This is a genomic window from Pseudonocardia oceani, assembly GCF_019263585.2.
Lineage (GTDB): Bacteria > Actinomycetota > Actinomycetes > Mycobacteriales > Pseudonocardiaceae > Pseudonocardia > Pseudonocardia oceani.
Map to the genome: position 1 here is coordinate 3,552,688 of NZ_JADQDF010000001.1, position 115,343 is coordinate 3,668,030.

Annotated in this window: 99 protein-coding genes, 2 tRNA genes and 4 pseudogenes (2 of these 105 only partly in view); 60 read left to right on the forward strand and 45 right to left on the reverse strand. The window is 73.2% G+C overall.

The genetic code is table 11. The features are described from left to right. A protein-coding gene (locus I4I82_RS17930) for an NUDIX hydrolase (RefSeq protein WP_308112798.1) crosses the window boundary here: on the forward strand, positions 1–319 show its 3' portion. It extends 206 nt beyond the left edge of the window; 319 of the gene's 525 nt are visible here — the last part of the coding sequence; its start codon lies beyond the left edge, outside the window; the stop codon is at positions 317–319. Here the strand turns inward: I4I82_RS17930 and I4I82_RS17935 are convergent. The 3 genes from I4I82_RS17935 to I4I82_RS17945 form a co-directional block, all read right to left on the reverse strand. Continuing rightward, a complete protein-coding gene (locus I4I82_RS17935; RefSeq protein WP_225920622.1) occupies positions 305–1,420 on the reverse strand; it encodes an NsdA family TPR-like regulatory protein in 1,116 nt (371 codons plus the stop codon). The genes I4I82_RS17930 and I4I82_RS17935 overlap by 15 nt on opposite strands. A 135-nt stretch (positions 1,421–1,555) precedes the next feature. Then, positions 1,556–2,881, reverse strand: coding sequence for an ISL3-like element ISPfr2 family transposase (locus I4I82_RS17940; protein WP_032401348.1), 1,326 nt, complete (start codon positions 2,879–2,881; stop codon positions 1,556–1,558). 94 nt (positions 2,882–2,975) lie between these two features. Continuing rightward, entirely contained in the window at positions 2,976–3,932 is a 957-nt protein-coding gene (locus I4I82_RS17945; protein WP_218595884.1) for an NsdA family TPR-like regulatory protein, read from the reverse strand. 223 nt (positions 3,933–4,155) lie between these two features. Here I4I82_RS17945 and I4I82_RS17950 point away from each other — a divergent pair, with 223 nt between their 5' ends. The 8 genes from I4I82_RS17950 (at position 4,156) to mobF (ending at position 13,066) form a co-directional block, all read left to right on the forward strand. After that, complete coding sequence (locus I4I82_RS17950) at positions 4,156–4,419, forward strand: helix-turn-helix domain-containing protein (RefSeq protein ID WP_218590235.1); 264 nt, start codon at positions 4,156–4,158, stop codon at positions 4,417–4,419. Between the two features lie 3 nt (positions 4,420–4,422). Beyond that, complete coding sequence (locus tag I4I82_RS17955; RefSeq protein WP_218590234.1) at positions 4,423–4,644, forward strand: hypothetical protein; 222 nt, start codon at positions 4,423–4,425, stop codon at positions 4,642–4,644. Continuing rightward, a complete protein-coding gene (locus I4I82_RS35010; RefSeq protein ID WP_218590233.1) occupies positions 4,641–5,138 on the forward strand; it encodes a WhiB family transcriptional regulator in 498 nt (165 codons plus the stop codon). Before I4I82_RS17955 ends, I4I82_RS35010 begins: the two co-directional genes overlap by 4 nt. Beyond that, on the forward strand, positions 5,135–5,521 hold the full coding sequence (locus I4I82_RS17965) for a hypothetical protein (protein WP_218590232.1): 387 nt from the start codon (positions 5,135–5,137) through the stop codon (positions 5,519–5,521). Before I4I82_RS35010 ends, I4I82_RS17965 begins: the two co-directional genes overlap by 4 nt. Then, positions 5,518–6,120: a DUF2637 domain-containing protein gene (locus I4I82_RS17970; RefSeq protein ID WP_218590231.1), complete on the forward strand. Its 603-nt coding sequence runs from the start codon at positions 5,518–5,520 to the stop codon at positions 6,118–6,120. Before I4I82_RS17965 ends, I4I82_RS17970 begins: the two co-directional genes overlap by 4 nt. Continuing rightward, positions 6,117–7,970, forward strand: a complete 1,854-nt coding sequence (locus tag I4I82_RS17975) for a type IV secretory system conjugative DNA transfer family protein (protein WP_218590230.1) — start codon at positions 6,117–6,119, stop codon at positions 7,968–7,970. The genes I4I82_RS17970 and I4I82_RS17975 overlap by 4 nt, the downstream gene beginning before the upstream one ends. Beyond that, complete coding sequence (locus I4I82_RS17980) at positions 7,967–8,590, forward strand: hypothetical protein (RefSeq protein ID WP_218590229.1); 624 nt, start codon at positions 7,967–7,969, stop codon at positions 8,588–8,590. Before I4I82_RS17975 ends, I4I82_RS17980 begins: the two co-directional genes overlap by 4 nt. 129 nt (positions 8,591–8,719) lie before the next feature. Beyond that, positions 8,720–13,066 carry a MobF family relaxase gene (mobF, locus tag I4I82_RS17985; protein WP_218590228.1) on the forward strand — a complete coding sequence of 1,449 codons (4,347 nt, stop codon included), beginning with the start codon at positions 8,720–8,722 and terminating at the stop codon, positions 13,064–13,066. A 21-nt stretch (positions 13,067–13,087) separates the two neighbouring features. On the opposite strand, the gene I4I82_RS17990 is transcribed toward mobF, so the two are convergent. From I4I82_RS17990 to I4I82_RS18015, 6 genes are all read right to left on the reverse strand, one after another. Next, positions 13,088–13,687, reverse strand: coding sequence for a hypothetical protein (locus tag I4I82_RS17990; protein WP_218590227.1), 600 nt, complete (start codon positions 13,685–13,687; stop codon positions 13,088–13,090). A 322-nt stretch (positions 13,688–14,009) separates the two neighbouring features. Further along, entirely contained in the window at positions 14,010–17,390 is a 3,381-nt protein-coding gene (locus tag I4I82_RS17995; protein ID WP_218590226.1) for a Swt1 family HEPN domain-containing protein, read from the reverse strand. A 4-nt stretch (positions 17,391–17,394) separates the two neighbouring features. Continuing rightward, positions 17,395–19,419, reverse strand: coding sequence for a DUF262 domain-containing protein (locus tag I4I82_RS18000; protein WP_226370121.1), 2,025 nt, complete (start codon positions 19,417–19,419; stop codon positions 17,395–17,397). Further along, the gene (locus I4I82_RS18005; RefSeq protein ID WP_218590224.1) at positions 19,301–22,120 is read right to left on the reverse strand and encodes a DUF1156 domain-containing protein; all 2,820 of its coding nucleotides are present in this window, start codon (positions 22,118–22,120) and stop codon (positions 19,301–19,303) included. Before I4I82_RS18005 ends, I4I82_RS18000 begins: the two co-directional genes overlap by 119 nt. Next, on the reverse strand, positions 22,117–25,578 hold the full coding sequence (locus I4I82_RS18010) for a helicase-related protein (protein ID WP_218590223.1): 3,462 nt from the start codon (positions 25,576–25,578) through the stop codon (positions 22,117–22,119). The genes I4I82_RS18005 and I4I82_RS18010 overlap by 4 nt, the downstream gene beginning before the upstream one ends. 378 nt (positions 25,579–25,956) lie before the next feature. After that, positions 25,957–26,193, reverse strand: coding sequence for a hypothetical protein (locus I4I82_RS18015; protein ID WP_218595885.1), 237 nt, complete (start codon positions 26,191–26,193; stop codon positions 25,957–25,959). Here I4I82_RS18015 and I4I82_RS18020 point away from each other — a divergent pair. Both I4I82_RS18020 and I4I82_RS18025 read left to right on the forward strand, forming a co-directional pair. Then, positions 26,164–27,028 (forward strand): annotated as a pseudogene (locus I4I82_RS18020) (IS5 family transposase); the annotation flags it as partial. The gene I4I82_RS18015 and the pseudogene I4I82_RS18020 overlap by 30 nt on opposite strands. Before the next feature lie 46 nt (positions 27,029–27,074). Continuing rightward, positions 27,075–27,656 (forward strand): hypothetical protein, encoded by a 582-nt coding sequence (locus I4I82_RS18025; protein ID WP_218595886.1) that lies wholly within the window; start codon positions 27,075–27,077, stop codon positions 27,654–27,656. Between the two features lie 94 nt (positions 27,657–27,750). Here I4I82_RS18025 and I4I82_RS18030 read toward each other — a convergent pair whose 3' ends face one another. Beyond that, on the reverse strand, positions 27,751–29,511 hold the full coding sequence (locus I4I82_RS18030; RefSeq protein WP_443690138.1) for an IS1634 family transposase: 1,761 nt from the start codon (positions 29,509–29,511) through the stop codon (positions 27,751–27,753). Between the two features lie 121 nt (positions 29,512–29,632). Here I4I82_RS18030 and I4I82_RS18035 point away from each other — a divergent pair, with 121 nt between their 5' ends. Next, positions 29,633–30,373 (forward strand): Shedu immune nuclease family protein, encoded by a 741-nt coding sequence (locus tag I4I82_RS18035; RefSeq protein WP_218595887.1) that lies wholly within the window; start codon positions 29,633–29,635, stop codon positions 30,371–30,373. 185 nt (positions 30,374–30,558) lie between these two features. Continuing rightward, positions 30,559–30,951 carry a hypothetical protein gene (locus tag I4I82_RS18040; protein ID WP_218591529.1) on the forward strand — a complete coding sequence of 131 codons (393 nt, stop codon included), beginning with the start codon at positions 30,559–30,561 and terminating at the stop codon, positions 30,949–30,951. Between the two features lie 153 nt (positions 30,952–31,104). Here I4I82_RS18040 and I4I82_RS18045 read toward each other — a convergent pair whose 3' ends face one another. Further along, positions 31,105–31,404, reverse strand: a complete 300-nt coding sequence (locus tag I4I82_RS18045; protein WP_218597110.1) for a hypothetical protein — start codon at positions 31,402–31,404, stop codon at positions 31,105–31,107. A gap of 35 nt (positions 31,405–31,439) precedes the next feature. Next, positions 31,440–31,613: a hypothetical protein gene (locus I4I82_RS18050; RefSeq protein ID WP_218597109.1), complete on the reverse strand. Its 174-nt coding sequence runs from the start codon at positions 31,611–31,613 to the stop codon at positions 31,440–31,442. 322 nt (positions 31,614–31,935) lie between these two features. Here I4I82_RS18050 and I4I82_RS18055 point away from each other — a divergent pair, with 322 nt between their 5' ends. The 3 genes from I4I82_RS18055 (at position 31,936) to I4I82_RS18065 (ending at position 35,927) form a co-directional block, all read left to right on the forward strand. Then, positions 31,936–32,538, forward strand: a complete 603-nt coding sequence (locus I4I82_RS18055; protein WP_218591527.1) for a recombinase family protein — start codon at positions 31,936–31,938, stop codon at positions 32,536–32,538. Between the two features lie 1,254 nt (positions 32,539–33,792). After that, positions 33,793–34,365, forward strand: a complete 573-nt coding sequence (locus tag I4I82_RS18060) for an LOG family protein (protein WP_267461577.1) — start codon at positions 33,793–33,795, stop codon at positions 34,363–34,365. Between the two features lie 1,244 nt (positions 34,366–35,609). After that, entirely contained in the window at positions 35,610–35,927 is a 318-nt protein-coding gene (locus I4I82_RS18065; protein ID WP_218591526.1) for a hypothetical protein, read from the forward strand. Between the two features lie 723 nt (positions 35,928–36,650). Here the strand turns inward: I4I82_RS18065 and I4I82_RS18070 are convergent. The 5 genes from I4I82_RS18070 to I4I82_RS18090 form a co-directional block, all read right to left on the reverse strand. Then, complete coding sequence (locus tag I4I82_RS18070) at positions 36,651–37,532, reverse strand: hydroxymethylglutaryl-CoA lyase (RefSeq protein ID WP_218591525.1); 882 nt, start codon at positions 37,530–37,532, stop codon at positions 36,651–36,653. Positions 37,533–37,661: 129 nt separating this feature from the next. Then, on the reverse strand, positions 37,662–38,837 hold the full coding sequence (locus I4I82_RS18075; RefSeq protein ID WP_218591524.1) for an LLM class flavin-dependent oxidoreductase: 1,176 nt from the start codon (positions 38,835–38,837) through the stop codon (positions 37,662–37,664). A gap of 156 nt (positions 38,838–38,993) precedes the next feature. Next, positions 38,994–39,509, reverse strand: coding sequence for a flavin reductase family protein (locus I4I82_RS18080; protein WP_218591523.1), 516 nt, complete (start codon positions 39,507–39,509; stop codon positions 38,994–38,996). Positions 39,510–39,579: 70 nt separating this feature from the next. Next, positions 39,580–40,806 carry a bifunctional 3,4-dihydroxy-2-butanone-4-phosphate synthase/GTP cyclohydrolase II gene (locus tag I4I82_RS18085; RefSeq protein ID WP_218591522.1) on the reverse strand — a complete coding sequence of 409 codons (1,227 nt, stop codon included), beginning with the start codon at positions 40,804–40,806 and terminating at the stop codon, positions 39,580–39,582. 124 nt (positions 40,807–40,930) lie between these two features. After that, the gene (locus I4I82_RS18090) at positions 40,931–41,689 is read right to left on the reverse strand and encodes an SDR family NAD(P)-dependent oxidoreductase (RefSeq protein WP_218591521.1); all 759 of its coding nucleotides are present in this window, start codon (positions 41,687–41,689) and stop codon (positions 40,931–40,933) included. Positions 41,690–42,105: 416 nt separating this feature from the next. Here I4I82_RS18090 and I4I82_RS18095 point away from each other — a divergent pair, with 416 nt between their 5' ends. The 5 genes and pseudogenes from I4I82_RS18095 to I4I82_RS18115 all read left to right on the forward strand — a co-directional run. Further along, positions 42,106–42,543 (forward strand): GlcG/HbpS family heme-binding protein, encoded by a 438-nt coding sequence (locus tag I4I82_RS18095; RefSeq protein ID WP_218591520.1) that lies wholly within the window; start codon positions 42,106–42,108, stop codon positions 42,541–42,543. A 79-nt stretch (positions 42,544–42,622) separates the two neighbouring features. Then, the gene (locus I4I82_RS18100) at positions 42,623–43,288 is read left to right on the forward strand and encodes a GntR family transcriptional regulator (protein ID WP_218591519.1); all 666 of its coding nucleotides are present in this window, start codon (positions 42,623–42,625) and stop codon (positions 43,286–43,288) included. Beyond that, the gene (locus tag I4I82_RS18105) at positions 43,288–44,493 is read left to right on the forward strand and encodes a CaiB/BaiF CoA transferase family protein (RefSeq protein WP_218591518.1); all 1,206 of its coding nucleotides are present in this window, start codon (positions 43,288–43,290) and stop codon (positions 44,491–44,493) included. The genes I4I82_RS18100 and I4I82_RS18105 overlap by 1 nt, the downstream gene beginning before the upstream one ends. Positions 44,494–44,588: 95 nt before the next feature. Next, complete coding sequence (rraA, locus tag I4I82_RS18110) at positions 44,589–45,113, forward strand: ribonuclease E activity regulator RraA (RefSeq protein WP_267461578.1); 525 nt, start codon at positions 44,589–44,591, stop codon at positions 45,111–45,113. 163 nt (positions 45,114–45,276) lie between these two features. Further along, positions 45,277–45,792: pseudogene (locus I4I82_RS18115) on the forward strand (transposase); the annotation flags it as partial. 12 nt (positions 45,793–45,804) lie between these two features. On the opposite strand, the pseudogene I4I82_RS18120 reads toward I4I82_RS18115, so the two are convergent. The 3 genes and pseudogenes from I4I82_RS18120 to I4I82_RS18130 all read right to left on the reverse strand — a co-directional run. Continuing rightward, positions 45,805–46,669, reverse strand: a pseudogene (locus tag I4I82_RS18120) (IS5 family transposase); the annotation flags it as partial. A gap of 669 nt (positions 46,670–47,338) precedes the next feature. Continuing rightward, on the reverse strand, positions 47,339–48,931 hold the full coding sequence (locus I4I82_RS18125) for a tyrosine-type recombinase/integrase (protein WP_218592995.1): 1,593 nt from the start codon (positions 48,929–48,931) through the stop codon (positions 47,339–47,341). A 79-nt stretch (positions 48,932–49,010) separates the two neighbouring features. Beyond that, positions 49,011–49,083: transfer RNA gene (locus I4I82_RS18130), tRNA-Arg, on the reverse strand. Between the two features lie 93 nt (positions 49,084–49,176). On the opposite strand from I4I82_RS18130, the gene bla reads away from it, so the two are divergent. Then, positions 49,177–50,091: a class A beta-lactamase gene (gene bla, locus I4I82_RS18135; RefSeq protein ID WP_218592996.1), complete on the forward strand. Its 915-nt coding sequence runs from the start codon at positions 49,177–49,179 to the stop codon at positions 50,089–50,091. A 33-nt stretch (positions 50,092–50,124) separates the two neighbouring features. Here the strand turns inward: bla and I4I82_RS18140 are convergent, their stop codons facing one another. Then, a complete protein-coding gene (locus tag I4I82_RS18140) occupies positions 50,125–51,138 on the reverse strand; it encodes an NAD(P)/FAD-dependent oxidoreductase (RefSeq protein ID WP_218592997.1) in 1,014 nt (337 codons plus the stop codon). 66 nt (positions 51,139–51,204) lie between these two features. On the opposite strand from I4I82_RS18140, the gene I4I82_RS18145 reads away from it, so the two are divergent. Then, entirely contained in the window at positions 51,205–51,789 is a 585-nt protein-coding gene (locus I4I82_RS18145) for a helix-turn-helix domain-containing protein (protein WP_218592998.1), read from the forward strand. Here I4I82_RS18145 and I4I82_RS18150 read toward each other — a convergent pair. Beyond that, the gene (locus I4I82_RS18150; protein WP_218592999.1) at positions 51,781–52,929 is read right to left on the reverse strand and encodes a metallophosphoesterase; all 1,149 of its coding nucleotides are present in this window, start codon (positions 52,927–52,929) and stop codon (positions 51,781–51,783) included. The genes I4I82_RS18145 and I4I82_RS18150 overlap by 9 nt on opposite strands. Positions 52,930–52,979: 50 nt before the next feature. Between I4I82_RS18150 and I4I82_RS18155 the strand changes: the two genes are divergently transcribed. The 4 genes from I4I82_RS18155 to I4I82_RS18170 all read left to right on the forward strand — a co-directional run bounded on the left by I4I82_RS18155 (position 52,980) and on the right by I4I82_RS18170 (position 57,596). After that, positions 52,980–53,849 carry an NAD(P)-dependent oxidoreductase gene (locus I4I82_RS18155; protein ID WP_218593000.1) on the forward strand — a complete coding sequence of 290 codons (870 nt, stop codon included), beginning with the start codon at positions 52,980–52,982 and terminating at the stop codon, positions 53,847–53,849. Between the two features lie 67 nt (positions 53,850–53,916). Then, positions 53,917–54,615 (forward strand): response regulator transcription factor, encoded by a 699-nt coding sequence (locus I4I82_RS18160; RefSeq protein WP_218593001.1) that lies wholly within the window; start codon positions 53,917–53,919, stop codon positions 54,613–54,615. A gap of 46 nt (positions 54,616–54,661) precedes the next feature. Continuing rightward, positions 54,662–56,056: a sensor histidine kinase gene (locus I4I82_RS18165; protein WP_218593002.1), complete on the forward strand. Its 1,395-nt coding sequence runs from the start codon at positions 54,662–54,664 to the stop codon at positions 56,054–56,056. 67 nt (positions 56,057–56,123) lie between these two features. Continuing rightward, entirely contained in the window at positions 56,124–57,596 is a 1,473-nt protein-coding gene (locus I4I82_RS18170) for a S1C family serine protease (RefSeq protein WP_218595888.1), read from the forward strand. A gap of 25 nt (positions 57,597–57,621) precedes the next feature. Here I4I82_RS18170 and I4I82_RS18175 read toward each other — a convergent pair whose 3' ends face one another. From I4I82_RS18175 to I4I82_RS18185, 3 genes are read right to left on the reverse strand one after another with little or no spacing between them, the layout of a single operon-like run. Next, positions 57,622–58,377 carry a methionine biosynthesis protein MetW gene (locus tag I4I82_RS18175; protein WP_226370124.1) on the reverse strand — a complete coding sequence of 252 codons (756 nt, stop codon included), beginning with the start codon at positions 58,375–58,377 and terminating at the stop codon, positions 57,622–57,624. Next, positions 58,374–59,066 (reverse strand): TIGR04282 family arsenosugar biosynthesis glycosyltransferase, encoded by a 693-nt coding sequence (locus tag I4I82_RS18180; RefSeq protein ID WP_372451514.1) that lies wholly within the window; start codon positions 59,064–59,066, stop codon positions 58,374–58,376. The genes I4I82_RS18175 and I4I82_RS18180 overlap by 4 nt, the downstream gene beginning before the upstream one ends. Further along, positions 59,063–59,710 (reverse strand): glycosyltransferase family 2 protein, encoded by a 648-nt coding sequence (locus I4I82_RS18185; protein ID WP_218593794.1) that lies wholly within the window; start codon positions 59,708–59,710, stop codon positions 59,063–59,065. Before I4I82_RS18185 ends, I4I82_RS18180 begins: the two co-directional genes overlap by 4 nt. 101 nt (positions 59,711–59,811) lie before the next feature. Here I4I82_RS18185 and I4I82_RS18190 point away from each other — a divergent pair, with 101 nt between their 5' ends. Together I4I82_RS18190 and I4I82_RS18195 are read left to right on the forward strand one after the other, a co-directional pair. Continuing rightward, positions 59,812–60,513: a response regulator transcription factor gene (locus I4I82_RS18190; protein ID WP_218593795.1), complete on the forward strand. Its 702-nt coding sequence runs from the start codon at positions 59,812–59,814 to the stop codon at positions 60,511–60,513. Further along, positions 60,510–61,517 (forward strand): sensor histidine kinase, encoded by a 1,008-nt coding sequence (locus I4I82_RS18195; protein WP_226370125.1) that lies wholly within the window; start codon positions 60,510–60,512, stop codon positions 61,515–61,517. Before I4I82_RS18190 ends, I4I82_RS18195 begins: the two co-directional genes overlap by 4 nt. 4 nt (positions 61,518–61,521) lie before the next feature. Here the strand turns inward: I4I82_RS18195 and I4I82_RS18200 are convergent, their stop codons facing one another. Beyond that, on the reverse strand, positions 61,522–62,586 hold the full coding sequence (locus tag I4I82_RS18200; RefSeq protein ID WP_218593796.1) for an NAD-dependent epimerase/dehydratase family protein: 1,065 nt from the start codon (positions 62,584–62,586) through the stop codon (positions 61,522–61,524). A gap of 80 nt (positions 62,587–62,666) precedes the next feature. Between I4I82_RS18200 and I4I82_RS18205 the strand changes: the two genes are divergently transcribed. Continuing rightward, positions 62,667–63,155, forward strand: a complete 489-nt coding sequence (locus I4I82_RS18205; protein ID WP_372451515.1) for a MogA/MoaB family molybdenum cofactor biosynthesis protein — start codon at positions 62,667–62,669, stop codon at positions 63,153–63,155. 9 nt (positions 63,156–63,164) lie between these two features. Further along, a complete protein-coding gene (locus I4I82_RS18210; protein ID WP_218593800.1) occupies positions 63,165–63,365 on the forward strand; it encodes a hypothetical protein in 201 nt (66 codons plus the stop codon). Positions 63,366–64,012: 647 nt separating this feature from the next. Here I4I82_RS18210 and mscL read toward each other — a convergent pair. The 4 genes and pseudogenes from mscL to I4I82_RS18230 all read right to left on the reverse strand — a co-directional run. Further along, a pseudogene (gene mscL, locus I4I82_RS18215) lies at positions 64,013–64,405 on the reverse strand (large conductance mechanosensitive channel protein MscL); the annotation flags it as partial. 53 nt (positions 64,406–64,458) lie between these two features. Next, complete coding sequence (locus I4I82_RS18220) at positions 64,459–65,079, reverse strand: SAF domain-containing protein (protein ID WP_218592859.1); 621 nt, start codon at positions 65,077–65,079, stop codon at positions 64,459–64,461. A gap of 81 nt (positions 65,080–65,160) precedes the next feature. After that, complete coding sequence (locus I4I82_RS18225; protein WP_218592860.1) at positions 65,161–65,496, reverse strand: FmdB family zinc ribbon protein; 336 nt, start codon at positions 65,494–65,496, stop codon at positions 65,161–65,163. Positions 65,497–65,561: 65 nt separating this feature from the next. Continuing rightward, positions 65,562–66,170, reverse strand: coding sequence for a 5-formyltetrahydrofolate cyclo-ligase (locus tag I4I82_RS18230; RefSeq protein ID WP_218592861.1), 609 nt, complete (start codon positions 66,168–66,170; stop codon positions 65,562–65,564). A 36-nt stretch (positions 66,171–66,206) separates the two neighbouring features. Here I4I82_RS18230 and I4I82_RS18235 point away from each other — a divergent pair, with 36 nt between their 5' ends. The 6 genes from I4I82_RS18235 (at position 66,207) to I4I82_RS18260 (ending at position 71,109) form a co-directional block, all read left to right on the forward strand. Beyond that, positions 66,207–67,091, forward strand: a complete 885-nt coding sequence (locus I4I82_RS18235) for a UTP--glucose-1-phosphate uridylyltransferase (RefSeq protein ID WP_218592862.1) — start codon at positions 66,207–66,209, stop codon at positions 67,089–67,091. A gap of 6 nt (positions 67,092–67,097) precedes the next feature. Further along, complete coding sequence (glp, locus tag I4I82_RS18240; RefSeq protein ID WP_218592863.1) at positions 67,098–68,324, forward strand: molybdotransferase-like divisome protein Glp; 1,227 nt, start codon at positions 67,098–67,100, stop codon at positions 68,322–68,324. Positions 68,325–68,334: 10 nt separating this feature from the next. Further along, positions 68,335–68,994, forward strand: a complete 660-nt coding sequence (locus I4I82_RS18245; RefSeq protein WP_218592864.1) for a GNAT family N-acetyltransferase — start codon at positions 68,335–68,337, stop codon at positions 68,992–68,994. Between the two features lie 171 nt (positions 68,995–69,165). After that, complete coding sequence (sepX, locus tag I4I82_RS18250) at positions 69,166–70,191, forward strand: divisome protein SepX/GlpR (protein ID WP_218592865.1); 1,026 nt, start codon at positions 69,166–69,168, stop codon at positions 70,189–70,191. Between the two features lie 40 nt (positions 70,192–70,231). Then, positions 70,232–70,304: transfer RNA gene (locus I4I82_RS18255), tRNA-Ala, on the forward strand. Between the two features lie 265 nt (positions 70,305–70,569). After that, positions 70,570–71,109: an ArsI/CadI family heavy metal resistance metalloenzyme gene (locus I4I82_RS18260; RefSeq protein WP_218592866.1), complete on the forward strand. Its 540-nt coding sequence runs from the start codon at positions 70,570–70,572 to the stop codon at positions 71,107–71,109. A 61-nt stretch (positions 71,110–71,170) separates the two neighbouring features. Here the strand turns inward: I4I82_RS18260 and I4I82_RS18265 are convergent, their stop codons facing one another. Further along, on the reverse strand, positions 71,171–71,776 hold the full coding sequence (locus I4I82_RS18265) for a sigma-70 family RNA polymerase sigma factor (protein ID WP_218592867.1): 606 nt from the start codon (positions 71,774–71,776) through the stop codon (positions 71,171–71,173). A 596-nt stretch (positions 71,777–72,372) separates the two neighbouring features. Between I4I82_RS18265 and I4I82_RS18270 the strand changes: the two genes are divergently transcribed. The 10 genes from I4I82_RS18270 (at position 72,373) to I4I82_RS34635 (ending at position 84,960) form a co-directional block, all read left to right on the forward strand. Then, positions 72,373–72,912: a GNAT family N-acetyltransferase gene (locus I4I82_RS18270; RefSeq protein WP_218592868.1), complete on the forward strand. Its 540-nt coding sequence runs from the start codon at positions 72,373–72,375 to the stop codon at positions 72,910–72,912. 354 nt (positions 72,913–73,266) lie between these two features. After that, positions 73,267–73,893 carry a GNAT family N-acetyltransferase gene (locus I4I82_RS18275; RefSeq protein WP_218592869.1) on the forward strand — a complete coding sequence of 209 codons (627 nt, stop codon included), beginning with the start codon at positions 73,267–73,269 and terminating at the stop codon, positions 73,891–73,893. Between the two features lie 396 nt (positions 73,894–74,289). Then, the gene (locus I4I82_RS18280; RefSeq protein WP_218595890.1) at positions 74,290–74,493 is read left to right on the forward strand and encodes a hypothetical protein; all 204 of its coding nucleotides are present in this window, start codon (positions 74,290–74,292) and stop codon (positions 74,491–74,493) included. 295 nt (positions 74,494–74,788) lie between these two features. Next, positions 74,789–77,482 (forward strand): AfsR/SARP family transcriptional regulator, encoded by a 2,694-nt coding sequence (locus tag I4I82_RS18285; RefSeq protein ID WP_218594167.1) that lies wholly within the window; start codon positions 74,789–74,791, stop codon positions 77,480–77,482. 44 nt (positions 77,483–77,526) lie between these two features. Then, the gene (locus I4I82_RS18290) at positions 77,527–78,219 is read left to right on the forward strand and encodes a hypothetical protein (protein WP_218594166.1); all 693 of its coding nucleotides are present in this window, start codon (positions 77,527–77,529) and stop codon (positions 78,217–78,219) included. Positions 78,220–78,324: 105 nt separating this feature from the next. Then, complete coding sequence (locus tag I4I82_RS18295) at positions 78,325–78,837, forward strand: GNAT family N-acetyltransferase (RefSeq protein ID WP_218594165.1); 513 nt, start codon at positions 78,325–78,327, stop codon at positions 78,835–78,837. A 346-nt stretch (positions 78,838–79,183) separates the two neighbouring features. Then, complete coding sequence (locus I4I82_RS18300) at positions 79,184–79,753, forward strand: MFS transporter (RefSeq protein WP_218595891.1); 570 nt, start codon at positions 79,184–79,186, stop codon at positions 79,751–79,753. Further along, a complete protein-coding gene (locus tag I4I82_RS18305) occupies positions 79,750–80,331 on the forward strand; it encodes a GNAT family N-acetyltransferase (RefSeq protein ID WP_218592001.1) in 582 nt (193 codons plus the stop codon). The genes I4I82_RS18300 and I4I82_RS18305 overlap by 4 nt, the downstream gene beginning before the upstream one ends. Positions 80,332–80,359: 28 nt before the next feature. Then, positions 80,360–83,086, forward strand: a complete 2,727-nt coding sequence (locus I4I82_RS18310; protein ID WP_218592002.1) for an ATP-binding protein — start codon at positions 80,360–80,362, stop codon at positions 83,084–83,086. 230 nt (positions 83,087–83,316) lie between these two features. Continuing rightward, positions 83,317–84,960, forward strand: coding sequence for a patatin-like phospholipase family protein (locus I4I82_RS34635; RefSeq protein WP_218592003.1), 1,644 nt, complete (start codon positions 83,317–83,319; stop codon positions 84,958–84,960). 108 nt (positions 84,961–85,068) lie between these two features. Here I4I82_RS34635 and I4I82_RS18325 read toward each other — a convergent pair whose 3' ends face one another. The 3 genes from I4I82_RS18325 to I4I82_RS18335 form a co-directional block, all read right to left on the reverse strand. Further along, the gene (locus I4I82_RS18325) at positions 85,069–86,169 is read right to left on the reverse strand and encodes a class I SAM-dependent methyltransferase (RefSeq protein WP_218592004.1); all 1,101 of its coding nucleotides are present in this window, start codon (positions 86,167–86,169) and stop codon (positions 85,069–85,071) included. Positions 86,170–86,458: 289 nt separating this feature from the next. Continuing rightward, on the reverse strand, positions 86,459–86,923 hold the full coding sequence (locus tag I4I82_RS18330; protein ID WP_218592005.1) for a fasciclin domain-containing protein: 465 nt from the start codon (positions 86,921–86,923) through the stop codon (positions 86,459–86,461). 295 nt (positions 86,924–87,218) lie between these two features. Next, positions 87,219–88,457: a phospholipase D-like domain-containing protein gene (locus I4I82_RS18335; RefSeq protein ID WP_218592006.1), complete on the reverse strand. Its 1,239-nt coding sequence runs from the start codon at positions 88,455–88,457 to the stop codon at positions 87,219–87,221. A 425-nt stretch (positions 88,458–88,882) separates the two neighbouring features. Between I4I82_RS18335 and I4I82_RS18340 the strand changes: the two genes are divergently transcribed. Next, positions 88,883–90,193 (forward strand): phosphatase PAP2 family protein, encoded by a 1,311-nt coding sequence (locus I4I82_RS18340; RefSeq protein ID WP_218592007.1) that lies wholly within the window; start codon positions 88,883–88,885, stop codon positions 90,191–90,193. After that, positions 90,190–90,957, forward strand: a complete 768-nt coding sequence (locus I4I82_RS18345; RefSeq protein WP_218592008.1) for an alpha/beta fold hydrolase — start codon at positions 90,190–90,192, stop codon at positions 90,955–90,957. The genes I4I82_RS18340 and I4I82_RS18345 overlap by 4 nt, the downstream gene beginning before the upstream one ends. Before the next feature lie 13 nt (positions 90,958–90,970). On the opposite strand, the gene I4I82_RS18350 is transcribed toward I4I82_RS18345, so the two are convergent. The 3 genes from I4I82_RS18350 to I4I82_RS18360 form a co-directional block, all read right to left on the reverse strand. Continuing rightward, a complete protein-coding gene (locus I4I82_RS18350) occupies positions 90,971–92,032 on the reverse strand; it encodes a sodium:calcium antiporter (protein WP_218592009.1) in 1,062 nt (353 codons plus the stop codon). A gap of 177 nt (positions 92,033–92,209) precedes the next feature. Next, positions 92,210–93,232, reverse strand: a complete 1,023-nt coding sequence (locus tag I4I82_RS18355; RefSeq protein WP_218595892.1) for a S1C family serine protease — start codon at positions 93,230–93,232, stop codon at positions 92,210–92,212. Beyond that, complete coding sequence (locus I4I82_RS18360; protein WP_218595893.1) at positions 93,222–93,818, reverse strand: copper chaperone PCu(A)C domain-containing protein; 597 nt, start codon at positions 93,816–93,818, stop codon at positions 93,222–93,224. The genes I4I82_RS18355 and I4I82_RS18360 overlap by 11 nt, the downstream gene beginning before the upstream one ends. A 125-nt stretch (positions 93,819–93,943) precedes the next feature. On the opposite strand from I4I82_RS18360, the gene I4I82_RS18365 reads away from it, so the two are divergent. From I4I82_RS18365 to I4I82_RS18375, 3 genes are all read left to right on the forward strand, one after another. After that, positions 93,944–94,348 carry a hypothetical protein gene (locus tag I4I82_RS18365; protein ID WP_218594365.1) on the forward strand — a complete coding sequence of 135 codons (405 nt, stop codon included), beginning with the start codon at positions 93,944–93,946 and terminating at the stop codon, positions 94,346–94,348. A 70-nt stretch (positions 94,349–94,418) separates the two neighbouring features. Continuing rightward, complete coding sequence (locus tag I4I82_RS18370) at positions 94,419–94,976, forward strand: hypothetical protein (RefSeq protein WP_218594364.1); 558 nt, start codon at positions 94,419–94,421, stop codon at positions 94,974–94,976. A gap of 33 nt (positions 94,977–95,009) precedes the next feature. Then, entirely contained in the window at positions 95,010–95,855 is an 846-nt protein-coding gene (locus tag I4I82_RS18375; RefSeq protein ID WP_218594363.1) for an EamA family transporter, read from the forward strand. 4 nt (positions 95,856–95,859) lie between these two features. Here the strand turns inward: I4I82_RS18375 and I4I82_RS18380 are convergent, their stop codons facing one another. Further along, on the reverse strand, positions 95,860–97,431 hold the full coding sequence (locus I4I82_RS18380) for a dolichyl-phosphate-mannose--protein mannosyltransferase (RefSeq protein ID WP_443690174.1): 1,572 nt from the start codon (positions 97,429–97,431) through the stop codon (positions 95,860–95,862). A gap of 68 nt (positions 97,432–97,499) precedes the next feature. On the opposite strand from I4I82_RS18380, the gene rsmI reads away from it, so the two are divergent. After that, entirely contained in the window at positions 97,500–98,363 is an 864-nt protein-coding gene (rsmI, locus tag I4I82_RS18385; RefSeq protein ID WP_218595894.1) for a 16S rRNA (cytidine(1402)-2'-O)-methyltransferase, read from the forward strand. Positions 98,364–98,878: 515 nt separating this feature from the next. Here the strand turns inward: rsmI and I4I82_RS18390 are convergent. Together I4I82_RS18390 and I4I82_RS18395 are read right to left on the reverse strand one after the other, a co-directional pair. Continuing rightward, positions 98,879–100,072 (reverse strand): cation:proton antiporter, encoded by a 1,194-nt coding sequence (locus I4I82_RS18390; RefSeq protein WP_218595895.1) that lies wholly within the window; start codon positions 100,070–100,072, stop codon positions 98,879–98,881. 4 nt (positions 100,073–100,076) lie between these two features. Next, positions 100,077–100,553, reverse strand: a complete 477-nt coding sequence (locus I4I82_RS18395; RefSeq protein WP_218594578.1) for a cation:proton antiporter regulatory subunit — start codon at positions 100,551–100,553, stop codon at positions 100,077–100,079. A gap of 139 nt (positions 100,554–100,692) precedes the next feature. Between I4I82_RS18395 and zwf the strand changes: the two genes are divergently transcribed. Next, positions 100,693–102,054, forward strand: a complete 1,362-nt coding sequence (gene zwf / locus I4I82_RS18400) for a glucose-6-phosphate dehydrogenase (protein WP_218594579.1) — start codon at positions 100,693–100,695, stop codon at positions 102,052–102,054. A gap of 37 nt (positions 102,055–102,091) precedes the next feature. On the opposite strand, the gene I4I82_RS18405 is transcribed toward zwf, so the two are convergent. Continuing rightward, positions 102,092–102,268 (reverse strand): CGNR zinc finger domain-containing protein, encoded by a 177-nt coding sequence (locus I4I82_RS18405; RefSeq protein ID WP_218595896.1) that lies wholly within the window; start codon positions 102,266–102,268, stop codon positions 102,092–102,094. A 383-nt stretch (positions 102,269–102,651) separates the two neighbouring features. After that, complete coding sequence (locus tag I4I82_RS18410; protein ID WP_218595897.1) at positions 102,652–103,143, reverse strand: hypothetical protein; 492 nt, start codon at positions 103,141–103,143, stop codon at positions 102,652–102,654. Positions 103,144–103,322: 179 nt separating this feature from the next. Here I4I82_RS18410 and I4I82_RS18415 point away from each other — a divergent pair, with 179 nt between their 5' ends. After that, entirely contained in the window at positions 103,323–105,500 is a 2,178-nt protein-coding gene (locus I4I82_RS18415) for a glutamine synthetase III family protein (protein WP_218592913.1), read from the forward strand. Between the two features lie 49 nt (positions 105,501–105,549). On the opposite strand, the gene I4I82_RS18420 is transcribed toward I4I82_RS18415, so the two are convergent. The 3 genes from I4I82_RS18420 to I4I82_RS18430 are packed head-to-tail and all read right to left on the reverse strand — an operon-like array spanning position 105,550 to position 109,432. Then, entirely contained in the window at positions 105,550–107,634 is a 2,085-nt protein-coding gene (locus I4I82_RS18420; RefSeq protein ID WP_218592914.1) for an iron ABC transporter permease, read from the reverse strand. Further along, complete coding sequence (locus I4I82_RS18425; protein ID WP_218592915.1) at positions 107,631–108,605, reverse strand: ABC transporter substrate-binding protein; 975 nt, start codon at positions 108,603–108,605, stop codon at positions 107,631–107,633. Before I4I82_RS18425 ends, I4I82_RS18420 begins: the two co-directional genes overlap by 4 nt. Next, positions 108,602–109,432 (reverse strand): ABC transporter ATP-binding protein, encoded by an 831-nt coding sequence (locus I4I82_RS18430; RefSeq protein ID WP_372451472.1) that lies wholly within the window; start codon positions 109,430–109,432, stop codon positions 108,602–108,604. Before I4I82_RS18430 ends, I4I82_RS18425 begins: the two co-directional genes overlap by 4 nt. Before the next feature lie 103 nt (positions 109,433–109,535). Between I4I82_RS18430 and metG the strand changes: the two genes are divergently transcribed. The 5 genes from metG to I4I82_RS18460 form a co-directional block, all read left to right on the forward strand. After that, on the forward strand, positions 109,536–111,329 hold the full coding sequence (gene metG / locus I4I82_RS18435; RefSeq protein WP_218592916.1) for a methionine--tRNA ligase: 1,794 nt from the start codon (positions 109,536–109,538) through the stop codon (positions 111,327–111,329). Beyond that, a complete protein-coding gene (locus I4I82_RS18440) occupies positions 111,326–112,207 on the forward strand; it encodes a TatD family hydrolase (protein WP_218592917.1) in 882 nt (293 codons plus the stop codon). Before metG ends, I4I82_RS18440 begins: the two co-directional genes overlap by 4 nt. Before the next feature lie 256 nt (positions 112,208–112,463). Further along, positions 112,464–114,068 (forward strand): resuscitation-promoting factor, encoded by a 1,605-nt coding sequence (locus I4I82_RS34640; protein WP_218595898.1) that lies wholly within the window; start codon positions 112,464–112,466, stop codon positions 114,066–114,068. 7 nt (positions 114,069–114,075) lie between these two features. Next, complete coding sequence (gene rsmA / locus I4I82_RS18455; RefSeq protein ID WP_226370126.1) at positions 114,076–114,945, forward strand: 16S rRNA (adenine(1518)-N(6)/adenine(1519)-N(6))-dimethyltransferase RsmA; 870 nt, start codon at positions 114,076–114,078, stop codon at positions 114,943–114,945. A 66-nt stretch (positions 114,946–115,011) separates the two neighbouring features. Beyond that, positions 115,012–115,343, forward strand: the start of a protein-coding gene (locus I4I82_RS18460) for a DHA2 family efflux MFS transporter permease subunit (protein WP_218592243.1). It continues 1,186 nt past the right edge of the window; the window shows 332 of its 1,518 coding nt (coding positions 1–332); the start codon lies at positions 115,012–115,014; the stop codon falls past the right edge of the window.

Below are 115,343 nucleotides of genomic sequence, written 5' to 3' on the forward strand. Positions count from 1 at the left end.
GGGAGAGGCGCCGGCCGAGACGGCGGCGCGTGAGGTCGAGGAAGAGACTGGCTATCGGCCGCGGTCCGTCGAGCACCTCGTGACGTTCGAGCCCAACGTCGGGATGGTCCGCAACGCGCACCACGTGTTTGTCGCGCGCGGCGCCGAGAAGGTGGCCGAGGCCACAGAGCTGAACGAAGGCACGTTCGAGTGGGTGCCGCTCGCCGAGGTTCCCGAGCTGATTCGCGCGCAGAAGATCGTCAACTCGGGGTCGCTCGTCGGGCTGCTGCACGTCCTCGCGCTCAGCGGGCCGGGCGCGCCGACGTCACGCGGCGAGTAGCTGCGCGATCCGTCGGCGCTGGCGCACCGAGCCGGTACGGCCGGCCAGTTCCGCGGCCCTGCGTGCGTGAGCCTGCGAGTCGCCGATGTCGCCGCGCGCGGCGAGGGCGAGCGCCAGGTCGACGCGCAGGCCGACCTCCGCACGCCCGTACTGACCCTCGCCCATTGCGTGGAGCGCGCTCGTCAGGTCGTCGATTGCTCCGCCGTCGCCGAGCCGGGCGAGACAGTGGCCGCGCCAGCGGGCGAGGTGGCCGGCGCCGAGCATGACGTAGGGCAGCGAGTCGTCCTGCGCGTCGTTCGGGAGGAGGTCGGCTGCCGCGTCGAGCGCGCGCAGGGCGCCGTCACGCCGTCCGAGAGCTGCGAGCGACTCGCCCTCGGCGGCATGCAGCCACGCCAGCAGTACCGACGGAACGGCGGAGCCGGCTTGCGTCCGGGCACGCGCGATGAGGGCGTGCGCGTCGTCCGGCTGGCCCGCGTCGAGCAGGACGTAGCCCTGCTGTGCTGTGGCGTACGCGAGGCCGGCCGCCTGCCCGCTCTCCCGCGCGGCCGCCGTCGCGATCTCGTGAAGCCGCCACGCCTCGCGCACGTCGCCGCTGTCGAGCGCTTGCCAGCCGGCGAGAGCGGCGGCCTGGCCGAGCTCGTCGGCTGCCGCCTCCCGATGCGCGCCCGGCAGGGCGTGGCGGAGCAGGCCGTCGATCTGCTCGACGTGCGCCACGGTCTGCTTGAACGTCAGTGCGCCGCCGAGCCGGCGGTCCAGCAGGCGGATGCTCTGCGTGTGGTCGCGGAGCAGTGTGACGACGCCAGGATCGAGACGAGTGAAGGCAAGCGGTAGCGCATCGTCGAGGGCCGGCGCCGGTGGCGGAGGTGCCGGCTCGTCCGCGATGCCCAGCTCGATGGCGCTGCGGCGGTAGGCCTTGCACAGCAGGTCCCGGTAGAAGGGGCTGACCGCCCCACCCTTGTTCTCCCACATCGCGATGCGGCGCTTGACGCTCTCGTCCGGCGGCAACGGGTTCTTGGTACCGGCGGCCCGGCGCAGCTCGTGGATCAGCTGCGCCTGCGTCCACTTCCGTTCTGCACGTGCCTGAGCAAGCCGGTTCGGCATCGCTCCTCCTGGTCCGACCCCTCCTCACCATGACGCGCTGACCTGCGGAGATCAACCCTGATGCGGAACTCGCGTCACCCCACGTCATCCCGCGTCATCTGCCGCCACACCCACCCTCGGCCGCACTCTCGGGGCTCATCCCAATCGGGGGTGTAGGAGTTGGGGTCTGAAGCCGCCGGTCTCGAGCAGGCTTCGGGCGATGTAGTTGGTCAGGTTGCGGAACCCGAGTGCGGAGCCGCGCAGGTGTTCGAGCCGTCCGTTGAGCGCCTCGGTCGGCCCGTTGCTGGTGCCGGGTCGTTCGAAGTAGGCGAGCACGTCAGCGGCTCGCTTCTTCAGGGTCCGGCCCAGGGTGGTGAGCTCGGTGAGCACCTTGGGGACGCCGGCGCTGAGGTCGGTGATCAGCTTCTCCATGAGCTCGCGGCCACGTTGCCGGTCCTCGTGGCGATAGGCGGCGATCATGCGCTGGTAGACACCCCAGGTCGCCTCGACCTCGACGTGAGCGTCATCAACGAACAGCGCGCGTAGCCTGTCGCTCTGCTTGTCGGTGAGCAGGTCCGCGCCGGTGTGCAGCGTGCGCCGCGACTTGTAGAGCGGGTCGTCCCTGAACCCACGGTGCCCGTGGATCGCGAGTTGGACCCGGCGCCGGCACCTGTCGAGGGCGTCACCGGCCAAGCGCACGACGTGGAAGGGATCCATCACCGTGACCGCGTCCGGGATCTCCTCTGCAGCGGCGGTCTTGAACCCGGTGAAGCCGTCCATCGCGACCACCTCGACCGCGTCACGGAAGGCGTCGTCGCGGTCGGCGAGCCAGGTCTTGAACGCCGCCTTCGACCGGCCCTCGACCATGTCCAGCAGCCTTGCTGGGCCGGCGCCATCGCGGACCGGGGTGAGGTCGATGATCACGGTGACGTACTTGTCGCCACGCCTGGTGTGGCGCCAGACGTGCTCATCGACGCCAATGACCTTCACGCCCTCGAACCGCGTGGGGTCGTTGATCAGCAGCCGATTGCCTTCGGCCAGGACCGCGTTGTTGGCGGTGTCCCACGCGACCCCGAGTCCCTCGGCGACACGGGCGACGGTGAGGTGTGCGACCACGATCCCTTCCAGCGCCCACCGCAACCCGGTGCGCGAGAGCTTCGCGCGTGGCTCCGCCGCGGCGCTGGTGTCTTGGCGCCACACGTGTCCGCAGTCGGCACAGCGGTAGCGGCGCACTACAACTTCCAGCACGGTCGGTCGCCAGCCCAGCGGCTCGTGGGCCAACCGCCGGATCACGGTGTCACGAGCAGCGCCTTCGCTGCCGCACCGTCGGCACCACTGATCTGGTTCCACCACGCGGCACGCGAGGACCGCACGATCCGGTTCAAGTCGTTGCCCGGTCACGCTCAGACCGAGGCCGTCGAGTCGAGCGAAGGCGGTCAGGTCAGGGCGGCCGAAGCCGGCCGGCGGGGTAGCGTCGGACACGTCGAGGTCTTTCGGATGGATGGCGTAGGAACCTCCATCGTCGGGAGACCTCGACGTCTATCTGCGGACCGACGCGCCCGGCCGACCTACACCCTCATCTGGGAAGAGCCCCCATTGCGTGGAGCGCGCTCGTCAGGTCGTCGATTGCTCCGCCGTCGCCGAGCCGGGCGAGACAGTGGCCGCGCCAGCGGGCGAGGTGGCCGGCGCCGAGCATGACGTAGGGCAGCGAGTCGTCCTGCGCGTCGTTCGGGAGGAGGTCGGCTGCCGCGTCGAGCGCGCGCAGGGCGCCGTCACGCCGTCCGAGAGCTGCGAGCGACTCGCCCTCGGCGGCATGCAGCCACGCCAGCAGTACCGACGGAACGGCGGAGCCGGCTTGCGTCCGGGCACGCGCGATGAGGGCGTGCGCGTCGTCCGGCTGGCCCGCGTCGAGCAGGACGTAGCCCTGCTGTGCTGTGGCGTACGCGAGGCCGGCCGCCTGCCCGCTCTCCCGCGCGGCCGCCGTCGCGATCTCGTGAAGCCGCCACGCCTCGCGCACGTCGCCGCTGTCGAGCGCTTGCCAGCCGGCGAGAGCGGCGGCCTGGCCGAGCTCGTCGGCTGCCGCCTCCCGATGCGCGCCCGGCAGGGCGTGGCGGAGCAGGCCGTCGATCTGCTCGACGTGCGCCACGGTCTGCTTGAACGTCAGTGCGCCGCCGAGCCGGCGGTCCAGCAGGCGGATGCTCTGCGTGTGGTCGCGGAGCAGTGTGACGACGCCAGGATCGAGACGAGTGAAGGCAAGCGGTAGCGCATCGTCGAGGGCCGGCGCCGGTGGCGGAGGTGCCGGCTCGTCCGCGATGCCCAGCTCGATGGCGCTGCGGCGGTAGGCCTTGCACAGCAGGTCCCGGTAGAAGGGGCTGACCGCCCCACCCTTGTTCTCCCACATCGCGATGCGGCGCTTGACGCTCTCGTCCGGCGGCAACGGGTTCTTGGTACCGGCGGCCCGGCGCAGCTCGTGGATCAGCTGCGCCTGCGTCCACTTCCGTTCTGCACGTGCCTGAGCAAGCCGGTTCGGCATCGCTCCTCCTGGTCCGACCCCTCCTCACCATGACGCGCTGACCTGCGGAGATCAACCCTGATGCGGAACTCGCGTCACCCCACGTCATCCCGCGTCATCTGCCGCCACACCCACCCTCGGCCGCACTCTCGGTATCGCACGAGGTCACAGCGTTGACAAAGCGCCACTCGTGCCTACGCTGTCTAGTACACGTACCGTACGTGTACATAACGAGGGAGTGGTCATGCGAGGTTTGCAGTTGCGAACGGAACCGCCGGCCGGAGCGCCGCAGTTCTACAGCGTCGCCGAGGTGGCGCGGCTGCTCGGGATGTCGGCGATGACCGTCTATCGGGCCATCGCGGCGGGGGAGTTCCCGGCCGTGAAGATCCGCGGCCGGCTCATCGTCCCGGCCCGCGCGCTCGAGGAGATGGTCGAGGCCGCCGTGGCGGACCGCAGCGTCGTCGACGCCGCGGAGTGGGTCCCCTTCCAGCCCGGCCGGGGGGTGTGAGCGATGCCCAGCGTCGGAGTCCTGATCTTCTTCGCCATCGTCGGCGCGATCATCTGCGCCAAGGCGCGGGTGCCCGGCGGGGCCGTGGTGTTCGCGCTCGTCGCCATCGTTCTCTTCGTCTCGACGCCGGTCGGTGCGGGCCTGCCCGGCGCTGTCGCGACGTTCCTCTCGACCCTCGACAACGCCGCGACGCCGGCCCTGTCCGGATCCGGAGCGGTCGGATGAACGGCGAGTGGCGGGCCCGAGCGGAGTGCCGCTCGGTCGAGCCCGAGACGTTCTTTCCCACTGCCGAGGACGGTCCGGTCTACGAGGCGCAGGTCGCCGTCGCCAAGGCCGTGTGCGCGCGGTGCCCCGTCCGGGCCGAGTGCCTGGCCGAGGCGCTGGTGCGCATCCCCTTCGGCATCGCCGGCGGGCTCACGCCGGAGGAGCGGCGGGGGCGCGGGTCGTCGGAGGCGGGGCGCGCCGTCGCCACGCTCGACGCCGGGCTGCGGCCGGGCGCGACGCGGGTGGAGGTCGAGGCCGCCGGGCAGGTCCTGCTGACGGCGGGACGGCCGGTCGTCGAGGTCGCCCACCGGTGCGGCGTCACCGCCCGCACCGTCACCCGCTGGATCAGCAAGGCGGAGGGGAGCCGCGGCTGCAACCGGGCCCCCCTCCTGATCTCCCACACGCACAGCACCCAGGCAGGGACACAGACGCAGGAAGGGCCCGATCCTAGATGAGCACCACCGCAACGACACCCACCGACGACGGCCGCGCGCCCGCGGTCGCCCGCGCCGAGCAGGCGACCGACGGGTGGGAGGACGTCGCCCGCCTGCAGCGCTGGGCCGGCCCGGACCACGCCGACTTCTACGCCCTCGCCGGCGAGCTGGTCCGCACCCTGCACGCGGTCGAGGACCTGACGCAGGTGCTCGCCGCCCAGGTCGCCCGCTACGCCACCGGCCGCACCCTCTACGACGACACCCGCGCCGTCGACCCGGCCACCCGGCTCGCCGACGCCGTCGAGCAGCTCCGCGCCGCCCGCGCCGGCGTCGCAGCGGCCGAGAGCCGGTTCAACGAGTTCTGGTCGATCATCGGCCACATCGGCGTCGAGGTGACGACATGAGGGCCCGCGCTGTGCTCTACGGGCTGCTGCTGGTCGTCGCCACGGCCGCCGCCGTCCTCTCGTTCGCCGCCCTGCGCGATCTCGCCCTGCTGTGCGGGTTCTCGCCGGACTTGGCCTGGCTGCTGCCGGTCGTCGTCGACGCCGGCGCCGCGGCCGGGTCGCTCGTCTGGCTCGGCGGGGCCGTGTCGACGAGCGCCCGCCGGTTCGCCCGCTCGCTCGCGCTGGCGCTGCTCGGGCTGTCGGTCGCGGCGAACGCGCTCGGCCACGGGCTCGCCGCCTTCGGTCAGGGACCGGCCTGGTGGGTCGTCGTCATCGTGTCCGCCGTCGCACCGGCCGTGCTCGGCGCCGTCGTCCACCTGGCGGTGCTCGTCGGGCGTCCCGTGCCGGATATGGCTCCGGCCGAACCGGACGTCGACGACGACCGCGCGGCCGGCCTGATCGCCGAGGGCGCCGGCCGTCGCCGGATCGCCCGCGAGCTGGGTGTCTCGGAGTACGAGGCCCGCCGGCTCCTCGACCGCGCCCGCACCACCACCCCACCGCCCGAACTCGCCCACGCCGCCACCAACGGCGCCCCGATCCGATCGGAGATCCAGCCGTGAACGGCTCCGCCCTGCTCGTCCTCGCCGTGTCCGCCGGGGTGGCCTGGGCCGCCTGGACCCGAGGCGCCCGCCTGGTCGCCGTCGCCTTCGGGGCGTTCGCCCTGCTGCCGGCGATCACCCTCTACTGGCAGACCCCCGGGTGGGTCCTCGCCCTGCTGCTCGCGCCGGCGGCCCTGCTGCTCTGGCACCGCTACGCCCGCACGTCCGCGGTCGTCGTCCGCTGGGGTGCCCGCACCCGGCGCAAGGTCGGCGTCGCCTCCACTGCCGACATCGTCAAGGTGGCCGGCTCCCTGGCGATGCGCCGCCGGGCCGGGACCGTCCGGCCGTCCCTCGCCGCCGTCACCCGGTGGCAGCGGGTCGCGCGCTACTGGACCGTCCGCACCGCCGACGTCGCCGTGCTGCTCTGCCGCGCCGGGCTGATGCGCGTGTGGGCGTCCAGCGAGGACGTCGTGTGCATCTTCGGCGGTCCGCGTACCGGCAAGTCGCAGTACCTCGCCGGCCGCATCTTGGACGCACCCGGCGCCGTCCTGGTGACCTCGACCCGCACCGACCTCTATGACCTGACCGCGCCCCTGCGCCGCTCCCGCGGCCCGGTCTACGTGTTCAACCCGGTCGGTCTCGCGTCGCTCGGCTCGACGGTCACCTTCGACCCGCTCACCGGCTGCACCAACCCCGTGACGGCCGCCGAGCGCGCGGCCGACCTGCTCTCGGCCGGCACGTGGGGTGGCGGGTCGGGCGATCGGGAGTTCTGGGAGTCGCAGGCCCGGCGCGTCCTGGCCGCGCTGTTGCACGCCGCCGCCCTCGACCACGACCTGACGATGCACGACGTGCAGCGGTGGGTCACCGACCCGGACGACGCCAAGGCCGAGGTGGCGTCGCTGCTGCGCCGCTCGCCCCAGCCGGCGTTGCAGCAGGACGCTGCGCAGTTCCTCGCGACGAACGAGAAGACGCGCTCCTCGATCACGTCCACGATCATGCCCGCGCTCGGCTGGCTCACCCACGAGGCGGCGACCGCCGCGGCGACGGGCCCGCGCACCGGGGGAGCAGGGTTCGACGTCGCCGAGCTGCTCGACGCCCGCGCGACGGTCTACCTGCTCGGTGCCGAGGAGACGCAGACCGCGCCGCTCGTGTCCGCGCTCACCGGGCACATCGCCCGCGAGGCCCGACGGATCGCCGCACTGCGCAAGGGCGGTCGGCTGGACCCGCCGCTGACACTGGCGCTCGACGAGGCGGCGCTGATCTGCCCGGTGCCGCTGCATCAGTGGACGGCCGACATGGGCGGGCGCGGCGTGACCATCATCGGCGCGTTCCAGTCCCGCGCGCAGCTGCTCGATCGCTGGGGCGACGCCAAGGCCGAGGTCATCCTCAACAACACCGCCGCCGTCATGGTGTTCGGTGGCACCCGCTCCCGCGACGACCTCAACTATTGGTCGACGTTGGGTGGCGACCGCGACGAGCCGATCACCACGACCGACCTGCACGGACGCGTCGCGTCCCGGACGGTCCGCCGGGTCCCGGTGCTCGCGCCGGCGCAGATCGCGAACCTGCCCGCCGAGACCGTCGTCGCCTTCCGTCGCGGGATGCCGCCGGTGATCGGCCGCGTGGAGATGGCCTACCGGCGCCCCGACGTCCGCGCGTGGCAGTACCCGGACGCGCCCGACGTCCGTCTCCGCGCCGCCGCCCGCACGGCCCGCGGGTGGCTGGCGGTCCACGCCGCCCGGCCGGTCGCGTGGGTGGCGAGTGTCCTCCGTCGGGCGGCCGAGCCGTGGCGCGCCGTCGAGGTCGTGCCGATCGAGGAGCGTCCGCTGCTCCGCGTGGTGCCCGGTGAGGGCGACCGGTGGCCGCGATGAGCGCGCCCGAGGACGAGCAGCTCGCCGCCGTGGCGAAGGCCGTGGAGCGCAACAGCCGCCGGGTATCCGCGCTCGACGCGCTGGTCCGCCAGCTCGCCGGGGACCTCGCCGAGGTAGCCGCCGCGCTCACCCCGGCCGGGGAGGCGCCGACCGCGGTCCGGTCCTGGATGCTCGCGCAGGACCCCGAGCAGGCCGTCACCGACCTCGCCGATCTCATCGCGTGGACCCGCCGCGTCTACCTCCGCTACCCGGACGCCGTGCTCTCCGCCTGCTGGCTCTGGCACCCGGACGTGATCGAGGAGCTGTGGTGGCTGCGCCGCGCGCACGCCGAGGCGTTCGACCCCCAGGCGGGCACCTGGCCCCGCGTCGGCGACTGGCACGAGCGCCAGCGCCCCGGCGTCGCCAAACGCGTCCGCGCCGCGATCGGGACGTGCGAGCTGTCCCTGCACCGCACCGGCACCGCGAACGCCCGACCCGCCGCACCCGCGCCGCTCGCCGACCACGCCGAGCTGATCGCCATCGCCTGGACGAAGGACGCACTCGCCCCACGACCCGAACCGACCGACGAGCAGCTCCACGAAGCCGACATCCACACCCGCCAGCAACACCGACGCACCTGACAGAAGCGCATCACCGCCAGGACGAGCAGAAGAACCAAGGACGAAGCACACCGAGGCATCACGATCCCGTGGTGATCTTCGCTCGCCCTGGCGGGCTCGCTCGATGGCAAGATCGACAAGGAGACTGCCGTGCTCAGCATCGCCACCGGACACTCCGTCCGCTACCTCACCGACGCCGTCGCCAAGGGCCGCGAGAACTACTACACCGGCGCCGTCGCCGCGGGCGAACCGCCGGGGCGTTGGTATGGCGCCGGCGCCGAGGCCCTCGGGCTCGACGGCCACGTCGACCCGCACCTGATGGAGGCGCTCTACTCGCACCTGCGGGACCCGCGCGACCCGCGCTCGCGCTCGCCGGAGACCTGGGACGAGGCCGACGCGCTCGCGCCGGGACACCGCAAGTACCGCAGCGCGGACGAGATCTACACCGGGCTGCTGGAGTCGCACCCGGACGCCGGACCCGAGGAGCGGGCCGAGCTGCGCGCGCAGGCCGAGCGTTCCTCCCGTCAGGCCGTCGCGTTCCTCGACCTGACGTTCTCCGCGCCCAAGAGCGTCACCGTGCTCGCCGTCGCCTTCGAGCGGGCGGCCAACGACGCGCGCGCCGCCGGCGACGAGGAGGCCGCGCAGGCGTGGGAGGCGCACGCGCAGGCCGTCGAGGAGGCCGTGATGGCCGGTGCCCGCGCCGTGATCGACTACCTGCAGGACGAGGCCGGCTACTCGCGCGTCGGGCACCACGGCGGCGGCGCCGGCCGTTGGGTGGACGCGCACGAGTGGGTCGTCGCGCAGTTCCTGCAGCACGACTCCCGCGACAAGGACCCGCAGCTGCACGTCCACCAGGCTGTGCTCAACCGGGTCCCGTGCGCGGACGGGACGTGGCGCACGCTCGACTCCCGCGCCATCCACGCCCTGCGCGGCGCGGCCGGCGCGATCGCCGAGCGGGTCATGGAGGCCCACATGACGCGCTCGCTCGGCGTCGAGTTCGCCACCCGTCCCGACGGGCGGGCGCGGGAGGTGGTCGGCGTGTCGGCCGAGGTGATGGACCTGTTCTCCTCGCGCCGGCGCGCGGTCACCGGTCGGACGGCGGAGATGCTCGGCGAGTTCCGCCGGACCTACGGGCGCGAACCGTCGTCGGCGGAGCGGTTCTACATCGCCCGGCAGGCCACGCTCGCCACCCGCGCGGCGAAGTCGCACGTGGGGGAGACCCGCGCCGAGCAGCTCGCCCGGTGGACCGAGCGGTGCGCGAGCACGATCGGGACCGGGCTCGGGCAGGTCGCCCACGACGTGCGGGCCCGCGCTCAGCAGGCGAGCGAGGCGGCCGCGTGGTCGGTGCGTGACGTCGTCGACCGCGCGCTCGCCGGGGTGTCGGAGACGAAGCAGGCGTGGACCCGGTCGGGGCTCCTGCGGGCCGTCTCCGACGCGCTGCCGGGCAACCTGCGCATACGGCCCGAGGACGTCCGCCCGTTGCTCGACGGGCTCACCGACGCCGCGCTCGACGGCGCGGTCCCGGTGACCCGCCCGGGCGACACGACGAACCTGCCGGCGTCGGAGCTGCTCGCCAACGGCCAGTCGCCCTACACCGCGCCCGCCGTCGCCCTGTTCACCACCGAGGGCCAGGTCTCGGCGGAGCACGCGCTGCGCGCGGCAATGGTCCGCCGCGGCACGGCCCGGTTCACCACGGACGCCGCGGACGCGCTGGTCGCCCGGTTCGCCACGTCCGGGCGCCCGCTGGGCGTCGACCAGGCGGCGGCGCTGCGCGGCGTCCTGACGTCCGGCGCGCAGGTCGAGGTCCTGTCGGCCGCGCCCGGCACCGGCAAGTCGTTCGTCGTCGGTGCGCTGTCCGAGGCATGGGCCGGCGTCGACGACCGGCGCGTCTTCGGGCTCACCCCGTCGCAGGTGGCGGCCGGGGTGCTCGCCCAGGAGGGCGTCACCGCCGCGACGAACACGGCCGCGTGGCTCGGCGCACAGACCCGGCTCCGCACCGGCTCCGCGGCCGACGAGCGGTGGCGGCTGCGACCCGACGATCTCGTGGTCGTCGACGAGGCGAACATGGCCGGGACCGACCAGCTCGCCGAGATCCAGGCCCGGTGCGCCGAGGCCGGCGCGAAGCTGCTGCTCGTCGGCGACCCGCGCCAGCTCGGCGCCGTCGGGCCCGGCGGGGCGATGGCCGACGTCGCCGAGCACGGCATCCGCTACGAGCTCGCCGACGTCCGCCGCTTCCATTCGCAGTGGGAGCGCGCCGCGTCGCTGCGGCTGCGCGACGGGGACACGGGCGTGCTCGCCGAGTACGCCAAGCACGGTCGGCTTCGCGAGGGCGGTACGCCCGAGCAGGCCGAGACCGCCGCGTCCCGGGCGTGGCTCGCCGACACCCTCGCCGGCCGTGAGTCGCTGCTGATGGTCCGCGACAACGCCGCCGCCGCACGGGTGTCGGCCGCGCTGCGCGCCGAGCTGGTCGCGCTCGGCCGCGTCGACGAGCACGGCGTGCCGCTGGCTCGTGAGGGTTGGGAGGGCGTGGTGGCCGGCGTCGGGGATCTCGTGCAGGCCCGCCGCAACGGCTGGGAGCTGATCGGCGTCGACGGCAACACCCGCGCCCCGATCAACCGCGACACCTACCGCGTCACCGCGCTGCGCCCGGACGGCGGGCTCACCGTGGCGCCGGTGGTCGAGCGCCGCCCGGACGGGGAGGTGCTCGGCGACCCGCTCGCCCTGCCACCCACCTACGTGGCCGCCGACCTGACGCTCGGCTACGCCTCCACCGTCCACGCCGCCGAGGGCCGCACCGTCGACACCGCCCACTGCGTGCCCGGAGCCGGGACGGACCTTCCCGGGCTGCTGGTGCCGATGACCCGCGGTCGGGACAGCAACACCGCGTGGGTGGTCACCACCGCCACCGTGGCGGACGCCGACACCGGGCAGACGTTCGAGATCGAACCGCGCAGTGCCGCCGCGGTGCTCGCCGACGTGCTCGACGGCTACGTGCACGAACGGTCGGCACTGGCCGAGCGTGAGCAGGACGAGATCGCCGCGCGCTCGACGATGACCCACGTCGACCAGCTCGCCGACGTCATCGGCCGCACCGTCACCGCCGGCCGAACCGCCGCCACGCTCGACCGGCTCACTGCCGAAGGCGCCATCACTTCCGACCAGCGCGCCGCGCTCGCCGCCGACGAGGCGTTCGGCTCGCTGGAGCGGCTGCTGCGCACCGCCGAACTCGCCGGCCACGACCCCGACGCAATGCTGTCCGGCGTGCTCGCCGACCGGGACCTGACCGGCTCACGCTCGCCCGCCCAGGTACTCCACAGCCGCATCACCACCGCGTACGCCGGTCGGCTCACCCCGCACCTAACGACGATGAGCGACCTCATCCCGTCCCGGGTGCCGGAGGAGTGGGCCGCGTGGATGCACGACCGGGCCGAGGCGGCCGACACCCGCCGACACGAACTCGGCGCCGAGGTCGCTGAGCAGCCGCCGCGGTGGGCCCTCGACGCGCTCGGCCCCGTCCCGGCCGACGACGACGTGCTCGCCCGCCAGGAGTGGGAGCACCGCGCCGGCTGGGCCGCGGCCTACCGCGAACTCGCCGGCTACACCGACGACCGCGACCCGCTCGGCTTCGCGCCGGCCCCCGGCCTCGCCGAGAAGGCTGCGGTCTACCGGGCCGCCCACGAGGCCCTCGGTCTGCTCGACGCCGGCGCCGAGGAGGCCGACCTGACCGACGGCCAGCTCCGCGCCCGGTACGTCGCGTACCAGCGGGAGGAGCAGTGGGCGCCGCGCGATGTCGCCGACGAACTCGACGCCCTCCACCAGGCCCTCGCCCAGGCGCGCACCGACGCCGAGGTGTGGGCCGCCCACGCCGACGCCCCGGGCGTCGACGAGGCCGACGGCGCCCGGCTCCGCGCCGATGCCGCCGCGGCCGCGCACGAGGCGGAGCAGCTCGCCGCCCGCGCCGCCGTACTCGAGGACGCCGACGAGGCCCGCGGCCGGTGGTACGTACACACCGCCGTCACGCGGGACGAGGCCCACCGCTCCGGCGCCGAACTCCGCGCCCGCGGCATCGACCCCGACGAGCCCGATGACCGTGTGACTGGGGACGAGTGGCTCGCGGCCCACCTCGCCGAGCAGACCGACGCCGACCGCGACCGCACGATCCACGACGAGCACGAGCTGCACGACCCGGCGGCCGAGCGACTCGACGAGCCGGTCGACGCGGTCGAGACCGCCGTGCCCGACGCCCGTGAGGCCAGTACCGCGCACCCGAGCGAGCGGACCGACCCGGCTGAACGTCGACGCATCCCGACGGTCGATGAGACCGCCGAGACCGTCGAGCGCGCGCAGGCCGCCCTCGCCGAGATCACGGCCCGGCAGCAGGCCGAGGCTGCCCGCGCCGCGCGGGCTGCCGAGGACGAGCAGCTGATCGAGCTGGGCCGGCAGGCCGAACCGGTCGTCGAGCTGGACGACGGCGCGGAGCTGGTGCGCGATCGCTGACGCCGGCGCGCGGGTCGGTGTCTACGCCGTGGCGTCGACCCGCGCCCGCACGTGTTCCCAGTGGCGCCGCGCGTCGGCCCGCGCCTGATCCCGGGCCGCCTGCTCGGCAGCGCGCCAAGCCGCATCCCGCTCGGCGGGCCGGCGGCCGTAAAGGTGCCGTCGATCGCGCCGGATGCTCGCGGCCCGGTGCCAGCTCGTGTAGATCGGGAAGTCCTCCCGGACACCGAGCAGCCACGCCAGCGTCCGCCAGGCGCCATAGGCGAACTCCGCGTCGTCGATGGCCGCCGGCGCCGGCTCGACGCCGAGCCGGCGCCAGTCCTCCTCCGTCGGCGTCAGCGCGCCGGCCGCGACGCACAGCGCCACCCACGACTCCGCCCGCACCAGCTCCCACGTGGCGCCCGGCGTCCACGAGCCGTCCGGGTGAAGCGTGCCCGGCACCGCACGATGGGTCAGCGGCGACACCTCGCCGATCGTGAGCCACGCCAGCGCAGCGGCCACGCCAGCATCGCGGGCGGTCACCGCGCGCGGGCCGAGCCCGAGTCGGCGCACGCTCACCCGCTCGCACTCCCGCACCGCGTCGACGTCCGGGACCACCCACGACGGCAGGACCAGTGTGGACACGACCTGAGTATGCGACCGGCCCCCGACGATTTGAAGCACGAGCTCCCCGGGCTCCGCCCGGACCCGGCCCTTCCTCCAGCGGAGCCGGCCAAGGACGAATGCTGCGGTAGGAGGGTGGTGGGGGAGGCTCCGCCGTCGCTCGGTCGCCCGGAGGGATGCCACACCGGCGGCGGGCGCCGCAAGCGAAGAACGTGCTTGCACCGCCCACCGCCGGCGTGGCGTTGCTGCGCACGCCCGACCGACGGCGGAGCCACACCCGCATCTCTGCTGGGTAAGGCGGCAGAGCCAGCTCACAGTTCACTTCCGGATGTGCCGCCTAGCTCTAGCTCGGCTCAAAGCCGGAGTCGGAGAACCTGAGCACCGTCGCGTTCTCCCGAATCGTGCGCATCTTGGCCTCGTCGAAGCCCCCCGGGGCGTGGGCTGTGATCTCGACCCGAACCTCAAGGTGTACGCCCTCGACGGCAGCGAGTTGAGCTACGACCTCCTGGGCGAGCTTTGCGAAGTCACCCGCGTAGCGCTCCGCGTTGAGCTCTTTCACGCCGTAGTAGCGGGTAAACCGGGTCGGGGTGGGCGCCGGTTGTCCACCGCCGGGCCTCGGTCCGGGTCCGACCGTACCGCCGGGTCCGGTATCGACGACCGGATCGGCGGGACCGGGTCCGCCGCCGGCCGCGGCCTCGCGCCGCTCTTCGTCTGCGCGCAGTTGCGCCAACGCCCGATCGGGTTGCACTAGGAGGACGGAGTCGGTGATCTCGGGAGCGCGCCCGGCGCTGCCGGGAACAACAAGTCCGGAGTACCGTTCCCCGTCCCATCCAGTGGCTAGCGCGAAACCGGTGTCCTGCCAGAAGAGCTCGCTGTCGATCACGGCAGCCACCCCATCGGCGAGTACCGAGCGATCACGTAGCCGAGCCAAGTAGGGGTAGGTGGTGTAGTAGCCCCACAGTTCGCCGAACGTGATGTGTCCGGCCTTGTCCCATGCGGGGCGCAGCGGACCGTCGAGGTCCAGGCGTATCACATTCGCGGCGCGTTGCAATGATAGGTCGTCGCCTGCGCGCAGCTTGGCCGCCGTGCGGTCGGCGACGTCGTCGGTCGTGCCGTCCGCCTTAACGGGCTTAATCGTTACCGGTTGGTCCTGCGGCAGCAGTGCCCAGTGGAACGTGGCGGGGAGCCGGTCACGAACGGTCTGGTCGGCGCGGTCCCGGCGGTCCTCGGCCTGGGCGCGCTGCGCGGCGGTGAGCCCGAGGGCCTTGTCGGCGTTGTCGCGCACGTACTTCCACGCCAGGAACTGGCGGATGGAGTCGTCCAGTTCCTTCCACCGGGTTGCGTCGGCCGCGAGGAAGACCACCATGTTCTGGTGCACCCGCGCTGCAGAGCCGCGGCGTTGCGCCACGTTGAGCGCCCACACCGCGGCAGGTGACTCGTCTTTCTGCTTGCGGTCGTAGGTCTCCTTGCACGGCACGATCACCAGCCGCACGTCAGCGGTGTCCGGCACGTCCGCCGAGCTGTCCGGGGTGACGTGCACGGCGGCGAACCCGCGGGGCGAGTTCTTCTTGACCGGGTCGAGCCTGCGTTTGACCTCGGCCCAGACGTCTTCGGGGTGCAATCGCTCGGCGTGGTCGCGTGCCGTGCGGGTGGTGTTGGCCTGCGTGTCGTACCAGTAGGCGGACCCGGAGCTGTAGAAGTACGTCGCCCGGTTGGCCAGGTGGTTCAGGGCCGAGTGGAAGTTTCCGGGCACGTCGCCGGGCAGCGCGGTACCCAGGAACAACCGGGCCCGGTCCAACCCCTTGTGGGCGGTGCTCAGCGTCGGGGTGGCGCCGACGAACACCGTCCGGGCAAGCCGCTGCGTGGTGTGCCGGGCGCCGAGCAGCGGGTGCTCGTTGTCGACCTGGGCTGGGGCGGAGGTGGGACCGTCCACGTCGGCGTCGACGATCGGCTTCCACCGGTCGTCGAGGTATTGGGAGATTTCGGTGAGCACCAGGTCGGTGTCCAGTGGCACGGAACCGGGCATGATCAGCGGGGCGGTGTCGCCCTCTCGCCAGAGCTGGCCGACCACGGTATTCATCAGCCGAAGCACACCGCGGGTGCGTTGGAAGCGGTCGAGGGTGGACCAGTCTTCATAGAGTCGGTCGAACAGCTCGGGATGAACTGGGTAGGAGCGACGGATCCGGTCGCCGTACGCGGAGTCGGTCACCGCCTTGGGGAAGTCGCCAGAGTTCTTGCGGTAGAAGGCGACCATCGCGTCCGCGGTGGCGGCAATCTGGGCGAGCTGAGCGCCGTCGGGGGTGGCGAACAGGCGGCGCCGCACGATCTCGAAGCTCTCGTCCGCGCTGGCCGCGCGCCACTGGTCGGCGGTGCGACGCACGACGTTCTGCAGCCGGCGTAGCGCCTCGCGCCCGTTCTCCCCACCCACTTCCTCATCACTGGCCCCGTCGGCGCCGTCGGTGGTGGCGGCATCAGACGAGGCCGGGATGGAGATCACGACGAGCACGCCGGGCACAGCCTTGGCGGTCTCGGTCAGGGACTGGGCGAAGGTGAACTGGGTGTCGAAACTGCCGCCAGCGAGGTCGTCGCGCCCGTAGAGCCCGCGCGCGTAGGCCACCCACTCGTCGATGAGGATCACGGCGGGGCCGTAGCGGAGGAACAGCTCGCGGAGCGCCTCACCGGGGTTTGTGGAGGTGCGGTCGGCCTCGGCGACAATCGCGAAGCCGTCGCGGCCGCCGAGCTGCCAGGCCAGCTCGCCCCAGAGCGTGCGAACGACGGTGCCGTCGGCCTTGGTCTCCAGCCCAGACGGGGCAATCTGGTTGCCCACCAGCGCGACTCGGCGTACGGACGCGGGAAGGCTGAGTCCAGCAAGCAGGTCCTGTACCTCTTGTGGATAGTCGACCAGCGGCCGGCCTGATGCCAAATGCCACAGCGACAGCATCGAGTGGGTCTTGCCGCCGCCGAAGTTGGTCTGGAGGTTAATGACCGGCGACGCGTTCAGGTCTCCGGATAGGCGGCGAGTGGCGCGTTTGATCAGGTCCTTCAAGCCCGTGGTGAGGAAGGTGCGGCGGAAGAACTCGATAGGGTCGGTGTACTCGGCGTCGCCCTCACCGCGCGCCACCATCGAGAGGTCGGCTGCGAACTCGGCCGCGTGAAAATTGCCGCTCGCTACGTCGTCGTGGGGGCGCAGCACTTCCCGCCACGGAATCAGCCCGGTCGAGCGCAGGTCGGCCGAGCTGCCGCTGCGGACCACCTTCCGGTCTTCCTGCTCGGCGGAGACCCGCCGAAGGTCGATCCGCTGGCGTTTGACCTCCTCAGCTTGGGCGGGGGTGCCCGCGGCCCGTAGTAACCGCTCAACTGAGTCGAGCGCCCGGTAGGCGTCGTCGGCGGTGAACGAAGCGTTGTGTGCCCAGTTGTTGCGGGTCTCACGAAGCTCACTGGCCAGCGACTGCTCGGAGCGAGACAGGTGAGGATTGAATGGGAACCACCCGTCCTTCACCGCACCGGTGACGTTTTCGCTGAGCATTCGCAGGCTGCACTGCGGGTCGAGCCGGCTGTAGACCCCGGGACGGCCACCGCGCTGGGCGTCCTTAGCGGCCAGCACCAGCGTCCAGTCCGACCCCTCGGCGAGGTCGGGGGCCAGTACGCGGGTGATGAACTCGTCTAGCCCGACGGCCAGCTGCTCGAACGCCTGGCCCACCCGCTCACGGTTGCTCGGTGCCATGGGTTCAGGCCTCCTCGTCGGTCGGGTTCTCGTCGGCGCCGTCCTCGACGTCGTCGGGTTCGTCGGCGAACTGGTCGGGGGTCTCGAAGCCGCCAACGAGCTCGTCAGCCTCGACGTCGCGCTGCGCCGGTTTGCCCATCGCGGCCTCGACCAGTTCGAGGAGTGCCCGGCGACGTCGTAGGAAGTAGGTCTCGAAATCAGCCTCGCGCAGCGTCGACGGGTCGATGAGGTGAGCGGCGATCACCGCGTCCAACTCATCGGAGGTCAGCCCGGCGGTTGCTTCCAGCTTCGACATGTACGCGGCCGGTGACGCGCCCCCGACCATCTGGTTCGTCTTGCGCGCCAGCGGGGTCTTGTTGACGATGCTCTCGCGCATCCAGCTCTCGACCTCGTTCGCGATGCACCACTTCCGCGGGAAGACGTGGTGGATGTCGACCCGGAGCGCGATGTACTGGTTGTGGTCAAAGGTCTTCTGGAACCGCCAGTCCTTGCAGCCGCGGGCCATCAGCAGCGCGTGGATCCCCTTAAAGGCGGCGGACTGCCGTGAGCGCAGAGTCAGCAGGCGGGACTCGGTGAAGCTCGCTCCTGCGACGGTGCTTGGCGTCGCCCGGTCTCGTTCTCCGGCCGCGGCCCCCACGGCGGCCAGAGCCCAGGAGGGGACCTGGTCCAGGTCACGAGCGAAGCGCGTCTCGGTTGCGCCGCCGTACTGCTCGCCGAGGACGCCGCTCCAGTACCAGCGGCGCAGCCGGGCGCGAACCGCGTACACGTCGGCGTCCTCACCCAGCACGACACGCATCGCGGCGAGCGGGATGAGCTGGGTCTGGTACGGGATGTCGTCCTGACGGTGGATGTGTTCGTCGTGCAGGAACTGCGCGACCCACACCAGCGCCCGGCGCACGGGCTCGGCCCAGCGCAGGTAGTCGACGAGATCGAGCTTGAGGATGTCCTCCTTGCGCGCGTACGTGGCGCCGGGCCCGTGGCTGGTGGCCAGCAGCGTCACGGCCTGCAGGAACGCGGTGCTATCGAACTTCTTCAGCACCGGGTGCGCGTCGATCACGGCCTGGGTGCGGGCCCAGTCGTCGTTGAGCCGGAAATCGACGCCGTGCTCGGCGAAGTAGGCGCCGTCGCCCGCGAAGATCGACGTCAGCAACTCGAAGACGTTCAGCGGCAGCCCGCCGGTGTTTACTTTCTCGAAGACCGTTGCGACGGCCGCCTTCGTGGTGGTCTTGTCCAGCTCGATCGCGGGGATCTCGTAGCTCTGCAGCGGGGTGACCACCTCAGCCTGGAAGCGCTGGATCAGCGCGGTCCGCTCGGCCAGGTCGCCAGTGGCGGAGGGGAAAGTCCACAGCCAGTCGAGCAGGTTCGGCGAGTCGTAGACGAGCCGGAACGGGAAGAGGCCGTGCTCGCGCTCCCGCTCCGGGGTGGACACGTCGAGGATGATGTCGCGACCGAAGTTGGTGCGCTCGATGCCGTCGCCGGGCAGGATCCGGATGGCGTCGTCCAGGCGCGACGGGTCGATCATCGCGCGCTCGATGTCGATGTAGAAGCGGCGCCGCACCTGCTTCTTGCGTACGTCCTCGGTGTCGACCACACCGTCGCCGGTGAGCGACTGGACCAGCGACGTCAGACGCTGCTGCCCGTCGAGGAGCAGGTGCTCGGGAGACACCGTCGCCGTGCCGTCGGGCGTGCCTTCGAGCGGCTTCGGCTTGAAGCGGACTTGGTCGCTGCCGGTCTGCAACAGCATGATGACGCCGAGTGGGTGGCCCAGGGTGATGGTTGCCAGCAGGGCGCGGATGCGCTCCTCGTCCCACTTGTAGCCGCGCTGGAAGTCCGGCAGCTGGATGCGGCCGTTGTTGGCCCGCTCCAGCAGCGTCGAGAGCTTGTGCTGCGGCGTCAGGAAGCCCATGTGTTCAGTCCCCCGTGTAGTCGAAGGTGCCCTGCTCGGCCGACGGACCCACGCCGGCCACGATGTCGTTCCAAGCGGTGCCCAGAGCGTTGAACTCGACGGCGACCTTCGTGCGCTTGGCATCCCCGGCCAATGCGAACAATAGGAACGCCAGCTCCTTGCAGAGATCGCGGTCGATCGACTCGGGCACCCGCGTGAGCAGCGCGGACGCGGCGACCACCCCGTTCTCGGTAAGGGCGCGGGCCAGGTGCATTACCACCTCCCACGCACTGATCGACCGGTCGGCCGCCGGATTCCACTCCGGGTCCAGGCTCGATGGGGCGAGCAACGTCACCTTGCCGCGGGTGCCGCGGAGGCTGAGGATCCCGGCCCGGTCGAGGTGCTCCAGCGACGCGTTGCGGGCGCGCGCGAGGTTGTCTGCGTCGCCGAAGTCTCCGGAGTCGAAGCCGTGCTGGCGGAACCAGGCGAGCGCGAACCGGGTGTCCGGGTCGAAGTCCCCCTCCTGCTCGGAGAGCACCTCGTCCAATACCTCATTGATGAGCGACAGCGCCGCCCGCACTCCCATCGGTGTGCCGTCGTCGCTCAGGACCGCTGAGTACCGACTGAACACAGCCATCCCAGGCCCGATGGCGGCCTGGGGGAGGTCGACCGGCGCGATCGCTCCCTGCTGCAACTCGCGGAGTGCGGTCGGTAGTTCGGCTTTGAGGGCTGCTACGAATCCGCGTCGCGCCGTGCGCGCCGCTGAATCGGGCCGGGGACGCAACGCGAGCACGATAGAGGAGGCGAGTGCGTTGGTACCCAGACTAATCATCCGCCCCCCCCTTTCGCTCCGCATCGGCCACGTTGCAGTGATTGTCCAGCCAGATCGGACCATCCCGTCCAAAAGAGTTTCCCAGCCAGTCGAGGCTACGCCTTCGCTGGTTGTTTCGGCCTGCTTGAAAGCGTAGTAGACGGTAATCGGGTAGGCGTCGAGTGCAGTCTCGCGTGCTCGCCGGAAAACACTGTTGAATCCCGATTCGAAGAACTGACGGGCTCCGGCTTTGCCATCGTGGCGGTAAGCATTCGCCACCAACTCTTCTGCTTTTGGTACAAGCATAGAAGAGAAAATGTCCGGATGGTTCTTACGCAGAGTTTTTCGGAGCCATACGTAGAAGAAGTCGGAAAGATCCGAGTAGACGATGTTGTCGTAGTATGGGGGGTCAGTTGAAATTAGGGCGCCGGCTTGGTCATGCGCGATTGCGTTACGCTGCGTGGCTGTTCCTGGAACTGAAGCGGGTATCGCTTCGAGCGCTCGCGCGACTGCCGCAGTCATTATAGAGATCGTGCCGGACGATTCCCCGAAGGGGTTGCCCTCGGCGTAGTCCCATGCCATAGGGATCGCCTGCCGCGAGAAGACGTTCCGAAGAATCTCGTTCTTCGGATTGCTGGCCCATGTCGTAATCGCAGACTGGTAGTCAGCTAATCTACTTACAACAAGACCGAGGTAGGTCGCAATGGCGGCGCCGTAGGCCTGAGCCGCCCCTGCTTCGTTCGACGTACGAGTCGCAAGAAAGTCCTTCACCGCCAGGTCTTGTGCTTCGCCGACGAGATCGCTCAGACTGGTGAGTAGCAGGAGCTGGCGGTCAGTGAAATAGTCTGCAAATGTGAAGAACCCGTATCGACGACCCTGTGCATTTCCCCCAAACGTGCCCCGGGCATCGGCAAGCAGTGTGTCTGTTCCTGTGCGAATCGCACTGGCGTCGACAGATGTGGCGGCCGCAAGATGCTCTGGCGTTGGGGGCGCGTAGATTCTGCGCCTATTTCCTTCGGCCACGATTGCAATCAGATCGGCTGCATGGCCTCCAGGATGATCTAGTTGCAAGTGTACATCTTTCGCGGAGATCGACTTTGCGCAGTTTAGGCAGATTGCTCCAGCTGAACCGGAGACGGTTCCATCATCTGTGCCCTCCGGTGCTGTAGCTGGATCGTGACCAATCGAGTAGGATATTCGCATTCCGCTGGGGTGGCTTGGGTCGGAGACGACGTTGGGGATAACATATGCCTCTTTCCCCTTCTTTCGTCCCAGCCACCATGATCTGGCAAGAGGAATAGAGATTCGACATGCCGGATTGGAGCAGGTAATAGTACGCGACCATATCCATGCCACCACCTGGGCTGTGGACCCATCAGAAAGGGTCACTCTGGGATAGTGGCCTCCAATGCGCTCTTCGGCCTGCGTGCGCATCCATTTCCCGTAGTAGCGGATGTCCTCGGCGAGTCCTGTTGCGCGTGGCCAGGTCCCGCTGCGAATGTTTGACGCGTCGGGGTTCACTGGCTGTTGACGCGCGAAATGCGAAGGGATGTCAATTAGGGCGCGATTGATGAGCACGGCTACAGGGTTAAGGTCGCTGGCGTGGGCTTCGAGGCCGAGACGCTGGGCCTCCAGCGGAATTGTGCCGCCGCCAGCGAAAGGGTCGAGAATGGGCGGGGGGTTGCCGCCCGTGGAGTCAAGGATCTCCTGGTGGGCCTGCCGGAATAGGTCCTCGTCGCCCGAGTTTTCCCACACGGCCATCCGCTCGATCAGGTCGTGCAGGCGCTTGCGCTCGGTCACCACGTCGGCCTCAGTCGGGAAGCGATCGGGGTGGGAAGAGGGGTCGTCAACGAGCTGCGCGAACAGCACAGCGCGGGCGGCCGCGAGGGGTCGGCGAGCCCACCACAAGTGCAGGGTGGACGGATGGCCGTGGCGAATGGACTTCTCGCGGGCAGACTCGCGGTTGATGGCCTCCAGCGGCAGCGCCACCTCGATGAGCTTGCGCTTCTGCGCGGGTGATGGTGCATCAGTCACTGCGGGGGTCCCCCTTGGTTCCACATGGCGTTCCAGTCCCCACGGATGCCGGTAGCGGTGAAGCCGCCCAGGTCCGTGCTGCGGAACGGGTTGGTGAGGTAGCGCAGCTCGTCGTGCTCGGGCCCGTCCGGGCTGACCGAGACGAGGGCGAGGCGGTGGTTGTCTCCGGCGTTCTTGCCGAACAGCACTTCGTTGTAAGTCACGAAGAAGTCATCGGCGCCGGCCTCCCGGCCTTTGACCTCAATGAACACGGTCGGGGCCCCGGCCGTGGTGGTCCGGACGTCGTAGCCGGGGTTGTTGTGCGGCATCTCCTCCGGGTCACGGCCCAGCGCAACCTCCGCGGCCAGGACGGCGTCGACCGCACGTCGTTCGCTGACCGTGGTATCCACCGGGTGTTGTCCGGTCGAACCCGTCACCAGGCCAGCCGGGATGATCAGCGCCGCCCCGACCACGGTAGGGGCCCTGGCGGCGAGCTGGGCCTCGGCCGAGAGTGCCGCCGTGCGGGCGTCGAGGCGGGCCTCCAGCTCCCGGGCTCGGGACTCCATCCGGTCGGGGCTCTGCCGGGACTTCCCGCCCTTGCCTGCAGCGATCTCGTCACGGAGCCGAGCGGCCTCGCTGTGGTGCCAATTAACCTGCTGCAACAGGCGCTGCCGCACCGCCCCGGTGGTCTTCTTCAGCAACGGCAGCATCCGGGCGCGCACGTCGTCGAGGTGCTCGGGCTGTTGGTGGGTGACCGCCCACGTACCGGCGAGCGCCTCCACACCGCCGTCGAGCCACGGCTGGGCCAGCACCTTCTTAGCTGCCGAGCGGGCATGTTCAGGCAGCGGTTCGGTGTCGAGGTACGGGGCCGGTCCGCCTGTAGAAGCCTCACCGTCGGGGGTAAGGGTGACGAACACGAACCGCTTGCTCACCACCCGGCCCGTGCCGTCGACGACCTCGCCTGTCAACGCCACGACTAGGCGCGGGACGGTGCCTTGGTCGTGCGGGTCGAAGAGCAGGGCACCCCGTTCCAGCGCCGTGCGGTGGGCCTCGGCGGTGGCGTCGAGGACGGTGTCCATCAGCGGGTGTCCGGGCGCCAGCAGCTCCGCCCGCTTGCCGAGTCCCTCGACGCGGCCGGGCTCGAAGGTCACCCGCTCGTACCGGGTGGTGAGCGGGGTGCGGGCGCCGGGTCGCTGCCGGGCGCGCAGGGTCGCGGGCACGTTGCTGATCTCGTGTCGGCCTACCTCGCGCCGCGACATCCTGCCACCGAGGCGGGCAAACGCATCGCGGAAGAACAGCTCCACGTAGTGCGGCTGCAGGCGCCGAGCCGCGGCCTCGTCCATCTCCTGACGCAGTCGCGCCAGCTCGTGCGGATCGAGCGCCTCCTGGGCCAAGGCCCGTTCGATGAGCAACTCAGTGAGCCCGTTGGACACCTGCGCATCGACGACCTGGAACATCTCCTTTCGCCGCTTTGGGTCGTCTCCATAGCGGACGGCGTCCATAAGCAGGTCGCGCAACGAGGTCTCGGTGAAGGCGTCACCGAGCACGTCGAACAGGCGACCGCCGTAGGCCTTGCGCTGTTCCTCCATCTTCGTCAGCAGCCGGGCGAACACCTGGCCCTCACGGGTGTCCTCGGCGACCAGATTCCACAACCTGCAGACGTTCTCCTGACCGATGCGGTGGATGCGTCCAAAGCGCTGCTCCAGCCGGTTCGGGTTCCACGGCAGATCGTAGTTGATCATCAGGTGGGCGGCCTGGAGGTTCATGCCCTCACCGGCTGCGTCAGTGGCCACCAGCACGGTGCGGGCCGGGTCGTGGGTGAACTCCTCCCGCGCCCGGCGGCGGTCATCGCGCTTAGTCCCGCCATGGATGACGAGCACGGCATCATCGCGGCCGAGCACGTTACGGATCTGGTCGACCAGGTAGTACAGCGTGTCCTTGTGCTCGGTGAACACGATCAACTTTCGGGGAGCGCCGTCCGGGTCTCGGAGCAAGGCCTCGTCGAGCAGCAGCCTGCGCAACTCAGCCCACTTGCGGTCCTGTCCGGAGTCGCGGACCTGCGTCGCGAGGGTGACGAGATCGTCCAGCTGCGAGATCTCGTAGGCGAGTTCTACGGCCGACTGCGCGGCGGTCGCCGCGTCGACGATGTTCTCCTCCAACGCCTCGGCCTGCTCGGCGTCGAGCTCGTCGGACTCGAAGTCGTCGATGTCGTTGGCACGAAGGGTGTAGTCGAGGCGCTCCTCGACGACTGAGGCGTGGGTAGCGTCGAGCATCTCCTGTCGCTTCGCCTTCAGCCGGTCACGTCGGCGCTCCAGCGAGCGGAGGATCGCGTGGGTGCTGGACGCCAGACGGCGCTGCAGCACGGTGAGGGCGAAACCGACCGTGCGGGTGCGACCCGCGTCCAACGACTCCGCACGGTTCATCTCCTCCCGCACGTACTGCGTGACCCGCTCATAGAGGTTCTTCTCGCCGCCCGACAGCTCGTAGGGCACGGTCTCGGCGATCCGCTCGGGGAACAGCGGCCGGCCTTCGAAGGTCAGCAGGTCCTCCTTGACCATGCGCCGCATCAGCCCGGTGGTGTCGGTGGAGTGCACGCCGTCGCGGAAGCGACCCTCGAAGCGGTCTGGGTCGAGCAAGGCCAGGAACAGCTGGTAGTTCTCTTCGCTGCCGGCGTGAGGCGTGGCGGTCATTAGCAGCAGGTGCCGTGCAACGGTGCCCAGCTCCTGGCCGAGTTCGTACCGGCGGGTGGTGCGCAGCTCGCCGGTCCACCATCGGGCCGACATGCGGTGCGCCTCGTCGACGATCACAAGGTCCCATTCGCTGGTGGCCAGGTGCGCCCGCAGATCCTCCGAGCGAGCGAGTTGATCCATTCGGGCGATGAGCAGCGGGTGGCGGGTGAAGGGGTTCCCGTCCGGGGCGGTGGCGGCCATGTCGGGGGAGAGAATCTCGGCATCGATGCCGAACTTGGCGGCCAGCTCGTCCTGCCACTGCTCGACCAAGCTGCCCGGGGCCACGATCAGCATCCGAGCGAGGTCGCCGCGGAGGATCAGTTCCTTCGCGTACAGGCCAGCCATGATGGTCTTGCCGGCGCCCGGATCATCAGCGAGCAGGAAGCGCAGGGGCGTCTTGGGAAGCAGCTCGCCGTAGACCGCCCGGATCTGGTGCGGCAGTGGACGCACGTTTGACGACGACACCGCAAGCATCGGATCGTGCAGCCCCGCCATGCGGATCCGTAGTGCCTCGGCAGCGAGCCGGAACGTCGCCCCGTCAGCGTCGAAGCTCCAACGGGAACCGGGTTGCTCCACCGTCAGGCGCGCTAGGTCGGCCGGGTAGAGCAACTGCGTGTCCGTGGCGCCTGCGCTGTCGCGGAAGACCAGCTCGAGAGTATCGACGCCGTGCGGGATGTTCGCCAGGACAGAGACGGGGGAGGGCCGTAGCCCGTGCACCGTGACTCCAGCCGTCAGGTCGCTCGCGCGCACAGGGCGTGATGAAGGTGTCGCTCGTGCCACAAACGGACACTAGTGGAACGTCAACAACCGCTCCTGGTTGCCGCTCGGTAATGGCCCTGATGGGACGTCACTCTCCCGCCCTCCGATGCTGCTCGGCACGCCGTCGCCAGCAGGTGGTCCGGCCGGTCAGGGTCCGCTGGCTCGGGCTCGAGAAGGCCGACGACATCATGATCGACTTACTTGATCCGGTCCGGGAGCATCTCGCGGAGGAGTCCGCCGCGGTTGAGCGGCCCCGGTCGAGACTCGGAGCTCGGTACCTTCGGCGCCAGCGCCAAGACTTTGGAGGCGGAACGGATCGTGAGAGTAACCGTGCAGAACGAAGCTCTAACACCGTAGCGCGTTCTTCAGCTAAGCTTTCGTGAGCAACTGAACCGCTTCCGCGATCGCAAGGAGCGTCGTCGCGGTCGTGTTGTCCCACGCGTCCAGTCCTGCGCGGGCTATGTCCGGGTCGTCCGAATAACCCCAGCCGCCCGAACCCGTCTTCTCCAGAAAGACGAGGCGCACGCCACGGCCGATCACCAGAGCTGAGACCGTGTTTGAGAAGGGTCGGCGTGTCTGCGCCGCGCGGGCCGCGCTCTGGTCCATCGTGGACGGGTGGCTCGGCGTCAGCGGCGGTATCCCTCGGACACCAGCGATGAGCAGTGGGCGTTGATCGAACCGCTGTTGCCCGAGGCCGGGGCGGGTGGGCGTCCGGAGAAGCACCCGCGCCGGGACGTGGTCGACGCGATCCTCTACGTCGTGCGGGCGGGGTGCGCTTGGCGGGCTCTACCAGCGGACTTCCCGCCCTGGCAGACCGTCTACTGGTATTTCAACCGGTGGGAACAGCAGAAGGTCACCGAGAAGATCCTCCCGGTCGTGCGCCGTCAGCTACGTGCCGACGAGGGGCGGGACCCGGAACCGAGCGCGGGGATCATCGACTCGCAGTCGGTGAAGGGTGCCGACACCGTCGGGCAGGACTCGCGCGGCTTCGACGCAGGGAAGAAGATCAACGGCCGGAAGCGGTTCATCGTGACCGACACCCTGGGCCTGCTGTTGACCACGGTGGTGTGCTCGGCGTCGGTGCAGGACCGCGACGGGGCGAAGTCGATCCTGCTCGACCTGTACCTGCGCACCAGGGTGCGGTTCGTCTACGCCGACGCCGGGTTCGCCGGACGCCTGCTGGAGTGGGCGAACACGATCCTGCGCACCAGCGTCGAGGTCGTGCGCAAACCGCCTGAGCAGCGCGGGTTCGCCGTCCTCCCGCGCCGCTGGGTGGTCGAGCGGACACTGGCCTGGCTGACCGCACACCGCCGTCTGGCCCGCGACTACGAACGCCACCCCGCCGTCTCCGAGGCCATGATCCGCTGGGCCGCGATCAACACCATCACCCGCCGCATCGCCCGCGGCAAGCCGGCCGCCCGCCAACAGAAGTACGTCTTCACACCCGCGACTTGATCTTCTCAAACACGCTCTTATGGAGGGGCTTCGTGCCTCTCGAGCCTCAGAACGAAGTGACGTGGGCCCGGAATCGCTCGCCGGACCGCACATACTTCCACCGGACCTTTGAACTGGATATCCGGGCATCGCAGGACTTCGGTCACCCTGCTCGATTCATCGTCAAGGTCTTCGATGAGCCCGATGACACTGCGGGCGTGCTGTCAGAGGGGCTCGAGTACTTGGAGGAAGTCGTGCACACCACGCCCGGAGGGCGCAAGCAGGTCAAGATCCAGATCGCTCGGGAAGCCGGGCTCGTTCGAGAGATTCAGATTCAGCGGGTGCCCACCAACGGCGACGCAACGAAGCTTGAGACTCTGCTGACCCTCGGGCGTGACGCGGCCGGTCGACTCATCGACCTGGTGCAGACCCTCCAGTACATCCCGCTTGAAGGGGGAGAGCACACCGTCCGCCTCGACGACCAGACGATCCGGGACTTCTTCGCCGATCCGGAGGGTATGGCCCGGGCGTACCAACGTCGGCCGGAGACCTTTCGCAACCTCATCGAGAACGACCCGTCGGCTGAGGACCTCGTGGCAATCGCCCATCGCAGAGAGCCCGGGTTCCGCAGCTGATGTCGGTGCTGGACACGGAATCTGGGGGTTGACCTGCGAGAACGCCGAAGGCCGCCCGGACGGGCGTGTGTCCAGGCGGTGAGGTTCGTGCTGGTCAGAGCGTTGTGGCGGGCCCGAGTTCGATGATCTTCTTGGGTGCGTTGATGTCGAGCTTGGCGAGGATGTCGCGCTGGGCGGTGGTCAGCTCGGTGCGTTGGCGGAACGTGCCGGCGGGGCCGGTGAAGGTGCCGACGTGCAGGTCTTGGAGGTCCTCGCGGACGCGGTTCCAGGTAGCACCGGTGGTGGTCTCGACGATGCGGACCAGGAGCAGCGCGAGCCAGCAGAGGATGACGTGGGCACGGATGCGTTCTTCGAGGCGGTGATAGACCGGGCGCAGTTCCAGGGTGGTCTTCATGTCGCGCCAGCCGCGTTCGACCTGCAACAGCTGCTTGTAGCCCAGCGCGATGTCCTCCGCGGACAGGTGCGGGTCCGAGCAGCGCAGCAGGTACTTCCCGTCCAGGTTCACCTCGCCGGCGATCTTCTTGCGGTCGACGCGGAGCAGGCCCTTCGGGGTGACGCGCAGGAACCGGTTGAGCCCGGGCATGGTCGAGATGCGCCCGCGCAGCTCGGCCCGCTTGGTCACCGTGAGCCGGTCGGTGTCGGCGATGAGCGCGGTGAGCTTGCCGACCATGACCTCGCGCAGCGCGGCGTCCCGTTCGGCCTGCTCAGGGTTGAAGCAGATCACGAACCGCTCATCAGCGGCGATCTTGACCTCTTTGACCTGCAGGTTGTCCCGGACATGGCTGTAGCGGCCCTGGCGGGACAGCGCCGCGGTGGCCTCCGCGGAACCGGAGCGGAGCTTCTCTCCGATGATGTAGTGCCCGCCGCCGCGGCGCAGCTCCCTGCGGTTCTGCGTCGAGGAGAACCCGCGGTCCGCGACCCACATCACCCTCGCCAGGGTCCAGTCCCGCATGTCCTCGCGGGCCTGGCGGATCAGCGCCGAGTCGGTGGTGTTGCCCGGCCAGCACCACACCCGCACCGGGATCCCGGCGCGGGTGACGGCCATGCCGATCACGACCTGGGGCAGGTCGTCACGGGAGTCCTTCGACTTGCCGTAAGTCCGGAACCCCACCCCGCCGCCGGTGTCCTCGCCGTCGCCGTCGCCGTCGCCGTCGCCGTCGCCGTCGCCGTCGCCGGGGTCCTGGTCGGGGACCGGGCGCCCGCGGACGTCACGGGCGAGCGGGTCGTCGGGCTCGTCGGTCTGGAAGTAGGTGGAGGTGGTGTCGAAGAACAGCAGGTCGACCTCGTGATCGAGCAGGGTCGCGACCTGCCAGAACACCTCCCGTTCCAGATCGGGGGCGATGTCGAGGAGCCAGTCCATCGCCCGGTAGCAGGCGTCGTCGGAGGTCTCGGCCAGGCCGTCGATGTGCGCGCGGCGGTTCACCCAGCCCGCGGCGGCCAGCTTCGAACCCGGCGCCAGCGCCCGGTTCGCCACCAGCGCGAACAGCACCCGCTCGGTGCGCGGGTCGCGCTTGCGCCCGGTGAGCAGCCGGGTCATGACGGTGTCGATCCCGAGGCGGCGCCACAACGCGTCGAGGACCAGGGTGCCGCCGACCGGGCGCGAGGAGGTGAACGCCAGCCCCGCCGCCCCGGGCGCCTGCGAGCCGGTCAGAGCGGTGGCCGGGTCGAGCAGCCTCGTCAGCGACGCGACCAGGCGCTTGATCGCGTCGCGGTCGAGTTGGTCCTCCCGGCCGAAGCTGTGCAGCACCTTGGGCCGCGAGGTCTTCGTGGTCGGGTCCCACTCGTTGTGGGTCAGCTGCAGGTACCGCACCGCGGCGCCGTCCTTGTTTCGCCGTGTCGACACTCGTACGTGCACGTGTCCAGACGTTACATGAGTTCCAGCAGCTCAACAGTTCGAACACCGATCGAACGTGTGTCCAGTATTTTCGCCGCTTCCGGACCTGCTCCCGCTCGCTGACCTGGGAGAATACCGCGGCGTGTGTCCAGATCCGCCCATCAGCTGCGGAACGCGGGGAGAGGTCGTCGCTCGATTTCGCAGGCTTCTTGATGACCCCGACTACTTCGAGGCCGAGCGCCTAGAGCTCATCGCCCGCACCAGCAGACAGACGGCCGGCAAGGAGGCTGTGTGGCAGGACCTCCTTGAAAGCGAGCCGTGGATCCTCGGCGTTTCCCTGACGGGTCAGCTCCTGACCTCTTGGGATCAGCGGAAACTTGAGCAAGTCGTGGCCGGCTATTCTGTCGCTGGCAGAGCGAAGCGAACCGACGCGCTCATGCACACAAACGGCCAGATCCGTTCGCTCGTCTTCGCCGAAATCAAGCACCACGAGACACCGCTCCTCAGCAACGAGCAGTACAAGTCCGGCGCGGAGTACCGCCCCGGGTGCTGGCCGCCGTCGACGGAGCTCGCGGGCGGCGTGACCCAGCTCCAGCAGACTGTCCTCCTTGCCCGAGAAGACATCGGCGAGGTGCTCAACAAGCTCGATGATGACGGCGCCGAGACCGGCGAAGCCGCCTACGTGGTCCGCCCGAGGTCGTATCTGATTGCCGGGCACCTCCGGAAGCTGAGAGGTGCCAACGGTGTTCACAGGGACAAGTACCGCTCGTTTGAGCTATACCGCCGCAACCTCTACGAGCCAGACGTCATCACATTCGACGAACTCCTTGCTCGGGCCGAGTGGCACGTCCAGGCAGCACAGCCGCACGACGTGGAGGAGTAGGCACGACCGCCGAGCACCGGTTGGGGCCTCGACCATGACGAGGCCGGGCGTATGACCGCACGACCATCGCAACAGCCAAACGAGAGGGCGCACTCATGACGACCTACCCACCGCAAGATGACGCCCACTTCCCAGCTGGCCGCTATGTCCTCACCTACGCAGATGAGCTCCCCCAAGGGGCCGTGGTGTTCCTCGAGCGATGGGAGGGTGGCTGCCCGGTGGTCCGCGGCGCCACCGGGACGTGGCCGCTGGCCCTCCCCGCCGTCCGGATGGCGAGCAGCCATGCCACATATGCGCAGGGGCAGGCGGCGCGGCTCGCGGCGTGCAGTGAGGAGCTCATGTCCGAGGGGGAGCTTCGGGTCCGGGTCGCCGCGGCCGGGCGCGAGCTGCCGTGGGCGCCACCCGTGGGCGACGTCGAGGCGTACCGCGCTTGGTACGCACGCACGGCGGACATCCGGGCTGCCGCCGAGCGGGCCGACGCCGAGCTGAAGTCCCGCGGGATCGACCTGGCCGCCGAGCCGAAGGTCACCGCGGTCGAATGGCTCGACGCGCACCGCGACGGGCAACACACCGACTGACCCACAGAACCATCGACATCCCCGGCCGAGACGCCAGGCCGACCAGAGCACATCCTCGCTTCACTCAGCGGCCCCGCCCGATGACGATGCGCGTCGCGGACTCCCCGGCCAGGACGGCCCCGGGCAGGCCACACCGGGAAGCGAGAACGGGTCTCACCGACCTGCAGCCGTCTCCTGGGCTACGCGGCGGGCGATCTGTTCGACCTGCTCGACGGTGAGCACGGGAGCATGGCGCCCGTACACAGCGCTGTTCAGCAGCCGGCGCACCAGCGCCGAGGTCGGGATCTGCTCGGCCGCGGCCCGCCGCCGCAACTCGCCGTCCAGCTCCCTGGTGATGCGCAGCGACAACGGCACATCCAGCGCCGCCGCGTTCTCCGCCGCCTCGATCTCGGCGGCCTCAGCCTCCTCGTCGGCGTACTCCTCGCGGACCGCCCGCACCTCGGCCTCGACCACCGCGTCATCGGCTCGGTCGGTGATCCCACCCTCGGTCATGACCTGCCCTGCCCCTCGCAGTCCCGAAGATCGGCCCCGCTGCTCTTCCACGCCGTCACCCCGGCATGGGCTCCACCGGTCGCGATGACGGTGATGACGAACCCGGCGGCGGGCGAGTAGCCGATGATCCGGATGGCGTCGCTACGGCTCTTCGGGTCCGGATCGCGCACGATCCGCCACGGATCGGCCGCTGCGTCGAGCGTCCACTCCGCTCGATGTTCGTCGCGCCGGGATAGCGGTCAGCCCGCCGCCGGATGTAGTCGGCGTCCGCGTCGCGCCACCACAGATCGTCCCCCACGTAACACAGCGTCTCACATTGTCTGACACAGGTCGATCAGCCGCGCAGCCGTCGGCCAGTGCGCTGGATTGTCTCGCAAACGATCGTTCACGAGACGCTCCCAACGACCGGGCGTTTCCGCAGGTGAAGGTTGTAACAAGACTCGTGTCCGCGCCTAAGTCACGCACAACTGGGTTTGCGATACATTCCACGGCGTGCGGATCGGTTATGGACGGGTCTCCACCCGCGACCAACATCCCGAGGCCCAAGCCGACGCGCTGAGTGCGGCCGGTTGCGAGCGGGTGTTCATCGACACCGCGTCGGGGAAGCTGGCGCGCCGGCCCGAGCTCGACGAGGCCCTGCGGACGCTGCGTGCGGGGGACCAGCTCGTGGTCACCAAGCTCGATCGCCTCGGCCGGTCGCTGGAGCACCTGATCGACCTCTCCGGCCGGCTGCAGGACGAGGGGGTGGATCTGGTGGTGCTCGATCAGGGCATCGACACCTCGACCGCGGTCGGGCGGATGTTCTTCCAGATTCTGGGTGCGATCGCCGAGTTCGAACACGCCCTGATGTCCGAGCGCACCCGCGACGGGCTCGCCGCCGCCCGGGCGCGGGGGAGGACGGGCGGGCAGAAGCCGAAGCTGGGGGAGCGCCAAGCCCGGCTGGCGCGGGAGATGTACGAGGCTGGGGAACTCACCGTCGCCCAGATCGCCGCCGAGTTCGGCGTCACCCGGGCGACGATCTACCGCCATCTCGACCGCCTCGACGAGCTCGAGGCGAGTCGGCGGGAGACGCCGCCGGCGCGGGGCAGCAGCTGACCTCCGCTCCGGTCGGGCGCCGAACTCGATCAAACGCGTCAGGCCCGTCGCCGCAGGCGGTCGGCGCGCCATGAGGAGTCCGGGCGGGTTACTCCCCGCGAAACATGCGAGCGCCGAAACGCAACTGCCGGGCGCTGCCCCCGCAGGCCGAGCAAAGTCGGAAGGACTTCGTCGCCACCGAACCGTAGTGGCGGGGCGAGCCCTTGCAGGCCGAGCAGGCCGTCCAGGGGTGTAGCACCAGCGAAACCAGCCAGCCCAGCACCACGACGACCACGACCACCAGCAGTGCGGTGTTCCCGGAGCCGCGAGATCCGCGCCAGCAGCGCGGTCGGCGGTGGGTCGTCGTGTGCGGCGAGCAGCGCGCGTCGCGTCCCGGCGAGGTGCAGGAGCTTGCGCAGCGGGTCCATCCGCTGTAGCTGCCCGGACACCTCCCCCGCCGAGGTCAGGGAGGACCAGGCCGCCGAGAGCCCGGCCGAGGAGCCCGCGGCCGCCGCGGCCTAGCCGGGTGGCGGAGACGTCGCGGGCCGGATCGACCGGCCCGCGACGTCCACCCCGCTCACCTGCCGCCCGCCCCTCATCAGGCGCCGGCGTACCTCTCCCGGCGCCCCAGTGAACGGAACCGCGCCCGATGAACCACCAAACGCCCGCCCAGATACGAGCCGCGGAACTAGCAGCCCGCACGAGCCGTCCGGGAGCCTGGGCGCTCCGGAGGTCGCGGCCGTGGAGGCTGTCATGCTGCTCATGACAGAAACGTTTCAACCCGAAGAGGTTGCGAGGGCCACCTGCAGATATTGACAGTGATTGGGATCACGATGATAGAAACGTATCTTGCAGTACGGTCTCGATCAAGGCCTCGACGCACGTTCTTCATCAGGGCCACTGTCAGCTAGCACATCGTGCGACCTTCGGCCGGGGCCCAGGTTTGGGCTGTCCAAGCGGCAGGGCTGCGTTTTTGAAACGGTTCACCCAAGGACGGAGGCCTCCCACGGTCATGGTTCCGCCGCCGAGTGCACTCGCACCTCTGCGCGTCGAACTCCTCGCCACCCGCCCCGCAGCGGAGTGGGCCACGGCCTGCATGGCGGCCGGGGCGCCGGCCGGAGTACTCGACGATGTCGCGGCGCCTTCCAGTCGGCCACCGATCTCGGCCTGGAGCCCGTGGGCACGCTCCCCCGCCCCGACGGGACCCGGATTTCGACACCGCGCGCCCAACGAGTTGGGCCCGAGAGAGAGGTTCTGCAGATGAGGTCCTTGTGCGTGTTCTGCGGCTCCAGCCGGGGTCGCCAACCCGTCTATCTGCACGCCGTCGGTGAACTGGCGGGGATTCTCGCCTCCGACGGGATTCGGCTCGTCTTCGGCGGTAACTCGACGGGGACGATGGGGGCGTTGGCCGACGGCGTCCTGGAAGCCGGCGGTCAGGTCGTCGGCGTCATCCCCAAATACGACTTCGACCAGGGGTGGGCGCACGAGGGCCTGACCGAGCTGCATGTCGTCGACTCGATGCACGAGCGCAAGGCGCGCATGGCCGAGCTTTCCGACGGCTTCATCGCCCTGCCCGGCGGGCTCGGAACCCTCGAGGAGTTCGCCGAGGCGATCACCTGGTTGCAGCTGGGGCTGCACCACAAGCCGACCGGGCTGTTGAACACCGCCGGGTACTACGAGGCGCTGCTCCGGTTCTTCGACCACGCCGTGGCGGAGCGCTTCCTCCGAGAGGAGGACCGAGCGTTGATCCTGGCCGAGACCGAGGTGCGCCCGCTGCTGGACCTCATGCGGGCCTGGACACCCCGACAGGATCAGGGCTGGGTGTCTGCGGACGGCCCCGCTGCGTGACCATGACCGACGCTCTCGCCGATCCGTGTGCGCCGCGACTCCCCCTTCCGAGGCGGCGTTGCGGCGCGTGCGGGACGGGTGCCTCACCGCTCACCGGGGGCCGGCCGGGCCTACGGCGCGACGTCGACATCCTCGACGACCCACGTCGTGCCGCCGATCCCGGGCTGGGCGCGCACACCCGTGCTGTCCTCGCGCCTGCGCCGGAGATCGAACCTGCGCCGGTCCTTCACCACGGCGGGCGACCCGGGCGGTCGCGGCCGGGCGACAACCCGCGCCGTAACTGACGTGAGGGATGACGCGGCCATCAGAGGCCGTACCAGCCTTGTCGACGGGTAACTGTCATAATCTGAATTATCGGCATATCGCGATAGCTCTGCGATATGTCAGTGAGGACATTTTCGTCTACACCGACATCCCGGTCGAACTGTGGGACCGCATCCGCGAGCACGCAGTCGTACTTACCCGCTGAGCGCTGGCACGCGGGTCCTCTGCGTACAGCAGCCTGTCGGTGACCACCGCGATCGCCCAAAAGGGCTGACGGGGGTCACTTCAGGCCTCTACCAGCCACCTTGTCCACGTCGTGGGTCACTGGAGCAGCTCAAGCCACACCGTTCGACCGTGTTTCGCCCCACGAACGGCCCCACGGCGTCCGAAATGCGGCAGCTATCCCAACGCGCTGTGTCCGATGGCCCGCTCGCCAGCCTCAACCACACGCCAGCCGGCCGAACGGAAGTTAGGTCGGCTGGTGTCCAGCACCGGAACGAGGGCGAGGTACACATCGTCGCCACCTGACACGCTGCCCATCGTCGCAGCAGCTACCGACCGGCAGCTTGGAAGACCGCCGATCCGAGTAGACCAGAGCCTCTATCTGCAACTATCGGCACACACCCGGCCACCCCAGCCACTCCGGGCGCCGCCAAACGACTCCGGCTCGTGTCACAAGCCGTGTCACGCCCCCTGCTGGCGGGGCCACCGAGCGAGGCGCGGCCCCGTCGCAACAGCCGCGTGTGGAGCGGAAGCCTCCAATGAGGCGGCTGTGGTCGAGGATCTTGTCCCGGACTCGCTCTGGGAGCAGGTCGCACCGCTGCTACGGCCCGCCCTCCGAGGCGGCAGCGACGATGGGCAAGTTCGAACGCGTGTGCGATCCTCTGCGAGTCATCGAGGTCGCTTCCCCCGACCCCGGCTACCGGGCAGTCGCACCGCGGCCCCGGTGTCGGCACGTCCTTGGAGGAGGAGCAAGGCCCGTGTACAAGCCGTGGTTGTCGACGACGAGCGCGCCGCTGAGGCCGCTGGACCGGCCGGTCTGGGTAGACCTCGACAAGCTCTACGGTGAACCCGACGACTCCACGGCTGGCGTCGACGACCCGGATCCGGGCGGCTACCTGAAGGCCACCGGGCGGGTTCCGGGGACGCTGAAGTGGTGGAACCGCGCGGTGGACGGGCGCTGGTTCGGCCGGGTTGACTTCGCCGTCTGCGACTCCTACGGCGCCGTCCAGGCGTATCACCAGGGCGTGCTGGTGCCAGCCGCCGCGCTCAGCCCCCGCCACAGCGAGCCCCGCTAGGCCACACCCGCCCGTGGGCGCCAACTGCGCTGCTCAACGAGGTGGACTCCCTGGCCGGGCACCGCCGAACCCAGCCGCCTCGGCGACACTGCTGGAGTGGACGAGGCGGACCCTCCCGACCTCCCTGACGACTCGCGGTCCCCCGGTCGAGGGGAGGCCCCGGCTGGGGTGCCGGATGCGGCAGCGATTCGGCGTGCTCTGTCCGAGTGCATGACTCTGGCCGACGTCGATGACGCGATGGGCTGGGCGCGGGGCACCGCTCGGCGGCGCCGCTGGCGCGAGCAGGAGGTGACCCCGGGGACGGCCCGCGGCGGCCGTCACGGACCACCGCGATGCGCGCGCCCCGCGGCGCCGACCGAAGGGACGTGTGTGACCGGCCCCCCGGGCGGCTCGGTGACCATGTGCACCGGCGTGGGGTAGGGCATCACCGTCCTGCTCGAAACCGCTTGACACCGGAGAACCCGATAACCGACTTGGCTCACGACCACCTTCGACCTCGACAGCCTGCTCTCGCCCGAGGAGCGCACTGCGCGGGCGCGTGCGCGCGTTCGTCGACGAGCGGATCCGCCCGAACATGTGGGCGCCGAGTCGTGTCCCGCAGGCCGAGCACCTCGTCGACCGTGAGGCGCCAGCTCCAGGCGTACCGACGCCGGCACACGCCGCAGGTCCTGGGTGCGGTATGGCTCCCGGACGTCGAAATAGGCAGGTGGGTGTATCAGCGAGCTATGGGGGTGGAAAGGGGCCGACGCGATACAGCTGGCCGGTGAGCCGGCGGCCGAGGATCGACTCCAGCCACTCGGCGACATGGATGACCTCGTCGATGTCGACGCCGGTGTCCACGCCTTCCTTGTCGAGCATGTAGAGCAGGTCCTCGGTGGCGATGTTGCCGGTGGCCCGGGGCGCGAACGGGCAGCCGCCGATGCCGCCGACGGAGGCGTCGAGGACCGCCACGCCGGCCTCGACGGCGGCGTAGGCGTTGGCGTAGCCGGTGTTGCGTGTGTTGTGCAGGTGCAGGCCGAGCGGGGTGCCGAGGTGCTCTGCGCCGGCGAGCAGCTTCTTGACCTGGCTCGGGACGCCGACCCCGATGGTGTCGGCGAAGACGATCTCGTCGGCGTCGGTGAGCTGCTCGGCGAGGCCGAGCACGCGCGCGGGGTCGACCTGTCCTTCGAAGGGACATCCGAAGGAGGCAGCCAGGGTCACGGTGGCGCGTCGTCCGTCCTCGTGGGCAGCGGTGACGATGGTGCGGGCCTGCTGCAGGGACTCCTGCACCGAGCGGCCCTGGTTGCGCTGGTTGAAGGTCTCGGTCACGCAGAAGGCGACATGGACCTCCTCGCAGGAGGTCGCGCGCAGCCGCTCGTAGCCTCGGTCGTTGAGGACGAGCGCCGCCCGGGTCAGGTTCTCCCCGGGGGTGACCGCGGCGAGGACCTCCTCGGCGCCGGCCATCTGCGGGACGCGCTCGGGATTGACGAAGCTCGCTGCTTCGACCCGGGGGACCCCGGTGCGGGCCATCCGGTTCGCGAGTTCGGCGCGGATGTCGGGGGCGAGTACGTCGGGCTCGTTCTGCAGCCCGTCGCGGGGTCCAACTTCACAGATCGCTACGGCCATGGGGCTCTCCTCCGCCGAGGGGGCCGGCAGCGCCACCCGGCGCTGTGTGACCGGGTGCCGCGGCCGAGGACGACGGCGACCACACCGTGGCCGCCGTCGTCGGTCGGATGTGTCGATGCCGGATGCGGCTCAGTGGCGCAGGCCGGCCTGCTTGAGCAGCGGCATGACGTTGTCGCCGAAGTAGTCCATCTCCTCGTGGTAGTCGAGCATTCCCATGATCATCCCGTCCATGCCGCCGGTCTCGTGGAGGCGCTGCATCTCCTCGGCGACCTGCTCCGGGGTGCCGACGATCGGGTAGCCGCCCCAGCCGGCGATGAAGCGCTCCTGGTAGGTCTCGATCTGCGAGGTGAAGGACTCGCTCTGCATGCCGAGCACCTTCATGACGTTGTTCGCGCAGTCCCGGTCGCCCATGTCGACGATGTGCTGGAAGTCCCGCTTGGCCTCGTCCTCGGTGTCCCGGCAGACGATCAGGCCGTAGGTCATGGTCTGGATCTCGCGCTGGTAGTCCTCGCGCGCCTTGGCCTTGAGCTGGGAGGTGTAGTCGTTCATCGTCTCGACGGTGTCCAGCGCGGCGAAGTTGACGTCGACGTTGCGGGCGGAGAACTCGATGCCCGACTTCGAGTTGCCCGCGTTGATCAGCGCGGGCCGCGGTGCCTGGTACGGCTTGGGGTAGGACTCGACGTCGAGGCTGTTGAAGTCCTCGGTGACGAAGTCGAAGGAGCCCTCTTCGGTCCACAGCTTCAGGACGAAGTCGAGCCACTGCTGGCCGTAGCCGTAGCGGTCGTCGTGCTCCCGCTGCTCGGCCCCGAACATCTCCATCTCGGGGGTGAACCAGCCCATGACGAGGTTGAGGCCGAAGCGGCCCCGGGAGACGTGGTCCGCGGTGGCGGCCATCTTGGCCGCGACGATCGGGTGCACGGTCGGCAGGTGGGAGGTGGCGAAGATGCCGATGTTCTCGGTGAGGGCGGCGAGGCCGGTCGCCCAGGTGTAGGTCTCGAAGCAGGTGCCGTTGAAGTTGGAGGTGCTGCCGAAACCCCGCCAGCGCGCGACCGGGACGAGGGCCTCGAAGCCGAGCCGGTCGGCCTTCTGCGCGATCTTGAGCGTGTGCTCCCAGGTCGCCTCGTAGGTGGTTTCGGCGTGGCTGATGGTCATGCCGTAGGAGCAGTTGGAGGCGAACAGCCCGAGCTTGAGGGGCTGGTCGTTGAAGATGGGGTGGGTGGTGCGTCCGTCGACCAGCGGCTTGCGCTGGTTCTCCGGGCGCTGGGTGGCGGGGACGAGGCCCAATCGTTCGGCGGCGCTGGTCACGGGTGCTCCTCGGGATGTCGGTCGTGTGAAGTCGTGTGTGTGAACTGGTCGTCGGGGGTGCGCTGGTGGATCAGGTCTGCGGCTGCAGGGCGGCTTCCGGGTCCGGGCCGGCGTCGGCGTCGGGGTCGGCCCCGACGCCCGGTCCGGATGCCGGGGTCATGACGCCTCTTCCACCCGGAGGGCGCTCTGCAACCCGTAGGCACCGCGGTGGAACAGCAGCGGGGTTCGGGCGGTGTCAGTGCCGAGGTCGATCACCGACGAGACGACCACGGTGTGGTCGCCGCCGTCGTACTCGGCCCACAGCTCACAGTCGATCCAGGCCACGACCCCGCCGAGGACCGGAGCGCCCTGCAGGCTCGGACGCCACTCGATCCCGGCGAACTTGTCGGTGCCGGACCGGGCGAAGGCGTTCGACACGTCGGCCTGGTCGTCGGCGAGCACGTTGATGCAGAAGCGGTGTGCGTCGCGGACCCTGGGCCAGCTGCTCGAGGTGCGCGCCGGGGCGAAGCTCACCAGCGGCGGGTCCAGGGACAGCGACGCGAAGGACTGGCAGGTGAAGCCGACCGGCCCGTCCGGGCCGATCGCGGTGATCACCGTGACGCCGGAGCAGAAGTGACCGAGGACGTCGCGCATCGATGCGGCATCGACGAGGGGTGGCTGCGGGTGGGTCATCAGGCCTCCGCACAGTCGCGGAGGCGCAGGACGGAGGTGCTCATCGCGGGCTGTCCCTTCACAGGAGTCGTCAGGCGCCGGTGGCGGTCGGGGGCAGGTGCAGCAGGTGGCCCATCCGGTCCCGCTTGGTGCGCAGGTAGGCGAGGTTGTCCGGGGTGACGGCGGTGGGGGAGCCGACGCGGCCGACGACCTCGAGGCCGAAGCCGTCGAGGCCCCCGTACTTGTGCGGGTTGTTGGTGATCAGCCGCAGCCGGGTCACGCCGAGGTCGGCGAGGACCGCGGCACCGATGCCGTACTCGCGGCTGTCGACGGGTAGCCCCAGCTCGAGGTTGGCGTCGACGGTGTCGCGACCGTGCTCCTGGAGTGCGTAGGCGCGCAGCTTGTGCCCGAGCCCGATCCCGCGCCCCTCGTGGCCGCGCAGGTAGACCAGCACCCCGACCCCCGCGTCGGCGATCATCTCCAGTGACTGCTCCAGCTGGGCGCCGCAGTCGCAACGCCGTGATCCGAACAGATCGCCGGTGAGGCACTCGCTGTGCACCCGCACGAGCGCGCCCTCGGCCCGGGCGACGCCGGAGGTCGGGTCGCCGTGCACCAGTGCGAGGTGCTCGATCCCGTCGAGCAGCGATTCGTAGGCGACGGCCCGGAACGTGCCGGCGTCGGTGGGCAGCGTGGCTTCACCGCTGCGCCGGACGAGCGCCTCGGTGGTGCGGCGGTGGCCGATCAGCTCGGCGACCGACAGGACGGGAAGTTCGTGGCGGGCGGCGAACGCGGCGATCGCGTCCCCGGCCAGCGGGACGCCGTTGTCATCGACGAGCTCGGTGATGACGCCGACGTCGTCGCGGCCGGCCAGGCGCAGCAGATCGACCGCCGCCTCGGTGTGACCGGGCCGCTTCAGGACACCACCTCGCCGGGCCCGCAGCGGGAAGACGTGGCCCGGTCGGCGCAGCTCCTCGGGGCGGGTCCCGACGTCGGCGAGCGCCGTGACGGTCGTGCAGCGGTCGGCCGCCGAGATCCCCGTACCGACCGAGACGTGGTCGACCGTCACCGTGAACGCAGTCCGGTGGAGGTCGGTGCTGTCCTCGACCATCAACGGCAGGCCGAGCGTGTCGGCCCGCTCGTCGGTGAGCGCCACGCACACGATCCCGCTGCCGTACCGCAGGAAGAACGCCATGGCCTGCGCGGTCATGGCGTCGGCGGCCATGACGAGGTCGCCCTCGTTCTCCCGGTCGCTGTCGTCGGCGACCACGACCATCTGCCCGGCCGCCAGGGCGGTCAGTGCTGCGGCGATGCGGCTCACGGGGCTCCTCACGGACGATGAGTGATAGCGGGGCGGTGTGCCCTACGGAGGACTGGTCGGATGCAGCGCTGCGGAGCGCGGCCGCGCGGCACCGGGCCGGCCGCCGCGTGGCCGCGGGCACACCTCAGCGGGTGGAGTAGCCGCCGTCGACGTTGATGACCGCGCCGGTCATGAACCCGGCCTCGTCACTGGCGAGCCACAGTGCCAGCGAGACGACCTCCTCCGGCCGGCCGAGCCGGCCGGTGAGGTGCTCGTGGTTCCAGGTCTCGAAGATCTCGTCGCGGTTGGACATGTCCTTCGTGAAGTTGCGCGGCATCGAGGTGTCGACGACGCCGGGGCAGATCGCGTTGACGCGGATGTCCGGCGCGAGCTCGACGGCCGCGACCCGGGAGAAGTGTGCGGCCGCGGCCTTCGCCGCGCCGTAGGCGCCCATGTTCTCGAACGCGACGACTCCCCCGATGGAGGACACGTTGATGATCGAGCCCTTCCGCCCGCTCATCAGCGGGACGAAGGCCTTCGTGGCGAGGAAGATGCTCTTGGAGTTGATCCTCTCGACGAAGGCCCACTCCTCCTCGCTGGTCTCCAGGATCGGCTTGCCCATGATGATCCCGGCGTTGTTGTAGAGCACGTCGACCGCGCCGAACTCGGCCTTCGCGGTCTCCGCCAACGCGGAGATGCTCGCGGCCGAGGTCACGTCGACCTCGGCGAAGCGGAAGTCGAGGCCCTCGTCCTTCAGCGTGGCTTCCAGCTCCTTGCCGGCCGCGCCGTTGAGGTCCGCGCCGAGCACTCGCGCGCCTTCCCCGCAGAACATGCGGGAGGCGGCCTGCCCCATGCCGCCGGCGGCGCCGGTGATCACAATGTTCTTGCCGTCCAGCTTGCCCATCTTCGCCTCGAATCCTCAGTGCCGATGTCCTCTGTGGATGCGCCTGCCGATGGGACTCGTATTACACGCGGCCCCTGCGACGCGATCATGTGTATGCAACAGGTTGCTCGGTGCCGTGTCAACCGCCACTCTCCTGAGAGGTACTTCTTGGGGTAGCGGCTCGTGTGTGCACATCAGGCAGGGCTTGGCTGGAACGCAGGTCTCGCGCCCCAGGATTCAGGGCGCACATTCGTGCACTTCAAAGGGCTTTGCTCGTCCGGGGGCGTCCGGGGGCGATTGGATCTAGATGTCGCATTGCTGCATACATCGCGCACCTCACGGCCGTCCGACTTGACAGATCATCTGTGGACGGTTTGCATACATCTCACCAACCGAGGCTCAAGTCACACACCCCGATGTCGAGGAGATCCACAGCTATGGCGAACACCTACAACCGACCCTCGATCACGCTCGAGCTGGCCCAGGAGATCGTGAACCGGGCGGTCGCCCAGGCCGTCGAGGACGGCGGTGCGTTCGTCGTGTCCGTCGTCGACGAGTCCGGCGTCCAGAAGGCATTCGCCCGGATGGATGGCGCTCCGCTGCTCTCGGTGCAGGTCGCCCAGGACAAGGCCTACACCGCGGCCGGCTTCGCCATGCCCACCGACGGCTGGTTTGATTTCATCAAGGGCGACGAGCCGCTGCGCGTCGGAGCCCCGACCGGCATCGATCGCCTGGTCATCTTCGGCGGCGGGTACCCCCTCACGATCGACGGCGCGGTCATCGGGGGCATCGGCGTGAGCGGAGGCCACTACAGCCAGGACATGGCCGTCGCCCAGGCCGGGTTGCGCGCACTCGAAGCCGCGACCACCGCCTGAGCGCGGCGCCCGGCCCCGGGACAAGAGGGGCCGAGCACCGGGGCACCGACGCAGACGAGAGCCAGACCGAGGAGACGATGTGGTAGCCGCGACCGAACAGACCGTGACGCGGCTACGCCAGTTCATCCTGGACGGCGATCTGGAACCCGGTGCCCGGATCCAGGAGGTCGAGCTCGCAGCGCAGCTCGGGGTGAGCCGCACCCCGGTCCGCGAGGCACTGCGAACGCTCTCCTCGCAAGGGCTCGTCGAGCTCCTGCCCAATCGCGGGGCTCGCGTCGCGCGGTGGTCGGTCAAGGACCTCGATGAGATCTACGAGCTGCGCGTGATGCTCGAGAGCCATGCCGCCCAGCGCGCGGCCACCCGCATGAGCCCCACCGACGCCGACGCACTCACCGAGTTGTGCGAGCAGATGGAGGCCCGCGCCCAGCGCGGCAGCAAAGCTGATCTCCTGGAACTCAGCCAGCTCAACTCCCGTTTCCACGGGTGCGTCCTGGACGCCGCCGACAGCCCGCGACTGGCCACGATGCTCGCCACCGTGGTACAGGTGCCGCTCGTCATGCGCACCTTCGTGCGCTACAGCCCCGACGCGCTCGCCCGCAGCATGGGCCACCACCGCGAACTGGTCGCCGCCATGCGCGCCGGCGCACCGGAATGGGCCGGGGCGGTCATGCAATCCCACATCATCGCTGCCCGCACCGTCCTCGTGAACTCCGGCGGTGCGGCGGCCCCCGAAGGAGAAACCTGATGTCTCCCGAGTCCCCCGCGGGTGCGCTGACCGGCATCCGCGTGGTCGAGATGGGCCAGCTGATCGCTGGGCCCTTCTGCGGCCAGCTTCTCGGCGACCTGGGCGCGGACGTCGTCAAGGTCGAGTCCCCCGGCGTCGGTGACCCCATGCGCCTGTGGGGACAGGCCAATGCCGATGGCGCCTCACTCACCTGGCCGGTGATCGCCCGCAACAAGAGGTCGATCACGCTCAACCTGCGCGGTGAAGCCGGCCAGGAGGTCGCCCGGCGGCTCCTCGACCAGGCCGACATCCTCATCGAGAACTTCCGGCCCGGGACCCTGGAACGCTGGAACCTGTCCCCCGAACGGTTGTGGGAGACCAATCCCGGACTGATCATCGTCCGGGTCACCGGATTCGGGCAGACCGGCCCCTACGCCCCCCGTGCCGGCTACGGCTCGATCGGCGAGGCGATGGGCGGTCTGCGCTACCTCACCGGCGAGCCCGACCGGCCCCCGTCGCGCGCCGGTATCAGCATCGGCGACTCCCTCGCCGGCACCTACGCTGCCCTCGGAGCCCTCGCCGCGCTCAACTCCCGTCGGACGACCGGCCGCGGCCAGATCGTCGACTCGGCGATCTACGAGGCGGTGCTCGCCATGATGGAGGCCTCGCTGACCGAGTGGGACGCCATTCGCTACCAGCGCGAACGCACCGGAGCGATCTTGCCCAAGATCGCGCCCAGCAACGTCTATCCCACCGCCGACGGCAGCAGCATCCTCATCGCCGCCAACCAGGACACCGTCTTCCGCCGCCTTGCCGACGTCATGGGGCGGCCCGAACTCGCAACCGACGAGCGCTATGCCACCCACCACGCGCGCGGCGAACGCCAGCAGGAGCTCGACGGCCTCATCGCCGGGTGGTCGGCCGAATACGACGCCACCGAGCTTCTGGAGCTGCTGCACGGGGGTGGCGTCCCCGCCGGCCGCGTCTACCGCGCCGAGGACATGTTCGCCGACGAGCACTTCGTCGCCCGCAACGCCATCGTGCGGGCCCGCAACAGTCAGGGCCATGAGTTCGCCATGCAGAACGTGGCCCCGCGCCTGTCGGACACGCCCGGCGGCGTTCGGTGGAGCGGACCCGAACTCGGTGAACACACCGACGAGGTGCTCACCGACCTGGGGTACGACGCCGCCGCCATCGGGCGACTACGCAACGATTCGATCATTTAGGTCGTCAAGGGCACGGGCCCGGGCAGGTGGCGCACGGTCCGGGAAGCGGACTGCGCGGCCGGCCCCGGACGACATTCTTCGACGGGGAGGCGCACGTGGACAGGGGTACCGCCGACTACATGGACGAGCGCGGTGAGGGCGTGGACAGCTGCGACCTGCAGCTACGACAGTACGGTGGCCGCGCCGAGTTCGAAGGGCCGATCCGTACCCTCCGCTGCCACGAGGACATCGGGCTGCTCCGGCAACTCGTGGCCGAGCCGGGCAGCGGTGCGGTACTCGTCGTCGACGGCGGAGCGTCGTTGCACTGTGCCCTTGTCGGCGACCAACTCGCGGACCGCGCCGCGCGGAACGGATGGGCCGGGATGGTCATCGCCGGCGCCGTGCGAGACACCCGCGTGCTGACCGCTATCGATCTGGGGATCAAGGCCCTGGGAACGAATCCTCGAAGAGGGGCCACACGCGGCACCGGCGAGATCGACGTCCCTGTCACCTTCGGCGGCACGAGCTTCGTGCCCGGGCAGTACCTCTGGAGCGACGATGACGGCATCGTGGTGACCCGTCCGGGATACGACGACGCAGATCCGCCGCACCTACACCGTGCCGGCGTACCCGGGTCGTAGCTCCTCCTCGCTCCCCCGCTCCCTATGAACGCTCTCCGCTTTGTAAGGCGCCGCGGGTCAGCAAACAGTGAGAGATGCTTCTATGACTGTGGGTCTGTCCCAAGATCGGTGTTTTCGGCCCGACACGCCGGGCTGAGGTCCGGCGGGATGGGCACTGTGAGTGATGACATCGGATCTTGTGAGTGCACGCAGGGATGACTCGAGGCCAGCGCGGCAGTTGTCGCCGGAGCAGGCCGCCGCGGCGGCGATGGTGGCCGAGGCGAAGGCACGCGGTCTGGCGTTGACCGGACCGGACGGTTTGCTGAAGCTGTTCACCAAGAGCGCGTTGGAAACCGCGTTGAACGAGGAGATGACCGAGCACCTCGGGCATGCCAAGAACCGGGCAGATCCGGAGCGGGAAACCACGAACGTTCGGAATGGGTCGCGCTCGAAGACGGTGATCTCGGATGCCGCCGGTGAGGTCGAGATCGAGGTGCCGCGGGATCGCGACAGTAGCTTCGAACCGAAGATCGTGAAGAAACGTCAGCGGCGTCTCGCGGATGTCGACGAGATCGTGATGTCGCTGTATGCGAAAGGGATGACCACCGGGGAGATCTCGGCGCATTTCGCCGAGATCTATGGGGCGTCGGTGTCCAAGGAGACAATCTCGCGGATCACTGAGAGCGTGTTTGAGAAGATCAAGTCGCGGGTGTGAAGACGTACTTCTGTTGGCGGGCGGCCGGCTTGCCGCGGGCGATGCGGCGGGTGATGGTGTTGATCGCGGCCCAGCGGATCATGGCCTCGGAGACGGCGGGGTGGCGTTCGTAGTCGCGGGCCAGACGGCGGTGTGCGGTCAGCCAGGCCAGTGTCCGCTCGACCACCCAGCGGCGCGGGAGGACGGCGAACCCGCGCTGCTCAGGCGGTTTGCGCACGACCTCGACGCTGGTGCGCAGGATCGTGTTCGCCCACTCCAGCAGGCGTCCGGCGAACCCGGCGTCGGCGTAGACGAACCGCACCCTGGTGCGCAGGTACAGGTCGAGCAGGATCGACTTCGCCCCGTCGCGGTCCTGCACCGACGCCGAGCACACCACCGTGGTCAACAGCAGGCCCAGGGTGTCGGTCACGATGAACCGCTTCCGGCCGTTGATCTTCTTCCCTGCGTCGAAGCCGCGCGAGTCCTGCCCGACGGTGTCGGCACCCTTCACCGACTGCGAGTCGATGATCCCCGCGCTCGGTTCCGGGTCCCGCCCCTCGTCGGCACGTAGCTGACGGCGCACGACCGGGAGGATCTTCTCGGTGACCTTCTGCTGTTCCCACCGGTTGAAATACCAGTAGACGGTCTGCCAGGGCGGGAAGTCCGCTGGTAGAGCCCGCCAAGCGCACCCCGCCCGCACGACGTAGAGGATCGCGTCGACCACGTCCCGGCGCGGGTGCTTCTCCGGACGCCCACCCGCCCCGGCCTCGGGCAACAGCGGTTCGATCAACGCCCACTGCTCATCGCTGGTGTCCGAGGGATACCGCCGCTGACGCCGAGCCACCCGTCCACGATGGACCAGAGCGCGGCCCGCGCGGCGCAGACACGCCGACCCTTCTCAAACACGGTCTGAGGCGAAGCGGTCCTCCGGCTCGCACGAAGCGCTCACCTGGATGTCGCTGCCGTACCTCTTCTGGACGTACTCCTCGACCATGCGGGCTCGACGCCACGAAGCCGAGCCCTGGCCCAGAATCGGCGCGTCCGTATCCGGGTTAGCGTCGTCGGCCCACATCGGGAGGGGGTTCGCGTCACTCCAGGCCCTTACCCAGGCGAGCGCGTTCGCTCTCTCGGATTTCGACGGAGCGTTCAGGTCGAATGGACAACTGGAGCGAGGCCGTCGTTCTCGCAGTGCAGCGCGGCCAGCTTCAATTGGACTCTCCAGAGTCACGCGTGCCTTCCTTCGCCGTCGATAGTGGAAACCGGGACCGTAACTGCCCATCGCCACACGACCGGCTGTCAGGCTAACGTCACGGCGGATGGTCGGACAACGCAACGCACCCATCCGGCAACCGACGACACGTCGCGCATGTAGGGCGGCTGCGCTGTGCTGTGGTCATTGGCGGGGATCGGCGTCAGTGCCGCGGCCGGAACCGCTGCCCGGATGCGAGAGACGACCTTCCGCCCGGCTCGCCGGTGGTTCACCGTCAGATCGACGCCCTACCAAGCCGCGCATGCTCTCCGCGCCGCTCGGGCGACTGAGCAATTGATCGCCTTACTGGATCAGGGAGTCTGGAGTTAGCGCCGCCAAGCGGCGTCTCGTTGGCCCCGCGCCTGTCGCGTCAATCGTGGTGTGACTTGCCGATGGCGCCGCGGACACGACCGCTCGCTTCCCGCGGCTCGCGATGACGAGGCCTTCGGCCTTGAGAAGTGCAACCGCGCGGTTCGCCGTGCCGGCGGATACGGCGTACCTGGCTTGGAGCGTCTCGACGGTGGGCAGCGGGTCATTTACGGTCAGCGCAGCACAGCTGATTGCTGCGCGTAGATCGGCCGCGATTCGCTGGTACGGACTGTCCCCGTTCGGAGGGTCGCTTCGCGCAACCGAGGCGCCGCCTCCCGGGTCGCCGATCGGCGGCGCGGGCATCCGAACCCCCGGCGACTTCATGGCCCGTTGATCTGTCTCGGCAACCCACGCGGTGTACGTGCGCAGCGTCGTCGACCCGCCGCCGCCGTGGCCGAGTCGGCCAGCCACGGTCCGCACGTCGACCCCGGCTGTGATCAGTTCGGTTGCTGAATAGTGCCGGAGCTGATGCAGATTCATTTGCCAACCTAGACGGCGGCACATACGTGCGTAGCGGTTTGATACGGACGATGGGCGAAGCCAAGTGCTGTGGTCCAGGGACGTCGAGAAGATGTGGCCATTCAGACTGAATGCTGTCCCGAGAGCCTCGACGTTCTGCTCGCACTGACGCCGGCATGTCCGCAATAGGGCCACCGTGTCGTCGTCGAGCGCGATCCGGCGCTGCTGGTGGGTCTTGGTGTCCTTCTCCCAAGTGCGCGTGCCCTGCTGGGCGATGCTGCTTCGGATCGTCAAGACGCCACGGTCGAGGTCGAGCAGGTTCCAGCGCATCGCGCAGAGCTCGCCGCGGCGGGCGCCGGTCGTCATGGCAAGCCAGAGAAAGCAGCCCCACATGAAGTCCGGGAATGCGGCGTTGAGGATCGCTGCCGCCTGATCGGACGTCGGGGGGTTCGGGTCGGAGCGGCCGCCGCGGGGCGGCTCGGCCTGGTCGAGGGGGTTGACCGTGATCCAGCGCCAGCGGACGGCGCGGCCGAGTGCGCCGCTGAGGCAGAAGTGCACCTTCCGGATCGTCGACGTCGCGAGCGGCCGGCAGACGTGCGGCCGGCACTTCTCCGAGCACTGGTGCGGGCCATCGGCCGCGTGCTCGACGAACGGCCGGCCGTCGCAATGCGCCCGGCACCGGCGGAGGATCGCCTGATGGTTGTCGAGTGTCTCGCCGTCGAGCTTGGCAAGCGGGAGGTGCCCGAGCAGCGGGCGGATGTGCACGCGAATCGTCTGCTCGTAGCGGTCGAGCGTCGTCTCCTCGACGTCGAGCAGCTCGAGGTAGCGGTCCATCAGCTGGTTGACCGTCGCCTTGGTGCGAGGGTTGCGGCGCTCGTCGACCTGGTGGACGAGCCGGCGCCGGACCTTCTCGGCCTCTGCAGTCGCCTTCGGGCCGGCGGGGACGGTCTCCACGAGGTAGTTGCGCTTGCCGCTCAGGGCATCGAGGCCGGCGTAAACGCGGACGCGCAGCGAGCCGCTGGGCAGCTTCTCGATCTCGCCCCGCTGACGCTTCGAGGACCCCGGCATGGAGCGACGGTAGCAGGCTCGCTCCACGTATAGCTCCACGTCGAGCGGCCTGACCGGGGGCGCGAGCCTCTGAACTGCGTGCCCCCGGCAGGATTCGAACCTGCGGCACCCGCTTTAGGAGAGCGGTGCTCTATCCCCTGAGCTACGAGGGCGGCGGGTCGATGGTAGTGGTCCTACCCGGCTCGAGCGCAGGGCGGTGACGGGTGGCGCGGACGGGGTGCGGGTGCACCGGCATGCTCCGGATCATGACGACGTTCGGACGACGCACCCTGCTCGTCGGGCTCGGGGCCGCGCTCGTGGGGTGCGCGGCCCCCGCCCCGGTCCCGACACCGACACCGGCTCCGGCTCCGGGCCCGGGCCCGACACCGACCCCCGTCGACCCCGGGCTCGACGAGATCGAGCGGCGCTTCGGCGGCCGCCTCGGCGTCTACGCCCTCGACACCGGCACCGGCGCGGTCGTGTCGCACCGCGGCGACGAGCGGTTCCTGCTCGCCTCGACGGGCAAGGCGTTCATCGCGGCCGCGGTGCTGCAGCGCGCCTCCACCGACCCGGCGCTGCTCGACCGCCTCGTCCGCTACGACGCGAGCGCGCTGATCGCGAACGCGCCGGTCGCGGAGCAGAACCTCGCCACCGGCATGACGGTCGCGGCCCTGTGCGAGGCCGCCATCACCCACAGCGACAACACGGCGGCGAACCTGCTGTTCGACCTGCTCGGCGGCCCGGCGGCGGTGACGGCGTTCGTCCGCGGCTCCGGCGACGCCACCACCCGCTTCGACCGGCTCGAACCCGAGCTCAACGTCTCCACCGGATCCGACGACGAGCGCGACACGAGCACCCCGGCCGCGGTCGTGGCGACCCTGCGCGCGGTCACCCTCGGCGACGGACTCGACCCCGCCGGGCGCGACCGCCTCACCGGCTGGCTGTTCGCCAACACCACCGGCGCCGCGACGATCCGGGCCGGCGTGCCCGCGGGCTGGCGGGTCGGGGACAAGACCGGGACCGGCGGGCAGGGAGAGCGCAACGACATCGCCGTCCTCCACCCGCCCGACCGGGCCCCGATCCTGCTGGCCGTCTACACCGCGCCGACCGACCCGGAGGCCGAGCCGTCGGACGAGACCGTGGCGGAGGCGACCCGGGCGGTCGTCGCGGCGCTGGCGTGAGCGGTGCCGGCACGAGCGGTCCCGGCGTGATCGCTACGACCGCGGGGTCGGCTCCAGCCCGTGGCGCCGGTCGCCGAGCACGATCTCGCTGACCTCCCGCTCCAGCCGCGCCCCGGCGCGGGCCCGCACCGCCGCGTCGGTCTCCTGCACGACCAGGTCGGCGTTGATCTGCGCGCCGGCCCAGTTTCCGGCGGCGGCCGCCGCGACCACCTGCGCCATCGGGTCCGCCACGTTCCCCGCCGCCCACACACCGGGCACCGAGGTCCGGCCGGTCGCGTCGGCGACCACGCGCGTGCCGATCACCGCGCCCCCGATCTCCATGTCGGCGGTCTCCACGCCGAGCGAGGTCAGGACGTCGCTGGAGGCGCGCAGGAACCCGGCGGTGAACAGGGCGTCGCGCGCGACCACGGTGCCGTCGGCGAGGCGCACGCCGGTGAGCCGGTCGTCGGTGACGACCACCTGCTCGACCTTCCCGGTCACCACCGACACACCGCGCGCGGCGAGGCGCTCCCACTCGTCGTCGGTCGGCTCGACGGTGTCGTTGAGGAACAGCGTGAGGTCGGCCGACCACTGCCGGATCAGCAGCGCCTGGTGCACCGCCATCGGCCCGGTCGCGACGACGCCGAGCGCCCGGTCCTGCACCTCGTAGCCGTGGCAGTAGGGGCAGTGCAGGACGTCGCGGCCCCAGCGCCCGCGCAGGCCGTCGATCTCCGGCAGTTCGTCGACGAGCCCGGTCGTCACCAGCACCGCACGGGCCCGCGCGGTCGAGCCGTCGGCGAGGGAGGCCGTGAACCCGGGGGTGATCGAGTGCACTCGCCCCTCGACGACCTCGACGCCGTAGCGCCGCACCTCCGCACGCCCGAGCTCGACGAGCTCGCCGGGGGGCGTGCCGTCGCGCGTGAAGAAGGCGTGCACCCCCTCGGCCGGGGCGTTGCGCGGCTGTCCGGCGTCGACCACCAGGACCTTCCGCCGCGCCCGGCCCAGAGCCAGGGCCGCGCCCAGTCCCGCGGCGCCGCCGCCCACCACCAGTACGTCGTAGTCCGTCATGTCCCCGACTGTGCGCCTGTTCGCCGAATTCGACAAGGAACGTTGCCGGTATGGCAAACTGCCGGCATGACCGACGACGACGTTCTCTCCGAGGTGGGTCCCCGGCTGCGACGGCTGCGCCGCCAGCGGGGCGTCACGCTCGCGGCCCTGGCCGAGCTCACCGGCATCTCGGTGAGCACCCTGTCGCGCCTGGAGTCCGGCGGGCGCCGTCCGAGCCTGGAGCTGCTGCTGCCGATCGCGCGGGCGCACCGGGTGCCGCTCGACGAGCTCGTCGGGGCGCCGCCGGTGGAGGACCCGCGGGTGCGGCTGCCGACGTTCGAGCGCGGCGGGGTCGTGTTCCAGCCGCTGACGCTGCAGACCGGTCCGCTGCAGGCCTACCGCATGACGATCCCGGCCGACTCGCCGCGCTCCGAGCCGTCGCCGCAGACCCACGAGGGCTACGAGTGGCTCTACGTCCTGTCCGGGCGGCTGCGGGTGGTGCTCGCCGAGCACGACTTCACGATGCGGGCGGGGGAGGCCGCGGAGTTCGACACCCGGCTGCCGCACTGGTTCGGCCGCGCCGACGACCGGCCCGTCGAGATGCTCAGCCTGTTCGGCAAGCAGGGGGAGAAGATGCACGTGCGGGCGGCGCCCAAGGGCCGGTCAGCGTGATCCCTGATCCCGTGAGCGCAGCGTCAGGAGCGTGATCTCCGGCGGCGAGCCGACGCGCACCGGCGGGCCCCAGAACCCCGTGCCGCGCGTGACGTAGAGCCAGGTCGGGCCGACGCGGACGAGCCCGGCCAGCACCGGCTGGTCGACGAGCGCCACCTGCGTGAGCGGCCACAGCTGCCCGCCGTGCGTGTGCCCGGAGATCTGCAGGTCGACGCCGGCGCGCGCGGCCCGGTCGACCATCACCGGCTGGTGGCACAGCAGCACCACCGGCTGCGCGGGGTCGCGGCCGGCGAGCGCGGCGTCGAGGTCGAAGCCGTGCCCGGGGACGCCGGACGCCGCGGCGGTGCGGTCGTCGCAGCCCGCGAGGTGCAGCACGGCGTCGCCCCGGCGGATCTCCTCGCGCTCGTTGCGCAGCACGCGGATCCCCAGCGTCGGCAGGAACTCCACCCACTGCGTGACGCCCGAGTAGTACTCGTGGTTGCCGGTGACGAAGTACGTGGGCGCGGTGATGTCGGCGAGCGGCGCGGCGTAGGCACCGAGCTCGGCGACGCTGCCGTCGACGAGGTCGCCCACCACCGCGACGACGTCCGGCGCCGTCCCGTTGATCATCGCCACGAACCCGGCGACGTCGGTGCCGTCGACGAGCGGACCCAGGTGGATGTCGGAGACGGCGGCGATCGTGAAGCCGTCGAAGGCGGGGTCGAGGCGGTCGAGCAGCACCTCGCGGCGCTCCACGCGGGGCTGCCGGGCGACGACCGCGCCGTAGGCGACGATGCCCACGGCCGTGACCGCGGCGGTGCCGGCGACCACCCGCGACAGGAACCGCCGCCGGTCCTCCGACGGCCGCCCGCGCAGGAAGCGCACCGCGAGCCGCACCAGCTCGCCGAGCACGAGCACGCTGGCGAGGTAGACGAGCAGCGCCAGCCAGAAGAAGCCGACGTAGTGCAGCGGGCGCGCGGTGTCGGGCGCGAGCGCGCCGCGCGTGAGCAGGGCGGCGGCCACGGTGAGGCCCAGCAGCGTGATCACGGCGGCGCCGGCGAGCCGCACGCGGCGGTCCGTCGTCAGCGCGCGGACGGCCCGGCGGTAGACGTAGAGGTGCAGGAGGGCGACGAACACCAGCACGAGCGGAACGAAGCCCACTCCATGATCCTGCCCCACCGCGGTCGCGGCCCGCGCGTAGCGTCGGCGCCATGACGAAGACCCCCACCGTCGCCCTGCTCGGCACCGGGATCATGGGCTCGGGCATGGCGCTCAACCTGCTCGCCGCCGAGCTCCCGCTGCGCGTCTGGAACCGCACCGCCGACAAGGCGCTGGCCCTCGGGGAGGCCGGCGCCGTCGTCGCCGCGACCCCGGCCGAGGCCGTCGAGGGCGCCGACGTGATCGTCACGATGCTCGGCGACGGGCACCACGTGCGTGACGTGATGGAGCAGGCGCAGCCCTCGGGCGGCCAGGTCTGGGCGCAGATGACGACGGCGGGCGTCGACCAGACCGCGCTGCTGGCGATCGCCTCGGAGCGCGGGCTGTCGTTCGTCGACGCCCCGGTGGTCGGCACGCGCGCGCCCGCCGAGCAGGGCACGCTGCTGGTGCTGGCCGCGGGCTCGCCCGGCGTCCGCGACGTCGTGCAGCCGGTGTTCGACGCCGTCGGCCGCGAGACGCGCTGGGTCGCCGACACCGCGGGCGGGCTGGCCGCGAGCCGGCTCAAGCTCGTCGTCAACAGCTGGGTGCTGGCGATCACCGCGGCCACCGGGGAGGCGGTGGCGCTCGCCGACGGGCTGGGCGTCGACCCGCAGGCCTTCCTCGACGCCGTCGGCGGCGGCCCGCTCGACCTGCCCTACCTGCAGGCCAAGGCGAAGGCCATCCGTGAGCGCGACTGGACGCCGAGCTTCTCGGTGGCCAACGCGGCCAAGGACGGCGACCTCATCTCCGCCGCGGCCGAGGGGGCCGGGGTCCGGCTCGACCTCGCGCCCGCGGCCGCGGCCCGCTTCCACCGCACCGCCGGCGCCGGGCACGGCGAGGACGACATGGCGGCGAACTACCTGGCGTCCTTCGACGACGCCTGACTCCAGGCCTCCCTCCCGCCCCCGGCCTCTCAGTCGCGTCTCAGGCACGGCGTCCACACTGGGCCCCATGCGCATCCTCGTGGTCGACGACGACCGGGCCGTGCGCGACTCGCTGCGCCGGTCGCTCGCCTTCCACGGCTACCACGTCGACGTCGCGGTGGACGGGCAGGCCGCGCTCGACGCGGTGGAGGCCCAGCGCCCGGACGCGATGGTGCTCGACGTGATGATGCCGCGCCTGGACGGGCTGGAGGTCTGCCGGCGGCTGCGCGGCGCGGGCGACGCCCTGCCGATCCTGGTGCTCACCGCGCGCGACGCGGTGTCCGAGCGGGTGTCCGGGCTCGACGCGGGGGCCGACGACTACCTGCCCAAGCCGTTCGCGCTGGAGGAGCTGCTGGCGCGGCTGCGGGCGCTGCTGCGCCGCCGCACCCCCGACGAGATCGCCGCGGCGGCCGGGCAGAGCCAGGTGCTGGGGTTCGCCGACCTCTCGCTCGACCCCGACACCCGTGACGTCCGCCGCGGCGACCGCGCGATCAGCCTCACCCGCACCGAGTTCTCGCTGCTGGAGCTGCTGCTGGCGAATCCGCGGCGGGTGCTGTCGCGGTCGCAGATCCTCGAGCAGGTGTGGGGCTACGACTTCCCGACCACCGGCAACGCGCTGGAGGTCTACATCGGGTACCTGCGCCGCAAGACCGAGGCGGAGGGCGAGCCGCGGCTGATCCACACCGTGCGCGGGGTCGGCTACGTCCTGCGGGACACCCCGCCGTGAGGGCGGCGGCGTGAACCGGCCCGACGGCTCGGTCGCGCGCGTCGAGATGCTCGACCGCTTCTCGCTGCGCTCGCGGATCGGCATCCTCGCCGCGCTGGTGGCGGCGCTCGCGGTGGCGCTCGTGTCGCTCGCCGCGTTCCTGACGGTGCGCTCCAACATCCTCGCGACGCTCGACTCCAACCTGTTCCAGCGCGCGCTGGCGGCCGCGCAGAGCGAGCTGGCCGACCCGCTGCAGCTCTCGACGATCCCGCCGGAGGTGCTGGGCGCCGGCGACATCCGGATCGCGCTGCTCGCCGCGAACGGCAGCGCGCAGTCGGCCGAGGGACAGCTGTCCGCGCCGCCGATCGAGGGTCCGGAGCTGGAGGTGGCGCGAGGGCTGGCTTCGTCGTCGGTGCGCACGGCCTCGATCGGGCGCGACCCCTACCGCGTCGTCGCCGTGCAGGCGGGCGAGGGCCGCGCGCTCGTCATGGGTCAGCGGCTCGACCCGACCCAGCAGGTGCTGGCGAAGCTGGCGTTCGCGCTGCCCGTCGTCGGCGTGATCGGGATCGCGGTGGCCGGGCTCGCCGGCGTCGCCGTGGCCCGGGCCGGTCTGCGACCGGTGGAGCGGCTGACCTCGGCCACCGAGCGGGTGGCGGCCACGGGCGACCTGCGGCCGATCCCCGTCGACGGGGCCGACGAGCTCGCCCGGCTCACGATGAGCTTCAACGAGATGCTCGGGACGCTCGCGGCGTCGCAGGAGCAGCAGCGGCGCCTCGTCGCCGACGCCGGGCACGAGCTCCGCACCCCGCTGACGTCGATGCGGACGAACCTGGAGCTGCTCGCCGCCGCCAGCCGGCCGGGCGCGCCGACGCTGCCCGACGCCGATCGCGTCGAGATCCTCGCCGACGTCCACGCGCAGGTGGAGGAGCTCACGACGCTCGTCGGCGACCTCACCGAGCTCGCCCGCGACGACGCCCCGCTCGTCGTGCACGAGCCGGTGGAGCTGACCGACGTCGTCGACCGGGCGCTGGAGCGGGTCAAGCGCCGGGCGGGCGACACCGCCTTCGACGTGACCGTCGTGCCGTGGACCCTCATGGGCGACGAGACGGCGCTGGAGCGCGCGGTGCTCAACCTGCTCGACAACGCGGTGAAGTGGAGCCCGCCGGGCGGCACGGTGACGGTGGCGATGCGGGTGCTCGACGGGTGGTCGGTGCTGCTCGAGGTCACCGACCAGGGCCCCGGCATCGCCGACGAGGACCTGCCGCGCGTGTTCGACCGCTTCTACCGCGCCGACCGCGCCCGCACCATGCCCGGCTCCGGACTGGGGCTCGCGATCGTGCGCCAGGTCGCGGTGCGGCACGGGGGAGCGGTGTGGGCCGGCCGGGGCCCCGACGGCGGTGCGCGGCTGACGCTGCGGCTTCCCGGACGCGCCCCGGGCGGGGTCCCGCACACCGGGCAGTAGCGTCGGGCCCGTCCTACGCTGGCGGGGCGGGTCCGCGACCGGCGCACCCCTCGAACGTGGTGAGGTCATGGCGAACGACACCCCCGGCTCCGATGCGCAGGGAGCCGTTCCCGATGACCCCCGCGCGTACGGGTCGCCGGCGTCCTCGTCGCCCTCGTCGCCCGCGGATCAGCCGACCGGGCCGGGGCCGCAGCAGCAGTACGGGGGCGGGCAGCCCGACCAGTACGGCGGCGGCCAGTACGGGTCGGGCCGGTACGGCGGGCAGTACGGGTCGGGCCCGTCCTCGTCGGGCCGGTACGCGGCCGCCCCCCACGGCTCGGGCGGCTACGGGTCTCAACCCGGCGGGTACGGCCCGCCGACCACCGCCTACGGCGCCGCACCGGGCTACGGCTCCGGGCAGTACGCGCAGGGCGCCGGGCAGCAGGGGACGGGCAGCTACGGCGCGCACCAGGGCGCCCCCTCCGCGCCGGAGCGCAGGCGGGGCCGGGGCGGTCTCGTCGCGGTCGGGCTCGTGGCCGCGCTGCTCGGCGGCGGGGTGGGCGGCGCGGTCGGCGCCACGCTCGCCGGGGGTGGCAGCGGGGGCAGCGGCGGCTCGTCGGGCGTGCTCGGCGCGCCGGTGCCGGACGTCGCGGAGTCGTCGGCGCCCGTCGGCGAGGTCGAGGCGGTGGCCGCGCGCGTGCTGCCCTCGGTCGTGCGGCTGCTCGTCGAGGGTCCGTCCGGTGCGGGCGAGGGCTCGGGCATGGTGCTCAGCGCCGACGGCCTGCTGCTCACCAACAACCACGTCGTCGAGGCGGCGGCGAGCGGCGGCTCGATCGTCGCCGTCTTCCAGGACGGCAGCACCGCGTCCGCCGATCTCGTCGGGCGCGACCCCAGCTCCGACCTCGCCGTCATCCGGGCGCAGAACGTCTCCGGACTGACGCCGATCGAGCTCGGCAACTCCGACGCCGTGCGCGTCGGCCAGCCCGTCGTCGCCTTCGGGTCGCCGCTGGGCCTGGGCGGCTCGGTCACCTCGGGGATCATCAGCGCCGTCGACCGCGCGGTGAGCGTGGGCGAGGAGTCCGGCGCGAGCGAGGCCACCGTCCTGTCGGCGCTGCAGACCGACGCGGCGATCAACCCCGGCAACTCCGGTGGGCCGCTGACCGACATGCAGGGCCGCGTCGTCGGCATCAACTCGGTCATCGCGACCACGGGCGACCAGGGCGGCTCGATCGGCGTCGGCTTCTCGATCCCGGTCAACCAGGCCCGGCGCACGGCACAGGAGCTCGAGACCACCGGCCGCGCCACCCGCGCGGTGCTCGGCGCCGGGGTCAGCCGCGGCGGCGAGCTGTCCGGGGCGACGCTCGTGTCGATCGTGCCCGGCGGGCCCGCGGAGGCGGCCGGGCTGCGGCCGGGGCAGGTCGTGACACGGGTGGGTGACCGCACCGTGAGCAACGGTGACGACCTGATCGCGGCCGTGCGGGAGAACGCACCCGGCGACCAGGTGCCCCTGATCGTGGACGGTCAGGAGGTCGTGGTCACCCTCGGTGGCGAGACGGGCTGACCGCGCTGCGTCCTCTGTGTACTGATCACCCCGGCTCTTGCGGTGCGGGTGCCGGGATGGTGTCGTGTGCGCAGGTCCCGCGTGGTGCCCCACGCTCCGGGACCAGCGGGCCGCGCCGGTGCCGACACCCCCTCCCGGCACCGGCGCGGTCCCGCTCGTGATCCCCGTCCACCGCCGTCAGCTCGACGAAGCGGCGCACGCCCCGGTAGTGCGCGGCGGCCCGCAGCCCCGCCCGGGCCGCGATCCCCGGCAGCGCCGACGGCCCGGCGCACGCCCACCGGAACGGCGGGGTCAGGGCGTCGTCGCTGCGGACGCGGGCCTCGCCGCGCCACAGCCCGGGCTCGGCGGGGTCGAGTTCCACCAGCAGCGTCCCGCCGTCGGCGACGAGCAGCGCGGCACGGGCGAGCAGCGCGGCCGGGTCGCCGCCGATGCCGAGGTTGCCGTCGGCGAGCAGCACGTGCGCCCAGGTGCCCTCGCCGGGCAGCGGGGCGAAGACGTCGGCGTGGACGACGGGAACGCCGCGCCCGGTGCACTGCGCCACGGCCTCCAGCGCCGCGTCGACGCCGAGGGTCTCGATGCCGCGCGCGGCCAGCGCCTCGACGAGCCGGCCGGGACCGCAGCCGAGGTCGATCGTCGCGCCGCGGCAGCGGTCGAGCAGCCACGCGTCCTCGCCCGCGGCGGCCCCGCGCCAGCGCTCGACGTCGAGCCGCGAGGTGCCGCCGTCGCTGCGCACGAGCACGGCGTGCTGCCCGGACAGGGCGCGGGCGAAGGAGGCCGTCACGCGCGTCCGGCCGGCACGGGCAGGCGGCGGACGGCGGCGGCGAAGCGGGTGCCGGGAGCCAGGGCGGCGACGGTGAGCGCGTCGTCGACCGTGTCGACGTCCGACAGCTCCGGCAGCAGGGCCACGCGCAGCCCACCCGCGCGCAGGGCCGCGAGGGTGCGGGCGCCGGTGTCGTCGCGCGAGGTCGGCACCTCCGCGACGAACGCGGCTCCGGCCGGGTCGCGCAGGCCCAGCGCCCACCAGCCGCCGTCGGTCGCGGGCCCGAGCACGGCGTCGACGTCCGCCAGCCGCGCGGCCGCGTCGGCGAGCAGGCCGGCGGTGACCTGAGGGGTGTCCATGCCGATCTGCAGCGTCGGCCGGCCGGGCAGCAGGGCGGCGGCGTCGGCGTGGGCGGCGGCGATGCGGGCGCCGAGGCCCTCGCCGCGCTGCGCCACCACGGCGACCGCGGCCAGGGCGGCGCCGACGGCCGGGCCGCGGGCGGCGCGGGCGGGATCCCCGGTGAGCACGGCCACCGCCGTGCCACCGGGCACGGCCGACGCCGCGGCGAGGCTGTCGAGCAGCGCGGCGGCAGCCAGGTCGGCGGCCTGCTCCGGCGTGAGCGGCGGGCACAGCCGCGTCTTGACCAGGCCCGGGACGGGGGCCTTGGCGAGGACGAGCAGAGCAGGCCCCGTCATCCCGAACCCGGTCATCGGAGCACTCCTGCCATGTCCCGTGCGGCCCGCACGGTGCCGCGGACCGATCCGGACACCTTCGAGCGGCCCCCGGTGCGCGGGCGGTACCCGACGTCGACCTCGGTGATCCGCCACCCGGCCGCCCCGGCCCGGACCAGCAGCTCCAGGGGGTAGCCGAAGGCGCGGTCGGTGACGCCGAGGTCGAGCAGCGCGGTGCGCCGGGCCACCCGGACCGGCGCGATGTCGTGCACCGCGACGCCGCGGCGGCGCAGCAGCGCGGAGATCGCGGCGTTCCCGGCGCGCGCGTGCCACGGCCAGGCGCCGCGGCCCTGCGGCCGGCGCCGTCCCGCCACGAGGTCGGCGCCGTCGAGCAGCGCGACCATGCCCGGCAGCTCGGCGGGGTCGAGCGAGCCGTCGGCGTCGAGGAAGGCGACGACGGCGGAGGTGGCCGCCTCCAGTCCGGCGTGCACCGCCGCGCCGTAGCCGCGGCGCGCCTCGTGCACCACCCGCGCACCGTGGGCGAGCGCGACCTCCGGGGTGCCGTCGCGCGAGCCGTTGTCGACGACGAGCGCGCGGAACCCGGGCGGCAGCGCGCGGATCACCCCGGGCAGGGCCTGCGCCTCGTCGAGGCACGGGAGGACGACGTCGACGGCGGGCCGCATGATCGTGAAGCTAGGCCGTTCGACGCAGTGCCGCGCGGCGGATCGGCTTACCGATCGGTGACGTCCGCGGGAGACCGCGGCGGGCGCCCTAGCCTGGCGCCATGGACGACCGCCCGCTCGCGCTCGTCGTGGACGACGACGTCACCGTCCGCGACGTCGTCCGCCGCTACCTCGACCGCGCGGGCTACCGCGTCGTCGTGGCGGGGGACGGGGAGGCGGCGCTGCGCGCGGTCGCCGGGCGCGTGCCCGACGTCGTGGTCCTCGACCTGATGCTGCCGCGCCTGGGCGGGCTGGAGGTGTGCCGACGGCTGCGCAGCGGGTCGGTCGGCGTCCCGATCGTCATGCTCACCGCGCTCGGCGAGGAGGAGGACCGCGTCCTGGGCCTGGAGCTGGGCGCGGACGACTACGTGACGAAGCCGTTCAGCCCGCGCGAGCTCGTGCTGCGCGTGGCGTCGGTGCTGCGGCGCTCGCGGGAGCGGCCGGTGCGCGAGACCGGCATCGACCCCGTCGTCGACGGTGCGCTGCGCGTCGACATCCCCGGCCGCCGCGCGTCGCTGGGGGAGCGGGAGCTGGCGCTGACCGTCCGCGAGTTCGACCTGCTCGCCTTCCTCGTGCGCCGCCGCGGCCAGGTGTTCACCCGCGCCGAGCTGCTCGAACGCGTGTGGGGCTGGGACTTCGGGGACCAGTCGACGGTCACCGTCCACGTCCGCAGGCTGCGCGAGAAGATCGAGGACGACCCGACGTCGCCGGTGCGGATCGCGACGGTCTGGGGCGTCGGGTACCGCTACGACGGCGCGCCGTGATCGCCTGGCTGCTCGCCTCGGTGCCGCTGGCCGTGGCGTTCTCGGTGCCGGTGGCGCTGCTGGGCGGGCTGCTGCTCGCGCGGATGCGACGCCGCTCGCTCACCGCCGCGGTCACCGTGCTCGTGCTGGTGCCCGTCGTCGCCACGCTGACGGGGCTGATCGGCGTCAGCGGGTTCATGTACACGCCGCAGCTCGCGGGGTTCGTCGTCGTCTGCGCGGTGGTCGCGGCCGTGACGGTGCCCGCGGCGATGATGCTCGGGCGCGGCATCGCGAACGACGTCATGTGGCTGCACGAGGCCCACGACGCCGAGCGGGCGGCCGAGGCGTCGCGGCGCGAGCTCGTGACGTGGATCAGCCACGACCTGCGCACGCCGCTCGCGGGGATCCGCGCGATGAGCGAGGCCCTGACCGACGGCGTCGTCAGCGACCCCGCGGACGTCGCCGAGTACGCGCGGCGGATCCGCGGGGAGACCGTGCGCCTGTCCGGCATGGTCGACGACCTGTTCCAGCTGTCGCGGATCACGTCCGGCGCGCTGACGCTGACGCTCGCGGCGGTGCCGCTGCACGAGGTGGTGTCCGAGGCCGTGGCCGTCGAGGCGGTGGCGGCGGCGCGCAAGGGCGTGCGCGTCGAAGCCGCGCGCGACTGCCGCTGGCCGGTGGTGTGCGGCAGCGGCGCCGAGCTCGCGCGTGTGGTGCGCAACCTGCTGTCCAACGCGATCCGGCACACGCCGCCCTCCGGGGCGGTCGTCGTGGCGGCGGGGGTGAACGGGGACCGCGGCTGGCTGCGCGTCGACGACGCCTGCGGCGGCATCCCCGACGCCGAGCTCGGCCGCGTCTTCGACGTCGCCTTCCGCGGCGAGGGGGCCCGGACGCCGGGCGACGGCTCGCACGGCGGGCTCGGGCTGGCCATCGCGCGCGGGCTGGTGACGGCGCACGGCGGCGAGATCGACGCCCGCAACCACGGTCCGGGCTGCCGCTTCGAGGTGCGGCTGCCGCTGGCCTGAGTGCCTACCGGGCCGGGTGCCCGGCGGGGGAGCGCAGGGGCGCCGTGGCGAAGGCCGTGACGCCCTCGGCGAAGCCCGTGCGGGCGCGGAAGCCGAGCAGCTCGCGGGCGCGGGCCGGGTCGGCGACGACGTGCCGCACGTCGCCGGGGCGGGCGCCGCCCACGACCACCGGGGCCGGTCCGTCGATCGCGGCGGCCAGCGCGGCGGCGAGGTCGCCGATGGTGTGCGGCTCGCCCGAGCAGACGTTGACCGGCACGAGCACGCCCTCCGCGGGGTCGGTGCCCAGAGCGAGGGCGTTGGCCGCGGCCACGTCGGTGACGTGCACGAAGTCGCGCCGCTGCCGCCCGTCCTCCATGACCCGCGGGGCCTCGCCGCGCTCCAGCGCCGAGCGGAAGATCGACGCCACGCCGGCGTAGGGGGTGTCGCGGGGCATCCGCGGGCCGTAGACGTTGTGGTAGCGCAGCGACCAGACCGTGCCGCCGGTCTGGCGCGCCCACGCCGACGCCAGGTGCTCCTGCGCGAGCTTCGTGGCCGCGTAGGTGGAGCGGGGGTCGAGCGGGGCGTCCTCGCCGACGAGCCCGGGCTCCAGGGGCGCGCCGCAGTGCGGGCAGGGCGGCTCGAAGCGCCCGGCGTCGAGGTCGGCGAAGCGGCGCGGGCCCGGCCGGACCGGGCCGTGCTCGCCGCACGTGTACCTCCCCTCGCCGTAGACGACCATCGACCCGGCCAGCACGAGGCGCCCGGTGCCGGCCGCGTGCATGGCGGCCAGCAGCACCGCCGTGCCGAGGTCGTTGTGGCTCGCGTACTGCGGGGCGTCGGACGGGTCGACGCCGTGCCCGACCATCGCCGCCTGGTGGCACACGGCGTCGACGCCGGGCAGCAGGCGGGCGAGCACGTCGGGGTCGCGGACGTCGCCCTCGACGAACTCGTGGTCGCGCGTCCAGGCCGGGGCACCGTCGTGCGCCTGGGGGAGCAGGGCGTCGAGCACGACGACGTCGTGGCCGTCGGCGGCGAGGTGGTCGGCGACGTGCGAGCCGATGAAGCCCGCCCCGCCCGTGATCAGGATGCGCACCCGGGCCACGTTAGGCCGGACGGGGCGCGACGGCCTGCGGGGTTCGCACTGCGTGAGGCCGCTACGGTGAGCCCATGGAAATGGCGGGACCCCAGATCGGTCGGGCACTGGTCGTGATCGTCGACGACCGCGTGAGCCACGGCGAGCACGAGGACAGCATCGGCCCGCTGGTCACCGAGCTGCTCGAGGAGGCCCGCCTCGTCGTCGACGCCGCCGTGGTGGTGCCGGGTGACCCGGTCGCCATCCGCAACGCGCTCAACACCGCGGTGATCGGCGGGGTCGACCTCGTCGTCACCGTCGGCGGCACCGGGGTGTCGCCGCGCGACGTCACCGCCGACGCCACCGCAGGTGTCCTCGACCGCCCGATCCCGGGTATCGCCGAGGCCATCCGCGCGTCCGGCCTGGCGGCGGGCGCCGTCGACGCCGGGCTCTCCCGCGGGCTCGTCGGGGTCTCGGGCAGCACGCTCGTGGTCAACCTCGCGCCCTCGCGCGCGGCCGTGCGCGACGGCATGGCCACGCTGACGCCGCTGGTGGCCCACGTGATCGCCGAGCTGTCCGGGCTGGACTAGGGCTCCCCCTTGTCCGTCGAGCCGTCGCCTGCCGAACCGCCCGCCGACGCCCCGCAGCCGACCCCGGAGATGTCCGAGGAGCAGCGCCGGCGGCTGGCCGCGGTGTTCGGCGACGCGCTGCCCGACACCACCGGCGACGAGCGCGACCCGGTGCCCGACGACAACGAGGCCCAGCTCCTCGCCGACCGCCCGCCGCACCACGACCGCTGACCCGGCCCGCCCGTCCGGGTCCGGCGGCAGCGGGCGCTCCCGCGTGCGTTCCCGGCTGCCGCGCGCGTTTCCTGCTCCCGCGGGGCCCCGGGGGCGCGCGGGAGCCTGTTCGGCGCGCGGGAAGGGCGGGGGACGGCGGCGACCGGCCCGAGGGGCCGACCACTGATCCAGCCGGAGCGACCGGGGCCGCCCACCCGCGCCGGGCCGACAGGTTCAGCCGGGCGCCGTCGGCGATCGCCGGGACTGTGACGTGGTGGTCGTGCGGGGGGGGGGGGGGGGGGGGGGGGGGGGGGGGGGGCGCCGGTGGCGCGGTCCCGGCGATCACGAACCGGCGGCGCGGACGGTCGGCGCGGGGCGGCTGCGGGGGAGCAGCGGGCGTTCCCGCGTGCGTTCCCGGCTGCCGCGCGCGTTTCCTGCTCCCGCGGTGCCCCGGGGGCGCGCGGGAGCCTGTTCGGCGCGCGGGACCCGGAAACGCGCGCGGGAGGGGGAGCGGAGGCGGCGGGCCGGGGCCCCGCCGGTCAGGCCCGCGGCGTCCCGTCGGTCCGGTCGCCCACGGTCCGGTCGCCCACGGTCCGCTCGCCCACGGTCCGCTCGCCCACGGTCCGCTCGCCCACGGTTCGCTCACCCAGGGTCCGGTCGCCCTGGGTCCGGTCGCCCTGGGCGCGGAGCAGGTCGCGGATCTCACCCAGCAGCTCGACGTCGGTGGGCTCGGCCGGGCCGGCCTCCTCGCCCTTCTTCCGCCGCTCCTTGATCGTGTTGAGCGGCAGCACGATGATGAAGTAGACGACCGCGGCCACGATCAGGAAGTTGATCGCCGCGGTGATCACCGCGGAGAAGTCGATGTAGGTGCTCTCCTTGCCGGGCACGAGGGCGAAGCCCAGCCCCGCGCTCTCCGGCGGCGACACGGCGTTGATCAGCGGCTGGACGATCCCGTCGGTGAACGCGGACACGATCGCCGCGAACGCCGTGCCGATCACGACGGCGACCGCGAGGTCGACGACGTTGCCGCGCAGGATGAAGTCCTTGAAACCCTTGATCATCGTGCTCCTCGGGGTCGTCCGCGTGCCGATCTCGTCGGTGATCGTCGCCGATCTCACCGGAGGGTAACGGCGACCTGGTCCGACAGGGCCGCAGCGGCGACCCGCGCGGCGAGCCCCCGCGGCATCGCGACCAGCACCAGCGGCCCGGGCAGGACGGTGACGACCTCGGCGTCCGACGCCAGCACGAGCGGTTCGCCGGCGCGCTCCCCGAGCGTCACGACGTCGACGCGGCGGCCCGCCACCAGCAGCGGGGCGACGTCGGGGTCGGCGAGGCGCACCGGCACGGCGGCCTCGTCGTCGGGCAGCGGCGCCGCGCCGGGCGCGCCCGCACCGCCGGTGAGACGGGCGTCGGTGAGCGGCTCCCCGGCCCGCGCCGCGCCGACCAGCACCCGGTCGGCGACGTCGGCGACCGCGACGAGCGCGCCCGCCGGGACGAGGTCGGGCGGCCACTCGCGCACGGCAAGCGCGGCCGCGGGCGGGGTGGCACCCGCCGGGAGGTCGGCCGCCGCGACGACGACCGGGGTGCCGCGGGCCTGCGGGGCGAGCGCCAGCGCGAGGGCGAGCACCGTCAGCAGGCCGGCCGCGACCCGGCGCAGCAGCGCGGTGCGTCGCCAGCCGGGCGCACCCAGCGGTGCGCGGAGGCGGTGCAGGAGGCCGGGCGCGTCGTCGCTCATGCCGGCGACGCTAGGCCGCGACCAGCCCTCGTGACCGACGATCACCGGGCCTGTGGATGGAGCGGCCCGGTTGTGGACAGCTCAGCTCTTGGCGGCCGCGGGTGCCGGGGTGCTGGTGGAGGATGTGGACGAACCGGAGTCGCTCTTGGTGGCGGTGGTGCTCTCGGTCGACTTCTTCTCGGAGCCCGAGCTCTCGGAGGAGCCGCCCGCGGGCTTGCTGTCCCCGTTGGGCACGGCGCCGGCGCGGCTGTCGGTGCGGTAGAAGCCGCTCCCCTTGAACACGATCCCGACGGAGGAGAAGACCTTGCGCAGCGCACCCGAACACTCCGGGCACTCGGTCAGCGACGAGTCGGAGAACGACTGGACGGCCTCGAAACGGTGGGAGCAGGCGGTGCAGGCGTACTGGTAGGTGGGCACGCTCGTGAGTCCTTCCCGGGCACTTGGCACTCTCGTGCACTGAGTGCCAGCATAACCCGCCGGGGTCACCCCTTCTTCCCGAGGAGCGTGTGGCCTGCGCCCGGTTGCAGGGCCGCACTCATCGGGTGGTCGTGCTCCTCGGCGGGCAGGACGTCCACGAGCTCGTCGTCGTCGAGCACGATCACGATCGGCACACCCGGGGTCACCAGCGGCAACGTGCGGTCGTAGTGGCCGGCGCCCCGGCCCAGGCGCACACCGGCGCGGTCGGCCGCCAGTCCCGGCACCAGCAGCAGCCGGGCGTCCGCGACCGCTGCGGGCCCCCTGCGCGCACCTGACGGTTCGCGCAGGCCGATCGGCCCCGGCACGAGCGAGTCGGGGCCGTCGTAGCGGGCCCAGTCGAGCGGACCGGGCCCGGCGGTCACCACCGGGAGCAGCACCTCGTGCCCGGCGCGGTGCAGGGCGTCGACCCCCGCGGGCGACCACGGCTCGGTGCCGATCGGGAGGTGGGCGCAGACCGGTCCGCCGGTCGTGGCGGCCAGCGCGAGGGCGTGGCGGGTCAGGGCCTCGGCGCGGGCGGCGCGCACCGCCGGGTCCAGCGTGCGGCGCGCGGCCAGGATCCGGCGCCGCCAGTCACTTTTCGTGGGCGGCTCGTGATCGTCGGTGCGTGCCGTCACGCGTGCACGCTACCGGCGCGGATAAGGTTCCTGACCATGACAGCGTCGCCGTTCCGGTCGGCCGTGGTTCCCGCCGCTGGCCTGGGGACCCGGTTCCTGCCCACCACGAAGACCGTGCCCAAGGAGCTCCTGCCCGTCGTCGACACGCCGGGCATCGAGCTGGTCGCCGCCGAGGCGGCCGAGGCGGGCGCGGAGCAGCTGCTCATCGTCACCTCGCCGGGGAAGGACGCCGTCGCCGCGCACTTCGCCGACTCCTCGGAGCTGGAGCGGACGCTGGCCGCGCGCGGAAAGGAGAAGCTGGTCGCGAAGGTGCGCCGGGCCCACGAGCTGCTCGACGTCCGCACCGTCACCCAGGACGAGCCGCTGGGCCTGGGCCACGCCATCGGCTGCGTCCGCGGCGCACTGGCCGACGACGAGCAGGCCTTCGCCGTCCTGCTGCCCGACGACCTCGTGCTGCCCACCGGGGTGCTGACGCGGATGGCGCAGGTGCGCGAGGAGTTCGGCGGCAGCGTGCTGTGCGCGTTCGACATCCCCCGCGAGGAGATCTCCGCCTACGGCGTCTTCGATGTCACCGACACCGAAGACCCGGACGTCAAGCGGGTGCACGGCATGGTGGAGAAGCCCGCCGCCGACGACGCGCCGTCCACGTTCGCCGCGGCCGGGCGCTACCTGCTCGACGTCGCCGTCTTCGACGCCATCGACCGCATCACCCCCGGCGCCGGCGGCGAGCTGCAGATCACCGACGCCATCGCGCTGCTGATCTCCGAGGGGCACCCGGTCCACGTGGTGGTGCACCGCGGCGGGCGCCACGACCTCGGCAACCCGGGCAGCTACGTGCGCGCATTCGTCGACTTCGCCCTCGAGCACCCCGACTACGGTCCCGAGCTCCGCGCCTGGCTGACCGCGCGCCTGTCGGACTGACCAGGTATGCGCACGGTCGACGAGCAGCTCACACGGATCCTCGACGGGGTGGTCCGCCCGGCCCCGGTGCGGGTCTCGATCTCCGAGGCGTACGGCCTGCACTGCGCCGAGGAGGTGATCGTCGCGCGCCCGCTGCCCGGCTTCGACCAGGCGGCCGTCGACGGTTACGCGGTCCGCAGCGTCGACATGGTGGGGGCCTCCCAGCACGAGCCCGCGTCGCTGCCGGTGGTGGGGGAGATCCCGGCCGGGTCGCGCCAGCCGCTGCGGCTGCAACCCGGGCAGGCCGTCCGGGTCGCGGCGGGGGCGCCGCTGCCCACGCTGGCCGACGCCGTGGTCCCGCTCGGCTACACCGACGGCGGCTCCGCCCGGCTCGTCGCGACGCGCGGCGTGCCGTCGGCGGCGTTCGTCCGCCGGATCGGCGAGGACGTGCAGCCCGGTGACGTGGCCGTGCGCCGCGACGCCGTCGTCGGCCCGACCCAGGTCGCGCTGCTGGCCGCGGCCGGGCGAGACAAGCTGCTCGTCCACCCGCGCCCGCGCGTGTCGATCATCTCCGTGGGCGACGAGCTCGTCGACGTGGCCCGCCCGCCGGCCGCCGGACAGGTGGCCGACGTCTGCTCCCACGCCCTCTCGGCCGCCGCACGCGACGCAGGGGCCGACACCGGCCGCGCCGGGCTGGTCCGCGGCGACGCCCGCGAGATCGGCGCGGCGATGCAGGACCGCCTGCCGTTCAGCGACGTGATCGTCGTCTGCGGCGCCGCCGGCGGCCGGGCCGGCGCCGAGGTGCACGCGGCGCTGTCCGGGCTCGGCGACCTCGACGCCACCCGCGTCGCCATGCACCCCGGGTCCACGCAGGCGTTCGGCCGGCTGGGCCCCGACGCCGTGCCCACGTTCCTGTTCCCCTCGCACCCGGCCACGGCCCTGCTGCTGTTCGAGGTGTTTGTGCGCCCGCTGCTGCGCTCCGCGCTCGGGCGCCCCGACCCCTACCGCCGCACGATGACCGCGCGGCTGACCTCGCCGATCTCCTCGCGCCCCGGCCGGCGCGGTTACCTGCGCGCGCGCCTGCTGCGCGAGCAGGCCACCGGCGAGTACCTGGTGCAGCCGCTGGGCACGTCCGGCACGCACCTGCTCTCCTCGCTGGGGGAGTCCAACGGGCTGATCGTGGTGGGCGAGGACGTCACGGAGGCCACGGTCGACGAGGTCGTCACGGTCGCGTTCCTGCCCGCCCCCGCGTGAGCGCGCCGCCGTGACCTCCGCGGGCGCCCACGGGGGCCGGCACCCGGGCTGGCCCGCCCGGCTCGGGGCGCTGCGCGTCGGCGCGGGGGTCGTCGAGCTGCGCCCGGTCCGGCTGCGCGACGGGCCGGCCTGGTCGGCGCTGCGCCTGCGCGACGAGGCGCACCTCGCGCCGTGGGAGCCGACGATGCCGGGCACGTGGGCGCAGCGGCACTCGTCGGCGGAGTGGCCGGGGCGCTGGATGCTGCTGCGCTCCGCGGCGCGGAAGGGCACGGCGCTGCCGTTCGCGATCACCGTCGACGACCGGCTCGCCGGTCACGTCATGATCGGCAACGTCGTGCGCGAGCCGCTGCTGTCGGCCTACGTCGGCTACTGGTGCGACGCGCGGGTGACGGGGGCGGGCGTCACGACGGCGGCGGTCGCGATGGCCGTCGACCACTGCCTCGGCCCGGCCGGGCTGCACCGGCTGGAGGCCACCGTCCGCCCGGAGAACCGGGCGAGCCGGCGCGTGCTGGAGAAGCTGGGCTTCCGCGAGGAGGGGCTGTTCCGCCGCTACCTCGACGTCGACGGCGCCTGGCGCGACCACCTCTGCTTCGCCCTGACGGCCGAGGAGGTGCCGCCGAACGGGTTGTCCGGCCGGCTGGTGTCGGCGGGGCGCGCCGAGCGGGCCTGATCACCCACACGAGTCACAGAAGTCCCTGAGGCCCCTCGGGTGAACCTGGTGGTCACGGCGCGTCGCTGCGCCGTTCGGCTGCCTTCCCTCACTACCGTGGTGTCCGGGAGCGATCTCGGGTCGGGGAGGGCCCCGGGTCGCTGCTCGTGCCGTCGGGGGAGGAGGCCGCCAGTGCCCAGCTCGTTGATCTTCGTCGGGCTGGTCGTGCTCTGGTTGCTGATCCTCGTGCCGGCGGTGGCGAGGCACCAGCAGGAGGTGGCCCGGCCCAGCTACGCCGCCCTCTCCGGGCGGGTGCTCGACCGGCCGCAGCGCCGGTACCGGATGCAGGAGGTGGACGTGGACGACTCCGACGACAGCCGCGGGAACGGTGCGCGTGGCGCGACGCGGGTCGAGGAGCCCGCGCGCATCCCCGAGGCCCGACCCGTACCCGACGAGGACCTCGCCGACGACGAGATCGACGGTGAGCTCGACGAGACCGGCGACGCGTACGCCGAGGACGACGGCTACGGCGCCGACGACGGCTACGAGGACGGCGACGACGGCTGGGAGCGCCCCGCGCCCCGCTACCGCCCCGGCCGCGGCGGCTTCGACCCGCAGGCCGCGGCGATCTCCGCCCGCGCCCGCTACGCCTTCCGCCAGCGGGTCGTGCTGGGCCTGCTGATCACCGCCGTGGTGTCCGCGCTCGTCGCGATCGTCGCGGCGCCCGCGCTGTGGTGGCTGCACGCCGCCGCCGACGTCGCGCTGGTCGGGTACCTCGTCTACCTGCGCCGCCAGGTGCGGATGGAGGAGGCGATCCGCCGCCGCCGCGCCGCCCGCATGGCCGGCACCCACCGGCAGCCCGCGGCCGAGGACCCCGAGCTCGACGGGTGGGCCCGCCGCGGCCAGGAGGCCGCCGAGGCGCCCGCCGACGCCGTCGCCGACCCCGACGACGAGCTCGAGGACGCCGACGACGACCTCGTCGACGTCGAGCACGACGACGACCCGGACCGCGTCACCGGCACCGGCGAGCCGATCGGGCCGCTGCGCGTCACCGGCGCCGACGCGGCCGAGCAGAGCGCCCTGCCGCGCCTCGTGCCCGCGCCGCCGCCCCCGCTCCCGGCCGGCACGACGGTCGTCGGCGACGACCTGGACGACCCCGCCCTGCACGACCTCGAGGGCCCGGCCCGGCCCGACTACCGCCGTGCGGCCGGGGAATGAGCGGCTGGTAGGGTTGGATCCGCTCGCTCCGGCGGGCACCGGGGCTGTGGCGCAATTGGTAGCGCGCTTCGTTCGCATCGAAGAGGTCAGGGGTTCGATTCCCCTCAGCTCCACCCACGGACGGCCTGGTCAGAGGTGCTTTCTGCGCCCAGCGACCAGGCCGTTCGTCGTGCCGGCGGGCCGCTGCTCGACCCTCTGCCCGACCGCGACGCCGGACGACTACCCGGGCCCGTCCATGCCCGGCACGCACCGCTGCCGATCCGCTCGCGGCGCACCCGTGCGTCCGCGTCCCCACTCGCGCGTCAGCAGGGGGGCAGCGGGCGACGGGGATCCATCCGGCGCCGCGCCGCCACCAGGAAGCCGGGAGGCAGGACGACCATGACCACCACGACCGGGACCACCACGACCGGGACCACCACGACCGGGACCACCACGACCGGAACCACCACGACCGGAACCACCACGACCGGGACCACCACGCGGATCCAACTCGCGCTCAACGTCACCGACCTCGCGGCCGCGACCGAGTTCTACAGCGCACTGTTCGGCGTGGGGCCGCACAAGCAGCGCGAGGGCTACGCCAACTTCGAGGTGACCGACCCGCCCCTGAAGCTGGTGCTGATCGAGAACCCCGGCGCGGGCGACGCGCTCAACCACATCGGCGTGGAGGCGCGGACCCCCGAGGCGGTGACGGCGGCGCTGGCCCGGTTCGAGGCGGCCGGGCTGGCGACGACCGTGGCCGAGCAGGACATCTGCTGTCACGCCGTGCAGGACAAGGTGTTCGTCGTCGCTCCCGACGTGCCGCACGGTTGGTGGGAGTACTACGCCGTCACCGATGACGACCCGGCCGACCCGGAGGGGCGGCCGGCCTCCGTGTGCGCGTCGGCCTGCGAGGAGGTCGGGCCCTGCTGCACCTGACCCGCCACGTGCAACGGGGCCGCGCCGGATCCGGCGCGGCCCCATGCACGTGCGGTCGGGCTCAGTCGCAGCGGCAGCCACGGCGCGGCGTGTAGTCCATCGGCACACCGCGGGCGTCGAGGACGAGTTCGCAGCACCGCCCGAGCAGCTCGGCGAGCCGGTGTCGGCCGCGCTGCACGCGGGACTTCATGCCCGACACCGACACCCCCTCGCGCTCGGCCGCGGCCGCCTGGCTCCATCCCCCGAGCTCGGTGAGCTCCAGCGCTCGGCGCTGCTCGGGGGAGAGCTCGTCGAGCAGCGGTCGCATACAGTGCGCGAGCTCGCCGAGCAGGCCCGCCTGCTCGTCGTCGGGCGCCCGGTCGGCAGGCTCGGGCATCTGGTCGGGCAGCGGGGCCCGCCGGGCCTGCTCGCGCTCGACCCGCCGGTACTCGTCGATGATCGCGTTGCGGGTGATCCGGTGCACCCACCGGACGAGGTGCTCGTGGTCCTCGACTCGGTGCACGTTGCGGTGGATGCGCAGCACGACCTCGGCGAGGACGTCGTCGGCCCGGTCCGGGTCGAGAACCCGCCGGTGCACGAACCGGCGCAGCTGCGTCCCGAACTCGTGTAGGACCTGCTCGGTGGTCGGCGCAGCCGCGCCTGGCGCAGGGGTCGCTGCCTGTGTCATGTCCGGTCCCGTTTCCGTGAAGGCGCCCGGCGGCGGGCGCGTACCCCCGGCTGACGACGGTACCGCCGCGAGGACGCATGGCGGGGTGGATCAGCCGCCCGGACCGACGGGGTGCACGGGCGATGACGACCCCGCCCGCGGTGGGACCCGCGGTGAGCAGCCCGAGTGCGGCGGCGCGCCGGCGCTCGAAGGCCCCGCTGACCATGGTGGACGTCGCCACCCAGGTGCACGCCGACGCCAGGCCGAGACCGATGCCGTATCCGCCGACCGCGACCCACGTGGTGGTGGCGTCGCAGGGGCCGCCACGCCGGCTGCGGCGACGGCCAGGGCCGGACGGGGACCCACCGGTCCACCGCGCGCCCGGCGTCGCGGGCGGCGGCGGTGTGTACGGCCAGTGCAGCCGCGAACCGCAGGACCAGGTGCGTCCCGGGTCGTCGTCGCGGGATCGGCGGCGATGGTCATCGGTGGTTCCTCCGGCTCGGGCGTGCTCTCCCGTGCAGCGTGCACGGGCCCGCTGACACCGGCCTGGCACCACGGAGTGGGTGCTGCCAGCGGGAGGACAGGGCCGAGGCAGCACCGCCGCGCAGCGTGGCCACATGCGAACCGCACGCGTGGCCGTCAGGCCGCTCACCCCGGACGACGTCGCCGCTGTCGACACGGTCTTCGCCGGCCTGTCCGCCCGGGGCCGCCATCTGCGCTTCCACACACCGGTCGCGCGGCTGACCGCGGCGATGCGGGCGGCGCTGCTCGATGTCGACGGCTGCGACCGCGCGGCACTCGTGGCCGAGGCGCGGCGACCCGGACGGTGGGGCCGGACCCCGGTCGGGATCGCCCGGATGGTTCGGACCGGCGCCGGGGAGGCCGAGCTGGCCGTCGCGGTCGTCGACGACTGGCAGGGCCGGGGTGTCGGCAGGCGCCTGCTCACCGAGCTGGGTGATCTCGCGCGGGACCTCGGCTACGACCGGCTGTTCGGCCTGGTACTCCCGGAGAACGGTGCGGTCGTGGCCCTGTTGCAGCGGGTCTTCCCCGGTGCCGCCCCCTGCTGGGACGACGGCGCGGTGCGGGTGGACTGCCCGCTCACCGTTCCGGAGATCACCGACGAGGACCTGATCACCGCACTGACCGGTGGGCGATGAGCGATCGACGACCAGGCCGCGTCGCCACGACCGCGCGCCCACGACGGCGGCACTGCGTGCCCGGCTCTCGGGGATCGGGCTCTCGGGGATCGGGCTGTCGGGGGTCGGGCCCTCGGGGATCGGGCCCTCGAAGGGCCCTCACCGGGGGCGCAGCACCGCCGCCGGCCGACGTCGTGGCCCGGACGCGGCGCGCGGACCGGAGGCCGACCACGTGAAGGCCGCAGGATCCGGGACCGGTGGCTGTCCGAGTCGGTCGACACCCACGAGTCAGCGGGGTGACAGCGGGCGGGCAGGGCCGGCGGCGAACCTTCTCGGCACGGCCCGCCCCGGGTCGCCACGAGAGAGGACAGCCCGATGCCCCCGACCACCACGACCGCCGCAACGCGTACCGTCGCCCGCAAGGCGGGCCCCGACGACCGCTCCGCAGTGGTCACCGCACTCGCCGGAGCGTTCTTCGACGACCCGGTGTTCCGCTGGCTCAACCCGGACCGCCGCCGCCGCCGCGAGATGCTGCCCGCGTTCTTCGACCTGGCCGCGGAGGCGTTCGCCCGCCACGACGAGACCTGGTGTGCCGGAGACCCGGTGACGGGTGCCGCGATCTGGTCACCCGCGGGCGTCGAGCCGATGACCGAGCCCGTCGGTGCCGAGTTCGCCGCCAGGTGCGCCGTGCTCGCCGGGCCCGATGCCGAGCGGTGGCTCGAGGTCATCGGGTTGCTCGACGAGCACCATCCGCATCACACCGGCCACGACTACCTGTGGTTCATCGGCGTCGCCCCGCAGCGGCGGGGGCGTGGGCAGGGCAGCGCGATGCTGCGTGCCGTGCTCGACCGCGCCGACCGGTCCGCGACACCCGCCTACCTGGAGGCGACCAGCCCGGACAACCGGCGGCTCTACGAGCGCCACGGGTTCGCCGTCACCGCTGAGATCGCCGTGGCGGGCGGCCCCCCGCTGTGGACGATGTGGCGCGAGCCCAACCGGTAGGACATCTCCGGCCGGAGTCGGCCGGCCGGGTTGCCACGCAGTCGGGGGGCGGGCCGGCGAGGCGGCCATCCACCAGGTGACGGTCGACGCGGGCTTCACCCGGTTCCGCCGGGTCGCGCGGTCCCCGTTCCACCTCGTCTACGAGGTCCGGCCGTAGGACCCACCGGCGGCCGGTCGGGTCCACCCCGTCCGGCCACCGCGCGGCGGATGACAGGGCGACGACATCACCGCGACAGCCGGCCCCTCGACGATGGGGCATCCACGAGGAGGAATCCCCAAGCCCACCCCCATGCCCACCCCGCCCACCCTGCACGGCCTTCTGGCCGGACTGATCGATCGCGCCGACCCGGCGCGGCCGCCGCACGACACCCCCACCACTGCTCAGGGAGCCCCGTCGTGAACCACTTCGTCCACAGCGAGCTGATCCGTATCCACCACGCCGAGCTGCGCCGAGTGGCAGACCACCACCGCCTGGTGACCGCGGCCCGCGGGACCGCCCGGTCGCGGCGCCCACTCGCGGCGCAGCTGCTCCACTGGCTCACCGAGCCCGTGCCACCGCGACGACGAGGGGCTCTGGAGGCCGAGCCGTGCCCGCCGTGACCCGGGAGGCGGCCGTCGGCGACCCCGACACCGGTCGCCGCCGAGCGGGCCGCCACGCGGTTCTCCCGGGGGCGGGCCGCGGTCGTCGTGTCCGGACCGCTCATGCCGGTTGGGCCCGGTGGGGGCCGATCCGGCGGCGTCACCGCCCCGGCCCGCCCGGAGGACGGCGACCCGTCGACCTGGGTCCCGGCCCCGCGGGATGACGACGGCGGGCCGGAAGTGCCGGCTGTGAGGTTCGGCCTTCCGTGCATCTCACGCCACCACGGGTGTCCGCCGTCTGCCCGAGGAGCACCGCATGTCCCGTATCACCCGACCCGACCCCGACGTGGAGCTCGCCGGTCCGGCCCGGTTCCACCGGCCACCCGACGGCGCGCTGATCCTGGCCCGGGTGGGTCCCCGCGCCGCGAGCGTGGTGGGCGTGCCGGTGCCGTCCGGCGTCCCACGGACGAGCCCCGCCGGATACCACGGCCCGGGCATGTCCACGATCGGCGTCCTCGGACCGCTGCGGGTGTGCGGTCCCGACGGCCCGATCCCGGTCCCGTCGGCCCGGCAGCGGCGGCTGCTGCTGGGCATGGTGGCCAGGCTGGGAACCCCGGTCCCCGCCGACGAACTGGCCGGCATGGGCTGGGACGACCCGCCGGCCAACCCGCCGGGAGCGGTGCAGACCAACATCGCCCGGCTGCGTCGGCTCCTTCCGGAGGGCGCCCGGATCGCGACGGACCCGGAGGGCTACCGACTGGTCGCCGAGAGGTCGGCGGTGGACGTCACGGTCTTCACCGACCACCTGGCCGCCGCGTCCGCCGCCCCCGACCCGTCGCAGCGGCTGTCCCTCCTGCACGCGGCACTGGCGCTGTGGCGGGGTCGGCCCTACGGGGAGCTGGACCATCCGGCGCTGCACCCGGAGGTCGCGCGGCTGTCCGCGCTGCGCGCGGGCGCGGCCGAGCAGCACGGTGGGGCCCTGATCGCCGTCGGCCGGACCGCCGACGCGATCGCGGCACTGGAGGCGTTGATCGTCGCCGATCCGCTGCGTGAGTCGGCGGTCGCCCTGCTGATGCAGGCGCTGGTCGCCGCGGGCCGGCAGGCCGAGGCGCTGGCCGAGTTCGGGCGGCTGCGCAGGCGGCTGGCCGAGGACCTCGGTCTGGACCCGTCGCCGACCCTGCGGGAGCTGCAGCGGCAGGTCCTGCGCCAGGAGGTGCCCCCCACGGCTGCGCCGTCGGGTCCGCCGACCCGGTCGCGCGTGCCGCGCCTGCCGGTGAGCATGTTCGTGGGGAGGGCCGAAGCCGTCGCCCAGGTGGGGCGACTGCTGGGCGAGCAGCGGATCGTCACCCTGGTCGGCCCGGGCGGGGTCGGCAAGACCCGCCTGGCCACCCACGTCGCGGACGCGATCGGCGAGGGCTACGACGACGGTGTGCTGCTGGTCGGTTTCGGCGAGGGCGGCCCGGCCGACGTGGCACCCACGCTGTCGGCGGCGCTGCAGCTCGCCGACGACGGCCGGTCGCGCGAGCAGGTCCCCGACGGGAGGGCGTTCACCGATCGCGTGGTCGAGGTGCTGGCCGTGCGCCGCCAGCTCGTGGTGTTCGACACCTGCGAGCACGTCGCCGACGAGGTGGCCGGGCTGATCGAGGCGATCGCGATGGGTGCCCCCGGGGTCGACCTGCTGCTGACCAGCCGGCAGCCGGTGCGGGTCGACGGGGAGTTCGTGTTCGGCGTCGATCCGCTCGGTCCGTCATCAGCAGCGCGACTGCTGAGCGACAGGATGGGTGCGGCCGGCGCGTTCCCGGGCGACCCGGGCGAGGGCGACCCGGATCGGGCCGCGCTCGTGGAGGCGGTGTGCCGCCGCCTCGACGGGCTCCCGCTCGCGCTCGAACTGGCCGCCGCACGGGCGGTCACGCTCGGTCTCCGTGGCCTGGTCGACGCCCTCGACCAGCCCTTCGACGTGTTGCGCGGAGGGCGCCGCACCGGGGGCAGGCGGCACTCCTCGCTGCGCGAGGTCGTCGAGTGGTCCTACGAGCTGCTCGACGGCGACCAGCGGACCCTGTTCGAGCGCCTCGCGGTGTTCGCGGGGCCGGTCGAGCGCGCCGCGGTGACCGCCGTCTGCGGCGACGCCACCGCACTGCCCGACCTGGTGGACCGCTCGCTGGTCCACCTCGTCGCGAGCGAGTGCCCCGGCGTCCCCGCGCGGTACGGCATGCTCGAGACACTGCGCGCGTTCGGCCGCTCGAAGCTGGCCGCCGATCCGGCGGCCGCGGCGCTACGCGCGCGGCACGCCGCGTGGGCGGTGCGGTTCGCCGAGGACGTGATGACGGACCGTCGCGGACCCGGGGAGGCGGGGGCGATCCGCCGGTTCGACGCCCACCTCCCCGACCTGCGTCGTGCGCAGGCCTGGCTGTGCGAGGTCGGCCCGGCCGAGGACCTGCTCCGGCCCACCCTCCCGTTCGGGCTGCTGGCGCACCTGCGTGGCGACCTCGCCGCCGTGGAGTCCCTCACCGCGCACGCCGTCGCGCTGGCCGGCGCGGCCGGGGACCCCACCGCGAGCCGCGACGCCGGCAACGCGCTCACCGAGGCCCACGGCTTCCGGGGCGGCACGGGCGGCGCGGTTCGCAACGCCCACCGGTCGTTGGAACCGGCCGTGGCGGCGGGGGACCTCGACTCCCAGGTCCTCGCCCACCTCGACCTGGGTGATCCGTTCGGCATACGCGGGCGACGACGCAGCGGCCGTCCGGCACGAGGCCGCGATGGCCGGGCCGGTGTACCGGCCGAGGTGCCGTCGGTGCGAGCGCGCGCCCCCGGCCTTCCGGCGCCGACGCGGTGCGGGCGGGCGCCGTGGAGCATGCGGCGCGGGCCGCTCCCGGGTCCGGGAGCCGGCGGCGATGGGGACGGCGACGCGCTGACACCATGGTGGCAGGCCCGTGCCAGCGGCTCGGGCGACGCTGGGTGCGCCCCGATCGCCGGGGCCCCAGGAGACGATTCACCGAGGACACTCCGATGATCACTCGCTCGTCGACCTCGATCGGCCGGTTTCGCGCAGTTCTCATGGCTCCACTGGTCGCGGTGGTCCTCACCGGTTGCGGCGCCGCCACCCCGCCGACGACCTCCCCCGCGGCGGTGCCGAATCCCGCCGCGGTACCGGGTCCCGCGGCGACGGCATCCGTCTCCGGGGTCGAATCCGTCGGTCGGGTCACCGGCACCGACACGTTGGTCGCGGTGGTCACCGACGGCGCCCGGGTCGTCGCCTACGTGTGCGACGGGCCGGCCGGGCTCGGTGAGCGGTTCTTCGGAACGCTGGACGGCGACCGGGCTGTGCTGCGCTCCGAGCGTGGGGCCGAGCTCGGCCTCACCGTCGCCGACGGTGGCGCGGCGGGCTCCTTCACCGCCGCCGGGGGCACGCCGGCGGCCTTCACCACCACTGCGGTGTCGCGCGACGCCGGGCTGTTCTTCGCCGACGGGATCGTCGACGGCCAGGTGTACGGCGCCGGCTGGATCGTGCTCGCCGACGGCACCCAGACCGGCACCGAGACGCGCAACCGCCGCGAGTCCCGCCTCGCCCCGCGACTGGAGCGGAAGGCCGTCGAGATCGTCGGTCGCACCCGCCCACCGACGACCACGGCCGCGTCGCGACCGGACACCGGCGGGGGCCGGGAGAACCCGGCCCGCGCCCGGCTCATCGACCGGACAGCCCTCGCCGGAGCCCGGCTCTGCGCCACCGACCCCGCCCGATGTGAGTGAGCGGTGAGGTCCGGGCTTCCGTCGACCTCACGCCGTCACCGATGTCCGCCGCCTCCACCGATGTCACCGCCTCACGGATGAAAACGCCTTCACGAGGAGCACCGCATGCCCTGCACGACCGTCTGCCGCGCCCGCACCGACCAGGACTGGGCGGCGGCCGGGCACCTGCTCGCCGAGCACCGGCGGTGGGTGAGCGCCGCGGTCGGCTCCGACGTCACCGCCACCCAGCCGGCCGCGGAGGTGGAGTTCGCCGAACCGGCCCGGTTCTACCGACCACCCGAGGGCGCGCTGATCCTGGCCCGGGCGGGCCGTGCTGCTGCGGGCATCGTGGGCGTGCACCGGCTGGGCGGGTCATGCGCCGAGCTCAAGCGGATGTACCTGCGTCCCTGGGCGCGCGGCCGCGGGCTGGGACGCGCACTGCTCGACGAGGCGGTGGCCGTCGCGATCGACCTCGGGTACGAGGAGATGCTGCTGCAGACCCATGCCGGCGCGATGCCGGTCGCCCACCACCTCTACCGGCAGCACGGCTTCGTCCCCACCACCTCGTTCCACGATCTGGGCGTCGAGTCCGTCGTGACGCTCGGACTCGACCTGACCCTCGCCCGAGCCGTGTCGTGAGCCGGGTGTCGATCGGTGCGGCGTTCGCCGCGAGCGCGGTCGCCGTGGGGGTGACACTGGCGCTCAGCACGGTGCCGGGCGGCGTCGCGTTCCCGGTGGCCCTGTCCGCGGCCCTGTTCGGCGGTGCCGTGACCGGCCCGCTCGCCCAGCGATCCGGGCCGCGTCGGTGGGTCGCGGCCGCCGCGGTGCTGCTGCCGGCCGGCCTGGCCGCCCTGGCCGTCGTCGAGTCGCAGCCGCTCATGTGGCTCGCGGCCGGGCTCGGGGTGGGTGGCGGCGCGAGCTGCGTGCTCGTGCCGGTGCTCACCGCGATCGGGGCGGGCACCGGGCGGCACCGCACCCCGTCCCGGTGCCCGGGTTCGGCCGCCTGTACCTGGGCAGCGTCGCGCTGTCGGTGGCCGTGTTCGTCCCGCTGGCGCACCTGCCCGGCTACGCGCAGGCGCACGGCCTGGGTCTGCCCTTCGCGGCGGCGATGCTCTCCACGTCGAGCCTGGCCGGCATCGTCGGACGCCTGCTCTCCGGACCGGTCGCGGACCGGGTCGGAGCAGAGTCCGGGATGCGGGCCTGCGCGCTCGGTCTCGCGGCGGCGTCGGGATGGTGGATCGCGGCCGGGCCGTCGCCGACGGCGGTCGTCGTGTTCGCGGTGCTGTTCGGCCTCGCCAACGGCGGCTACGTGGGGCTGTTCCCGGAGCTGCTGATCAGCCGCTTCGGCGCCGCCGGACTCGGTGCCCGGCTCGGCCTGCTGCACACCGCCTCCGCCGTCGCCGCGCTCGTCGGACCGCTGTCCGCGGGCGCCCTCACGGCGTGGACCGGTGATCCCACCGCCGCGATCGTCCTCACGACCGGCGCCGCACTGACCGGATGGACGGTCCTGCGGACCGAACCCAGCTCGGTCGCCCCACCAGGAGGAATCCGATGACCACCGACGACCGGGACGTCACCGCCCCGCAACGGCTCGCGGTGGCGGCGGACGCGCCGCGGATCAACGCGTTGATGCGCGCGTCCGTGCTCGCCCTGTTCCCGCGGTACTACAGCGCCGAGCAGACGGCGAGCGCCACGGTGCACGTCGCCCGGCTCGATCCCGAGCTGGTCGACGACGGCACCTACCTCGTGCACGAGGTGGCCGGCGAGATCGTCGCCTGCGGCGGCTGGAGCCGCCGGGCGAAGGTCTACGCCGGGCCCGGGCCGAGCACCGACGACAGCCGACTGCTCGACCCGGCCCGGGAACCCGCACGGGTGCGCGCGATGTTCGTCCGCCACGACTGGACGCGACGCGGCCTGGGCCGCGCGATCCTGGCCGCGAGCGAGCAGGCCGCGCGCCGCGCGGGCTTCCGCGACCTCACCCTCGTCGCCACCCTGCCCGGCGTGCCGCTCTACACGGCCTACGGCTTCCGGGAGGTCCGTCCGGTCCGCTTCTCGATGCCCGGCGGCGAGGAGCTGGCGTGCGTCGAGATGGGCAAGCCCGTTTCGGGCGTCGAACCGATCGGGATGGTGTGAAGGGACCCGCACACGCGACACTGGCCCGGTGCTGGTGGGTCGGGACAGTGAGATCGCCGCTCTCGGCGAGTTCCTGGCGCACCACCGCCTGGTGACGGTCACCGGGGTGGGGGGCGTCGGGAAGACCGCGCTGGCCCGGGCCGTCGCCGCGGGCGCGCCGCCGTCGGTGACGTGCGAGCTCGCCGAGGTCGGCCGGCCCGACGAGGTGGCCGACGCCGTCGCCGCGACGTTGGGCTTCCCGTCGCTGGCCGCCGCGTTGCTGGGTACCGGGCGCGACCGGCGGCTGCTGGTGCTCGACAACTGCGAGCACGTCCGCGACGCCGCAGCCGACACGGTCGAGCGGCTGCTCGACGGGTGTGCCGAGCTCACCGTCCTCGCCACCAGCCGCGAACCGCTCGACCTGCCCGACGAACGGGTCGTGCCACTGTCCCCGCTGGCGCTTCCGTCCGGCGACGACGTGGCCGGTTCACCCGCTGTCGACCTGCTCCTCACCCGCGCCCGCGACGGGGGGCACGAGCTCGTCCTGGACGGCGACGGCGCGGCCGCGGTCGCCGCCCTGTGCAGGCGGCTGGACGGCCTGCCGCTGGCACTGGAACTCGCGGCCGCCCGTACCCGCAGCCTCACGCCTGCGGAGATCCTGGCCCATCTGGACAGCAGACACGCCGTGCTCGGCCGCAGCCGGGGTCCGCGCCGGCACCGGAGCCTCGATGCGGCGATCGGCTGGTCGTACGACCGGTTGCCCGAACCCACGGCCCGGTTCTTCGACCGGCTCGGGGTGTTCGCGGGGCGGTTCACCGCCGACGAGGCCCGCGCGGTCGCGGGCGACGCGGGCACCTCCGCGCTGACCGTCGCCGACCGGCTGGACCACCTCGTCGGCCAGTCGCTGATCACGGTGCGGCAGCAGGACGGGCGGAGCTGGTACGGGCTGCTGGAGACGCTGCGATCGTTCGCCCGCACGCGTCTGGTGCAACGGGGCGAGTTCGACGAGGTGCACGACCGGTGGGTCGACCGTCTCGTCGAGCAGATGGCCGGAAGCCCGTGGGGGACCGCGCCCCCGGCCGGATCCGCGACCCGGTCCGCGCAGACGGGCCTGCTGGACGCCCTGCGCTGGTGCGCCGCGCACGACCGGACACCGGAGCGCGCTGGCCGTCTCGTCCGCCACACCGTGGTGGTGGTGCACCACGGCGCCCGGCCCGAACCCGTCATCGCTGTGGGCGAGGATCTGCTCCGCCGCTGGCCCGACCCGGGGGCGCAGTCCTGGCCGGAGTTCGCCGCGATCACCGCGTTCGCGCACATGGTCGTCCGGTCGACCCAGCACGCGGCGGAGCTGGCCCGCGCGGTGATCGCCGCCGGCCCCAGCCCGTTCGCCGCGGTGCTCGCCCTTCGCACGCTCTACTTCCACGACCTGCTCGCCGGCCGACCAGCGGCGTCGCTGCGCTGGGCCGAACGAGCCATCGCGCTCGCCGACGACGGCGACGAGCCGGGGTGGGCCAGCGAGATGCGCACGTTCCGCGCGAGCGCACTGGCGGCGCTCAACCGGCTCGACGAGGCCGGTATGCAGGCCGAGGAGGCACACGCCCGTGCCGTGACCGCCGGTAGTGGCTTCCCGGAGGCCCTCGCGTCGCTGACCGGTACCAACCTTCTGGCGATCGACGACCCCGACCGCGGCCGGACGACACTGACGCGGCTGGCGCGTCGGGCACGGGCGGCCGAGTACCCCCTGGTGGAAGGTCCGTGTCACTGGACGCTGGCCGGGCTCGCGCTGCGCCGCGGCGACACGGCGGACGCGGCGCGCAACCTGGCGGTCGCGCTGGAGGTGTTCGCCCGCATCGGGCACGCGGTGCCGCTGCAGGTCACGCTGCGCTTGATCGCGGAGCTCGTCGACGTCGTCGGGCACACCGACAGCGCAGCGGCGCTGCGCGAGGCTGCGGGCACCGCGCGCACCTTGACCCTCTACGAGTGGGCGTGGCGTGATCGGCTGCCCGACCTCACCGCGACGCCGGTCCGGTCCGCGACGATGCCCGATCGGCGGATCATGGCGTCGGCCCGCCGGGAGCTGGCGGCGATCACCGATCCGGTGCCTGCGCGGTTCCGGCTCGACGGGGCGGTCTGGTCCCTGTCGTTCGCCGGCCGGACGGCCCGGCTTCCCGATGCCAAGGGACTGCACGACCTCGCGACCCTGCTCAGCCGGCCGGGACGGGAAGTGCGCTGCACCGAGCTGCTCGGCGCCGCGGTCGAGCAGCCCGACACCGGTGAGGTGATCGACGCGCAAGCCCGACGCAGCTACGAGGCCCGTGTCCGCGAGCTGCAGGAGGACCTGACCGAGGCCGAGGGCCACGGCGACCGCGGCCGGGCCGAGGCGGCCCGGACCGAGCTGGACCTGCTCGTCGACCAGCTCACCGCCGCCGCGGGCCTGGGCGGGCGCCCGCGCCGGTCCGGTGGGTCGACCGAGCGCGCCCGCAGTGCTGTCACCCAGCGGATCCGGGCGGCACTGCGTCGGATCGATGACGTGCACCCGGCGCTGGGCCGGCATCTCCGGCCGGCCGTCCGCACCGGCACATGGTGCTGCTACGGCCCGGAGCACGACGTCGGCTGGGAGGTGTCACGATCCCGGCGGTCGAGCTCCACCGCCGGGGACGGTGAGCGCGACAACCGGCCGGGAACACCTCCGGGTGACGATCGAGGCGCCCCCGAGGATCCACGGGGTGCCGGCCGGGACGATCCGGCCGGCAGGGGTGCGGACCGGTCGGGCTGAGCGGCCGCCGAGCCGGCCGGACTCGACGAGGCCGTCGCCGCACTGCGCGGTGGGTGAGGTGCCATCGGCGTGACAGCGGCGTGGCAGGGGTCGGGGCGACGCTGGGTGCCTCCGATCGACGGGGTTCGACACCGACCGAAGGAACCTCCCATGCGCACCGCACTCCCCGTCCGCCGGGCCCGGGCGGCGACCCCGACCGGCTCGGCGGGGGACCGGGCCGGGGAGGACGGATGAACACCGCGACGATGTCCGACGGTGTCCGGCTGCTCACCGGGGTCCCGCTGTTCGCCGGGCTGCCGCCCGCGGTGGTCGCCGAGCTCGCGGCCGTGGCCCGTCCGCGAACCGTCCGGGCGGGCGAGTGGCTGTTCCGGCGCGGCGAGCGCGGCGATGCCCTGTACGTGGTGCGCACCGGCCGGGTCGAGATCGTGCTCGACGGCCTGGTCGTGCGGGCCCACGGGCGCGGGGAGTCGTTCGGCGAGGTGGCCATGCTGACCGGCGGGCGCCGGTCGGCCGACGTCCGGGCCCGGCGGGACAGCGAGCTGCTCGCACTGAGCACGGCCGACGTCGACCGGCTGATCGCCACCGAGCCCGCGTTCTCCGCCGCGCTCGTCCGCGAGCTCGCCCGCCGGATCCCCGGGGCGGAGCCCCCCGGTGTCGGGGCGCGTCGCACAGGGTCGGTGCTGGCACTGGTGGCCGGCACCCCCGGCCTGGAGCGGGTGATCGCGTGGTTGGCCCGCGAGCTGCCCGGCGCGCTCGGTGCACCGGTGCTCCGCCTCCATCCCGATCCCGATCCGGCCCGCTGGCCCGGGCGCCTCGACGCCGCCGAGGCGGGCGGCGGCACGGTGCTGATCGTCGCCGACCGGCCCGGCACCCCGTGGGCGCGCTACGGCCTGCGGCAGGCCGACCTCCCGCTCGTCGTGGCCGACCCGCGGCGGCCACCGCCCGGGCACCCCGAGGTGGGGGTGGGGCTCGTGGCGCTCGGGACCGCGGGGCTCGCGCGCTGGCTCGACGCCTTGGCGCCGGTGGCGCACCATCTGGTCGAGCCCGGGTGCCGCGAGGACCTCGTTCGGTTGGGGCGACGGGTCGGCGTCCGGTCGGTCGGCGTGGTGCTGTCCGGCGGTGGGGCGCGCGGGTTGGCCCACATCGGGGTGCTCGACGAGCTGGTCCGGGCCGGGGTGCGCATCGACCGCGTCGGCGGCACCAGCATGGGGGCGGTCGTCGGCGGCATGTTCGCGTGCGGGACGAGCCCGGCCGAGCTGCTCGACCTGGCCCGCGCCGAGCTGGTGCCGCACCGGCTGTTCGGGGACGTGGTATGGCCCCGCCACGCCCTCATCCGCGGGCGCCGGGCCGAGCTGTCCCTGGCCCGGTTGTTCGATGGGGCCCTGATCGAGGACCAGCGCCGCCGGTTCTTCGCGGTCAGCGTCGACCTGGTGGCGGCCGAGCGGGTCGTGCACCGTCGCGGGCCGATCGCCGACGCTGTGGGGCTGTCGGTCCGCATCCCCGGCATCGTGCCCCCGCGGCGGGTGGGGGAACGGTTGCACGTCGACGGCGGGGTCCTCGACAACCTGCCGGTCGGGGAGATGGCCGCGGAGCGGGAGGGACCGGTGCTGGCCGTCGACGTCGCCCAGCCGTTCGGGGTACATCCCGCCGACCCGGATGCCCTGCCCCCGATCGTCGACACCATCGCCCGCTCCATGATGATCGCGGGCGGCCGTCGGGACGATCCCGTCAGGTCGCTCGCGCACACCGTGCTCACCCCCCACCTCGACGGGTTCGGGCTGTTCGACTTCGGCCGGCTCGACGAGCTGGTCGACCGGGGCCGGGAGGCCGCCCGCGCGGCGCTGCCGCAGCTGCGCGACCTGCTGCACCGGTGACCGGGTGCCCCAGGAACGTGACGACGGTCGGTGACACCCACGCGGGCCGCCAGGACGACGCGCCGTAGGGCACCGTGCATTGCGTCACCGGACGGCGGCCGCCCCACCTCATGAGCCGGGCCCACCTCGGTTCACCAGGCGGTAGAAGCGGAAGAAGTCGTCGTCGATGTCGAGCACCTCGATGCCGTCGAACCCGGCCCGGACGGCGTAGTCACGCAGGGTGGCGGGTCGCATCACGGTGCCGGTGCCCGCGGAGGGCTGGTGCGCCATGCCGTCGGCGAGGCAGCACATCAGGCTGTAGCCGTACATCAGGCGCTCGATGTCGTCGCCGGGCGCGGTGAACGTCTCCGCCACCCGCTCGTCCATCACGACGACGGTTCCGTCGTCGCCGGCCAGCGTTCGCATCGAGGCGAGCACGGCGACCGGGTCCGGCAGGTCGTGGATGCACTCGAAGGCGAACACCACGTCGTAGCGGTCGTCGATGGTGGCCGCGTCGGCGACGTGGAAGCGCACCCGGTCCCCGACGCCGGACTCCGCGGCGTTGCGCCGGGCGGCCTCGACCGAGGGCGCGTCGAGGTCGTAGCCGTCGACCGTCGTGTCGGGGTAGGCCAGAGCGATCCCGATCGAGGACCAGCCCAGTCCGCAGCCGATGTCGGCGACCCGGCCACCGGCACGCAGCGCGGCGTCGACGTCGGGGATGGCGGGCAGGTGGGCGGTGCCCAGCGTGCCCAGGAACATCGGCCGGTTGGCCGCCGCCTGGGCCTCGCGCGCGTCGACGCCGTGGTCGGCCCAGCTCACCCCGCCGCCGGAGCGGTAGGCCTCGACGAGCGCATCCATCTGCTTGCCCGCGCCGACGACGAACCGGCCCAGCGGGACCACGTGGTTCGGGCTCAGCACCGCGGTCAGCGGCTCGACGTGTCCGTCGGGCAGCGTGAACCGCCGCCGCGTCGCGTCCGGCTCGCCGTCCGCGGTGAGGATGCCGGTGACGGCCTGCTGCTCGAGCCATTCACGGGTGTAGCGCGGCGCGGTCGCGGTGCGGGTGGCCAGCTCGGCCGCGGTGAGGGCGCCGGCGCCGGCCAGCGCGCGGTAGTAGCCCAACCGGTCGCCGAGGTAGACCGACTGCAGGTCGAGGGTGGCGAGTACGGCGCCGAACAGCCGCTCGACGAGCGCGTCCGTCGTGGTGGTCGTGGTGGTCGTGGTGGTGGTCATGGGCGAGCCTCTCGGGTGCGGGCCGACGTGGTGGGTCGGGTTCGGTGCAGGCGCGGGCCGCGCCTGCGGGGACCGGTGTCCCACGCGGCGCGCGGCCGGCAGCGGGATCTCGTGCGAGAACCCGGCAGGGTCCGCGTGGTCGGCGGTGCCGATCCGGTCACGTCATCCACGCTAGGAGTCGGCGCTGTCTGCGCACTGTCGTCCCGGTGTCGCTGTCGTCCCGGTGTCGCTGTCGTCCCGGTATGGCGGTCATCCGGCGTCGAACGGCGCCGAGCGGGTCGCCTGCGGGCTACCGCCGGGCGTCGGGCAGCAGCACGTGGTCGACGACGAACACGGTCGCGTTCGTGGTCTCGATGTTGCCGCACAGGACCCCCGCGTTCTCCTCCTCGTCGACCACCAGGCGCGCGGGGGTCCCGGTGACCACGAGCGGCTGGTCATCGAGCGTCTCCAGGCCCGCGGGTCCGGCCGCGAGGGCATCGGCGTCGAGCCGCGGGACGACGACGTGGCGGGCCAGCACGCCGAACAACTCCTCGCGCGGGTCGGCGAGCCACCGCTGCACCGTGCCGGGCGGGAGCGCGTCGAACGCGGCGTCGGCCGGGGCGAACACCGTGTACCGCGCGACGGGGTCGTCGAGCGCGGCGTCCAGACCGGTCGCGTCGAGCGCGCGGGCGGTCGTCGCGAGGAGGGGATCGTCACCGGTGGCGGCGGCGTCGATCAGGTCCGCGGCGGTACCGGGGAAGCCGGTACCGTCCACGGGCAGGCGGCACCGTAGGTGCCGGGGCCGACCCCGACCACCGGCGGTGGCCCGCCGCCCGCGGCTCCGCACCCGGTCAGCGCGACGGCCGCGCCGCAGGCGAGGGCCGTCAGCCGGCGGGACGCGGCGCGACGGCGGCCCGGTGGCCGGACCCCGGGACTCCGGGGATCTCGGGCGTGTCGACGATCGGCAGAGGTCGCTCCCATGTCGGCGGAGTACCCCGGTGACATGGTCGTACGGCTGCGCGTCGTGACCATCTCGTTCATGCCGGCCGCAGCGGGCCGGACGCCCGGCGTCACCGGCCCCGCGCCGCCGCCGCACGCCGTGCGGCCCGTGCGGACCCGGGCCGGGTGAGGCCGGCACCGCCCGCGCCGCGGAACGGGGCCCCGGCCAGATCGGCCAGTGCCGCGCGCAGGCGGCGCAGCCCGGCCCGGTCGCGCCATTCGCCGGGGTCCAACCGGTCGCTGCGCTCCAGGTCGGCGCCGAACCGGCCGTCGAGCTCACCTGCGATGTCCGGATCGTCGACGACGAGCCCCACCTGCTCGTTCAGCGTCAGTGACCGCTGGTCCAGGTTGGTCGTCCCGACCATCGCCCACCGGCCGTCGACCGTGAGCACCTTGGCGTGCATCATCGTCGGCCGGTGGGTCCAGACCTCGACGCCGGCGTCGAGCAGCCGCCCGAGATGGGGCTCGCTCTGCCACTGGACGACGGGCCGGTCCGAGTGGTCGCCGGTGACCAGCACCTGCACCTGAACCCCCCGGGCCGTGGTGGCCGCGAGCATCCGGTGGAACCGGCCGTCGAGCCGGACGTAGGGCGAGGTGACGCGCACCCGCCGGCGGGCGACCTGCAGCAGGGCCCGGACGGCCAGTGCCGCCTCGTTCCACCCCGCCTGGGACGACGCGCGCAGGACCGCGGCCGCCGTGCTCCCCGGCCGCCCGACCGCGGGGAACCGGTCGGCCGGAGTGACGAGGGGGTACGGCGTCTGCTGCCACGCCAGGGCGAACGCCGTGCGCAGCCCGGTCACCGCCGGGCCGCGCACCAGGACCGCGGTGTCGCGGTAGTGGTCGGGGTCCTGGGCGCGGCCGGTCCATCCGTGGGCGATCCCCGTGCCGCCGGTGAGGCCGACCTCCTCGTCGCACACCAGCACGCGCCGGTGGACCCGGCGGTTGATCGTCGTGACCCGCCAGGTGAGCAGCGGCTTGTAGAAGGCCACCTCGCACCCCGCGGCCCGCAGCGCCCGGACCCGCGAGCGCTCGGCGGGCAGGGCGCCGAAGGAGTCGAGCAGCACCCGCACCCGCACCCCACGACGACCGGCCGCGGCCAGTGCGTCGACCACCTCGTCGGTGACCGGTGCGGGCTCCCAGACGAACCACAGCAGGTCGACCGAGCGGACGGCGTCCCGCACCGCGCCGAGGAGGGCCGCGAACACGGCGTCCCCGTCGTGCAGCACCTGCACCGCGTTGCCCTCCTCGAACGGTGTGCCGATCAGCGTCTCCAGAGTGCGGCGGGTCGTTCCGGGCCCGGGTTGCTCCACGTCGACTCCTGTCCTCGCCTTCGGTCGGCGGGCTTCCCCCACCGGCTACCCGCCATCGCGTCACGTCACCGGCCGATTGCGGCTGGGCCGGAACCCTCCCGTGGTGGGGTCGACCAGCGTCGCGTGAGCTGGAGGGGAGGGGTCTCCACCGACCTCCGGGAGCGGCGCTCCGCGTACGTCCGGGACTCCGCGGACCGGTCGTGGCGGACGAACTCCGCGTCGACGGTCGTAGGTCGGGCTGCCCGTCCGGCTCCGCGTGGCGATCGTCGACGCGACGAAGCCGACGATGTGGAGCGTCCACCTGACATCTGCCTGACGAGGCCGTCCCTGACGGATAGGCCCCGGCCCGGTGGGCACCCGGGGGTCGGCGCGGACGGGACCGCGCCCGCACGCGCGGACCGCGCAGGAGGAGCCGGGTGCCGACGTTGGCCGATGCAGACACCCGGGAGGTCGAGGGCACGCCCCACCGCGGGGCCGCCGTGTACAGCGGGGCGGGGTTGCTCGTACTGCTCGTCGCGGGGGTGGCCGTGGGCACCCTGCTCGCCGGCACGGCCGCGGCGGAGCAGCGCGTGGCAGGGGGCCTGCAGCAGGCGGTGTCGGGCGTTCCCGGGTTGCTCGGCGTCGCCCGGGAGGCGACCGGGCTGGGCAGCCCCGTGGCGGCCGCGGTGGTGCTCGGCCTGCTGGGTGCTGCACTGCTGCTGCACGGGCGGCGCCGCCTGGCCGGCTACGTCGCCCTGACCGGGATCGGGGCGGTCGTGCTCGGCGCCGGAACCGCAGCGGTGGCCGCCGCACTCGGGACCCGCGCGCCCGGGGAGCACACGCTGTCCGCGGCGGTGGCCTACGGGCTGTTGCTGGTCGTCCTCACTCCGGCCGTGCCGCCGCGGTGGCGGCGCAGCGCCGCCGCGGTCGCGGTCGCGCTCGTCGTCCTCGTCGGGCTCACCCGTCTCGCCCTGGCTGACCCGCCGGCCCCGGTCCTGCTCGGGGGCGCGCTCGGCGCGGGGTGGCTGGCCGTCACCACCGCCGCCTTCGGCCACCGGGGTCGCCTGGCGGCCGCCGGGCCGTACCGGCCCGTCGAGGCGGGTCGGGTGCGGCCGGCCCGGCCGGCGTGGCCGCGGGCGGGTGCGCTCGCCGCGCTCTGGCTGCTCCTGCTGGGCGCGCTCCTCGGCGCGGGCACGCTGGTGACGGTGGCGGCGGTCCAGCGGTTCGACGCGGCCGTCACCGGGTGGTTCGTGGCGATCCGGACCCCGCTGCTGACCTCGGTCGCCGGGGTGTTCGGCGCACTGGGGGACACCCCGACGGTCGTGGCCGGCGCGCTCACGATCGCCGTCCTGATGACCGTCGCCACGCGCAGCGCCCGGCCGGTGTTCCTGGTCGTGCTGGTGCTCGGCGGCGAGCTGGCGCTGTTCCTGGTCACCGCGGCCGTCGTCGGACGGCCGCGCCCGGACGTCGGGCACCTGGGCCTGCTGGTGCCGCCCACCTCGAGCTTTCCGTCCGGTCACGTGTCCGCGACCGTCTGTCTGTACGGGCTCGCGGCCCTGCTGGCGGCCCGCAGGATCGCGACGGGACGGCGATGGCCGCTCGTCCTGGTGCCGGTGGTGGCCGTGGCCTGCGTGGGGAGCGCCCGGCTCTACTTCGGCATGCACCATCCCACGGACGTCCTCGCGAGCCTGCTGTTCGCGGTGCCGTGGCTGCTGGCGTGCCTGCGCCTCGGTCCCGTCCCCAGGGACGACGGGTGACCGGGCGGCCCCGGCTCGCAGCCGGCACCGTCGAGGTCGGAGCGCTGCGCCTGCACGTCCGGACCGGTCGGCCGGGCGGGGCGTGCGCGACCCCGGCGCTGCTGGTGCCCGGGCTGGGCTCCTCGTCGCGCTACCTGGAGCCGCTGGGCGCCGAGCTGGCCTCGGACCGCCTCGTCGTGGCGCCCGACCTGCCCGGCACCGGGCGGAGCCCCCGCGCCGCCGGACCGCTGTCGCTCGACGAGCTCGCCGGAACCCTCCGGCGGCTCATGGAGCGGATGACCGGCCCGGCGACGGTGGTGGCGAACTCGTTCGGTTGCATCGTCGCGATCGAGCTCGCGCTGCGGGCTCCCGACCTCGTCGAGCGGCTCGTCCTCACGAGCCCGGTCCTCGCGCCGCGGGCCCGGAGCCCGGTGCCGCTCGTGCTCCGCTTCGCCCGTGCGATGCGGCACGAGCCGCCGCGCTACCTGGCCATGGTGCTCGTCGACGTGCTCCGGGCCTCCGTTCCCAAGGGGTGGGCCGACCTGCGCGTCCTGCTGGAGGTCCCGGTGCTGGAGCGGGCGGCCGACCTGACGGTGCCGACGCTGGTCGTGCGGGGCACCCGGGACCACCTCGTGCCCCCTCCCTTCGCGCGCAGGGTGGCCGCGCGCATCCCCCGCGGTGAGTTCGCCGAGCTGGACTCCTCGCACGCGCTGCCGTTCGCGGCGCCGCGTGCCCTGGCCGACCTGGTGCGCTCGGCCGGGGCCACGCCCGGGACGCCGCGCTGACGACCGGCGGAGGTCACGTCCCGATCGCGAGCAGGATGGTCCCGACGTAGATCGCCGGGATCGAGACGCCCTCGAAGCCGATCCAGCGGCGTTCCCGCATCACCAGACCGGCGGCGAGGGTGGCGCTCATCAGCAGGGTCCCCCCGAGGAGGATGAGGCCGGTCGGACCGGCATCGCTGTAGAGCGACCCCCGGAGGTAGGCGACGTCCGCCAGCGCGACCATCAGCATGTCGAACACGTTGCCGCCGATGATGTTGCCGACGCCCAGGGTGAGGTGCCCGAGCCGGACGGCCGTCACGAGCACCACCAGTTCGGGCAGCGAGCTGACCGCCGTGGTCAGGGTGAACCCGATGATGCCGCCCTCCAACCCGGTGCCGGCCACCACCGACAGCCCCGCCCGGCCGACGACCCACCCGGCCGCCCCGACGAGCAGCCCGAGCGCGGCGAGCGCCGCCCACAGGCGCGCGGTGGACGTCTCGTCGCCGGAGCCGGGACCGCCCGGATCCTCGGCGTTGCTGTTCTCGACGGCGTCGCCCGCGTCCGCGTCCGCGGTCTGCTCCGTCCGGGTCGGTTGCCACATCGGCGCCCGCTGCATCTGGCGGAGCAGGACCAGGCCGTAGCCGTACAGCGCCGGGATGAGCAGCGTCAGGGGGTGGACCCAGCCCAGGGTCAGGGTCGGTGTGGCGTAGGCGAGCACCGGCACGGCCAGCATCGCGCTGAGGACGATGGACTGCAGCACGTTCTGCAGGGACGCGGCGGCGTGTTCCAGGTTCGCCCGCCGGTAGACGAGGTCGGCGATGGCCAGCCAGACCGTCTGCAGCGCGATGCCGCCGAGCGGGTTGGCCAGGGCGAAACCCGCGTCCCCGCCCAGCGCCCCGGTCACGACCGTGACGTTGCCCGGTAGCGAGGTGACTGCGCCCAGCAGCAGTGCGCCGCCGACCGCGTCCCCGAGCCCGGTGCGGTCGGACAGAGTCTCGGCGATGCGGGTCAGCCGCACCCCGGCCAGCACGATCACCACGGCCATGGCGGCCAGGGCCAGGACGCTGGGCAGCAGCGGCCACGGTGCGACGCTCACGACGGCCCGGTCGTACGGACCGCCGGAGACGACCCGGGCGTCGCGGGGGGGCGGCGGCGAGGACCGCGGGACGAGACGTCGGACAGGCCCGGACGGGTCATGGCGCTGGTGTTACCCCTGGCCGGACACGTGAAACGGTCGCGGTGGTGGACCCGGCGGCACCCGGGCGCGGACAGGTCAGGACATCGGCTCCGTGCCGACCGTCAGTTGCAGGTCCACCTGCGTTCCCTCACGCACCACGGAGACGCCGACCTCGCGGCCGGGCTCGGTGTCGCGGAGGGTGCCGAGCACGTCCTCGATCGAGGTGATCGCCGTCCCGGCGAGCTCGACGATCACGTCACCGGGCTCGACGCCCGCCGTGGCGGCCGGGCCGCCCTGGGCGACGGCTGTCACGAGTGCTCCCCCCTCCGCGGCCACACCGAGACCCTCGCGCAGCTCCGGGGTGAGCGGGGCGAGGCGGACGCCCAGGTAGGGGTGGACGGCGACACCGTCGGCGAGCAGCTGTTCGGCGATGTCGACAGCGGTCGAGGCCGGGATGGCGAACCCGATCGAGACCGCGCCCACGGAGGGGGGGATGTAGGCCTCGTTGATGCCGATGACGCGCCCGGTCGCGTCGAGCAGTGCGCCGCCGGAGTTGCCGGGGGAGATCGCGGCGTCGACCTGGATGAGGTCGACGAGGGCGCGGGACTGCGCAGCGGATCCGGGGATCTGCCTGTCCAGCCCGGACACGATGCCGGACGTGACCGAGCCCTCGAAGCCCAGCGGGCTGCCGATCGCCAGCACCTCCTCGCCGGGCCGGGGCAGCGCCGTGCGGTACTCGGGGACAGGGAGGCCGGTGCGCTCCGTGCGCACGACGGCGAGGTCGGTGATCCGGTCGGTCGCGAGCACCGTGCCGGGGGAGGAGGTGCCGTCGGCATAGTCGATCACGACGTCGGTGGCGTCGCCGACGACGTGCTGGTTCGTCAACACGACGTCCTCGCGGTAGACGACCCCGCTCCCCGCACCCTGCTCGGTGCGGACGGTGACCACGCTCGGGGCCAGGCGGGCCACGACGTCGGCCGTGCTGACGCCCGCCGGACCCGTCGGGGTGGGGGCGGTCGGGGCGGGGGCGGGCGGGGCGGGGTCGGCCGGGGTGGGGGTCGTGCAGCCGGTCAGGACGGCGGCGAGCGCCACGACGGCCAGTGCGCGCCTACTCGTCATCGGGCACCACCCCGGGTCCGGGGCCGGTCCCGAGGACCGCCGGGTCGTCCTCGGGCTCGTAGGCACGGGGCGGCAGGACGGCGGGGTTCTCCACACCCACCTGCAGCGCCAGCTCGCCCGCCTCCGCGAACGTGAGGACCACCGGGTAGGTGAGACCGGCCCGGATCGGTGCGGTGAGCCCCTCGAGCACGATGTCCACCTCGCGGGCGCCCTCCCGGCTGATCGACGAGACCGGCCCGTCGTAACCGGCCACGAGCTGCTGCCCGTCGGACAGCGTGGCGTCGCCGACGACCAGCCCGGACGTCGCGATGGGGCTGGACACCGCGACGAGCCGGTCCGCCCCGCCCAGGCCGGCGTCGTCCTCGTTGATGATCGTGACCTGGAGCGGCACGTCCGCGCCCACCGCGTAGACCTCGTCGCCGACCACCGGATCGGACCAGACGAACTGCATATCCCTGACCTGGACCTGTCCGACCTCCCCGACCGTTCCCGGAGAGGACGTCACCTGCTCCGCCGTGCCCGCCACCTGGCCGGCGCCGCAACCCGCGGCCCCGGCCACCAGGACGGCGCCGAGCGTGAGCGTCACGGCCCAGGGCGGCCTGCGCTGTGTTCCCATACGTCCCGATTACCCGTGCCTGTCCCGATTACCCGCGTCGGTGCGTGGTAGTCACAGGCATGGGAGCGATGTCGGGCCGCGGCCGGGGTGCCCTCGTGGCCGCTGCCTGCGCCGCAGTCCTCACCGGGTGCGGGGACGACGCCGGGACGGCCGGACCCGAACAGGGCGTGACCGTCGGCGAGGTGCAGGAGGCGCAGAACTTCTACGAGGGGGAGTACCTCGGGCAGCGCGTCACCGTGAGCGCCGAGGTGACCGACGTCCTCGACCCGCGCCACCTCGAGCTCGCGGGTCGGGACTACGGGGAGGACAGCCTGCTGGTGCGCACGACCGGACCTGTCGACGCCATCCAGGGGCAGGTGGTCCGCGTGGTCGGCACCGTCGGCCAGTACCACCTGTTCCGGGAGAACGAGGGGCCGCCTCCGGTCCAGTACGACATGTACGAGGAGTACGAGACCGAGGCCTACCTCTACGACGCGACCGTCGAAGTGCTCGGCAGCTGACGCCGCCCGGCGGCGGGTGGTGTGGCGGCCGGCACGCCGGTCGATGCCGTGGCCTGTCTAGGCTCCCGGGATGACGACCCTGCGCCGTGCACTGGTCCTCGCGGCGCTGGGGGTACTGGCGGCGCTGCTCGCCGGGCTCGCGGTGCTCGACCCCTTCCACCTGCGCCACGTGCGGTGGTTCGTCGCGGGCACGGTGCTGCTGACGATCCTGCTGGTCACGATCGCGCTGACGGTGGCCGTGAAGCTCTGGTTCGCCCGGCTGATCGTGCTGGTGCTCGGCGGGATCGCCGCCGTCGGCTGGGGCATCACCGCCTGGCTCGCGATCGACCTCGACGAGCCCGGCGCGGTGGTGTCGGAGGTGGCGTCGGGCGACCAGCGGCTCGTCGTGCTGGAGGGGGCGGCGTTCACGATCGACCCGGTGCACCGCGTCGTCCTGCGGGCCGGCGACGGGCCGTTCGAGCAGGAGTCGCCGGTGTGGGAGGGCGTGCCGGAGGGCGGCGCGCCGGACGCGGTGGCGTTCCGCGGGACCGACGAGGTCGAGGTGCGCGTCGGGTCGTGCGCGTTCGTCTCGCGCGTGGAGGCCGGGACGCTGCTGGTCGACCCGGTGCACCGCGGCGCCACCTGCTGATCGGCCGCGCTGGCCGGTGCGACACTCGGCGTCGTGCCCGCCGCCGTCGCCCTGCCCGCCGCCCTCGCCTACGGGGTCGCCGACTTCGCCGGTGGTCTCGCCGCCCGGCGCGCCGCCGTCCTCGCCGTCACGGCGGGCGCGCAGTTCCTGGGGCTGCTCGCGCTGGTCCCGGCGGTACTCCTGGTGCCCGGCGAGCCGTCGGCCGCGGCGCTGGGGACGGGGGCGCTCGCGGGGATCGCCGGGGCGTCCGGGCTGCTGCTGTACTTCCGCGGGCTCGCCGTCGGGCCGATGGGGGTGGTCGCGCCGCTGTCGGCCGTGGTCGGGGCCGGGCTGCCGCTGCTCGTCGGGCTGGCGGGCGGCGAGCGCCTCGGCGCGGCCGCCGTCACCGGGCTCGTCGTCGCGCTGGCGGCGATCGTGCTGGCAACCGGGGGCACGCGCGACGCCGTCGCCGTCCGCGGGATCCTGCTCGGGCTCGCGTCCGGGGCCGGGTTCGGGCTGTTCTTCGTGGGTCTCGACGCCACGCCCGAGGGCTCCGGGCTGTGGCCGCTGCTGGCCGGGCGCGTGGTGTCGGTGACGCTGCTCGTGCTGCTCATCGCCGGGCTGTGCGTCCGGCTGGGGCGCGAGCGGGCGCTGGGGCGCGGGACGCGCGGGGTGGTGGTGCTCGTCGCCGTCAGCGGGGTGTTCGACTCGCTGGCCAACGTGCTGTTCCTGCTGGCCACGCGGCTGGGCGACCTGGGCGTCAGCGCCGTGCTCGTCTCGCTCTACCCCGTGGTCGTGGTCCTGCTCGCGCGCGTGGTGCTGCACGAGCGGCTCACAGCCGCCCAGATGGCCGGCGCGGGGCTCGCCCTGACCGCCAGCGCGCTGCTCGCACGGGGGTGAGCGGTCAGCCCTTGGCCCGCCACGACGGCAGCCAGAGCTGGGCGTCCCACATCTCCTGGGTGATCGGCAGGCCGTTCATGATCGGCCACATCCAGGCGAAGTTGGCGACGACGAGCCCCACCCACAGCCCGACGAGCAGCACCCCGGTCTGGCGGCGCTCGCGCGGCGCGGTCGACCGCCCGAGCATCTCGCCCATCACGAGCACCGTGCCCAGCACCAGGAACGGCACGACGGGTGTCATGTAGAAGAAGTACATCTGCCGGTCGATGTTGAACAGCCACGGCACGATGCCGGCGCCGTACCCGACGAGGACGGCGGCGTAGCGCCAGTCGTGGCGGGTGATGACGCGCCAGAGCGCCCAGCCGAGCACGCCGAACGCGGGCCACCAGAGCGCGGGGGTGCCGATGAGCATGACGGCGCTGATGCAGTCGTCGGTGCCGCAGCCGGTGACCTGGTCGCCCGAGGCGAAGTAGTAGAGCATCGGGCGCAGCCCCATCGGCCACGACCAGGGCTTCGACTCCCACGGGTGCTCGCCGCTGACGGCCGTGGTCAGGCCGGCGTGGAAGTCGAGGACCTGCCCGCTGTAGTAGGCCAGCGCGCGCAGGGCGGGCGGCAGGAACGCGGGGCCGGAGGAGGCGTAGCGGTCGATCGCGGTCTCGTTGCCGAACCAGGCCCACCAGCCGGCGAGGTAGGCGAGCACCGGCACGAGCGCGAGCGCCCACAGCGCGGGCCCGAGGTCGCGGACGATCGTGCCCTTCCACGGCCGCTCGACGCCCGCGGTCCGGCGCGCGGTGAGGTCCCAGAGCACGGCGAGCACGGCGAACGCGGCCAGCCAGTACAGCCCCGACCACTTGACCGCGCACCCCAGCCCGAGCAGCACGCCGGTGGCCAGGCGCCACCAGCGCCAGCCCAGCCGCGGGCCGTTGGGGCTGTCGCCGATCCGCCCCTGGGCGACGACGAGCGCCATCCGCTCGCGGACGTCGTCGCGGTCGCGGAGCAGGGTGGCGAACGCGGCGAGGACGAACAGCGCCGCGAAGGCGTCGAGCATGCCCATGCGGGACTGGACGTGCGAGAGCCCGTCGCAGATCAGCAGGACGCCAGCGATCGCGCCGAGCAGCGTCGAGCGCGTCAGCCGCCGCGCGACCCGCACGATCAGCAGCACGGCGAGCGTGCCGGAGAACGCGGCCGCGGCGCGCCAGCCGAAGCCGTCGTAGCCGAAGAGGAACTCGCCCAGTGCGATGAGCTGCTTGCCCAGCGGCGGGTGCACGATGAGCTCGAAGCCCGGGTTGTCCTCGACGCCGCCGTTGCGCAGCATCTGCCAGGCCTGCGGGACGTAGTGCTTCTCGTCGAAGACCGGCGTGCCGCCGTCGGTGATCCGGCCCAGGTCGGTGAAGCGGACGACGAGCGCCACCAGTGCGAGGGTGATCGCGACGATCCAGCCGCGGACGCGGTCGGTGGGCGGCGGGGGGCCCAGGCTGGCGGGCGACACCGGCGGCGCGGGGGCCAGCGGCGGCTCCTGACCGAGCGGGTGGCTGCCCGGCGTCGGCTCGCGGTCGTCGACCGGCACCGTCGCCACGCGGCGCCGCACGGCCACGGAACGGTCGGTCACCCGTGCGATCGTAGGCCGCTCGTAGGGTGGGCGGCATGGCGACCGACGCGGCGGACCCCTCCGGACCCGGCGGGGTGCTGCTCGTGGCGGCCACGCCGCTCGGCGACGCGCGCGACGCGTCGGCGCGCCTGGTCGACGCGATCGCCTCCGCCGACGTGGTGGCGGCGGAGGACACGCGCCGCTTCCGGTCGCTGGCGGCGGCGCTCGGCGTCGCCGTGGCGGGGAAGGTGATCAGCCACTACGACGCCGTCGAGGCCGCCCGCCTGCCCGGCCTGCTCGACGACGTGCGCGGCGGCCGCACCGTCCTGCTGGTGTCCGACGCCGGGATGCCCGCGGTGTCCGACCCGGGCTACCGGCTCGTCGCCGCCGCCGCGGCCGAGGGGCTGCCGGTGACGTGCCTGCCCGGGCCCTCGGCCGTGACGACCGCGCTGGTGCTGTCCGGCCTGCCCGTCGAGCGGTTCTGCTTCGAGGGGTTCGCGCCGCGCCGCGGGGGCGAGCGGACGCGCTGGCTGCAGACCCTCGCCGCCGAGCCCCGGGCCGCGGTGTTCTTCGAGTCGCCGCACCGCCTGGCCGACACCCTCGCCGCCGCCGTCGCCGTCCTGGGCCCCGACCGCCGCGCCGCGGTGTGCCGGGAGCTGACGAAGAAGCACGAGGAGGTGCTGCGCGGCCCGCTCTCCGAGCTCGCGGCGTGGGCGGAGGAGGGGCCGGTGCGCGGGGAGGTCACCGTCGTCCTGGCCGGCGCCGCCCCCACCGCCGCCCCGACGGTCGAGTCCCTGGTCGGGGCGGTGCAGGAGCGGGTGAACGAGGGGGAGCGGCTGAAGACGGTCGTCGCGGAGGTGGCGGAGGCGGCGGGGGTGCCGAAGCGGGAGCTGTACGCGGCCACGCTCGCCGCCCGCTGACCCGGCCCCGGCCCCGGCCCCAGCCCCAGGCCCCAGCCCAGCCCACCACCCACCCCCCTCCGACGAGTGTGCCGTCGACCCCGGCGAGTGTGCCGCCGGTGCCCCGGGGTGTTGGCCGATTCCGCGCGCCGCGGCTGTACGCGTTCGGCAACCTCGGCGTGCGGGAACGGCGAACTCGCGGGGTGGGGCGTGAAGATCGCTGCGGTCTGCACACCGTGGTCCTCGTCGCGACCAGGGTGTGCGGTGGACGGAGATCATGGTGCTGGTGATCGCCGTCCGTCGTACCTCACGGTCGTCGCGCCGACGGTGAGGTGCGGGCGGCGACGATCACGACCCGCTGCCGCCGGCGGGCTCCTCCGCCCCGCCCGCACCACCCCGGCCGCGTTGCGACTGCTGTGCAGGATCGGCCAAGTCGGCGGACGGGAGCGGCAAACTCGCCGGGCGTGTAGCGCCTACCCCGACTCGGTCGCCAGTAGAGCCCGACTCGCGGGTGGGGGTGGGGGTGGGGGTGGGGGTCAGGCGCCGGCCGTGGGGACGGCGGCGGTGCGGCCCGGCACCACCACCCGCCTCGCCAGGGGCTCCACCACCCGTGCCGCCACCGGGCCGATCACGGCCATGAGCAGGACGTAGGTGGTGGCCAGGGCGGCGAGTCGGCCGTCGACCGCCGCGTAGCTCACGGCCAGCCCCGCGATGACGATCGAGAACTCCCCGCGCGCCACCAGCGCGGCCCCGGCCCGGGCCCGGCCGAGCGGGCCGATGCCCTGCCTCCGCGCGGCCCACCAGCCCGTCGCCAGCTTGGTGGCGGTGGTCGACACGGCCAGCACGACGGCCCAGCCGAGCATCGGCGGGATCGAGGCCGGGTCGGTGTTGAGGCCGAAGACGACGAAGAAGACCGCGGCGAACAGGTCGCGCAGCGGTTCGAGCAGCCGCGTGGCGTTCTCCGCGGTCGAGCCGCTGATCGCGATGCCCAGCAGGAACGCCCCGACCGCGGCCGAGACCTGCATCGCCTGCGCGAACCCGGCGACGAGCAGCGCCAGCCCGAGGACCTTGAGGAGGAAGACCTCGCGGTCGGGGGAGTCGACGAGCGCGGAGACGTAGCGGCCGTACTTCAGCGCCACCAGCAGCACGACGGCGAGCACCGCCACCGACACCCCGACGGCGGTGATCCCGCCGATCAGCGACACCCCGATCAGCACCGCGGTGAGAATCGGCAGGTAGACGGCCATCACGAGGTCCTCGAACACGAGGATCGAGAGCACGACCGGCGTCTCCCGGTTGCCGAGGCGCCCGAGGTCGGACAGCACCTTCGCGACGATCCCGGACGAGGAGATGTAGGTGACGCCGCCCAGTACGAGTGCGCCGACCGGCCCCCACCCCAGCACCAGTGCGACGGCGACGCCGGGCGCGGCGTTGAGCACGATGTCGAGCAGCCCCGCGGTCCACGAGCGCTTGAGCCCGGTGACGAGCTCGGCCGCGGAGTACTCCAGCCCGAGCAGCAGGAGCAGCAGTACGACGCCGACCTCGCCGGCCAGCGCGGTGAAGTCCTCGATGCCGCCGAGCGGGATGATGCCGCCGGTGCCGAACGCGAGTCCGCCGATCAGGTACAGCGGGATCGGGGAGAGCCCGATCCGCCCGGCGAGGCGGCCCAGGAGCCCGAGCCCGAAGAAGACGGCCCCCAGCTCGAGCAGTTCCAGCGCGGTGCCCTCCACGCCGTCAGCCCTTCTTCAGGATCGCGACGGCGTTGTCGAGCCCTTCGGTCGTGCCGACGGTGACCATGAGGTCGCCCGCGGTCAGGGTGAAGTCCGGAGTGGGCGACGGGTGGACCTGGCCCGCGCGCATCACCGCGACGACGGACACCCCGGTGCGCGTGCGCAGGGCGGTGTCGCCCAGTGTGCGCCCGTCGAACGGCGGCCCGACCGGGATCTGCCGGGTGTGCAGCCCGGGCAGCTCCTGCTGCTCGCCGGTGAGCTGTGCGACGAGCTGCGGCGCGCCGAGCAGGTTGGCCAGCGCGCCGGCCTCGTCGGTGGTGAGCGGCAGCTCGGCGAGGCAGGCGTCCGGGTCGTCGCTCTTGGAGATGATGAGCTCGATCTTGCCGTCGCGGTGCGTGACGACGCCGACGCGCCGCCCGCCGCGCAGCGCGAAGTCCTTGCGCACCCCGATCCCCGGAAGCGGGGTCACCTCGACGTTCATGTGTCCAAGGCTAGCCGTTGCCTCGTCCGAACCCGTCGTGGCGAGTGCCCGGGCGACCCGGGCCGCGGAGAGCAACCACGTCATCGTGGCGGAGCCCACCTGGCGGGTTCGGGCGCGCGGCCCGCGGGTACGGATCACCATGTCGTCCCCCCACGTCCTGGTCCTGTTCGGAGCCTCGGGCGACCTCGCGAAGCGCAAGCTGTTCCCCGGCCTGTTCAGCCTGCACACCGCCGGCCTGCTGCCCGGGGTGCGGATCATCGGCACGGGCCGGCACTCGCCGGGCACCGACGAGGAGTTCCGCGCCTCCGTCGAGCCGGGGGGCGCCGGCGAGGGGTGGGCGGAGTTCGCGTCCGGCATCCGGTTCGTCGTGTCGTCGGCCGACGACGGCGACGACCTCGCGGCGGCCGTGGCCGACGCGGAGCAGGAGCTCGGCGACGGGGTGCGCCGGCTGCTCTACCTCTCGGTGCCGCCCTCGGCGATGGAGCCGATGATCGCGATGCTCGACTCCACGGGCCTCGCCGAGCGTGCGCACCTCGTGCTCGAGAAGCCGTTCGGCAGCGACCTCGACTCCGCCCGCTCGCTCAACCGGGCGGTGCTGGGGACCTTCGCCGAGGAGGACGTCTTCCGCATCGACCACTTCCTGGGCAAGGAGGCGGTGCAGAACATCCTCGCGCTGCGCTTCGGGAACGGGCTGATGGAGCCGGTGTGGAACGCCGAGCACATCGCCTACGTGCAGATCGACGTGCCCGAGGAAATCGGGATCGAGGGCCGGGCGTCGTTCATGGAGTCGACGGGGACCTTCCGCGACATGATCTCCACCCACCTGTTCCAGCTGCTGGGCTTCGTCGCGCTGGAGCCGCCGGTGGTGCTCGACGCCGACTCGCTGCACGAGGAGAAGGCCAAGGTCTTCCGCGCGGTCCGCCCGCTCGACCCCGACCGCGTCGTGTTCGGGCAGTACGAGGGCTACCGCGAGGAGGACGGCGTCGACGACGCGTCGGACGTCGAGACCTTCGTCGCGATCGGGGCCTTCGTCGACAACTGGCGCTGGAAGGGCGTGCCGTTCCTGCTGCGTACCGGCAAGTGCCTGGGCGCCACCCGCCGGACGATCACGCTCGGCTTCCGGGAGCCGCCGCTCGCGATGTTCCCCGGCGAGGCCGACGGCGCCCCGAACGAGCTCGTGCTGGAGCTGACCGACGAGCCGCGGATCACCCTCGACATCCGCGCGAAGAAGCCCGGCCCCGAGCTCTCGCTGGAGCACCACAGCCTGCATCTGTCCTTCGGCGGCGAGAACTCGCTGGAGGCCTACGAGAAGCTGCTGCTCGACGCGATCGCGGGCGACCACACGCTGTTCACCAGCACCCGCGAGGTGGAGCGGCTGTGGGAGCTGTGCGATCCGGTGCTCGCCGACCCGCCGCCCGCGCACCCCTACGCACAGGGGTCGTGGGGCCCGCAGGAGGCGCTGGACCTCGCGGGCGAGCGCGGCTGGCGCCTGCCGGAGTGACCGGCCCCCCGGTCGCCGGGCCGGGGCGCCGGACCGATCAGCCCGACCGGCGGGCGCGATGGGTCGCGGCGGACACGCGGTTGCCGCAGGCGGTGCGGCAGAAGCGGCGCGAGCGGCTGCGGGAGAGGTCGACGACCACGCCGCCGCAGGTGTCGTCGGCGCAGATCGACAGGCGTCCCACCTCGTCGGCACGGACGACGTCGGTCATCGCCATGGCCGTCTCCACGGCGATCGGGTCGTCCAGCGGGGCGTCGGGGTCGGTGGGGTGGAGGTGGTAGTCCCAGCCGTCGTGGCGCAGCAGCCGCGGCCGCGCCGGTGGCGTTCGACGGGTTCGTCGTCGCGTGCTGGGCGCCGGTGCTCGCGCTCGGGCTGGTCACCGCGGCGCTCGCCTACGTCGGCGGGATCGCCGCCATCCGCGTGCTGGGCTCGCGGCCGGCGTCGTTCGTGGCGCTGGGGGAGGTGCTCGCCGCTGGGCTTCGCGTGGGTGCTGCTCGCGCAGAGCCCGTCGGGTGTCCAGCTCGTGGGTGGGGCGCTCATCCCGGCCGGGGTCGTGGTGGTCGGGGCGGGCGAGTCCCGGGTGGTGGTTCCCGCGGTGCCTCAGGTCGCCGGACGGGCCCGCGGGGCCGGTGCGCGGGTGGCGGCTGCGCGCGACGCGATGCGGGCCGAGCACCAGGCGAGCGACTCGGTCTCGTCGAAGTAGAGGTGGCGCCGGTCGCGGTGCACCGCGGCGGGGTGGCGGGTGGTGGCGCGGCGGGCGTAGAGGTCGGCGAGAACCGACTCCGAGAGCCCGGACAGGCGGGCGAGCTCCGCGCGCGAGACGAGCGAGCGGCCGTTGCGCACGACCCGGTCGGGCGGCGGGCCGGGGTGGAGCTGGGTGCGGACCCAGGACAGCAGCAGGGCCTCGTCGAAGTACAGGCGGCGCCCGACGGCGGCGACCGGCGGCGGGTGGCCGTTGCGGTCGCGGTCGCGGTACCAGGCGTCGCCGGTGGAGTGCGGGACCCCGGTGCGCCGGAGCAGGTCGGCCCGCGTCGTCACCATCCGACCGAGGTGGATGCGGCGCTCGGGGGACGGCCGCGGGGGTGACGACACCGCCCGAGCGTAGGACCGGAACGGGCGCGTCCCCGGGCCGTCCGGAGAACGGCACCGGGATGTCATACGGGGCGCCGCAGCGTCACCGGACGGAAACACGACCGGCACGTCGTCTTCGTAGCGTCACCCGGTCGGGTGCTCCGCCCGGCGCGTGCGCAGTGCTGGCGAGAGGTCGGAACATGAGTGGCAACACCGTTCGTCTGCAGGCGATCAGGGCCGTGGAGGCGCACGTCCCGCCGACGATCGGGTGGGCGGGCGCCGAGGCGCCGGGCGAGGTCTTCGGCGAGAACGTGTTCAACAAGGCCGTGATGCAGAAGCGGCTGCCGAAGTCGGTCTTCAAGTCGGTCATGGCGACCATCGAGCGGGGTGCGGCGCTCGACCCGCTCGTCGCCGACGCCGTCGCCTCGGCCATGAAGGACTGGGCGCTGGAGAAGGGCGCCACCCACTACGCGCACGTGTTCTACCCGCTCACCGGGCTCACCGCGGAGAAGCACGACAGCTTCCTCGAACCCGTCCCCGACGGCTCGGCGCTGGCCGAGTTCGCGGGCAAGACGCTGATCCAGGGCGAGCCGGACGCGTCGAGCTTCCCCAGCGGCGGGCTGCGCAACACGTTCGAGGCCCGCGGCTACACCGGTTGGGACGTGACGAGCCCGGCCTACGTGCTGGAGAACCCCAGCGGCAACACGCTGTGCATCCCGACGGTGTTCGTGTCGATGACCGGCGAGGCGCTGGACCACAAGACGCCGCTGCTGCGCTCGCAGCAGGCGATGGGCGCGCAGGCCGAGCGGGTGCTGAGGCTGTTCGGGCACGCCGACCCCGGGCACATCGTGTCGTTCTGCGGGCCCGAGCAGGAGTACTTCCTCGTCGACCGGCACTTCTTCCTCGCCCGGCCCGACCTGCTCAACGCCGGCCGCACGCTCTTCGGCGCGAAGCCGCCCAAGGGCCAGGAGTTCGACGACCACTACTTCGGCGCGATCCCGGAGCGGGTCCTCGGCTTCATGATGGACACCGAGCGGGAGCTGTTCAAGCTCGGCATCCCGGCGAAGACGCGGCACAACGAGGTCGCGCCCGGGCAGTTCGAGATCGCGCCGATGTTCGAGCGCGCCAACGTCGCCGCCGACCACCAGCAGCTGCTGATGACCACGCTCAAGGCCGTCGCCAAGAAGCACGGCATGGAGTGCCTGTTCCACGAGAAGCCGTTCGAGGGCGTCAACGGGTCGGGCAAGCACGTCAACTTCTCCCTGGGCAACGCGGAGCTGGGCAGCCTGCTGGTGCCCGGCGACACCCCGCACGAGAACGCGCAGTTCCTCGTGTTCTGCGCCGCGGTCATCCGCGCCGTGCACCGCTACGCGGGCCTGCTGCGGGCGTCGGTGGCCTCGGCGACGAACGACCACCGCCTCGGCGCCAACGAGGCGCCGCCGGCCATCATCTCGATCTTCCTCGGCGACCAGCTCGCCGACGTGTTCGAGCAGATCGCGAAGGGCCGCGCGACGTCGTCGAAGAGCCGGGGGTCGATGGTGATCGGCGTCGACACCTTGCCGGTCCTGCCCACCGACCCGGGCGACCGCAACCGCACCAGCCCGTTCGCCTTCACCGGCAACCGGTTCGAGTTCCGCGCGCCGGGCTCGCTGCAGACCGTCGCCGTCCCGATGGTCACGATCAACACGATCATGGCCGAGGCGCTGGACCACTGCGCCACCGAGCTGGAGACGGCCCTCGCGGGCGGCACCGACTTCGACACCGCCGTGCAGGACCTGCTCACCGAGATCATCGCGACGCACGGCGCCGTGGTGTTCAACGGCGACGGCTACTCCGACAAGTGGCAGGTCGAGGCGGCGGAGCGGGGGCTGCCGAACCTGCGCACCACGCTCGACGCCCTGCCCGAGCTGATCTCGGAGCCCGCGGTGGAGCTGTTCGAGAAGTACGGCGTGTTCAGCCACCGGGAGATGCACAGCCGCTACGAGGTCGGCCTGGAGCAGTACGCGCTGACGATCGGCGTCGAGGCCCGCCTGACCCTCGAGGTCGGCTCGACCTCGGTCCTGCCGGCCGCGGTCCGCCACCAGACGGAGGCGGCGGTGAACCTGGGCGCGCTGAAGTCGGCCGGGATCGACGCCGACACGGCCCCGCTGGCGGAGCTGACGGGCACGATCACCGCCTTGCGCACCGCCTTGGACGCGCTGCGGGCGGCGCTGGGCGCCGAGCCGGCCGAGACCACGCTCGGCCAGGCCGAGCACGCCCGCGACGAGCTCCTGCCCGCGATGGCGGCGGCGCGGGCGGCGGCCGACGTGCTGGAGGGCGTGGTGGCCGACGACCTGTGGCCCCTGCCGACCTACCAGGAGATGCTCTTCATCCTTTGACCCCCTGTGAGTGGGAACCGTGGCCCTGGCCACGGTTCCCACTCACGACCTAGCGGCGCGAGCGCCAGAGCAGCCACACGAAGTACGGCGTGCCGATCACCGAGGTGAGCAGGCCCGCGGGGAGCTGGGCCGGCGCGATCACCGTGCGTCCCAGCACGTCCGCGACGCACACCAGCAGCCCGCCGAGCAGCATCGCCACGGGCAGCACGCGGGCGTGCCGCGCCCCGACCAGCGCGCGGGCCGCGTGCGGCGCCACCAGCCCGACGAACGCGATCACCCCGACCGCCGCCACCGCCGAGGCCGTGAGCAGCGCGGCCACGGCGAGCAGGCCGAGGCGGGTGCGGCCGAGCGGGACGCCCAGCACGCGCGGGGTGTCGTCGTCCAGCGCCATGAGGTCGAGCTCGTCCCGGGAGCGGGTGAGCAGGTACGCCGCCACGACCAGCGCGATCGCCACGGGCAGCACCTGCGGGAACGTGCGCCCGTAGGTGGAGCCCGACAGCCAGGTGAGCGCCTTCGTCTCGTTGAACGGATCGGTCAGCGTGATCATCAGCGTGATCAGCGACGTCGCCCCGTAGGAGACGCCGACGCCGATCAGCACGATGCGGTCCGAGGCGAACCCGCCCCGCGCGGCCAGCCCGAACACCAGCGCGGCGGTGAGCAGCGCCCCGGCCGCGGCGGAGCCGGCGAGCGCCCAGGTGCCCAGCGTCGGCACCACCGTGATCGCCGCGACGGCCGCCAGCCCGGCCCCGCCGCTGACGCCGAGCAGGCCCGGCTCGGCCAGCGGGTTGCGGCACACGGCCTGCACCGCCGTGCCCGCGACGGCCAGCGCCGCCCCGGCGAACAGGGCCGCGAGCACCCGCGGCACGCGCGTGTCCAGCACGAACGTCGTGATCCGGCCGCCCCGCCCGGCCGCCCAGTTGGCGACGTCGCCCAGCAGCAGCTTCGCGTCCCCGAGCAGCAGTGACGCCACCGCGGTGGCCGCGACGAGCACCACCAGCACGGCGACGACGGCCAGGTACCCGCCCCGCCCGCGCAGCCGCGACGCGCGGGCCGCCGGGGCGCTGCGGACCGGCCCGGAGTCGCGGAACCGCTGCGCCAGCACCACGAGCACGGCCGCGCCGAACACCGTCGTGACGACGCCGGTCGGCACCTCGACGCCGCCCTGCCCGCCGAGCAGGGCGCGCACGAGCACGTCGGCGGTGAGCACCACGAGGACGCCCGCGAGAGCGGCCATCGGCACGAGCACGCGGTGCCGGTGCATCCCGGGCACCCTCGACGCCACGATCCGGACGATCGCCGGCGCGCCGAGGCCGACGAACCCGACCGGCCCGGCGACGGTCACCGCGGCCGCGCTGAGCAGCACCGCGATCGCGACGACGAGCAGCCGCGTGGGCCGGACGGCGACGCCGAGGACGGCCGCGGTGTCGTCACCGAGCCCGAGGACGTCCAGGCGCCGCCCCAGCACGAGGAGCGCGAGCACGCCGAGCAGCACCAGCGGCCCCGTCTGCGTGACGGCGGCGAGCCCGATCTGCGCGAGGTTGCCGCTGCCCCAGGCGAACAGCCCGACGGTCTCCGGGGAGAACAGCAGGAGCAGCGCGGTCGTCAGCGAGAACAGCGCGAGCGACACCGCCGAGCCCGCCAGCACCAGCCGCGTCGGTGCCGCGCCGCCGCCCGAGGACAGGGCGAGCACGAGCGCGGCGGCGGTGAGGCCGCCCGCGAACGCGACGAGCGTCGAGCCCAGGACGGGCAGGCCCGGGACCGTGATGCGCAGCCCGAACGCGGCCGCGGCGACGACGGCGAAGTAGGCGCCCGCGTCGACGCCGAGCGTGTCGGGGGAGGCCAGGGGGTTGCGCGCGATCGACTGCAGCGCCGCGCCCGCCGCCCCCAGCGCCGCGCCGACCACGACGCCGGCGAGCAGGCGCGGCACCCGGGACGCGACGACGACCGCCGCGTCCTGGTCGGTGCCCGCGCCCGTGACCAGCCGCCAGAGGTCGGCGGCGTCGACCGCGGCCGTGCCCTGCGTGAGGTGCACGGCCGCGAGCAGGACCAGCGCGCCCGCCCCGAGCACCGCCACGCCCGCCACCCGCAGCGGGCGGACGGGCAGCGGCGCGGAGCGGGGCGCGAGGAGGGTCATCCGGTGAGCGCGGCGACCACGGCGTCGGCGTAGGCCGTCATCGACGACGGGCCGCCGAACATCCAGATGCCGTCGGGCAGCCGGGTGACGTCGCCGGACTGCACGAACGGCAGCGACTGCCAGATCGCGTTGCCGCCCAGGACGTCGGTGTAGACGTCACCGCCGTCCGCGGCGTTGGCGTAGTAGACGTACTCGACGTCGGCGGGCAGCGCGGTCAGGCCCTCGACGTCGGTGCCGGCGAGGCCGTAGTCGGGGTCGCCCTCCATCGGCCACGCGTTGACCAGGCCGAGCTCCGCCGCGACCGACTCGGCCAGCGACCCGGTCGTGAACGGGCGGATGGAGACCTGCGAGCCCTCGAGGTAGGCGTCGGAGAAGGCGAAGGGCCGCCCGGTCAGCCCGGCGCCGGCGAGCGCCTGCGCGCCCGCGGCGAGGGAGGCGTCGAAGTCGGCGAGGACCTGCTGCGCCTCGGCCTCCTTCCCGGTTGCCTGCGCGAGGAGCTCCAGGTTGGTGCGCATCTGCCCGAGGCCGTCGGCGGCGTCGGCCGGGCGCACGACCAGCACCGGCGCGATCGACTCCAGCTGCGCGATCGCCGCCTCGGGGAGGTCGGTCGTGGCGACGACGAGGTCGGGGTCGAGCGCCGCGATGGCGTCGACGCTGGGCTCGCCGCGGACGCCGACGTCGGTGACGTCGCCGGTGAGCGGCTCGGTCTGCACCCACTTCGAGTAGCCCTCGACGTCGGACACGCCGACCGGCACCACGCCGAGCGTCACCAGGTTCTCGACGACGCCCCACTCCAGGCCGACGGTGCGCTCGGCCGGGCCGTCGACGACGACCTCCTGGCCGCGGCCGTCGGTGAGCGTGATCTGCGCGCCCGAGGGGGCGGCGGCACCGGGGGCGGCCGCCTCCTCGGTGGTGCCGCAGGCGGAGAGCAGCAGCGACGCCGCCGCGACCGTCAGCAGGAGCCTTCTCATCGGGTGACCTTCCGGTGGGAGTGGACGTGCCGGCCGATCGGCCGGGTGCGCAGGGCCCCGCTGACGGGGTCGTGGTCGATCTCGACGCGGATGCCGTAGGCGGCGGTCAGCAGATCGGTGGTGAGGACGTCCTCGGGCGGGCCGACGGCGCGCAGGCGCCCCTCGGCGAGCAGCGCCACCTCGTCGGCGACGGACGCGGCCTGGTCGAGGTCGTGCAGCACGACCCCGATCGCGACGCCCTGGCCCGCGAGGTCGTGCAGGAGGTCGAGGATCTCGACCTGGTAGCGCAGGTCGAGGTGGTTGGTGGGCTCGTCGAGCAGCAGCACGCCGGTGTCCTGGGCCAGGCAGCCGGCCAGCCAGACGCGCTGGAGCTGCCCGCCGGACAGCTCGTCGACGGGGCGGTCGGCGATGCCGTGCACCGCGGTGACGCCCATGGCGCGCTCGATCGCGGCCGGGCCGTCGGGGTCGTCGCCTCGCCAGCGCCCGCGGTAGGGGTGGCGGCCGAACCCGACGACGTCGCGCACGCTCAGCCCCGTCGGCACCGGCCGGTTCTGGGCGAGCAGGGTGACGTGGCGGGCGAAGTCGCGGCGGCTGAGCAGCAGCGCGTCGGCGCCGTCACCGAAGCGGACCTCCCCGGCCGACGGGGCGTGCAGCCGGGCCAGCGCCCGCAGCAGCGTCGACTTCCCGCTGCCGTTCGGCCCCACCAGCGCCGTGATCCGCCCGGGCGACAGCTCCACGCCGGCGCCGTGGACGACCGGTACGCCGTGGTAGCCGAGGTGCAGGTCGACGCCGCGCAGTCCGGGCGTCACCGGATCGGTGGTGGGCACGGCACAGGATAGGCACACCTATATGAGGGGAGGGAACCCTCCGTGTCCGTTTCGTGCCCGACCTCGCGGGGGCGCGGACGCGGGGCGGCATACGCTGGTCACCATGAGTTCCCACGTGCTGACCGCCGTGGCCTGGCCGTACGCCAACGGCCCGCGGCACATCGGTCACGTCTCCGGCTTCGGTGTGCCCTCCGACGTGTTCTCGCGCTACCGGCGGATGGTCGGCGACGACGTGCTGATGGTCAGCGGCACCGACGAGCACGGGACGCCCATCCAGGTGCAGGCCGACGCCGAGGGGCTCACGCCGCGCCAGCTCGCCGACAAGTACAACCGCGTGATCGTCGACGACCTGCAGGGCCTGGGCCTGTCCTACGACCTGTTCACCCGCACCACCACGAGCACCCACTACGAGGTCGTGCAGGACCTGTTCCTGGCGCTGCACAAGAACGGGTACGTGTTCACGCGGACGGCGATGGGCGCGATCAGCCCGTCGACGGGGCGGACGCTGCCCGACCGCTACGTCGAGGGCACCTGCCCGATCTGCGGCTACGAGCACGCGCGCGGCGACCAGTGCGACAACTGCGGCAACCAGCTCGACCCGGCCGACCTCAGGAACCCGCGGTCGAAGATCAACGGCGAGACGCCGCTGTTCGTCGAGACCGAGCACTTCTTCCTCGACCTGCCGGCGTTCGCCGACTCGCTGGGCTCGTGGCTGTCCACGCGCACCGACTGGCGTCCCAACGTCCTCAAGTTCGCGACGAACCTCGCCAACGACCTCAAGCCGCGCGCGATCACCCGCGACCTGGACTGGGGCGTCCCCGTGCCGCTCGAGGGCTGGCGCGAGGACGGGATGAAGCGGCTCTACGTCTGGTTCGACGCGGTGATCGGCTACCTGTCGGCCTCGGTGGAGTGGGCGCGGCGCGGGCCGGACCCCGACGCCTGGAAGAAGTGGTGGACCGACCCGTCGGCCGAGGCCTACTACTTCATGGGCAAGGACAACATCGTCTTCCACTCCATCATCTGGCCGGCGCTGCTGCTCGGCCAGAACGGGGCGGGCGACCGCGGCGGCTCGCCGGGCGTCTTCGGCACGCTGAACCTGCCCAGCGAGGTCGTGTCGTCGGAGTTCCTGACGATGAGCGGCTCGAAGTTCTCCACCAGCCGCGGCACCGTCATCTACGTGACCGACTTCCTCCGGGAGTTCGGGCCCGACGCGCTGCGCTACTTCATCGCCACGGCGGGTCCGGAGAACCAGGACACCGACTTCACCTGGGACGAGTTCGTCCGGCGCACCAACTTCGAGCTGGCCAACGAGTGGGGCAACCTCGTCAACCGCTCGATCTCCATGGCCCACAAGAACGTCGGCGCGATCCCGAAGCCGACGGCCCCGACCGACGCCGACGCCGAGCTGCTCGCCGCGGCGCGGGCCGGCTTCGACACCGTGGGCGGGCTGCTGGCGCGCAACCGGTTCAAGCAGGCCTCGGGCGAGGCGATGCGGATCGTCACGCTGGCCAACCGGTACCTGAGCGACCAGGAGCCCTGGAAGCGCAAGGACGACCCCGACCGGCGCGACACGATCCTGCACACCGCGCTGCAGGTCGTGCAGGACGCCAACACGCTGCTCACGCCGTTCCTGCCGCACTCCGCGCAGCAGGTGCACGAGGCGCTGGGCGGCACCGGGGTGTGGGCGGCGCAGCCGGAGGTCCGGGAGGTCGAGGAGCTCGGCGAGGGCCCGTCGTACCCGGTGCTCACCGGCGACTACGCGAGCGAGCAGGCGAGCTGGGGCAGTACGCCGATCGAGATCGGCCGGCCGCTGGGCAAGCCGAGCCCGCTGTTCGCGAAGCTCGACCCCGAGCTCGGCGAGACCGGGCCGGAGTGGGCCCCGATCGTCCGCCCGTGAGCGGGCACGCGCGGCGGGCGGCCCCGGAGCCGCCCGAGCCGCTCGGCGTTCCGACCGTCGACTCCCACACCCACCTCGACGCCTGCGGCTGCGTCACGGCCGAGGACGTTCGGGCGGCGATGGACCGCGCCGAGGCCGTGAACGTCACGCGCGCGGTGACGATCGCCGACGACCTCGACGGCGCCCGGTTCGCCGTCCGCGCCGCCCACTGGGACGAGCGCGTCACCGCCGCCGTGGCATTGCACCCCACGCGCACCGCCGCCGTCACCGACGCGGAGCGGGCCGAGATCGAGGCGCTGGCGCGCGACCCGCGCGTCGTCGCGGTGGGGGAGACGGGACTCGACCACTACTGGCAGTACTCCCCGCACGACGCCCAGGAGCGCGAGTTCCGCTGGCACATCGACCTGGCCAAGCGCCTGGGCAAGCCGCTGATGATCCACGACCGCGACGCGCACGCCGACGTCCTGCGCGTGCTGCGCGAGGAGGGCGCCCCGGAGACGGTGGTGTTCCACTGCTTCTCCGGCGACGCGGCGATGGCGCGCGAGTGCGTCGACGCCGGGTACGTGCTGTCCTTCGCCGGGCCCGTGACCTTCACGAACAGCCGCGACCTGCAGGAAGCGGCGGTGCTGGTGCCCGAGGACGCGTTCCTCGTGGAGACCGACGCCCCCTTCCTCACCCCGCACCCGCACCGCGGGCGCGCCAACGAGCCGTTCTGCCTGCCCTGGACGGTGCGCGGGATCGCGGCCCTGCGCGGGGTCACGGCCGAGGAGGTCGCCGACGCCGCACGGCGCAACGCCGAGCGGGTGTTCCGGTTCGCTGAGCTGCCACCCACCGCATCCAGCGGCACGCCCGGCGTAGACGACGCACGTTCGGCGTAGCGGAGCGGCCACTCGGCGCTCACGGTGTGTCGCGGGCCGGTTCGTTCGCTCACCGCCCGTTACGGTTCCGTGATCGCTCAACCGGGGTGGGGAACGCTCCCCAGCACAGCGGTCGCGGTGGTCCGAGGCGCTCCCCCAGCACGTCGCCCCCGGACCACCGCGGCCGGTGACTCCTCCCCTGCCCGGGTCCGTCGAGGTCAGGATCGGTGTGGTCGACGTATCCGCGCGTGCGCGACGCCGTGCCGCACTCGCCCGCGTGGGCGAGTTCGTGTCCCCCGAGCCGGTGTCCGTCGGACACCCCGGCTCGCTGCCCCTCGACGACGACGGCTGGTTCGGCACCGCGGAGGTCTTCCCGGAGCCGTCGGCCGTCCCCGAGATCGAGAACGCGCCGGTCATCGGCCGTCCGGTCCGGATGCGCCTGCTCGGCATCCCGGAGATCGAGCCGCTGCCCCCGACCGGCCCGATCACGATCGTCCGGGACGACCAGCGCCCCGAGGAGCTCACCGGGCCGATGGCCCCGCTCCTGCTCGACGAGGGGCTGACCGGGCCGCTCGCGGTGGTCGAGGCGCCCGAGGCGCCGGCCCCCGCCGAGGCTCCTGCCGACACCGAGGTCGACGAGCCGCACACCGAGCAGTTCGCCGCGGTCGTGGTGGAGGAGCCGGCTCCCGCCCCCGCGCCGGCCCTCGCCGCAGCCCCCGCCGCCGTCGCGAGGCCCGTCCCCGCCCTCCCTGCTCCCCGCGGCGCCCGCACGGCCCGCATCGGCGTCCGCGCCACGGTGCTGGCGGTCCTGCTCGCCCTCGTCGGCGGCGGGGCCGGTGCGCTGGCGATGGACAAGGCCGTCGTGCTCTCGGTCGACGGTCAGGAGCGCACGCTCCACACGTTCGCCGGTGACGTCGCCGGGGCGCTCGCCGCCGCCGGCATGGTCCCGAGCCCGCAGGACCGCGTGCAGCCCGCGCTGCCCACCGACGTCGCCGACGGCGACTACATCATCGTCAACCGCGCCCGCCCGCTGACGCTCGTCGAGGGTGGCCAGGAGCGGCAGGTCTGGACGACGGCCGCGTCCGTGCAGGAGGCGCTGTCCAGCCTCGGCATGGACGCCGCGCCGATCCAGATGTCGACCTCCCCGGACGCGACGATCCCGCTGTCGGGCCTCGCGCTGGAGCTCAACATCCCGCGCACGGTCTCGCTGGCCGACGGGTCGGCCGCGCAGGTGCCCGTCACGACCTCGGCCGGCACGGTCGCCGGCCTGCTCGCCGAGCAGGGCGTCACGCTCGGCCCCGACGACGTCTCGGTCCCCAGCCCCGACACCGCGCTGGCCGACGGCACCGCGGTGCAGATCGTGCGCAACGGCGAGGGCGAGGTCATCGAGACCCGCACCATCGCGCCGCCCGAGGAGGTCGTCGAGGACCCGGAGATGCCGCGCGGCGAGCGCGAGGTCGTCGACCCGGGCACCCCGGGCGAGCAGACCGCCGTCGTCCGCGTCTTCGTGCAGAACGGCCAGGAGGTGCGCCGCGTGCAGGTGCGCGCCGGGTCGACGACGCCCCCGACGCCGCGGATCGTGCGCGTCGGCACCAACGACGACGTCCCGCAGGCCCCGGCCGTGTCCGACGGCGGTGTCTGGGACCGGCTGGTGCAGTGCGAGGCCACCGGCAACTGGGCGATCAACACGGGCAACGGCTACTACGGCGGCCTGCAGTTCGACCGCTCCACCTGGCAGGCCTACGGCGGCGGCGAGTACGCCGACCTGCCGCACCAGGCCAGCCGCGAGGAGCAGATCGCGATCGCCACGAAGGTCCGCGACGACCGCGGCGGCTACGGCGCCTGGCCCGCCTGCTCGCGCAAGCTCGGCCTGCCCCGATGATGGGGCAGTGACCAAGGGGCCAGCGACCGACGGGGCAGCGACCGGACCCTCCCGACTGCTCGGCCCCGCGGAGGTGCGGGCCCTCGCCGACGAGCTGGGGGTCCGCCCCACCAAGAAGCTCGGGCAGAACTTCGTGCACGACCCCAACACGGTGCGCCGCATCGTGAAGGCGGCCGAGCTCGCGCCCGACGACGTCGTGGTGGAGGTCGGCCCCGGCCTCGGGTCGCTCACGCTCGCGCTGCTGCCCGCCGTCGCGGGCGTGCACGCCGTGGAGATCGACCCGGTGCTCGCCGCGCGCCTGCCCGCCACCGTCGCCGACCGCGCGCCGACGCTGGCCGACCGGCTCACCGTCGTCACCGCCGACGCCCTGCGCGTCGGGGCGGCGCAGCTGCCGGGTGCCACGGCGCTGGTCGCGAACCTGCCCTACAACGTCGGCGTGCCCGTCGTGCTGCACCTGCTCGCCGAGCTCCCCGGGCTGCGCCGCGGCCTGGTGATGGTGCAGTCGGAGGTGGCCGAGCGCCTCGCCGCGGGGCCGGGCAGCCGGGCGTACGGGGTGCCGAGCGCGAAGCTCGCCTGGTTCGCCGCCGCCCGCCGCGCGGGTCCGGTGCCGCGCGCGGTGTTCTGGCCGGTGCCCGGCGTCGACTCCGGGCTGCTGGCCTTCGACCGCCGCGAGCCCCCGCCCGGCGACCGCGTCGCCGTGTTCGCGCTGATCGACGCGGCCTTCGCCCAGCGGCGCAAGGCGCTGCGCAGCGCGCTGTCCGGGTGGGCCGGCTCGCCCGCGGCCGCCGAGGAGGCGCTGCGCGCGGCCGGGATCGACCCGATGACCCGCGCCGAGCGCCTGGGCATCGAGGACTTCGCCCGCCTCGCCGCCGTCTGACCGGATCGTCCCCGCCCCGGCCGGGGTCGAGTTGTCGGCTCCCCGGGCCCGGCTGATACTCCGGACATGACCACGCGGCAGCCCGTACGGGGCGCGGAGGGGACTCCGGCGAACCCGTGGCCGGCGCTCTGGGCGCTCGTCCTCGGGTTCTTCATGATCCTGGTGGACTCCACCATCGTCTCGGTCGCGACGCCCGCGATCATGGCCGACCTCGGCGTCGGCGTGGACGCGGTCGTCTGGGTCACCAGCGCCTACCTGCTGGCCTACGCGGTGCCGCTGCTGGTCACCGGCCGGCTCGGCGACCGCTTCGGCCCGCGCCGGGTGTACCTGGTCGGTCTCGTGGTCTTCACGCTCGCCTCGCTGTGGTGCGGGCTCACCGGCACGCTCGGCGGGCTCAT

Bases quoted from the DNA above. Each gene is read 5' to 3' on its own strand.
- I4I82_RS17935 (WP_225920622.1), bottom strand. From the start codon at position 1,420: ATGCCGAACCGGCTTGCTCAGGCACGTGCAGAACGGAAGTGGACGCAG.
- I4I82_RS17945 (WP_218595884.1), bottom strand. From the start codon at position 3,932: ATGCCGAACCGGCTTGCTCAGGCACGTGCAGAACGGAAGTGGACGCAG.
- I4I82_RS17950 (WP_218590235.1), top strand. From the start codon at position 4,156: ATGCGAGGTTTGCAGTTGCGAACGGAACCGCCGGCCGGAGCGCCGCAG.
- I4I82_RS17955 (WP_218590234.1), top strand. From the start codon at position 4,423: ATGCCCAGCGTCGGAGTCCTGATCTTCTTCGCCATCGTCGGCGCGATC.
- I4I82_RS35010 (WP_218590233.1), top strand. From the start codon at position 4,641: ATGAACGGCGAGTGGCGGGCCCGAGCGGAGTGCCGCTCGGTCGAGCCC.
- I4I82_RS17965 (WP_218590232.1), top strand. From the start codon at position 5,135: ATGAGCACCACCGCAACGACACCCACCGACGACGGCCGCGCGCCCGCG.
- I4I82_RS17970 (WP_218590231.1), top strand. From the start codon at position 5,518: ATGAGGGCCCGCGCTGTGCTCTACGGGCTGCTGCTGGTCGTCGCCACG.
- I4I82_RS17980 (WP_218590229.1), top strand. From the start codon at position 7,967: ATGAGCGCGCCCGAGGACGAGCAGCTCGCCGCCGTGGCGAAGGCCGTG.
- I4I82_RS17995 (WP_218590226.1), bottom strand. From the start codon at position 17,390: ATGGCACCGAGCAACCGTGAGCGGGTGGGCCAGGCGTTCGAGCAGCTG.
- I4I82_RS18000 (WP_226370121.1), bottom strand. From the start codon at position 19,419: ATGCCAAGCGCACGAAGGTCGCCGTCGAGTTCAACGCTCTGGGCACCG.
- I4I82_RS18015 (WP_218595885.1), bottom strand. From the start codon at position 26,193: ATGGACCAGAGCGCGGCCCGCGCGGCGCAGACACGCCGACCCTTCTCA.
- I4I82_RS18070 (WP_218591525.1), bottom strand. From the start codon at position 37,532: ATGGCCGTAGCGATCTGTGAAGTTGGACCCCGCGACGGGCTGCAGAAC.
- I4I82_RS18080 (WP_218591523.1), bottom strand. From the start codon at position 39,509: ATGACCCACCCGCAGCCACCCCTCGTCGATGCCGCATCGATGCGCGAC.
- I4I82_RS18090 (WP_218591521.1), bottom strand. From the start codon at position 41,689: ATGGGCAAGCTGGACGGCAAGAACATTGTGATCACCGGCGCCGCCGGC.
- I4I82_RS18095 (WP_218591520.1), top strand. From the start codon at position 42,106: ATGGCGAACACCTACAACCGACCCTCGATCACGCTCGAGCTGGCCCAG.
- I4I82_RS18105 (WP_218591518.1), top strand. From the start codon at position 43,288: ATGTCTCCCGAGTCCCCCGCGGGTGCGCTGACCGGCATCCGCGTGGTC.
- I4I82_RS18125 (WP_218592995.1), bottom strand. From the start codon at position 48,931: ATGCCGGGGTCCTCGAAGCGTCAGCGGGGCGAGATCGAGAAGCTGCCC.
- bla (WP_218592996.1), top strand. From the start codon at position 49,177: ATGACGACGTTCGGACGACGCACCCTGCTCGTCGGGCTCGGGGCCGCG.
- I4I82_RS18140 (WP_218592997.1), bottom strand. From the start codon at position 51,138: ATGACGGACTACGACGTACTGGTGGTGGGCGGCGGCGCCGCGGGACTG.
- I4I82_RS18145 (WP_218592998.1), top strand. From the start codon at position 51,205: ATGACCGACGACGACGTTCTCTCCGAGGTGGGTCCCCGGCTGCGACGG.
- I4I82_RS18155 (WP_218593000.1), top strand. From the start codon at position 52,980: ATGACGAAGACCCCCACCGTCGCCCTGCTCGGCACCGGGATCATGGGC.
- I4I82_RS18160 (WP_218593001.1), top strand. From the start codon at position 53,917: ATGCGCATCCTCGTGGTCGACGACGACCGGGCCGTGCGCGACTCGCTG.
- I4I82_RS18165 (WP_218593002.1), top strand. From the start codon at position 54,662: ATGCTCGACCGCTTCTCGCTGCGCTCGCGGATCGGCATCCTCGCCGCG.
- I4I82_RS18170 (WP_218595888.1), top strand. From the start codon at position 56,124: ATGGCGAACGACACCCCCGGCTCCGATGCGCAGGGAGCCGTTCCCGAT.
- I4I82_RS18180 (WP_372451514.1), bottom strand. From the start codon at position 59,066: ATGACCGGGTTCGGGATGACGGGGCCTGCTCTGCTCGTCCTCGCCAAG.
- I4I82_RS18185 (WP_218593794.1), bottom strand. From the start codon at position 59,710: ATGCGGCCCGCCGTCGACGTCGTCCTCCCGTGCCTCGACGAGGCGCAG.
- I4I82_RS18190 (WP_218593795.1), top strand. From the start codon at position 59,812: ATGGACGACCGCCCGCTCGCGCTCGTCGTGGACGACGACGTCACCGTC.
- I4I82_RS18205 (WP_372451515.1), top strand. From the start codon at position 62,667: ATGGCGGGACCCCAGATCGGTCGGGCACTGGTCGTGATCGTCGACGAC.
- I4I82_RS18220 (WP_218592859.1), bottom strand. From the start codon at position 65,079: ATGAGCGACGACGCGCCCGGCCTCCTGCACCGCCTCCGCGCACCGCTG.
- I4I82_RS18235 (WP_218592862.1), top strand. From the start codon at position 66,207: ATGACAGCGTCGCCGTTCCGGTCGGCCGTGGTTCCCGCCGCTGGCCTG.
- glp (WP_218592863.1), top strand. From the start codon at position 67,098: ATGCGCACGGTCGACGAGCAGCTCACACGGATCCTCGACGGGGTGGTC.
- I4I82_RS18260 (WP_218592866.1), top strand. From the start codon at position 70,570: ATGACCACCACGACCGGGACCACCACGACCGGGACCACCACGACCGGG.
- I4I82_RS18265 (WP_218592867.1), bottom strand. From the start codon at position 71,776: ATGACACAGGCAGCGACCCCTGCGCCAGGCGCGGCTGCGCCGACCACC.
- I4I82_RS18270 (WP_218592868.1), top strand. From the start codon at position 72,373: ATGCGAACCGCACGCGTGGCCGTCAGGCCGCTCACCCCGGACGACGTC.
- I4I82_RS18275 (WP_218592869.1), top strand. From the start codon at position 73,267: ATGCCCCCGACCACCACGACCGCCGCAACGCGTACCGTCGCCCGCAAG.
- I4I82_RS18285 (WP_218594167.1), top strand. From the start codon at position 74,789: ATGTCCCGTATCACCCGACCCGACCCCGACGTGGAGCTCGCCGGTCCG.
- I4I82_RS18290 (WP_218594166.1), top strand. From the start codon at position 77,527: ATGGCTCCACTGGTCGCGGTGGTCCTCACCGGTTGCGGCGCCGCCACC.
- I4I82_RS18295 (WP_218594165.1), top strand. From the start codon at position 78,325: ATGCCCTGCACGACCGTCTGCCGCGCCCGCACCGACCAGGACTGGGCG.
- I4I82_RS18305 (WP_218592001.1), top strand. From the start codon at position 79,750: ATGACCACCGACGACCGGGACGTCACCGCCCCGCAACGGCTCGCGGTG.
- I4I82_RS34635 (WP_218592003.1), top strand. From the start codon at position 83,317: ATGAACACCGCGACGATGTCCGACGGTGTCCGGCTGCTCACCGGGGTC.
- I4I82_RS18325 (WP_218592004.1), bottom strand. From the start codon at position 86,169: ATGACCACCACCACGACCACCACGACCACCACGACGGACGCGCTCGTC.
- I4I82_RS18355 (WP_218595892.1), bottom strand. From the start codon at position 93,232: ATGACGAGTAGGCGCGCACTGGCCGTCGTGGCGCTCGCCGCCGTCCTG.
- I4I82_RS18370 (WP_218594364.1), top strand. From the start codon at position 94,419: ATGACGACCCTGCGCCGTGCACTGGTCCTCGCGGCGCTGGGGGTACTG.
- rsmI (WP_218595894.1), top strand. From the start codon at position 97,500: ATGGCGACCGACGCGGCGGACCCCTCCGGACCCGGCGGGGTGCTGCTC.
- I4I82_RS18395 (WP_218594578.1), bottom strand. From the start codon at position 100,553: ATGAACGTCGAGGTGACCCCGCTTCCGGGGATCGGGGTGCGCAAGGAC.
- zwf (WP_218594579.1), top strand. From the start codon at position 100,693: ATGTCGTCCCCCCACGTCCTGGTCCTGTTCGGAGCCTCGGGCGACCTC.
- I4I82_RS18405 (WP_218595896.1), bottom strand. From the start codon at position 102,268: ATGGCGATGACCGACGTCGTCCGTGCCGACGAGGTGGGACGCCTGTCG.
- I4I82_RS18415 (WP_218592913.1), top strand. From the start codon at position 103,323: ATGAGTGGCAACACCGTTCGTCTGCAGGCGATCAGGGCCGTGGAGGCG.
- I4I82_RS18420 (WP_218592914.1), bottom strand. From the start codon at position 107,634: ATGACCCTCCTCGCGCCCCGCTCCGCGCCGCTGCCCGTCCGCCCGCTG.
- I4I82_RS18425 (WP_218592915.1), bottom strand. From the start codon at position 108,605: ATGAGAAGGCTCCTGCTGACGGTCGCGGCGGCGTCGCTGCTGCTCTCC.
- metG (WP_218592916.1), top strand. From the start codon at position 109,536: ATGAGTTCCCACGTGCTGACCGCCGTGGCCTGGCCGTACGCCAACGGC.